Source organism: Pseudoalteromonas sp. Of7M-16 (assembly GCF_022347805.1).
GTDB lineage: Bacteria > Pseudomonadota > Gammaproteobacteria > Enterobacterales > Alteromonadaceae > Pseudoalteromonas > Pseudoalteromonas luteoviolacea_F.
The window spans coordinates 57,672-146,278 of the sequence record NZ_JAKRFY010000017.1; the positions used below are offsets into that span (position 1 = coordinate 57,672).

The 88,607-nt window shown below is 44.1% G+C and carries 80 protein-coding genes (1 of these 80 only partly in view); 34 read left to right on the top strand and 46 right to left on the bottom strand.

Annotated elements, in window-relative coordinates; translation table 11 throughout:
- Nucleotides 1–56 carry the 5' portion of a ribulose-phosphate 3-epimerase gene (rpe, locus tag MHN81_RS17235; protein WP_211012944.1) on the bottom strand. 634 nt of this gene lie to the left of the window's left edge, so 56 of the gene's 690 nt are visible here — the first part of the coding sequence; it begins with the start codon at nucleotides 54–56; its stop codon lies off the left edge, out of view.
- 172 nt (nucleotides 57–228) lie between these two features.
- Here rpe and MHN81_RS17240 point away from each other — a divergent pair, with 172 nt between their 5' ends.
- Together MHN81_RS17240 and MHN81_RS17245 are read left to right on the top strand one after the other, a co-directional pair.
- Nucleotides 229–522: a hypothetical protein gene (locus tag MHN81_RS17240; protein WP_023397694.1), complete on the top strand. Its 294-nt coding sequence runs from the start codon at nucleotides 229–231 to the stop codon at nucleotides 520–522.
- Between the two features lie 25 nt (nucleotides 523–547).
- The gene (locus MHN81_RS17245; protein ID WP_052027334.1) at nucleotides 548–742 is read left to right on the top strand and encodes a DUF2970 domain-containing protein; all 195 of its coding nucleotides are present in this window, start codon (nucleotides 548–550) and stop codon (nucleotides 740–742) included.
- Here MHN81_RS17245 and MHN81_RS17250 read toward each other — a convergent pair.
- The 9 genes from MHN81_RS17250 to MHN81_RS17290 all read right to left on the bottom strand — a co-directional run bounded on the left by MHN81_RS17250 (nucleotide 739) and on the right by MHN81_RS17290 (nucleotide 9,695).
- Nucleotides 739–1,584 carry a Dam family site-specific DNA-(adenine-N6)-methyltransferase gene (locus MHN81_RS17250; protein ID WP_023397692.1) on the bottom strand — a complete coding sequence of 282 codons (846 nt, stop codon included), beginning with the start codon at nucleotides 1,582–1,584 and terminating at the stop codon, nucleotides 739–741. The genes MHN81_RS17245 and MHN81_RS17250 overlap by 4 nt on opposite strands.
- A 46-nt stretch (nucleotides 1,585–1,630) precedes the next feature.
- A complete protein-coding gene (locus MHN81_RS17255; RefSeq protein ID WP_239426301.1) occupies nucleotides 1,631–3,067 on the bottom strand; it encodes an AAA family ATPase in 1,437 nt (478 codons plus the stop codon).
- Nucleotides 3,067–4,137, bottom strand: a complete 1,071-nt coding sequence (aroB, locus tag MHN81_RS17260; protein WP_023397690.1) for a 3-dehydroquinate synthase — start codon at nucleotides 4,135–4,137, stop codon at nucleotides 3,067–3,069. The genes MHN81_RS17255 and aroB overlap by 1 nt, the downstream gene beginning before the upstream one ends.
- A 28-nt stretch (nucleotides 4,138–4,165) precedes the next feature.
- Entirely contained in the window at nucleotides 4,166–4,684 is a 519-nt protein-coding gene (aroK, locus tag MHN81_RS17265) for a shikimate kinase AroK (protein WP_036975093.1), read from the bottom strand.
- Between the two features lie 151 nt (nucleotides 4,685–4,835).
- Nucleotides 4,836–6,869 carry a type IV pilus secretin PilQ family protein gene (locus MHN81_RS17270; RefSeq protein WP_023397688.1) on the bottom strand — a complete coding sequence of 678 codons (2,034 nt, stop codon included), beginning with the start codon at nucleotides 6,867–6,869 and terminating at the stop codon, nucleotides 4,836–4,838.
- A gap of 18 nt (nucleotides 6,870–6,887) precedes the next feature.
- Complete coding sequence (locus tag MHN81_RS17275) at nucleotides 6,888–7,427, bottom strand: pilus assembly protein PilP (RefSeq protein WP_023397687.1); 540 nt, start codon at nucleotides 7,425–7,427, stop codon at nucleotides 6,888–6,890.
- Nucleotides 7,424–8,029 (bottom strand): type 4a pilus biogenesis protein PilO, encoded by a 606-nt coding sequence (locus MHN81_RS17280; RefSeq protein WP_023397686.1) that lies wholly within the window; start codon nucleotides 8,027–8,029, stop codon nucleotides 7,424–7,426. Before MHN81_RS17280 ends, MHN81_RS17275 begins: the two co-directional genes overlap by 4 nt.
- Nucleotides 8,026–8,628: a PilN domain-containing protein gene (locus MHN81_RS17285; RefSeq protein ID WP_023397685.1), complete on the bottom strand. Its 603-nt coding sequence runs from the start codon at nucleotides 8,626–8,628 to the stop codon at nucleotides 8,026–8,028. Before MHN81_RS17285 ends, MHN81_RS17280 begins: the two co-directional genes overlap by 4 nt.
- Nucleotides 8,616–9,695: a pilus assembly protein PilM gene (locus MHN81_RS17290; RefSeq protein ID WP_023397684.1), complete on the bottom strand. Its 1,080-nt coding sequence runs from the start codon at nucleotides 9,693–9,695 to the stop codon at nucleotides 8,616–8,618. The genes MHN81_RS17285 and MHN81_RS17290 overlap by 13 nt, the downstream gene beginning before the upstream one ends.
- A 226-nt stretch (nucleotides 9,696–9,921) precedes the next feature.
- Here MHN81_RS17290 and MHN81_RS17295 point away from each other — a divergent pair, with 226 nt between their 5' ends.
- Nucleotides 9,922–12,369, top strand: coding sequence for a penicillin-binding protein 1A (locus MHN81_RS17295; RefSeq protein ID WP_239426302.1), 2,448 nt, complete (start codon nucleotides 9,922–9,924; stop codon nucleotides 12,367–12,369).
- A gap of 76 nt (nucleotides 12,370–12,445) precedes the next feature.
- Here MHN81_RS17295 and metL read toward each other — a convergent pair whose 3' ends face one another.
- Both metL and metB read right to left on the bottom strand, forming a co-directional pair.
- A complete protein-coding gene (gene metL, locus MHN81_RS17300; RefSeq protein ID WP_239426303.1) occupies nucleotides 12,446–14,794 on the bottom strand; it encodes a bifunctional aspartate kinase/homoserine dehydrogenase II in 2,349 nt (782 codons plus the stop codon).
- A gap of 4 nt (nucleotides 14,795–14,798) precedes the next feature.
- Nucleotides 14,799–16,022, bottom strand: a complete 1,224-nt coding sequence (metB, locus tag MHN81_RS17305) for a cystathionine gamma-synthase (RefSeq protein ID WP_239426304.1) — start codon at nucleotides 16,020–16,022, stop codon at nucleotides 14,799–14,801.
- Nucleotides 16,023–16,350: 328 nt separating this feature from the next.
- Between metB and metJ the strand changes: the two genes are divergently transcribed.
- Nucleotides 16,351–16,671, top strand: a complete 321-nt coding sequence (gene metJ / locus MHN81_RS17310; RefSeq protein WP_023397680.1) for a met regulon transcriptional regulator MetJ — start codon at nucleotides 16,351–16,353, stop codon at nucleotides 16,669–16,671.
- A 96-nt stretch (nucleotides 16,672–16,767) separates the two neighbouring features.
- Here metJ and MHN81_RS17315 read toward each other — a convergent pair whose 3' ends face one another.
- Together MHN81_RS17315 and rpmE are read right to left on the bottom strand one after the other, a co-directional pair.
- Nucleotides 16,768–18,009: a malic enzyme-like NAD(P)-binding protein gene (locus MHN81_RS17315; protein ID WP_023398432.1), complete on the bottom strand. Its 1,242-nt coding sequence runs from the start codon at nucleotides 18,007–18,009 to the stop codon at nucleotides 16,768–16,770.
- A 615-nt stretch (nucleotides 18,010–18,624) separates the two neighbouring features.
- A complete protein-coding gene (gene rpmE / locus MHN81_RS17320) occupies nucleotides 18,625–18,840 on the bottom strand; it encodes a 50S ribosomal protein L31 (RefSeq protein ID WP_023398433.1) in 216 nt (71 codons plus the stop codon).
- 254 nt (nucleotides 18,841–19,094) lie between these two features.
- Between rpmE and priA the strand changes: the two genes are divergently transcribed.
- The 5 genes from priA to MHN81_RS17345 all read left to right on the top strand — a co-directional run bounded on the left by priA (nucleotide 19,095) and on the right by MHN81_RS17345 (nucleotide 24,157).
- Nucleotides 19,095–21,266, top strand: a complete 2,172-nt coding sequence (gene priA / locus MHN81_RS17325) for a primosomal protein N' (RefSeq protein ID WP_239426305.1) — start codon at nucleotides 19,095–19,097, stop codon at nucleotides 21,264–21,266.
- 6 nt (nucleotides 21,267–21,272) lie between these two features.
- Nucleotides 21,273–21,812: an SPOR domain-containing protein gene (locus tag MHN81_RS17330; RefSeq protein ID WP_023398435.1), complete on the top strand. Its 540-nt coding sequence runs from the start codon at nucleotides 21,273–21,275 to the stop codon at nucleotides 21,810–21,812.
- Between the two features lie 75 nt (nucleotides 21,813–21,887).
- Nucleotides 21,888–22,406 (top strand): ATP-dependent protease subunit HslV, encoded by a 519-nt coding sequence (gene hslV / locus MHN81_RS17335; RefSeq protein WP_023398436.1) that lies wholly within the window; start codon nucleotides 21,888–21,890, stop codon nucleotides 22,404–22,406.
- A gap of 11 nt (nucleotides 22,407–22,417) precedes the next feature.
- The gene (hslU, locus tag MHN81_RS17340; protein WP_023398437.1) at nucleotides 22,418–23,746 is read left to right on the top strand and encodes an HslU--HslV peptidase ATPase subunit; all 1,329 of its coding nucleotides are present in this window, start codon (nucleotides 22,418–22,420) and stop codon (nucleotides 23,744–23,746) included.
- 36 nt (nucleotides 23,747–23,782) lie between these two features.
- Nucleotides 23,783–24,157 carry a gamma-butyrobetaine hydroxylase-like domain-containing protein gene (locus tag MHN81_RS17345; RefSeq protein ID WP_239426306.1) on the top strand — a complete coding sequence of 125 codons (375 nt, stop codon included), beginning with the start codon at nucleotides 23,783–23,785 and terminating at the stop codon, nucleotides 24,155–24,157.
- A gap of 78 nt (nucleotides 24,158–24,235) precedes the next feature.
- On the opposite strand, the gene MHN81_RS17350 is transcribed toward MHN81_RS17345, so the two are convergent.
- The 3 genes from MHN81_RS17350 to MHN81_RS17360 all read right to left on the bottom strand — a co-directional run bounded on the left by MHN81_RS17350 (nucleotide 24,236) and on the right by MHN81_RS17360 (nucleotide 27,791).
- On the bottom strand, nucleotides 24,236–26,116 hold the full coding sequence (locus MHN81_RS17350; RefSeq protein ID WP_239426307.1) for a methyl-accepting chemotaxis protein: 1,881 nt from the start codon (nucleotides 26,114–26,116) through the stop codon (nucleotides 24,236–24,238).
- 107 nt (nucleotides 26,117–26,223) lie between these two features.
- Complete coding sequence (locus MHN81_RS17355) at nucleotides 26,224–27,270, bottom strand: MJ1255/VC2487 family glycosyltransferase (RefSeq protein ID WP_023398440.1); 1,047 nt, start codon at nucleotides 27,268–27,270, stop codon at nucleotides 26,224–26,226.
- Entirely contained in the window at nucleotides 27,267–27,791 is a 525-nt protein-coding gene (locus tag MHN81_RS17360; RefSeq protein ID WP_023398441.1) for a phosphatase PAP2 family protein, read from the bottom strand. Before MHN81_RS17360 ends, MHN81_RS17355 begins: the two co-directional genes overlap by 4 nt.
- A 157-nt stretch (nucleotides 27,792–27,948) precedes the next feature.
- Here MHN81_RS17360 and rraA point away from each other — a divergent pair, with 157 nt between their 5' ends.
- Nucleotides 27,949–28,452, top strand: coding sequence for a ribonuclease E activity regulator RraA (gene rraA, locus MHN81_RS17365; protein WP_036975546.1), 504 nt, complete (start codon nucleotides 27,949–27,951; stop codon nucleotides 28,450–28,452).
- Nucleotides 28,453–28,543: 91 nt separating this feature from the next.
- The gene (locus MHN81_RS17370; RefSeq protein ID WP_023398443.1) at nucleotides 28,544–29,599 is read left to right on the top strand and encodes a formimidoylglutamase; all 1,056 of its coding nucleotides are present in this window, start codon (nucleotides 28,544–28,546) and stop codon (nucleotides 29,597–29,599) included.
- On the opposite strand, the gene MHN81_RS17375 is transcribed toward MHN81_RS17370, so the two are convergent.
- Both MHN81_RS17375 and hutI read right to left on the bottom strand, forming a co-directional pair.
- A complete protein-coding gene (locus tag MHN81_RS17375; RefSeq protein WP_239426308.1) occupies nucleotides 29,596–31,440 on the bottom strand; it encodes a GGDEF domain-containing phosphodiesterase in 1,845 nt (614 codons plus the stop codon). The two genes, MHN81_RS17370 and MHN81_RS17375, sit on opposite strands and share 4 nt — an antisense overlap.
- A gap of 20 nt (nucleotides 31,441–31,460) precedes the next feature.
- Complete coding sequence (hutI, locus tag MHN81_RS17380) at nucleotides 31,461–32,642, bottom strand: imidazolonepropionase (protein WP_239426324.1); 1,182 nt, start codon at nucleotides 32,640–32,642, stop codon at nucleotides 31,461–31,463.
- 154 nt (nucleotides 32,643–32,796) lie between these two features.
- Between hutI and hutC the strand changes: the two genes are divergently transcribed.
- Nucleotides 32,797–33,507: a histidine utilization repressor gene (gene hutC, locus MHN81_RS17385; protein WP_023398446.1), complete on the top strand. Its 711-nt coding sequence runs from the start codon at nucleotides 32,797–32,799 to the stop codon at nucleotides 33,505–33,507.
- A gap of 6 nt (nucleotides 33,508–33,513) precedes the next feature.
- Here hutC and MHN81_RS17390 read toward each other — a convergent pair whose 3' ends face one another.
- Entirely contained in the window at nucleotides 33,514–34,278 is a 765-nt protein-coding gene (locus MHN81_RS17390; RefSeq protein ID WP_023398447.1) for an NAD-dependent epimerase/dehydratase family protein, read from the bottom strand.
- A 255-nt stretch (nucleotides 34,279–34,533) separates the two neighbouring features.
- Between MHN81_RS17390 and MHN81_RS17395 the strand changes: the two genes are divergently transcribed.
- From MHN81_RS17395 to hemN, 3 genes are all read left to right on the top strand, one after another.
- Nucleotides 34,534–36,564 (top strand): methyl-accepting chemotaxis protein, encoded by a 2,031-nt coding sequence (locus MHN81_RS17395; protein ID WP_239426309.1) that lies wholly within the window; start codon nucleotides 34,534–34,536, stop codon nucleotides 36,562–36,564.
- 331 nt (nucleotides 36,565–36,895) lie between these two features.
- Complete coding sequence (locus tag MHN81_RS17400; RefSeq protein ID WP_023398449.1) at nucleotides 36,896–38,827, top strand: methyl-accepting chemotaxis protein; 1,932 nt, start codon at nucleotides 36,896–36,898, stop codon at nucleotides 38,825–38,827.
- Between the two features lie 123 nt (nucleotides 38,828–38,950).
- Nucleotides 38,951–40,321, top strand: a complete 1,371-nt coding sequence (gene hemN / locus MHN81_RS17405) for an oxygen-independent coproporphyrinogen III oxidase (protein ID WP_239426310.1) — start codon at nucleotides 38,951–38,953, stop codon at nucleotides 40,319–40,321.
- Between the two features lie 282 nt (nucleotides 40,322–40,603).
- Here the strand turns inward: hemN and MHN81_RS17410 are convergent, their stop codons facing one another.
- From MHN81_RS17410 to rpsJ, 12 genes are all read right to left on the bottom strand, one after another.
- Nucleotides 40,604–41,293, bottom strand: a complete 690-nt coding sequence (locus MHN81_RS17410) for a hypothetical protein (RefSeq protein WP_239426311.1) — start codon at nucleotides 41,291–41,293, stop codon at nucleotides 40,604–40,606.
- 159 nt (nucleotides 41,294–41,452) lie between these two features.
- Nucleotides 41,453–41,710, bottom strand: a complete 258-nt coding sequence (gene rpsQ, locus MHN81_RS17415; protein WP_023398452.1) for a 30S ribosomal protein S17 — start codon at nucleotides 41,708–41,710, stop codon at nucleotides 41,453–41,455.
- Nucleotides 41,710–41,901: a 50S ribosomal protein L29 gene (rpmC, locus tag MHN81_RS17420; RefSeq protein ID WP_023398453.1), complete on the bottom strand. Its 192-nt coding sequence runs from the start codon at nucleotides 41,899–41,901 to the stop codon at nucleotides 41,710–41,712. Before rpmC ends, rpsQ begins: the two co-directional genes overlap by 1 nt.
- Nucleotides 41,901–42,314, bottom strand: a complete 414-nt coding sequence (gene rplP, locus MHN81_RS17425; RefSeq protein WP_023398454.1) for a 50S ribosomal protein L16 — start codon at nucleotides 42,312–42,314, stop codon at nucleotides 41,901–41,903. The genes rpmC and rplP overlap by 1 nt, the downstream gene beginning before the upstream one ends.
- A 13-nt stretch (nucleotides 42,315–42,327) precedes the next feature.
- On the bottom strand, nucleotides 42,328–43,029 hold the full coding sequence (rpsC, locus tag MHN81_RS17430; RefSeq protein ID WP_023398455.1) for a 30S ribosomal protein S3: 702 nt from the start codon (nucleotides 43,027–43,029) through the stop codon (nucleotides 42,328–42,330).
- A gap of 12 nt (nucleotides 43,030–43,041) precedes the next feature.
- Nucleotides 43,042–43,374: a 50S ribosomal protein L22 gene (rplV, locus tag MHN81_RS17435; protein WP_010386167.1), complete on the bottom strand. Its 333-nt coding sequence runs from the start codon at nucleotides 43,372–43,374 to the stop codon at nucleotides 43,042–43,044.
- A gap of 12 nt (nucleotides 43,375–43,386) precedes the next feature.
- Nucleotides 43,387–43,665, bottom strand: a complete 279-nt coding sequence (gene rpsS / locus MHN81_RS17440; protein WP_010367084.1) for a 30S ribosomal protein S19 — start codon at nucleotides 43,663–43,665, stop codon at nucleotides 43,387–43,389.
- A gap of 16 nt (nucleotides 43,666–43,681) precedes the next feature.
- On the bottom strand, nucleotides 43,682–44,506 hold the full coding sequence (gene rplB / locus MHN81_RS17445; RefSeq protein WP_023398456.1) for a 50S ribosomal protein L2: 825 nt from the start codon (nucleotides 44,504–44,506) through the stop codon (nucleotides 43,682–43,684).
- A 17-nt stretch (nucleotides 44,507–44,523) separates the two neighbouring features.
- Nucleotides 44,524–44,826, bottom strand: coding sequence for a 50S ribosomal protein L23 (rplW, locus tag MHN81_RS17450; protein ID WP_023398457.1), 303 nt, complete (start codon nucleotides 44,824–44,826; stop codon nucleotides 44,524–44,526).
- Nucleotides 44,823–45,425 carry a 50S ribosomal protein L4 gene (rplD, locus tag MHN81_RS17455; protein WP_023398458.1) on the bottom strand — a complete coding sequence of 201 codons (603 nt, stop codon included), beginning with the start codon at nucleotides 45,423–45,425 and terminating at the stop codon, nucleotides 44,823–44,825. Before rplD ends, rplW begins: the two co-directional genes overlap by 4 nt.
- 17 nt (nucleotides 45,426–45,442) lie before the next feature.
- Nucleotides 45,443–46,078 (bottom strand): 50S ribosomal protein L3, encoded by a 636-nt coding sequence (rplC, locus tag MHN81_RS17460; RefSeq protein WP_010376387.1) that lies wholly within the window; start codon nucleotides 46,076–46,078, stop codon nucleotides 45,443–45,445.
- 27 nt (nucleotides 46,079–46,105) lie between these two features.
- Nucleotides 46,106–46,417 carry a 30S ribosomal protein S10 gene (gene rpsJ / locus MHN81_RS17465; RefSeq protein ID WP_005495349.1) on the bottom strand — a complete coding sequence of 104 codons (312 nt, stop codon included), beginning with the start codon at nucleotides 46,415–46,417 and terminating at the stop codon, nucleotides 46,106–46,108.
- Nucleotides 46,418–46,941: 524 nt separating this feature from the next.
- Here rpsJ and plsB point away from each other — a divergent pair.
- Nucleotides 46,942–49,368, top strand: a complete 2,427-nt coding sequence (plsB, locus tag MHN81_RS17470; RefSeq protein ID WP_239426312.1) for a glycerol-3-phosphate 1-O-acyltransferase PlsB — start codon at nucleotides 46,942–46,944, stop codon at nucleotides 49,366–49,368.
- 19 nt (nucleotides 49,369–49,387) lie between these two features.
- Here plsB and tesB read toward each other — a convergent pair whose 3' ends face one another.
- Nucleotides 49,388–50,245: an acyl-CoA thioesterase II gene (gene tesB, locus MHN81_RS17475; protein WP_023398460.1), complete on the bottom strand. Its 858-nt coding sequence runs from the start codon at nucleotides 50,243–50,245 to the stop codon at nucleotides 49,388–49,390.
- Nucleotides 50,246–50,319: 74 nt separating this feature from the next.
- Here tesB and MHN81_RS17480 point away from each other — a divergent pair, with 74 nt between their 5' ends.
- Nucleotides 50,320–50,781 carry an EVE domain-containing protein gene (locus MHN81_RS17480; RefSeq protein ID WP_023398461.1) on the top strand — a complete coding sequence of 154 codons (462 nt, stop codon included), beginning with the start codon at nucleotides 50,320–50,322 and terminating at the stop codon, nucleotides 50,779–50,781.
- Between the two features lies 1 nt (nucleotide 50,782).
- Here MHN81_RS17480 and MHN81_RS17485 read toward each other — a convergent pair whose 3' ends face one another.
- Complete coding sequence (locus tag MHN81_RS17485) at nucleotides 50,783–50,989, bottom strand: hypothetical protein (RefSeq protein ID WP_023398462.1); 207 nt, start codon at nucleotides 50,987–50,989, stop codon at nucleotides 50,783–50,785.
- Nucleotides 50,986–52,047 (bottom strand): potassium channel family protein, encoded by a 1,062-nt coding sequence (locus MHN81_RS17490; RefSeq protein ID WP_239426313.1) that lies wholly within the window; start codon nucleotides 52,045–52,047, stop codon nucleotides 50,986–50,988. The genes MHN81_RS17485 and MHN81_RS17490 overlap by 4 nt, the downstream gene beginning before the upstream one ends.
- 203 nt (nucleotides 52,048–52,250) lie before the next feature.
- Between MHN81_RS17490 and MHN81_RS17495 the strand changes: the two genes are divergently transcribed.
- The 5 genes from MHN81_RS17495 (at nucleotide 52,251) to MHN81_RS17515 (ending at nucleotide 59,527) form a co-directional block, all read left to right on the top strand.
- Nucleotides 52,251–53,192 (top strand): chemotaxis protein CheV, encoded by a 942-nt coding sequence (locus tag MHN81_RS17495; protein ID WP_023398464.1) that lies wholly within the window; start codon nucleotides 52,251–52,253, stop codon nucleotides 53,190–53,192.
- Nucleotides 53,193–53,343: 151 nt separating this feature from the next.
- Complete coding sequence (gene uvrD, locus MHN81_RS17500; protein WP_023398465.1) at nucleotides 53,344–55,509, top strand: DNA helicase II; 2,166 nt, start codon at nucleotides 53,344–53,346, stop codon at nucleotides 55,507–55,509.
- Nucleotides 55,487–57,565 (top strand): GNAT family N-acetyltransferase, encoded by a 2,079-nt coding sequence (locus MHN81_RS17505; protein WP_239426314.1) that lies wholly within the window; start codon nucleotides 55,487–55,489, stop codon nucleotides 57,563–57,565. Before uvrD ends, MHN81_RS17505 begins: the two co-directional genes overlap by 23 nt.
- The gene (locus tag MHN81_RS17510) at nucleotides 57,531–58,640 is read left to right on the top strand and encodes an ABC transporter substrate-binding protein (protein ID WP_023398467.1); all 1,110 of its coding nucleotides are present in this window, start codon (nucleotides 57,531–57,533) and stop codon (nucleotides 58,638–58,640) included. Before MHN81_RS17505 ends, MHN81_RS17510 begins: the two co-directional genes overlap by 35 nt.
- Before the next feature lie 38 nt (nucleotides 58,641–58,678).
- The gene (locus MHN81_RS17515; RefSeq protein WP_023398468.1) at nucleotides 58,679–59,527 is read left to right on the top strand and encodes a chemotaxis signal transduction protein; all 849 of its coding nucleotides are present in this window, start codon (nucleotides 58,679–58,681) and stop codon (nucleotides 59,525–59,527) included.
- A gap of 62 nt (nucleotides 59,528–59,589) precedes the next feature.
- Here the strand turns inward: MHN81_RS17515 and typA are convergent, their stop codons facing one another.
- Nucleotides 59,590–61,413 (bottom strand): translational GTPase TypA, encoded by a 1,824-nt coding sequence (gene typA / locus MHN81_RS17520; RefSeq protein WP_023398469.1) that lies wholly within the window; start codon nucleotides 61,411–61,413, stop codon nucleotides 59,590–59,592.
- Between the two features lie 270 nt (nucleotides 61,414–61,683).
- On the opposite strand from typA, the gene MHN81_RS17525 reads away from it, so the two are divergent.
- The 10 genes from MHN81_RS17525 (at nucleotide 61,684) to MHN81_RS17570 (ending at nucleotide 74,601) form a co-directional block, all read left to right on the top strand.
- Nucleotides 61,684–63,042: a sigma-54 dependent transcriptional regulator gene (locus tag MHN81_RS17525; protein WP_239426315.1), complete on the top strand. Its 1,359-nt coding sequence runs from the start codon at nucleotides 61,684–61,686 to the stop codon at nucleotides 63,040–63,042.
- Nucleotides 63,026–64,324, top strand: coding sequence for an ATP-binding protein (locus tag MHN81_RS17530; RefSeq protein ID WP_239426316.1), 1,299 nt, complete (start codon nucleotides 63,026–63,028; stop codon nucleotides 64,322–64,324). Before MHN81_RS17525 ends, MHN81_RS17530 begins: the two co-directional genes overlap by 17 nt.
- A gap of 153 nt (nucleotides 64,325–64,477) precedes the next feature.
- The gene (locus tag MHN81_RS17535; RefSeq protein WP_239426317.1) at nucleotides 64,478–65,725 is read left to right on the top strand and encodes an HlyD family efflux transporter periplasmic adaptor subunit; all 1,248 of its coding nucleotides are present in this window, start codon (nucleotides 64,478–64,480) and stop codon (nucleotides 65,723–65,725) included.
- A gap of 34 nt (nucleotides 65,726–65,759) precedes the next feature.
- The gene (locus MHN81_RS17540) at nucleotides 65,760–66,491 is read left to right on the top strand and encodes an ABC transporter ATP-binding protein (RefSeq protein ID WP_023398473.1); all 732 of its coding nucleotides are present in this window, start codon (nucleotides 65,760–65,762) and stop codon (nucleotides 66,489–66,491) included.
- Between the two features lie 12 nt (nucleotides 66,492–66,503).
- The gene (locus MHN81_RS17545) at nucleotides 66,504–68,942 is read left to right on the top strand and encodes an ABC transporter permease (protein WP_239426318.1); all 2,439 of its coding nucleotides are present in this window, start codon (nucleotides 66,504–66,506) and stop codon (nucleotides 68,940–68,942) included.
- 431 nt (nucleotides 68,943–69,373) lie between these two features.
- Nucleotides 69,374–70,780, top strand: a complete 1,407-nt coding sequence (glnA, locus tag MHN81_RS17550; protein WP_023398476.1) for a glutamate--ammonia ligase — start codon at nucleotides 69,374–69,376, stop codon at nucleotides 70,778–70,780.
- 241 nt (nucleotides 70,781–71,021) lie between these two features.
- The gene (locus MHN81_RS17555) at nucleotides 71,022–71,537 is read left to right on the top strand and encodes a DUF4124 domain-containing protein (protein ID WP_063383308.1); all 516 of its coding nucleotides are present in this window, start codon (nucleotides 71,022–71,024) and stop codon (nucleotides 71,535–71,537) included.
- Between the two features lie 108 nt (nucleotides 71,538–71,645).
- Nucleotides 71,646–72,722: a nitrogen regulation protein NR(II) gene (glnL, locus tag MHN81_RS17560; protein ID WP_023398478.1), complete on the top strand. Its 1,077-nt coding sequence runs from the start codon at nucleotides 71,646–71,648 to the stop codon at nucleotides 72,720–72,722.
- Nucleotides 72,722–74,128: a nitrogen regulation protein NR(I) gene (gene ntrC / locus MHN81_RS17565; protein ID WP_023398479.1), complete on the top strand. Its 1,407-nt coding sequence runs from the start codon at nucleotides 72,722–72,724 to the stop codon at nucleotides 74,126–74,128. Before glnL ends, ntrC begins: the two co-directional genes overlap by 1 nt.
- 14 nt (nucleotides 74,129–74,142) lie before the next feature.
- Nucleotides 74,143–74,601, top strand: coding sequence for a cyclic nucleotide-binding domain-containing protein (locus MHN81_RS17570; protein ID WP_023398480.1), 459 nt, complete (start codon nucleotides 74,143–74,145; stop codon nucleotides 74,599–74,601).
- 52 nt (nucleotides 74,602–74,653) lie between these two features.
- On the opposite strand, the gene MHN81_RS17575 is transcribed toward MHN81_RS17570, so the two are convergent.
- The 10 genes from MHN81_RS17575 to MHN81_RS17620 form a co-directional block, all read right to left on the bottom strand.
- Nucleotides 74,654–74,824: a hypothetical protein gene (locus MHN81_RS17575; RefSeq protein ID WP_023398481.1), complete on the bottom strand. Its 171-nt coding sequence runs from the start codon at nucleotides 74,822–74,824 to the stop codon at nucleotides 74,654–74,656.
- A 223-nt stretch (nucleotides 74,825–75,047) separates the two neighbouring features.
- Entirely contained in the window at nucleotides 75,048–76,283 is a 1,236-nt protein-coding gene (locus MHN81_RS17580) for a cysteine desulfurase-like protein (protein WP_023398482.1), read from the bottom strand.
- 10 nt (nucleotides 76,284–76,293) lie between these two features.
- A complete protein-coding gene (locus MHN81_RS17585) occupies nucleotides 76,294–76,926 on the bottom strand; it encodes a 2OG-Fe dioxygenase family protein (protein ID WP_023398483.1) in 633 nt (210 codons plus the stop codon).
- 287 nt (nucleotides 76,927–77,213) lie between these two features.
- Nucleotides 77,214–78,191 (bottom strand): hypothetical protein, encoded by a 978-nt coding sequence (locus tag MHN81_RS17590; protein ID WP_036975559.1) that lies wholly within the window; start codon nucleotides 78,189–78,191, stop codon nucleotides 77,214–77,216.
- Nucleotides 78,191–79,135 (bottom strand): hypothetical protein, encoded by a 945-nt coding sequence (locus MHN81_RS17595; protein ID WP_023398485.1) that lies wholly within the window; start codon nucleotides 79,133–79,135, stop codon nucleotides 78,191–78,193. The genes MHN81_RS17590 and MHN81_RS17595 overlap by 1 nt, the downstream gene beginning before the upstream one ends.
- A 234-nt stretch (nucleotides 79,136–79,369) precedes the next feature.
- Nucleotides 79,370–81,967: a bifunctional aconitate hydratase 2/2-methylisocitrate dehydratase gene (acnB, locus tag MHN81_RS17600; RefSeq protein WP_239426325.1), complete on the bottom strand. Its 2,598-nt coding sequence runs from the start codon at nucleotides 81,965–81,967 to the stop codon at nucleotides 79,370–79,372.
- A gap of 255 nt (nucleotides 81,968–82,222) precedes the next feature.
- Complete coding sequence (locus MHN81_RS17605; protein WP_239426319.1) at nucleotides 82,223–83,281, bottom strand: OmpA family protein; 1,059 nt, start codon at nucleotides 83,279–83,281, stop codon at nucleotides 82,223–82,225.
- Nucleotides 83,282–83,399: 118 nt separating this feature from the next.
- Nucleotides 83,400–85,202, bottom strand: a complete 1,803-nt coding sequence (locus MHN81_RS17610) for an ABC transporter ATP-binding protein (protein ID WP_231105418.1) — start codon at nucleotides 85,200–85,202, stop codon at nucleotides 83,400–83,402.
- Complete coding sequence (locus MHN81_RS17615) at nucleotides 85,203–86,633, bottom strand: YdiU family protein (RefSeq protein WP_239426320.1); 1,431 nt, start codon at nucleotides 86,631–86,633, stop codon at nucleotides 85,203–85,205.
- Nucleotides 86,634–86,636: 3 nt separating this feature from the next.
- Complete coding sequence (locus tag MHN81_RS17620; RefSeq protein WP_023398490.1) at nucleotides 86,637–87,326, bottom strand: DNA-3-methyladenine glycosylase I; 690 nt, start codon at nucleotides 87,324–87,326, stop codon at nucleotides 86,637–86,639.
- 232 nt (nucleotides 87,327–87,558) lie between these two features.
- Here MHN81_RS17620 and MHN81_RS28140 point away from each other — a divergent pair, with 232 nt between their 5' ends.
- Both MHN81_RS28140 and MHN81_RS17625 read left to right on the top strand, forming a co-directional pair.
- The gene (locus MHN81_RS28140) at nucleotides 87,559–87,690 is read left to right on the top strand and encodes a hypothetical protein (RefSeq protein ID WP_275447024.1); all 132 of its coding nucleotides are present in this window, start codon (nucleotides 87,559–87,561) and stop codon (nucleotides 87,688–87,690) included.
- Nucleotides 87,691–87,757: 67 nt separating this feature from the next.
- Nucleotides 87,758–87,970: a hypothetical protein gene (locus MHN81_RS17625; RefSeq protein ID WP_239426321.1), complete on the top strand. Its 213-nt coding sequence runs from the start codon at nucleotides 87,758–87,760 to the stop codon at nucleotides 87,968–87,970.
- Nucleotides 87,971–88,607: the final 637 nt, after the last annotated feature.

The following is an 88,607-nucleotide window of genomic DNA, read 5'->3' on the forward strand; positions in this document are numbered from 1 at the left end:
GCTGACAAAATAGATGGTGCAATTAGAAATTCAGGTTGTGCATTTACTGAAGACATGAGTTCCCCTTAAAGTTAGCTTCCGCCGCTACTTTAACTTAAATTGCCCGGAAATACACGGGCAAGCAATTGCCAATTTGCGAGCAACTTACAGAGAAAAGAGATAAATCGATTGTTTAATAAATATCCATAGTGTACTATTTAAGGATAGCTAATCGCTGAGGGGATGGTTATGGTAACATGGCTTCAAACACGGACAGTATTGTTGGCAATCGCAGCTGTGGTTTCGGTAGGTGTATTTTCATTTGGAGATAACGATATTGAAACGGCTCAGTTTAGTCAGTGTGAGTGTGTCGACTCAACTTATAATTATAATGAACAGCACTGCAAACGCGAAGCACATACAAGTTGGTATGCGTGGTTAACTGGTGGTAGCAGCAATGCACAGTTTCACTACCTAGATTTATTAGAGCTTTTAATTGGCTCTGATGACCAACAAGACAGTTCGAGCATTTCTAAAATTTAATTGACAGCATAAAGGACGCATCATGATGGTTTTCTTAAGCATCTTTCAGAGCGTCCTCGCTGCTATGTTTGGCGTACAGAGCAGCAAAAAATACCACCGCGACTTCAAGAGTAGTCACTTTTGGCCATACGCCGTCATCGCAACCCTTTTCGTAGTCATCTTCGTTGTTAGCTTAATTTTTCTTGTTGATGGTGTTATTGCTACCGCACAAAATCATTAATTACGTGATGAATGTGCGCTATACAGCGCCATCAGTTCATTGACTTTATTGCGCCCATTCCCTTTTGGACTGATTGTCCTTTTTACTTGAATTACATCCAAATGCGCCTCACTGTATATTTTTCTCGTCCATACAGTTTCATGATTTGAGATAAGTACAGGTTTGTTGTTATCAAATGCGGCACGCTCAGCTAGATTTGCCAACTGGGCTTGATCATCAAGGTTAAATCCACCCTTGGCATAGCTTGTAAAAGAGGCTGTTTTGCTCAGAGGTACATAGGGAGGATCACAGTAAATCACTGAGTTTTTAGGTAACTGTTTAAACACTTGTTCATAGCTTAAACAGGTGAAGGTTGCATTTTGGGCCTTCTCGGCAAAATGGTATAACTCATTTTCTGGAAAATAGGGCTTTTTGTACTTACCAAAGGGCACATTGAATATCCCCTTTAAATTATATCGACACAGCCCGTTATAGCCATGGCGATTCATATAAAGAAACAAAATGGCCCGTTCATAAACATCAACGCACTCGTTAAATTGCTGACGATATTCATAGTAAGCATCCGCACAGTTATTTTGCTCAACAAATAACTTTTTCGCATCTGCGATAAACTCATCCGGTGCACGCTGAATTTCTTTATACAAGTTAATTAAATCGGCATTGATGTCATTCAACACATAACGCTTAAAATCGCTATTTAAAAACACAGAGCCAGCACCCACAAAAGGCTCAACCAAAGTTTCTGCCTCACTGTTTGCACTGCGCAATCGTTTAGTGATCTCTTCCACTAAACTATATTTTCCGCCTGCCCATTTAAGAAAGGCTCTGGTTTTTTTCTGCATGATCGATCTAATTACTCAAAAGTAGCGGGATTTTACACTATTTTTTTTACTGTGACTGTTGGATTTGCTGCTTTATTTGGGAGATCCGTTTAAAAAAGGGCTTAGCAGCCAATAATTCAGCATTTAAATTACCTCGAGCCAATTTAGCGTCATCTAGCTGAGCAAAAGGTGCCAAAGTAACAAACCACCAAACCTTGCCATTTCTGTTCACTTCAGCCACTTTAATGTTAGGCAAAGCATGTTTAGCAATGAAATCATCGGCCACTTTTCTTTCCGTCACAGCCAACAACTGAATGCTCCACTCCGTATCAGATCTTAATAAAAACCACTGATTATCATAAGATATATCTACTCTGTGATCGGTATTTTCAGACACTACTTGAGCGCTTGCTTCTGTTTGAGTCTCTGCGCGTTTGTTCGGCTGTAATGCTGTAACAACTTGCGCTACATCTTGCTCGCCAAGTTCAGGACCGAGCTCTGTGGCACTAGTTTCACTGCGCTGCATAGTATCGACTGCCACTTCACTATTAGTTACACTGCTCGACGGCGCTGATAACAATGCATTCAATACAGCTGAGACTTGTTCTTGCTCTGGCTTATTTTGTACCTCAAGTTCGCTTTGAGCAGACTTAGATACCGCCTCAACTTCTGGTTGCACTTGCTTTGCTTCAAGCACATGCTCTGCCTCAAGCACAGTCGGCTCAGATAAAATAGCGGTCTGTTGCTTCGCTATTTCTTGCTTTGTTCCTAATAGATCAAGTAACTGCTTATTGTACAAAGCAGCTACCAAACACAAAGTGAGGATCAGTGAAAAGGCAGCAATAAAAAAGTGCTTTTGTTTCAACCTTGGCTGCAAACCCGCTCTTAAATCAAGCTGCTGCTCTTCTTGTTGCCAATCAAGCAGTACACTTGGGTTGCCCCGAGCTTCGGTTAAGAATGTTTTAAATATAGGATCATCATCAGGCGGCAACTGCGTAAAAAACATTTTCATCAATTGCTTGGATTCAGCATGCGACAGCGGCTCCAAATGAATATCCAATGCATTCGGCAACATATTGGGTGCTTGTGCAGTGACTAATATGTAAAGGGTGTTTGGCGCTCTTACTGCGAGATTTTGCAGCTCCTGGATCAGTTCATCACTGAGGTGTCTTGCACCATCAAGTACCCATAAACACGGCTCTGCTGGTTGCTCGCTGTTTAAAACGAAAAAATTTTCCGTCAGTGAAAGTTTTTGATCTACCAGAGGCGCTCGAAAAGTGTGCTCCATCAGCTGTCGAACAATATCGACATCTTTGGTGTGTGCACTTAATTGAATAAAGGCTTTCGAAAAATCACTGTATTTATCTGTTATAAAGCTTTCAGCCAAATAGCTTTTACCCAAGCCTGAATTGCCGACCAGACAAATTAAGCTCTGCCCATATTCAAATTGCATTGCAATTCTATCGACCAAGGCAGAACGGCTTGGCAATATTTGAGACTGCATTACTGCCCTATTAAATGACCTACATTAGCATCAGACACGTCATCTACCAGCTCACATACACCTAGCGAAGTTGGTACTATAAATCTGATTTTACCTTTTTTATTTTTCTTGTCTTTGCGCATATGGTGAATAAACTGCTCAGACGTCATTTCTGTTGGGGGTGAAGTTGGCAAATCATATTGAGCCAGCAAGTTGCGAACACGTGTTACTTCTGCTTTGTTAATGTCACCTCGCTGTTGCCCAAGCTCCATGGCCAGTGCAATGCCCGCCGCAACCGCTTCACCATGCAGCCAATTGCCATAACCCATTTGCGCCTCTATAGCGTGGCCAAAGGTGTGTCCCAAATTAAGCAATGCACGCAAACCCGCTTCTTTTTCATCTTTAGCAACAATTTCTGCTTTGATTTCACAGCAGCGATAAATAATTTGATTAAGGCTCTCAGTATTGAGCGATTTTAATTGGGTCGCATCACTTTCTAACTTTGTTAGAAAATCAGCATCATAGATAAGACCATATTTTATCACCTCAGCCATGCCGGCAGAAAACTCCCGTGCGGGCAAAGTATTTAACGAGTTGGTATCGATAAAAACGGCTTTAGGTTGATAAAACGCACCAATCATGTTTTTCCCAAGAGGGTGATTAACTGCCGTTTTACCACCCACAGATGAATCTACCTGAGAAAGTAATGTTGTTGGTATCTGAATGAATGGCACACCACGTTGGTATGCTGACGCAACAAACCCAGTTAAATCTCCGATAACACCGCCGCCTAAGGCGATTAAACAAGTATCTCTGCCACAGTTATTTTCGAGTAGGAAGGCGCAGATTTTCTCAAACCAATCTAAGGATTTGTACTGTTCGCCATCTGGAATAACAAAGTGTAGTGGAGATAAGTCGCTGAGTTGAGATTCAATGACTTCGAGATAAAGAGGTGCAACTGTTTCATTGCTAATGATCACAGGGCGACTTTGACCTACGTGTTCAATTAATCGCCCTTTGTCCGATAGTAGATTTTCTCCAATATAGATGGGATAGCTCCGCTCGTTTAAATCCACATTCAATTCAAGCATCACTACACCCTCCTTTTTATATTGGCAATTAAAAATCTAATTTATCGATAATTTGATTTGCTACTACTTTGGCACTTTGCTCATCAGTGCGTACAACAATGTCAGCCACTTCGCTATATAAGTGGTTTCGTTGCTCAGCCAAATCTTCTAAAATTTTTCTTGAGTCTTCACCAGTCTGCAATAAAGGACGGCGCTTATCTCGCTGTGTTCGAGCCACTTGTTTTTCAATGGGTGTTTCTAAATATACTACAATCCCACGAGCTGACAGTTTGTTGCGCACTTCTTTACTGATCACCGAACCACCGCCTGTCGCCAGTACGATACCCTGCTTCTCAGTTAAGTCTGAAATTACAGTTTCTTCACGCTTACGAAAACCTTCTTCTCCTTCGATATCAAAGACCCAAGCAATATCAGCACCCGTGCGGCGCTCTATTTCCTGATCCGAATCAAAAAACTCAAGGTGTAACTGATCGGCAATGTGACGACCAATTGTGCTTTTACCAGCCCCCATAGGGCCTACTAGAAATATATTACGTTTCTCAGCCATATCTATTTAGTACAAACGAACTCTAAAATTTGAAATAAAACCCCGCCTAACGACCTGGCCCCAAAATTAAGGAGGGGATTATCTCAGTATTCTATTCAACATTTCAAGTCAAAAGGCGTAAAATCCGCCTTTATTTGTTAATTTGTCACCATTACAAATTGTCATTCATAATTCTGGGCGTGACAAAAATCAATAACTCTCTCTTTTCATTAATCTCTTTGGTGTTTCTAAACAACACCCCAAGATACGGCACATCTCCAAGAAGTGGTACTTTACTCACCGCATTTGTTGTTTCTTGTTGGTAAATACCGCCCAGAACAACAGTTTGGCCGTTGTCGACCAACACTTGGGTCTGGATTTGTTGGGTGTTAATTGCCACAGCAGGACCATTGGCGGTTTGTACTGTATCACCTCGCGTATCTTGAGTGATAATTAAATCTAAAATAATTTTATTATCTGGTGTAATTTGCGGTGTTACTTCCAAACTTAACACGGCCTTTTTAAATTCAACAGACGTTGCCCCACTAGAGGACGCTTCAACAAAGGGGATCTCGGTACCTTGCTCTATTCGGGCCGTTTTCTGGTTGGCCGTTGTGATACTCGGCGTGGCAATGATTTCACCTTTATTTTCTTGCTCAAGTGCCGACAACTCTAAGTCTATTAACGTGCCGTCAGACAGCTTGGCAATGTGCATACCAACACTCGCAGCAGTAGCAGGCGCGGGTAAATTCACATTCAATCTATCTTCCAGTCCCGGGATCGTCCCGCCAGACAGTAAATCAGCAGCAGTTAAATTACCAGATAATGCATCATTGCCCTGCTGATCGCTAAATCCCCAACGGATCCCCAAATCTTCTTGAATATTATCCGTCACGGTCACCATACGAGACTCAATACGTACCTGTTTGACAGGTACATCGAGTTTCTCAACCATCCGCCTGATACTTTCGATACTACGTGCGGTATCTTTAATTAATAATGTATTTGTTCTCGCATCGACAGAGACGCTACCACGTAAACTGATAATTGAGTTTACGTCAGTTTTAAGCAAGTCGGAAAACTCTTGTGCCTTTGCATAGTTCAACTGAATATATTCAGTATACAAAGGCTCTAGTTCCTCTACTTGTTTTCTCGCTTGCAACTCTTTTGCTTCTCGCGCACTCAACTCCTCAGAAGGTGCAACCATCAAGATAGAGCCTTCCATGCGTTTATCAAGGCCTTTAACCCGTAACACCACATCTAGCGCTTGATCCCACGGAACACCATCTAAGCGCAACGTAATATTACCCGATACAGAGTCACTGGTTACCAAGTTAAAATTATTGGTATCCGCAATTATCTGTAACACAGAGCGAACCGGGATATCTTGAAAGTTTAAGGTGATAGGCTGTCCCTGATAGGATTTGCTTTCACCAAATTGAAATTCATTACTGTCTTTCTCAACTGTCAAAGTGAAAATATTTTCTAGCTGCTGATAGTTGAATTTAAACGCAGAATTTGGCTCAATCACTATTCGCGTTTTAGTATCTTCTCGGAACGTTTCAATTTTACCAACGACTGTGCCAAAGTCTGTTACGTCCAACTCATATAAATGTTCATCCGGAATACTTATATGATGGAAATCAGCGATGATCTTATCACCCACTTGTTGCACATCTATTGCACTTTGCGCCGAATCTAAAAATGCGAGGATCTGTGCCGCCCCCTCTGAGGTGCGTTTAAAGTCAATACTCTGAATCCCATTAATATATTGACTTGCTTGCTCAACTGAACTCTCGTCTGGAATTGGTTGATCTGACACCTGCAGATACACCAAGTTATTTTTGACCGTTGTCTTATATAACTTTAGCTCTTCCAACATGATAGTAATTTTAAAGCCGTCAGACTCCATATTACTTTTAATTGCTCGGATCCCAGCTTTGTTAATTGCCAATTCCTTGAGGCTTTCTTCGAATTCCGCACCGACAAAAAACAGTTCCAATCGCGCTGGTTCACTCAAAACTTGTACTTGAGGCTCGGTTTCAAGCTGCTCATCGAACACCAACTGTAATTCAGTCTCTCCCGAGGCAATTGGGTTGTAACGTACATCATAGAGCATGGGGATAGCATGAGAGAGCATAGAAGCTCCTAAAAATGCACCGCCAATTAATGTTTTCGCAAAACTATTTGCTAGGTTGCGCGTCATAGTCGTATCACCTTTTTATTATTCACTCGCGCCCATTTCTTCAGCTTCAGGCATCTCAACTGTTGTGAGTCGCTCTTTCCAACAACCAGTACCGTCAGGGATAAGCTCCATTAACTCAATTCTATCAGAGTGCACACCTACTACTTCGCCATGATAGAGCCCCATATATTGCCCCTCTCGGATCCTATACAAACCTTGGTCAGCCGCTTTGATCAATGCCCAAGTTGTTACTTCTGTTGCAATTATGCCTTTCATAATAAGGTTGTCCAATGGGTATTTTTCCAGTGGATCTCTCAGTCTTTCGGGATCAGGATGAAGACAATTTTTAATTTGTACTAACCGACTCTCAATCACCTCAGGCTGCGGGGCAACAAAAGGACTTCGCAGATCAGATGCCTGATATTGGAAATGTTCAAAGCTCATCATTTCAGGAATTGGCTCTATATAAGGCGTTGCACTGGCTTGGACCCGATCAATAAACTCTTTTTGTTCTGCGGTATCATCATTGCATCCGGCAATAAGCAGTAAAGTGAGCAAGGTTGGCGCAAGCCGAATCATTGACTCTCTCCTTGCTCATATCGATAGGTTTTGGCGACCACACCAAAAACCAATGCGTTATTTCCCGCGTTTTCAATTCTAAAATCATGCAAGCTCACTATTCGAGGTAGCTGCGCAACTTTACTGACGAATTCGCCAAATTCATGGTAAGTACCGACAACTTCAAGATTTATTGGCAGTTCTGTATAAAATTCTTTTTTAACTTCTGGCAACCAACCTATTTTTAAAAAGGTTAAACCACTGGAAGTACCCACATAGGTTAAATCATCCAATAAGCCGGGAGTTTCATTAGAAGTCGGCAATTTTCTAAGCAATTGGGAAAATTGGTCTTCCATATCCAACATTTGCTGTCGATACAACTCTAAATTATTTGCTCGGCCATACTTGATGCGGTAATTCTTACGTAGCTCTTGTTCTTTGCTTACTGCCGATTCGTACCTGTCTATCGACGTTGAAACCAACATAGTGTAACCAATAATCAGCATCACCAATACAACCAGCGAACAACAGATGATTTTAACGGGTAGTGGCCACTCACCTATATTATCTAGCTCAACTTCATTCCAGTCGATTTCTTGCAATGCTTTGATATCAAGCTTCACGATTTAGGTACTCCTGATTCGGCGCTGCTATTTTGTTGACGCTCAAGCTCCATCTGTTCAAAAGATTTAACGTAAAAGTGCATCATAAAATCACTCAGTAACCTGTCGTCATTACTGCCTGCCACGATGCCTTGAATAACCGGTTTTTCTAATAAGTAAGATGACTCCACTGCGCGAAGCATTTGCGATAAACGATTATTAGATTCACTGCGCCCGACAACTTTAATCATATCTTCAGTGCGCTCCAAGCTTGTCAGATAAACACCAGCTGGCACTACCCGAGCCACTTCATCAATAATCTGAGTACCTAAGTTTCGGTTGCTTTGTAATACTTCGATTAATCGAATTCTGCGCTGCAAATTTTCTTTTTGTTTATTCAGTCCTTCAATCTCGCCAATCCGCTCATCTAATTTAGCTATTTCACCTTGGAGGTAACGATTTTTTATTTCCTGACCCTGTCTTAGGCCATCATAAAACGTGCCCATTAGATACATAAGTGCCAAACTGGTCGCGACAATGACGGCTAAAATTGTCAAAAACTTTTGTTGTGATGCCTGTCGTTGCTGCTCTCGCCAAGGGAGTAGATTTATATGTGGCATGCAGAAAAGCTCCTCAATGCCAGTCCCGTCGCTATCGAGAATTGCGCACTATGGCGGTTAAGTACACTTCTATCTACTTTAGGAGCAATTTCCATATTCGCAAATGGATCCCCAATAATGCTATGCACACCCAACTCATCAACTAGTAGTCTGTCCAAGCCTTCAACGAGTGCAGTTCCACCAGTTAAAATAATGTAGTCCACTTGGTCATGCCCACTGGTGGTCATAAACATTTGCAGCGCTCTCCTTATTTGCTGTAAGAGAGAAGTTTGAAATGGCGCTAGTACTTCAAAAGTATAGTTTGGAGGAAGATCACCTGTTGTTTTTGCAAGTTCAGCTTCATCAAAAGTTTTATTATAGTAAGCAACAATGCTGTTAGTATATTGTTCACCGCCGAAAACTTGGTCTCTTGTATACAAAGTTTTGCCCGACTGTACCACACTAATCAAGGTAACAACCGCACCGATATCAATAATCCCGACAACTTTGTCATATGCATCTGAAGGCAATTGCTCATAGAGCACATCCACTGAGCGTGCCAAGGCATAGCTTTCAACATCAACCACCTTGGCTTTGAGCCCAGACTCTTCGAGTGCACCAACCCGGGCCTGCACACTTTCTGTTCGAGCAGCAGACAGCAGTACATTCACTTTTGATGGATCCGCTTCATTTACTGACAGCTTTTCGAAGTCCAAACTGACTTCATCCAGTGGATATGGGATCAAGCTATCCGCTTCAATTGCAATTTGAGACTCTAGTTCAGCATCAGTTAACGAAACATCCATAAAAATCATTTTCGTGATGACTGTTTGACCAGATACAGCAACCGACGCAAACTGTGTGCCTTTGGGAAGACGCTTTTTTAGTTTAGCGATAACACGACCAATTGCTTCGATATCTTGAATAGCGCGCTCTTTCATTGCACCTTTTGGTAAAGGCTCTATCGCGACAGCTTCGACTCGGTAACCTGCACTGGACTCGGCTAGCAACACGGCTTTTACACAGTGTGAGCCAATATCTACTCCAACCATCATTGGTGCGTGCTTTTTAAATATTTGATCGAACATGCAATTTACCCAAGTATTTAAATTAGTCGTTATTTTGGCGCTCTCGGTTAGAAGTTAACATTTGATACGCCTTAAGTATTATGCATTATACTTACCAAACAACAACGGTGCATTATTTAACACCTGTTCGGGTTGAAGAATTTACGCAAAAGTTATTAATCGTTTTTTAATCAGGATATACTAACAGCGTCCACTTGCAATTGGGAGTCTCACTAGGGATAAATTCGTGAATTTATTAAAAAGATTATTACAGACTGTTTTCGTTTTTGGCCTTTTTGGCGTACTGATTCTAATCGGCTTGTATTTCTATGTGAAATCCGATATTCCCAGCGTCAAAGTACTCAAAGATGTTCAGCTACAAACTCCAATGCAGGTCTTTACACGCGACGGAAAACTCATCAATCAATTTGGTGAAAAACGCCGTATACCAGTTAAAATCACTGATGTCCCAGAGCCTATGCTCAATGCATTCTTGGCGACCGAAGACAATCGTTTTTACGAGCACTTTGGTATTGATCCTATTGGGATTGTGCGTTCGTTTATTGTCTTAGTTAGCACAGGGCAGAAAAAGCAGGGGGCAAGTACCATCACCATGCAGCTTGCAAGAAATTTCTTCTTGACCCGAGAAAAGGCTTATATACGTAAAGTCAAAGAAATCTTTATTGCATTGCATATTGAACGATTGTTGAGTAAAGATGAAATTTTCGAGCTCTACCTCAACAAAATCGAATTAGGCCACCGCTCATTTGGTATTGGGGCTGCTGCACAAGTTTACTATGGTAAAGAACTCAATGAGTTGACCTTACCTCAAATGGCCATGATCGCTGGTCTACCAAAAGCCCCCTCAGCACTAAACCCGATACGCAACCCCACCCGAGCCAAAGCGAGACGAAATGTGGTATTGGGCAGAATGCTTGCCGAGAAATACATTACACAAGCCGAATACCATGCCGCTATTAATGCGCCAATTACAGCAAAACGACATGGTGCCGAAATAGAGCTATACGCCCCGTATATTTCAGAAATGGTGCGCGCATACATGGTTGAAAAGTATGGTACTGACACTGCCTATAATTCAGGTTTCAGGGTCTATACCACTGTCGATGCAGCCGACCAAGCTGCAGCGCAACAAGCACTCATCAACAATTTACACGACTATGATAAACGTCATGGCTTCAGAGGACCCAATGCCCGATATTGGCAACCGGAAGAGACGCCGTGGACAACACAGCAGATCACCGCACGACTGAAAAAAGTGAAAGCTATCGCGCCACTTCATGCTGCTGTGGTAACGGCACTAGAAGAGCAAACAGCCTCCGTTGTTATGCCTTCGGGCAACACCGTCACGCTTGACTGGGCCGCAATGAATTGGGCTAGGGCATATATCACAGAGCGACGTCAGGGTAGAGCGCCAAAAGTTGCCAGCGATATTCTCGCTCCCGGTATGCAAATATGGGTGCGTCAAGTCGAACAAAAATGGGTTCTCAGTCAACTTCCACAACCGGCCAGTGCACTCGTGTCTCTTGACCCTCAAAGCGGTCAAATCAAAGCGCTTGTGGGTGGTTACAGCTTTAAGCAAAGCCAATACAATCGGGCAGTTCAAGCAAAGCGCCAAGTTGGGTCAAACATTAAGCCTTTTATCTACTCCGCAGCCTTAGAAGGTGACTATACCCTTGCTACAATCATTAATGATGCGCCTATCAATCACTGGGATAACAGTCTAGGCGTGGCTTGGCGACCTAAAAACAGCCCGGATGTATACAGTGGCCCAATTCGTATTCGAAGAGCATTGGCGCAATCTAAAAATGTTGTGTCAATCCGCTTAATGCGTGGCGTAGGATTAAATAACACTGCAGATCACATTCTCAAGTTCGGATTTAGTGACGAAGATGTGGTACGTAGCGAATCTCTCGCCTTAGGTAGTGCTGCGATGACCCCCCTTGAAATGGCAAGAGGAATGAGTGCATTTGCCAATGGTGGGCATTTGATTGAACCATATTTTATTGACAGGTTAACCGATGCGTTTGGCAATGAATTAGGCACGGCAAGTCCATTGCGTGTATGCAGTGAAGAAGCACTGGAAGCCGATCCATATACATGCGCACCCAGGATCATTTCGGAAAAAAATGCCTTTTTAGTCGCCGATGCCTTGAAAAGCGCTATCTGGGGCGGCGGCAGTTGGCGACATAAAACAGGTTGGACCGGCACAGGTTGGCGAGCTCAGACACTGAAGCGAAAAGACTTAGCGGGCAAAACCGGTACAACAAACAATGCCGTTGATACGTGGTTTACCGGATTTAACCAAAATATACTTACCACAGTTTGGGTTGGGTTTGATGATGCCAGCAAACCACTCGGTCGCGCGGCTTACAATACTAACTTGGGCAAAAAGCAGATTGTGGGTGGAGAAGCAGGTGCTACGACGGCGCAGCCTGCCTGGGTGAGCTTTATGCGCCATGCGCTCAAACAAGAACCATTGGCGCCCATTGAACCGCCACCTGGGCTTGTATCAATACGTATTGATTTAAAAACGGGTCTACTGAGTGAAAAAAATGACTACACCAGCCGCTTTGAGTATTTTGAACGAGGAACCGCCCCGACAAAATATGTTTTAGATTCAGGCAGTAGCACACCTTTTGATGATAGCCTGCCAGCGTCAGAAGAATTATTTTAGACAACAGAAAAACAAAAAGGCCATGCAGTGCATGGCCTTTTAAATTGGCAAAATATCGTTTAAGTAAACAACTCTATTATTTGAGCTTCTGTGTTAACCAATATAAATCAGAGTGGATCCCCGCTGCAGTCACCTCTTTACCAGCGCCCGGACCTTGGATCACTAACGGGTTACTTTCATACCACTGGCTGGTGATCACAAAAATATTGTCACCAGGGGTTAAATTCGCAATTGCACTGCCAGCCTCAACATAGGCGATACCAACTTTAGCGCTAACCTCACCTTGCTCATCGATATCTAAAGCCCCAGTATAACGCAGCGCCTTACCTTCAGATTGCGACTGCTCATAACGAGACTGATAGAATGCATCTAAGTCCTGACGCTTAGCGAGAAAAGAATCCCAATCACCTGCCGCCAAATGCTCCGGCATCAACGGTTCTAGTGCAATATCTTCAACATCTAATTCAAGCCCTAAATCTCTGGCCAAAATAAGCAATTTACGCTGCATATCTCGACCTGATAAGTCTTCTCTCGGATCCGGTTCGGTATAGCCCATGCCCTGCGCTTCTATCACCAAATCAGAAAAAGGTTTAGAGCCGTCAAAACTACTACACAACCAAGACAGAGTTCCGGAGAACACCCCCTCTATGCGCGTCACCGCATCACCGCTATTTTGTAAATCAGCCAATGCAAAATTGATCGGTAACCCGGCACCAACACTCGTATTATAACGCCAGTGTAAGTTGCGCTCTTGTAATTGCTCAAGTAGTTTTCCATACCAAGCTTGTGCTGCCGTCCCAGCATATTTGTTGGCACTTATCAAATGACAGTCATGTGCCACAAAACTCGGATACATATCGCTAAAAGCATCACTGGCTGTAATATCAATCACCACTTTGTGCTCGTAGTCTAGTTCACCGATACGCTCCAGCAGATCTGACTGCTGATAGCTTTGTGCTTCGCTTCGCCATTGCTGTTGCCAGTTTTGAATATTGATACCACTTGGGCAAAACAACATTTCTTTAGAGCGAACCAAAGCTACAATCTTGAGATCAAAGTTTGCCTGTAACTTTTCAACTTGCTTTTGACATTGCTCAACGAACACTTCGCCCACATTGCCAAGGCCCGCGATGATCACAGCTAATTCTCGACCTTTATTGACGACCTTGTCATGTAAAATAGCGAGCACATCGCTATCGATAGATTGATCTGTCAAAAATAATGCATAACGCCCGTCACTGTGTGTAAAACGCACCACCACATCTTGCTGCTCTAAAACCGCAGCCACTTGCTGAGTTAACTGATGTGTTTCATGGCTCGGTGCCACAATTGCCAATCCTCTCAAGTGAGACTCAACGATATTCCCCCTGCCTTGCAAGTGGCTAGCTACGGCATGGGTGTCATTGCTCGGCACTAAGAGATAATCTTCACCACCTTTGCTAAAGTGGTGAATACTATGTTGTATTAATTGGCTTAAGGTCCGCACCTCACCTGTAGCAAGTCCTTCAATTCGAATTAAATCGAGTTCCTCGAATGTGGTTATAAACCGCTTATCTTTGCTATAACCTTGTTTAACAATTTCCGTGCCTACGGCCTCAGGGTCATAACTGCTACGCACTTGAAGTTTAATGTTGGTATCTTTCAGTGGTGATAACGTTTTTGCATGCAGTACTGGATTACCCAAACGAGCTAGCAGATTCGCTTGCGCTCTACAAACCTTAGGGTATTTAATTGCTGAACTAACTTTACGCGGATCGGTGCTGAACACACCATGGGTATCTGTCCAAATTGATACTGCCTGCGCATCAATATAATTAGCCAACAGGGTTGCGCTATAATCACTGCCATTGCGGCCCAGAGTAATGGTATTACCATCACAGTCTGAGGCAATAAACCCAGTCATTATGTGAATTTTATCGCCACTTAATTGTTCGATACACGCTTGTTTATTCTGTGCATGTAATAATTGACCTTGATGCTGGGTAAATAAGCTTCTCGCATCCACATCAAGCGCACTGACATTTAATGTCGACAATAAATGTGCTAACAGACGTGCAGACCATACTTCACCATGTGCCAATAACGATGCTTCATGCAAGTTAAGATCTGCTGCCGCCTTTGCAATGCTCTGTAATTCATCTTTTAATTTTTCTAACAGAGTATTTGCCTGCTGACTTGTAAACAACTCTGTCAGCAGTTGATTTTGATGGTTTTCCACCTGCAATAAAATGTCATTAAAGGCATTGTCATCTTTTTGTAAATAACTTTGCCATAACTTCACAAGCGTATTTGTGGTTTTACCCGCCGCTGACACAACGACACAATCACCTCTTTGGCATTGGCCTAAAATGATATTAGCAACCGCTTGATAGCGCGCTGCAGAACTAAGGCTAGAGCCGCCAAATTTGTGTACTACTTTTGTCATATTGTTACCATAAAACCGTATGTGCAGGGGATAATTTAAAGTCTTTGGCATCGTCAGAATTACCGCTTACAGGACTGTACACCTTTTTAAACGCTTGCTCAAGATCTGCTAACAAATCCTCAACGTCTTCAATTCCAACGGAAATTCGGATTAACGTATCGCCTACGCCCGCTTCAAGTCTAGCCTGCGGATCCATGCCTGCATGGGTCATCGTAGCTGGGTGACAAATCAAACTCTCTACACCACCCAAAGATTCAGCTAGCGAAAATTGGGATAAAGAAGTTAAAAATGCAGCCGAATCTTTTAGACCCCCTTTGATGTCAAAACTCACCATGCCGCCAAATCCATGCTGCTGCTTTTTAGCGAGCGCATGCTGTGGATGAGAAGCCAAACCAGGATAATAAACTTGTTCAACGTATGGAGAAGACTCTAAATACTGAGCTATCGCCAGCGCATTGTGCTCATGCTGCTTTAAGCGCACTTTTAAAGTTCTAAGCCCACGCAGTGTTAAATAGCTGTCAAAAGGAGAGCCTGTAATGCCGATATTGTTTGCCCACCAAGCAAGTTCTTCACCCAATTCTTGCGTGCGAGCAATGACAGCTCCACCAACAACATCTGAGTGACCATTGATAAACTTAGTCGTAGAGTGCACAACAATATCCACACCAAAGGCAATAGGGTTTTGCAGCGCTGGTGACAAAAATGTATTGTCCGCAGCGACCAAAGCGCCACAACCGTGCGCTGCTGCCACTACCGCTTCAATATCTGTCAGTCTTAATATTGGATTACTCGGAGTTTCTATCCAAACGATCTTAGGTGCAATATCCGCAATTTTTTGCAGACTCTCAGGCTGAGTTAAATCAAGTACTTCTACTTTTAATAAGCCACGCTTTTCTAAAGAGGTAAATAATCGATAACTACCACCATAGCAGTCATGCGGGATCACCAAAGTATCGTCATGGTTTAATAACTGTGTCACAAGGTGAACCGCTGCCATGCCAGTTGCGGTAATAATGCCTTTTTCGCCACCTTCTAGCTGAGTGAGTGTATCGGCTAAAATATCTCGATTTGGGTTGCCACTGCGACCATAATCATAATCCCGCTTTTTATCAAAATCAGCAAAAGAATAGGTCGTAGAGAGATATAAAGGAGGCACAACTGCACCATGATGCTTATCTGCATCTATGCCATTTCTCACGGCAATCGTTGACTTGTTACTTTGGCTCATAGGTCACCTAGATACTTGGATGTTTAGACGTCTAAAAGGTTAGATGAACAATTGTGAGATGTCAAAACATTTATACTTCTATATGGCTAAATAACTAGTATTTGACTATCTTATTCAAACCGATAAAATTTCGCCACGAAAGCGATAAAGGATGCCAATAAGACTGAATCTTTGACCTAATATGGCAAAAGACCGAGTATTCTGCCAATTTCCTGTACAGTACACAGCGATTAGCTTGGTATATAGTACAAACCGTCAGCAGTGCACTCAGCAAACAAAATCCAGTCTTATTCACATTCAAGGTAAACACTGAGGCAAGTACACAATTATGGCTAAATGGAACGGTGAATATGTTCACCCATATGCAGAACACGGTAAAAAATCAGAACAGGTGAAAAAAATCACTGTTTCAATTCCTTTGAATGTACTTAAAGTACTGACAGATGAACGGACTCGTCGACAGGTCAACAACCTGCGCCATGCGACAAATAGTGAATTATTGTGTGAAGCGTTTTTACATGCGTTTACTGGCCAGCCTTTGCCAAATGACGAAGACTTAAGAAAAGATAATCCAGAAAAGATCCCAGCAGAAGTTCGCGAGATTATGGAAAAAATGGGATTGGATATCCCTGAGATAAACGAAGAATAATAAGTTCCTTTTAAGTATAAAAAAGCCTCACGAATGTGAGGCTTTTTTATATCACGTAATACACACTAAGCCTCATTCAAGACTTAGCTGTAAAATTTATGCCATGTAATTTTCAGGTAGTTCAATCTGTGCAACACCTGAGTCAATTGCAGCTTGTGCAACTGCTTTTGCAATACGAGGTAGTAAACGTGGATCCATAGGCTTTGGAATGATGTACTCTGAGCCAAATTCTAAGCTTTCTACTTCTGCTGCAACCAATACTTCTTCCGGTACAGGCTCTTTTGCAATACTTCGAATAGCTTCTACCGCCGCAATTTTCATTTCATCATTGATAGCAGTAGCGCGTACATCTAATGCACCGCGGAAAATAAACGGAAAGCACAGCACGTTATTAACTTGGTTTGGATAGTCAGAGCGGCCTGTCGCCATGATTAAATCGTCACGAGCACCATGTGCCACTTCAGGGCTAATCTCTGGATCTGGGTTCGAACAAGCAAAAACCACTGGCTTATTAGCCATCAGTTTAAGGTCCTCTGGTGAAAGCAGATCAGGGCCTGATACACCAACAAATACGTCGGCCTCAGCAATAACATCCTGCAGCGTGCGCTTATCTGTGTTATTAGCAAATAGCGTTTTATACTCATTTAAGTCATCACGACGAGTATGAATAACACCTTTGCGGTCTAACATGTAAATGTGTTCGCGTTGAGCACCACACTTTATTAGCAGTTCCATACAAGCGATTGCGGCTGCACCAGCACCCAAACAAACAATGATCGCCTCTTTGATGTCTTTACCTTGGATTTCCAAAGCATTTAACATCCCAGCAGCAGTTACGATAGCCGTACCATGCTGATCATCGTGAAAAACAGGAACATCACAACGCTCAATTAAAGCTTTTTCAATTTCAAAACATTCTGGCGCTTTTATGTCTTCTAAATTAATACCGCCAAACGTGTCTGCAATATTTGCAACTGTGTTGATAAAGTCTTCGGTCGTGCGGTGTTTTACTTCGATATCAATCGAATCTAGACCTGCAAATCGCTTGAATAAAAGCGCTTTACCTTCCATTACAGGTTTAGACGCCAAAGGTCCTAGGTTACCCAGACCTAAAATAGCAGTACCGTTACTGATAACAGCAACCATGTTGCCTTTACCTGTGTATCGGTATGCATTAGCAGGATCTGCTGCAATTTCGCGCACCGGCTCTGCAACACCTGGGCTATAAGCTAAGGCAAGATCTTTGACGGATTCAGCAGGTTTTGTCAGTTCAACACTGATTTTACCTGGGACGGGGTGAGCGTGGTAATGTAATGCTTTTTCACGTAAATCTGACATGACGCGATTTTTTCCTACGAGAAGTTAAAAGTGAGAGTGAGATAAAAATTCGCTAACTGCTTTCAACAATACCTCTTTTGAAAATTAATTCAAGCACTATCAGGTCTATCCTGTTAGACGATATTTTTTGGTATTTAGCGACTTTTAAGCTACTTTTCATCAAAATTTACAGCAATAAATTAACGGTAACATCCGCATTTCTTGGCCATGAAAGGTTAATTTATATGCAAAAAAACCATATATAACGAACAAGAATCAATTCACTAACAAAACCATACAGTTAAAAGAAAATAACTACATTTAGTGACATTTAGATGAATTTAACTAACTTTAATTAAAAATTAAATAAGCATAACTATTCAAAACAAAGACAGTTTTAAACACACATCTCACATTTTGCTTCATAATTTCAGTGCAAAAAACACATTAGAGTTGTGCCAATTAAACAGTTTAGTTAGACACATGCTATAGAACAAATATGGCAACTTTTTAATACAATACCAAATTGCACATTATTTTTATTGGTAGGAGTTATGGGATCGCTGGAATGAGGGAAACAAGTGGTAGAACGAAAAAAGCACCCGTAGGTGCTTTCTTTCACTTACTAAGCACTGATTAACGCTTAGCAGATAGCGCACCGAAGCGCTTGTTGAAGCGATCAACACGACCACCAGTATCAAGGATCTTCTGCTTACCAGTGTAGAACGGGTGGCAAGAAGAACATACGTCTAGGTGAATGTCTTTACAAAGTGTTGAACGCGTCTCGAATTTGTTACCACAAGAACAAGTTGCTGAGATCGTCTCGTACTTAGGATGAATACCTTCTTTCATAGGAAACCTCTAATTTAAGGCCGTATCGCTCTCCAAACCCGAAGTTTGGCACCATACGTCGTTATACAAATAAATTGGACGCGTATTTTAGGACTTTCATGCTCAAACTACAAGCAATAAATTAGTATCTAACTAGATTTTTATTATTCCTGTTTGCTATCCGGAATTTACCCTCACAAGTAGAAAGTGATGAGGTATACTCTGGCACTTCGCATTCTTACTTTTACGCAATAGGCGGATCACTTGGAGAGCACATGCCATTTGCAGCTGTCGCAATAAAAGTCCCTTTACACAAGACTTTTGATTACACCTACCAATCCTCCATGACCCCTTGTGTCGGCGGTCGAGTTTGGGTCAAATTTGCCAACCGGCGTTGTGTCGCTGTCGTCACCGAGTTAAAAAAACACAGTGACGTCCCTGAAAATAAAATTAAGCCGCTTGAATCTGTCATTGACAGTACACCCATTCTAGATAGTGCTCATTTGAATTTTTTACTTTTTGCTAGTCAATATTATTGCTACCCATTCGGTGAGACAATATTTACCGCATTGCCAGGCGCACTGCGTGACGGCCATAATGTAGACAAAACGCAGCTCCCCTTTTTAACACTCACCGACGCGGGACGAGAAACCACACAATTAAGAGCTAAAAAGCAACTTGCCTTACTAGAACAATTGCGCAGTGCCGGGGATGCGACACACAGTGAACTCAAAACCTTGGGCTTTACACAAGCACAAATAAAAGGCTTGCTGGAAAAAAAGCTCATCTGTGAAGAACTTCGTCCAGATACTTCTTGGCAAAACCAACCTCTATCTATCGGTACTAAACCCATTTTAAATGAAGAACAAGCAACCGCTTGCAGTGCAGTAAATCATACCGATGGTTTTCGCACGTTTTTAATTGAGGGGATCACAGGCAGCGGTAAAACCGAAGTGTATTTGCAGTGCTTAGAAAAAGTACTCAATGCAGGAAAACAAGCTTTAGTGTTGGTACCCGAAATCGGTCTAACCCCGCAAACGGTCAATCGATTCAAGCGTCGCTTTCCAGGCCTTCCGGTTGATCTATGGCATTCGAATCTCACTGATAACGAGCGCTTGCATACGTGGCGTCGTGCTCAGCAAGCCACCACAGCGCTTGTAATTGGCACTCGCTCTAGTATTTTTTTACCGTTTCGATCCCTCGCTATGATCATCGTTGATGAAGAGCATGATCACTCGTTTAAACAACAAGATAGTTTGCGCTACCACGCTCGAGATTTGGCCGCTTACCGTGCTCACCAAGCACAGTGTTCGCTGCTTTTAGGGACAGCAACACCCGCGCTGGAAACCCTGAAAAAAGCACTCGACAACAAGTTTCAACTGCTGACACTAAGTAAACGTGCGCAAACCAGTCAAGACAATCAATTTTTACTTGTCGATATGAAAGCCCAACAAACGCAAGGTGGTTTCGCCAGCACAAGTTTAAAAGCAATTGAACGTACTCTGGCAATGGGTAAGCAGGCAATGATCTTTCTAAATCGCCGAGGTTTCGCGCCGACATTAATTTGCCATGAGTGTGCTTGGATAAGTGACTGTCAACACTGTAGTACCAGCGCCACCTATCACAAATCAATGCAGCGCTTGGTGTGCCACCACTGCGGTGAACAGCAATTTGTTCCTCACCAATGCCCTGATTGTGGTAGTACGCAAATTATGCCCACAGGACTTGGTACAGAGCAACTGGAAGAGTTTATCGCTGCTCAATTTGAGGACGTCCCTATCTGTCGTATTGACAGAGATTCAACCAGAAGGAAAGGCAGCTTAGAAAGTGCCCTTGAGCAGATCCACCAAGGTGGGGCTCAAGTGCTGATCGGCACACAAATGCTGGCGAAAGGTCACCACTTTCCCGATGTTGCGCTCGTGGTCATTTTGGATGTCGACAGTGGATTATATTCAAGTGACTTTAGAGCAACCGAACACATGGCCCAATTGATAACCCAAGTGGCAGGTCGAGCAGGTAGAAGTGGAGAGCCTGGCACTGTGATACTACAGACTCACTTTCCCGAACACCCACTGCTACAAGATTTAGTCAACAATGGCTATCAAGACTTTGCGCGCTACGCACTCACTGAACGCCAAGAGACAATGCTTCCACCCTACACGCACCTCGCGTTGGTCAGAGCAGAAGCAACTTCCGCGCACCTTGTCATGACATTTTTATCCGATTTGGTTCCAGCGCAGCCATTCTCTGGTATACAATTGCTAGGTCCGATCCCTGCGCCCATGGAGCGCCTAGCGGGAAAGTACCGTTATCAATTACATATACAGGCAACGCAACGCAATGTTTTGCATCAATATCTCATGCAACTTAAGGAATATATAAGCAGCCACAAACTTGCCACACGGGTGCGCTGGAATATTGATGTTGATCCTATGGATACCTATTAAACTGATATGGCACAACACGATTATATAAACAAAACCCCGAAGAAAAAGGGACAAAAGAAACAACAACCTAAAACGCAGAAACCTTTTCCGAAAGTCCTCGCGGCATTCGCACTGCTGCTGATTGGGGGGTTCGCCTATGGCTTGTGGTTTATCAAAGAGCATGCTGATCCTGCCAAAGTCCAACAGGCACAAACACCGGCAGAACCTGCTGCTGTGGTTGAAAATAAAAAAGAGCTGCCTCGTCCACCTCCGTTCATCGATGATATGAAAAGAGCGAAAGTGGAAGCTGAGGTTAAAGTCATTAAATCACGGGGTCCATTTCAAATGCAGTGTGGCTCTTTCAGAACCTATGAACAAGCGGAAAAGCGCAAAGCGCGCATCGCCTTTGCAGGCCTCTTATCTGAAATTCGCCGCACTGAAGGGAGTAACGGTGTTTGGTACCGTGTGCGTTTAGGGCCCTATGACAAAAAGCGCGATGCTGAAAGCGATAAAAATAGATTGCAGCGCATCAAAATCGTTGACTGCGGAATTTGGGGCTGGACTTGAAATTAGCCTAGCTGCCCTCATTTAAGCATTTATTGATATAATTATCCGAGGCAAAGGCCTCTTTTAAGGAATACTATGACTACTATCGTAAGCGTTCGTCGTGATGACAAAGTTGTTATCGGTGGCGACGGCCAAGTGTCTCTTGGCAATACGGTGATGAAAGGCAATGCCAAAAAAGTGCGTCGCCTTTATAACGGTAAAGTACTGGCAGGTTTTGCCGGTGGTACTGCCGACGCATTTACATTATTTGAGCGTTTCGAAACTAAATTGGAAATGCACCAAGGGCATCTCACTCGTGCGGCTGTTGAAATGGCCAAAGATTGGCGAACAGACCGCGCGCTCAGAAAGCTCGAAGCGCTGCTTGCTGTAGCGGATGAAACGGCTTCACTGATCATCACAGGTAACGGCGATGTTGTACAGCCAGAACATGACCTTATTGCCATTGGTAGTGGCGGTAACTTCGCCCAAGCGGCTGCAACAGCGCTGATTGAAAATACCGACTTGAGTGCACGCGAAATTGTCGAGAAAAGCTTGAAAATTGCGGGTGATATTTGTGTATTCACAAACAACTTCCAGACCATCGAAGAATTGTAATAGGAAAATCCATGACAGCAATGACACCTAGAGAAATCGTTCATGAATTGGACCAGCATATTATTGGTCAAGACAAAGCCAAAAAAGCAGTTGCGATTGCTCTTCGAAACCGCTGGCGTCGTATGCAACTCAATGACGATCTGCGCGCTGAAGTTACCCCTAAAAACATTCTTATGATTGGCCCAACAGGTGTAGGTAAAACTGAGATCGCACGCCGACTCGCTAAACTTGCCAACGCACCATTTATCAAAGTTGAAGCAACCAAGTTCACAGAAGTGGGCTATGTGGGTAAAGAAGTTGAAACCATTATCCGCGATCTAGTTGAAGTCTCTTTCAAAATAACGCGTGAGCAGCAGACTAAAAAGCACAAACACCGTGCAGAAGAAGCTGCTGAAGAGCGCATTTTGGACGCGCTATTACCACCTGCTAAAGACGCATGGGGTGAAGCACAGCCAGCTGAAAATAGCTCAACTCGTCAAGTGTTCCGTAAAAAGCTACGCGAAGGTCAACTAGACGACAAAGAAATCGATATCGATATCGCGGAAACATCACCGCAAGTTGAGATCATGGCGCCTCCTGGTATGGAAGAAATGACCAACCAGCTACAAGGCATGTTCCAAAACTTGTCTGGCGACAAGAAAAAGAGTCGCAAGCTTAAAATTAAAGATGCCTTTAAGCTGCTCATCGAAGAAGAAGCCGCTAAGTTAGTAAACCCTGAAGAGTTAAAAGAGCAAGCTATCTTCGCCGTCGAACAAAACGGTATCGTGTTTGTCGATGAAATCGACAAAATCTGTAAACGTGGTGAAGCATCAGGTCCTGACGTCAGTCGCGAAGGTGTACAACGTGACCTATTACCTTTAATTGAAGGTTCTACTGTCAGTACAAAACACGGCATGGTTAAAACAGATCATATCTTGTTTATTGCCTCTGGTGCATTCCAAATGGCTAAGCCTTCTGATCTGATCCCTGAGTTACAAGGCCGTTTACCTATTCGTGTAGAGCTTGAAGCTCTGACTGCAAAAGACTTTAAGCGTATTCTGACTGAGCCTCATGCATCACTCACTGAGCAGCAGCAAGCGCTGTTACAAACAGAGCAAGTGACTGTCGATTTCACTGAAGATGCGATTGAGCGTATTGCAGAAGCTGCATGGCAAGTAAACGAAAAGACTGAAAATATCGGTGCAAGGCGTCTACATACTGTGATGGAAAAGCTGATGGAAGAGATCTCTTTCGATGCCTCAGACAAAGCAGGTCAAGCATTGAAAATTGATGCGAAATACGTTGAACAGCACCTTGATATGCTAGTTCAAGATGAAGACTTAAGCCGCTTCATTCTATAATTCGGAGACTGGGTCAGCGATGCTGACCCAATTTTTATGTATCAAGTAACCAAACTCCATTACCATCGACTAAGTAAACAACTCGACATTAGTTTTGACGATGGCATGAAAGTCACGCTCAGTACAGAATTTTTACGTACGCACTCCCCTTCTGCGGAAGTACAAGGACATAGTCCTGAACAAGCGCAACTGGTATTAAACAAGCAAAACGTGACCTTAAACGCAATTGAGCCAGTAGGGCATTATGCCGTAAGGCTGTGTTTTGACGATGGCCACAACTCCGGCTTATTTAGTTGGCAGTACCTACGTAAGCTATGTACAAATCACCAAGTGTTATGGGCACAATATCAAGAAAAAGTGCAGCAACACCATAAGAACAAAGACAGCGTACCGATTAAATTTGTCCCTTAGGCCTTATAAACAAAAACAGCATCACATGGATGCTGTTTGCAAGAGAGCGCCTAAACTCCTCTAGACGCGCTTTAGTTATCACACCTTATATTTATCAATGGCATTGTGCAGTGCCCGAGCCTGTTCAGACAGCTCTTCACTACTTTGCGCATTGGAAGCAGCGTGTTCAGATGCATCTTGCGCAATATCGCGGATTTTAACGACATTTTTATTTACTTCTGACGCAACCTGATTCTGTTCATCAATGGCAGTTGCAATGTGCGTACTCATATCCATAATGTTTTGCACATCTTCTGTGATCAAACCTAAAAGCTCTCCAGCACGTTCGGCTTGCTCAACACTCTCATTACTTTGGCTTCGGCACTCTTCCATAATACTTACAACATCTTGGGTACGCTGTTGTAATGTCGAAATGATACTTTCGATCTCTTGTGTCGAGTCTTGCGTACGCTGTGCCAAGGATCTAACTTCGTCGGCAACCACTGCAAAACCTCGGCCTTGTTCGCCCGCTCGAGCTGCCTCAATCGCCGCATTCAGTGCTAACAGGTTTGTTTGTTCGGCTATTCCTCTGATCACATCAAGTACCGAACCGATGGTTTCACCATCGCGCTCCAACTGACCAACAACTTCAGAGGCACCACTGAGTGAGTGAGACAATGCCATAATGTGATCTATGGTAGAGGTCACTTCACTGCGGCCTTGCTGTGCATTGTTATTCGTCGATTCTGCTTTTTGCGCTGCGGCTTCCGTATTGTGCGAAATGTCCTGAATCGTCGCTTGCATTTCTGTGGCTGCAGTTGCCACCATATCCGCCTCATGCAATTGCTCATTCATACCAGCACTGGTTTGCGCTGTGGTCGCAGAAAGGTGTGATGTGGCATCATTGATGGTCACTAAAGCGCGATGAACATCTGCGATCAAGTTTTTGAAGTCTTCAATTAAGCTATTGAAGTCGCGTGTCATGATGGTAATTTCATCATTGCCACTGTGCTCAATCAAAATACCGAGGTTGTTCTCTCGTCTGATCCGCTCTATCGTCTGATAAACACGCTCAACAGGGCGAATAATAGATCGGCTGGTCGACCATACCAATACCATCACAATGGCGGCTGCGGCAAAGAAAATTAGAATTGCAATCGACTTGGCAAATTCTGCGTTTTCTGCGATCTCACGCTTGGTCTGCTCAACAATGGCGACAACCACCGCATCGCTTTTCTTTACCACGGTACGCATATCGCCCAATGCACCGCTATTTAAATCGACACCCAGTGTTACCTGTGCATCCACCAAGCCTTTGAATTTGACTTGATACACGCCGAGTAAATCAATGAGCTCTTGCTGGTAAGCGCGGCTATGACTGGATGCATGGATCTGAGACTCAAACGTCTCAATGTGCTTATTAAACTTACCTAGATATTTGGTATCTAGACGCAGCATAAAATCTTTTTCTGCGCGTCTGAGTTGCAGCATGGTCGTCAGCAACTTGTAGTCTTCTTTTTGTTTTAGCAGCGTTTCTACACCATGCACCGCTTTTCGCAATTCACCATATAGGGCATCTTTTGGGTGCATGCCTATGGTCTTTTGTAATTCAACAACGCGATTAAATTCAGCGTGATATTGGGTAACCAACTGTTCAAACTGATTCAATTGCGCTAAATCGATGCCAAAGTCGATAAAAACAGCTTCAAGTTGCGATTTTTTTTGCTTAAGTTGTTTATATTCCTTTTCAAACTGTTCCAGCGCCGCTACATCTTTGTAAAATAGAAAGTTTTTCTCATACTTTCGCATGGACAACTCATGAACATCCAGTTCTTCTGCGTATTGAATGGTCTCATTCAACTGGCGCATTGTATTGGCTTCAGTGATGATCACAGCTAGCATAACCAGCAAAGCAACACCGACAACAACAGCATTGAGCTGCAAACGCCTTTTTATGGTTAGATTTTCAAGTAGAGCCATACAGTTACCTAATTATTACAGAACCTGCAATACAGTATAGCCAAACTCACCTTGCGCTGAAATTGAATCTACAAGTTTAATCAAAAATATTTCATGTTTTTCACATGCTATGCAACTTTGTTCCTATTATAGAGGATTGGTTGCCACAAACTGTCATGTAAACTGCCGTAATCTTGCCATTGGCCTTTTGCAAGCCACTTTGCCAGCGGCGTCGCATCTGAAGGAAAATCGATCATTTGCCCCTCTGGATGTTCCAACCATTCCCCCAACGCTTCGGAATTTAGATAGTTCATCACCTCAGCCAAGCCTAATGACTGCAGCGTCATAGCATTACTTAATTGTTCGAATTGTCCTTGTAAAGGTTTCAATAATAACTTCTTGCCAAACTTGAGCGCCTCGCTAGAAAGCTCAAACCCTGCATTGGCAACTACCCCAGATGCACTTGTCAGATCTTCTAAAAACCCCGTTCTGGACGGCGCGCGCAAATGAATATGATTGATCGACTGATCAACCGCATCAGGGTGATAACAATAAAATTCTCTATCAGGAAAATCCCCAAGCAATTCAACAATGCTATTCAGATCTTCGAAAGGCAGGTAAACCAGTATTTTGTTCGCAATTGATACGGTTTGATTACCATGAAATGCGATAAAAGGCGGCAAAATATTTTTTGCAAAAGGTTGCCAATGCACCCCTAAATGCACATTTGCAGGCGCAAACCAGCGGATCAAAGCTCGTTCCATAAAACCTGCGCCAAATAAAGGCACTTCTGGAGATAAAAATGCCGCTTGATGGCTCATCGCGACAACAGGCACTTTCGCCAATTTGGCAGCCCATGCGGACACAGGTTCAAAGTCGTTGAACACAAGATCATATTGCTTAATATCCAGCTGCCGAACATCGCGTAAAAAGGTGCCAAGTTTAAGCTGCTTTACGGTTTCTTGATAATTTAGTTTGCCGCCTTTGGTAATAAAGCTTAGCCCGCGTCTCACCTGATATTGACCAAATACCCCCATATCAAAGTACTGGTTAGCATCCCTTCCGGAAAACAAATAATCAACATCAATTCCGAGTTTGGTAAAACATTCCGCCATCACACGCGCACGTGTAATGTGGCCATTGCCCGTCCCTTGGATCCCATATAATATTCTCATAACTCTCCTAAAATGCCGATGGCCAATAATGCGCACCCACTGCCCATCACTGCGCCGAGCACAACATCTATTGGATAATGCACTCCAACCAAAACGCGTGACAACGAAACTCCTGCCGCCCATATCAGCAGAGGGATGGTCAATACCGGGTAAACATCAATCAGGCACGTTGCGTACAACCACGCACCTGCGCTATGTCCCGAGGGCAAACTAAACTTATCACTGGGTGTAAGCATTGCCTTAACAGCCAAACAATCGCACGGTCTTATTCTGGCAAAGTGCTTTTTCATCACAAAATACAATGGCCGCTCTATGGCAAACGCAACCAGTACCATTTGTACAAATGCGCTACCATCACTGCCCATAAAGTAACCATTTAATAATGCCAAAATGACGTATAGACCGCCGTTGCCACTTTTAGACAGCATTAACATCAACCAGTTAAACCATTTTCGCCGTTTTGGCTTGTACAGTGCAAAATAGAGCGCCGTGTCTAGTTTAATTATTTGTGCTTTCATCATAGTTGCTTACATTTGTTCACAATTTCAGCATAGAAGAGCTTAATAACAATACCGCGACATTTTTGTGACACAATTATGTAAGTTTATTCAAAGCATTGCGCAGCTTCTCAATGGGAGTATACTGACAACAGTTTAGCCATTCTCTGAGGATACTATGATGGATTACAGCACGTCTGATCTGTGTGATCACTTCGCCGATGCCATTGACGTACTTGAGCCAATGTTTATTAACTTTGGCGGACAACATGCCTTTTGTGGTCGTATAAAAACGGTGAAATGTTTCGAAAACAACGAAATGATCGCCGAAGTACTGCAACAAGATGGAACTGGTAAAGTTTTATTGATTGATGGTGGAGGCTCTACACGACGCGCCTTAATTGACATTGATCTCGCTGAGCTTGCCTTGGAGAACAACTGGCAAGGCATCGTCGTATACGGCGCAGTACGTCATGTCGAAGAGCTCGAAGAATGTGAGCTTGGCATTCAAGCCATTGCATCTATTCCTGTCGGCGCAGACAGCGAGGGCACGGGCGTACAAGGCATCCCTGTCAATTTTGCAGGTGTCTCTTTCTTTGATGATGATTTCCTGTACGCAGACTCGACTGGTATCGTTATTTCAGCTGAAGAGTTATTGCTCGAAGTAGACGAAGACGACGCCTAACCACTAATTAAGACCATCACCGAGCCACTGCGCATAACGCGTAATGGCTTGGCGCTGTTTACCCTAACCTGCTTTTAATACCTGAAACACCATGACTGCACATAACTGGATCAAGATTTATAACGAATCAAACATCAGCGAATACACAGCTACACGAGAAAACGAAACACGATTTTGGCAATCATTGTCTTTTTTAAAGTCGCAATCCCCGCTGCCTGAAGCACTAAAAGATGCCGCCGAGTTTGGTATCAAATATGTCCTCGTTGCCATCAACGAAGACATAGGACCGCGCGGTAATTGCGGTAACGGTGGAGCAACAGATGGCTGGCATGCGTTTTTAAAGCGCTTTTTAAATTTACCTTGTAATCAGTTTCTCACTCCCAGCAATGTGTTGTTACTGGGAGAGGTCATCACCGAAGATCTACAACAACAAAGTGAGGCGCTAGATAACAACATTAATGCCGACCTCACTCAACTTAGAGTATTGTGTGAAGAATTGGATGTGCGTGTCAGTGCTGTGCTAAAAGCCATATTTGATGCCGGACTTGAACCAATCGTGATAGGTGGCGGACATAACAACAGCTTTGGCCTGTTGCAAGCACTGTCACACAGTCAACAGAAACAATGTCAGGCAATAAATTTTGACCCCCACGCTGACTTTAGAGCCATTGAAGGCAGACATTCAGGTAACGGGTTTAGTTACGCACATCATGCAGGTTACCTTGCTGATTATCACGTTGTCGGTATGCATGAACAGAAAAACAATGACACCATCGTTGCTTCATTACAAAGTGCAGGGTTCACTTATACTACATACCAAGACATCTTAGTATCTCGCAACACATCACTCACCGATGCTATTAAGGTTGCAACTACGCGTTTTGATCCAAATCTTCCCCTTGGTATTGAGGTGGATGTCGATGCTATTTCAGGGATGCCTGTCAGTGCATATACCAATTGTGGCTTCAGCGTTAATGATGCAGAGCACTTTGTTTACCTGAGTGCCAAACAAGCAAATACACACTATTTGCATCTGTGCGAAGCTGCACCAAAAAATCACCCTCAGGGGGCTGCTCAAGGACATATCGAGGCGGGGCAAGTATTGTCCGGTCTAGTATGTAGCTATTTAAAAGCGAGACAAAATTAACTCGCATCTGAGGTGTTGGGACTATCTCCAATGGGGTGCTCCCAACGCCACTGCTTCAGCCAACTGATCATGCCGATACTACTCAGAGGCCGCGTAAATAAATAGCCCTGTGCAGCAAAAGCATTGAGGTTTTGGGCAAACTGCAACTGCTCTTGAGACTCCACTCCTTCGCATATCACCTTACATTCTTGTACGTTCTGCATTTCAACGATGCCACGCACCACAGCCTTAAAGTTCCCTTGGCTCTGATTCGGCGTAGTCAATGAACGCCCAAGTTTCACATAATCCACTTCTAATTTTGGCAGCTTTGCCAATAACAATGGAGATTCTCCAAAACCATCTACACAGAGCTTCACACCCATAGTGCGCAATCTAGCCACCATCGCGACACCTTGTTGATCAAGTGTGGTAAACATCTGTGATGGGCACTCAATGATAATATCTTGCGGCATCAGCTGATGTTCGACCAAAATTCGATCAACAAACTCGATAAACTCTTCATGCAACATCTCAGGCCCAAACAAATTGATACCAAGTGGCATTTGGATCCCTTCAACCCTTAGCGCCAGTGCGATTTCAGCGGCACGCTCAATAACATACTGCGCCAATGGCAATGCCAGTCCAGCAATACGAATATCTTCGATGAACTTACTCGCAGCCAAGATCCCCTGCTTGGGGTGCTGCCAGCGCAAAAGTAGCTCAACATACTCGATATCGCCGTCACTGTTTCTAACGATCGGTTGAAAATACAGCTCTAGCTCATTTTTAAAGTCAATATGCGCGAGCTCCGCCAATCGTGCTTGTTGCTCTAATCTATCGATTTGCATTTTTTGCTGATAAGGTGCGATGGTTTTGTCCGGACTGCTATCCAGCGCTAAAAACACACAAGTAAGCAGCTCATCAAATTGACCCAACTCTTCATCACAGTTGACATAACTTGCCCTTGCACTGACCTCAATAATACAGTTACCAACATTGAACGGTTTTAATGTACTCTCGATTATTTCTGCACATAAATGCTCGTGAAGATGCTGTTGGTGGGCTAGGCCACACACAAATACAAAGTGTAATCCACCGAGGTGCGCCAATCGCTCAACATCATTGCCCATCGCAATGGGCATAATATCGTGGCATTGCAAATGTTGTTTCATGCGATTTGCGGATTGCGCGAGCAACAAGTCACCAAACTCACGACCAAGGTGAAAGTTAACTTGTTGAAACCCTTCAAGTCTCACCATCACCAACATAGCAGTGCCAGGCTCACGTGCTCGATACTCATTAAATGCTTCTCGGATACCCGCTCTATCAGGCAGACCCAATATATCTGCATTGGAGTCTAAGTTAGACTCCATAGGGGCTCTGTCTTCTAGTCGCGGTACCTCAAGAAATAATTCGCTGATAAACACAGGAAGCAGAGTTAAAACCACATAAACACTTGGTAAATGCCACCAAAAATGACTGACAGTCAATAAGGTCGCTGCAACGGCACACAGTGCACAGATCACAATATGACGGCCTTGACCCAGCTTATCACTTTGCCATATATGCACTAGTAAAATGGCCACCAAAACGTACAGTGCGATATCACCCACTGAAGCGAGTATAGCCAGCCCTGTGGCACCAAGTAGCGCGTGAAGAATACGATTGACAGCAAAATGTGAACGCGCGATGGCAACTAAGCTCAAGCTCACCACCACCCCTGCGTAAAATGCCACCGCTAGCGGTGAGTATATGACGGTATGTAGTGAGAGATCAGCTAGTTTCGTTGCTCCCCAAGTTGGAAATACCCAACACATATTGAGCAATATAAAGAGATATTTTATCAACGAAAATTTAGCCATCACACGACCACTACTGACCTTTAATATTGAGTAAGTCTACCCGATATCCACAGATTTAACAGATCGTTTACGCCAAACTGGTAACTTAATTCAGCGGGATGCTGGATTTGCCACATTGCGATATCTGCTTTAGCGCCGACTTTCAATACACCCCTGTCAGAAAGCCCAAGCGCTTTTGCGGCGTGTCTAGTAACACCTAACAACGACTCTTCTGGCGTCATTTTAAATAGAGTACACGCCATATTCAGCATTAGACGTAACGAGCATAGAGGTGCAGTGCCTGGATTAAAATCACTGGCAATTGCAATCGGTACCTGATGCTTGCGCAGCAACTCTATCGGAGGGTGTTGCGTCTCTCTGAGGAAGTAAAACGCACCAGGTAAAATCACAGCCACAGTGCCTGATTTCGCCATTGCTATCACACCGCGCTCATCTAGGTATTCGATATGGTCGGCTGATAGCCCACCAAATTCAGCAACTAACTCACTGCCATGTTGATTTGAGAGTTGCTCTGCATGACACTTAACCTTTAAACCCAATTCCGTTGCACGTTCGAAAACACGTTTTGTTTGAGTGTGGCTGAATCCGACATTTTCACAAAAGACATCAACTGCATCAGCCAAACCTCGCTGTGCAACTAGCGGTAGCATTTCATCGCAAACAAGATCGATATAACCATCACTATTCCCTTTATATTCAGGCGGTAATGCATGTGCGCCTAAAAAGGTGCTTTGAATTTGAATTGGGTGATGGTCATCTAATATCTGGTTTACTTCGAGTAATTTAAGCTCGCTTTCTGTATCTAGACCATAACCAGACTTGCTCTCTACGGTTGTTACCCCTTCTTTGAGCAATGCATTTAGGCGCTGTTTTGCAACAACAAAAAGCTCTTCTTTAGAGGCCAGCCTCGTTGCCTTTACCGTAGTGGCAATACCGCCACCTTGTTCAGCAATTTGCTGATAAGAAACCCCATTTAAACGCTTTTCAAATTCCTCCGCGCGCGAGCCAGCAAATAAAATATGGGTATGACAATCGATCAGTCCTGGCGTCAACCAAGCCCCTTTAGCCGATGTAACAGGCGTTGCAAGTACATCAAACTCAGGCATCTCAGACCCTTTGCCTAACCAAACAATGGTGTCGCCTTTTATCATTATTGCGGCATTTTCTATGATGCCATAAGCGCCTGTGACTTGATCGTCCATTGTGGCTATATTTGCATCAGTTATTACTAAATCTACTTCAATCACTGTCTACACTCAGTTAGAGAAAATTGATACAAGTTTAGCAAGAATACTTGTATATACAAGATAGCTATGCCACCTTTATGAATAAGCTTTTATTACACGGTAGCAGACAGTGACAGAACAACCTAAGTTTGCACAAATTAAACAACACATTATCGATCAAATTCGCGCTGGAACTTGGCAGGAACATCAACGCGTGCCCTCTGAAAATGAGCTATCCGATCAATTTAAAGTAAGTCGTATGACCGCAAGACGCGCGCTGAGCGAGTTAACCGAAGATGGCGTGCTCACCCGCAGCCAAGGGTTGGGGACTTTTGTGGCGAGTCTCAAATCTCAGTCTTCACTGCTAGAGATCCGCAATATCGCTGATGAGGTTGAAGAGCGTGGTGGCAACTATAGTTGTGTTGTTTTATCACTAGAGTCAATGTCTGCTATCGCGCCAATTGCAATCGCGTTGGGTGTAGAGATAGACAGTCAAGTCTATCGCAGTGTTATTGTTCACCACGAAAATGAAGAGCCTATTCAAGTTGAAGAACGTTTTGTTAACCCGGCACTTGCGCCACAGTATTTACAACAGAACTTTACCACTTTGACGCCTCATGAATATTTGACTCATGTTGCCCCGCTCACTGAAGCTCGCCATACTGTTGAGGCCATTATGCCCAATGAAGAAGTCTGCCAATGGCTGAACATGTTTAACGAAGAGCCATGCCTACAGATGATCAGAAGAACATGGTCCTCACAAGGGATCGTCAGCTTTGCACGGCTTATATCCCCTGGTAGTAAATACCGCCTTGGTGGACACCTCACGTTCAAAAAGTGAAGGCGCTCAAATCATATGACGATATTGAAAGCCCAGTTCAGTGATCGCTGCGCCATCGATAACTCTAGACACAACCTCGTCACTGGCAAAGTTTGGAAGCTCACTGCCATAGGCCTCACAATGGCCTTGATAATATTGCTGCTTCGTAGGATGAGAGGGATGGCACAAATTGTAGATTGACTGTGCAGCATGCCAACTTGTCAAAAGACACATGATCCCTTCTACAACATCTTGTTGATGCACCATATTAACCGTAGCATGGGCAGAGCTTGATAAATGTTTACCAGCTATAAAACGACCCGGCTCTCTACCTGGGCCTACTAAACCAGCCAAACGCGCGACTTTGCCGTTTTGTGCTAGTACCATTTGCTCCGCACTTTGTAATATCTGCTGCCGTTTTGAATCTTGTGCAGCCAGTGGCGCTTGCTCATCAAATGTGCCTGCTTCATTCCCATATACAGCTGTTGATGAGCACAGTAAAAACCCTTTGCACCGCATTGATTTTGCCGCTTCGAGTGCGCACGTTAAAGTTTCTAAATAATGGCTGTCGCTTTGGCGCATGCGCGGGGGAATGGCGCACACCCAATAAGCATCGGTTAGCGAGAGTGAATGATGAAGTTTAGTATCAGTAACACAAAAGGCTTGGATATCCGCTGTAGCATCTGCCTGTCTTCGCGTCGCTTGAACATCCCAACCGCAAGATTTGGCGCTGTGTACTAGGGCGTTGCCTAACCACCCAGCCCCTAAAACGACCAACTTATTATTCATCATATTTTCTTAATTTTACCTATATTGGGTCATAATGTTAGTACAGCATGATGAAAAACGCTATCGGCATTTCCTCAGCTTTAGGTTATAAATTTGCAACTGCAATTTGATGATTCTTTACTATTTTTTTATTTTTGTTGGAGCGATATGATAAATACCCATGTCTCGCCTTGCTCACACTCCGTGTAAATTAGGTAGATCTATCAATTGAGATATGGTTTTATTATGTTAGCGCTGTCCCAATAAAAAGAATATGTCATGTTTGAAAACTTATCTCTTCGTAAAAAAATTCTCATCTTAATCGGCGGCACAATCTCTGTGCTACTTATGCTGGCTTCTACTTATTTTGTTAATCATATCGCAACAATATCGCGTCAAGGTATCGAGCGCGAAGCACAGAGTTATATCTACTCTGAAAAGTTGTCTATGGAATCTTTTTTCGCCCAATACGGCAAAGTAGTTGGCACATTCGTAACCAATCCGCACAACGTGAATTGGTTTGACAATTATTCTGTTAGGGAACAAAACCTCGCAGGAGATAAAGGCTACAGCGAAGTAAATGAAGACTTTCAACGCATCAGCCAAAGCGACGAAAATATTCTTTCAGCTTTCATGGCCTCAGCCAGAACCGGTGAATATTTCAAAGAAAATGAGCGTACGTCTAATTTCGCCGATGGACGCCCTTATTACGCCTACAAACGCCCTTGGTGGCAAGACGCTTTGAATCACGGCAAGCTCTATGTTGGCGCACTCTCAGTTGATATCAACACAGGGGATGTTTCAGCCGTCGTACAACAACCTATTTATAATAAACAAGGTGAATTAGTCGCGGTAGGTGGCGTAGACTTACAGATAAACAAAATTAGCGCCATGGTCGAAGATATTCAGTTCGACGGCGAGGGCTACGGCTTTCTACTAGATAATGAATTAAAAGTCGTTCACCTATCCAAGCGTACCGGCCATAATTTGTCTACAACTGACGCAGGACCACGAGGTAAAGAAGGTTTAGCAGGCCTTGAGCAGCAATTCCAAGATACCAGCGGCTTTACAGAGTTAACCCGCCTTATTGACAGACAGGACGATGGCACTGCCACAGTAACCCTACAGGGCCAAGAGTACTACGTGGTGTTCAATAGTGTAAAACTAGATACCCCAGTACTTGACTGGCATGTCGGTATTTTGATACCGGTAAGCCTGATTGACGAGCCAGTCAATGAGGCTGTCATGAGCACGGTAACTGCTGTGATTGTGATTTTATCTATCATTGTCGCGATGATTTTACTCGCCGCGCAAATGATCACTCGCCCCATTATTACCCTGACTGACACGATGCGTGACATTGCATCTGGTGAAGGCGACTTAACGCGTCGTATCAATATTTCAAGTCAGGACGAAGTGGGTCAATTAGCCATGCACATGAACACCTTTATCGACAAGCTACGTTCGATGATGATTGATACCGCAGCGCAAGCCGAACAATTAAGTGGTGCATCGGCCCAATTACGCGATGTCTCAAACAATACCAATGCTGAGATACAGCAAGAAAAAGAACAGGTTGATAGTGTGTCAGCGGCTGTGACCGAGATGGCTGCAACCGTTACCGAAATCTCTCGCAATGCCCACGAAACTAACCGTGCTTCAGATCTTGTACAATCCATGACAAATGATGGCTCACAGCGTTCGAGTCAAGCACAAGAGGTGATGACTGAACTGGCCAGCCACATCGGGGATGCAGCAAAAGTCGTAGCGGGGTTAGAACAAGAAACCAGTAATATTGGCGCTGTTATTGACGTCATTAACGGCATTGCAGAACAAACTAACTTACTCGCCCTAAACGCTGCCATTGAGGCTGCCCGTGCCGGAGAACAAGGTCGAGGCTTTGCTGTGGTTGCCGATGAAGTGAGAAGTCTTGCGAGCAGAACACAGGAGTCGACAGATGATATTCGAAATATGATCTCACGACTGCAGCAAATTGCGCAGCAGGCATCAACCATGATGCAGCAAGGTCAAGAACGAGCACAAAGCTCTGTGGAACAGACACAAGAAGTGTTAGACGCATTACGCAATATCACAGATTCGGTTAATACTGTACAAGACCAGAGCCATCAAATCGCAACCTCTACGGAAGAGCAGACGGTGGTAGCTGAAGACATCAACAATAGCCTTAACTCTATTAATGATCTAGTGAATAGTACAGCCAACCATGCGCACCTATTAGCTGATGAGGCAAGAGACTTAAACGATTTAGCCAAAGCACTTAATGCCACAGTAAATCAATTTAAACTTTAATCTCCAAAAAGTTTTGGTACGACACAACATGGTGTCGTACCAAAATCACTTCAATTTTTCTCATATTGCAACACAGCAAACTTGCTCAATTTACAAGCAAAAACAACTTGTTATCTCGCCTATTGCAACAAATATCATTAGTTATCAGCAGTTAAGGAATTAGATGAGACTGTTGATCACAATCAAACAATTTCACCCTCAAACCTTTACTTGGGTATTTTTTTTCGCCAAATTAATAATAAAATACTAGAAAATTAAGTATATTTAAAAGAACCATTTGTTACCTTTATGCAATTAAACTCATAGCTCGTGCGAGCTTGTAGGGTGTTATATGATAAAAAACTGGCGTTTAAGCCAACAACTTAACGGCGCCTTTGGCGTAATGATATTGATGATAATCGTACTCTCTATTACGGCTTATTGGGGATTGAGCAGCGGATACAATAATTTTGTCGAATACCGTACCAAAGCAAGGGACAGCAATTTAGCTGGACGTATTCAAGCGAATTTACTGGAGGTAAGATTACAAGCCATTAAATACTTAAAGCATCAAAGCGATGCAAATATCGCCCAATTTGACCAGCGATTAGAATTACTAGAAACGCTACTCGATAAAGCCCAAGCCCAATATTCTGACACCTCTCAACTCAGCATCATCACTGATAGCCAAAAACAAATAGAACGATATGAACGCAGCTTTAGACAAGTTATCACATTATATGAGCGTCGCCACCAAATAGTTAACAGTACGTTGAATAAACAAGGACCAGAGCTGGATAATCAACTACGCACCATGATGGATAACGCGCAGTCCATTGAAGAAGTAAATAAAATCAGTGCGCTGCGAAGCTTGCTGCAGCAAGGCCGATTATCCACAAACCAGTTTTTAGTCGCCAATGCTGAGCGGGATTACCAAATGGCGACAGACACACTAAATAGGTTAAACACGCAAGCAACACAATTGCTGCAACAATCTCAAACAGGTCAATATCAGCGCTTTATTACCCCTTTAGAAGCTTATCAAGCTGGGCTAGAAGAGGTTTATCAGGTCATCATCAAACGTAATACGGAAATAACTCAGTCACTGGATAAAATCGGCCCAGACGTCGCAGCCCAAGTTGAAAATATCAAATTAGATATCAAAGCATCACAAGATGAGTTAGGGCCAATAGTGCAAGCAGCCAGCGCCAATGCCAAGTTTATTGTCATCACACTCGCGTTGCTTATCATTGTCTGTGGCGTATTTTTTAGCTGGTTTATTAGCCGAATTATCAAACTGCCAATTGGTGGAGAGCCGCGAGAAATTGAAGCTATGGCAAGAAAGATTGCCACGGGCGATCTGACTGTTCACTTCGATCAAAGCCAAACCAATAGCGGTATTTACCAAGCGATGTCAGAAATGGTGTCGAATCTGCGGACATTTATCGAACAGATCCACCAATCCACAGACACGTTGACTGCGACAGCACACAATATGAGTGCTATCACAACACAGGCAATGCAAGGTGCTGAGCAACAAATGGCGCAGTTAGAAAGTACCGATAGAGCAATGGATGAGATGGCTCAGACCGTATCAGATATAACCCAAAGTACCCAATCTGCTGCGGATACAGCGACAGCCGCGGAAGAGTCTTCACAGCATGGACTAAATGCTGTCGCACAAACAACGACTTCAATCACTACATTAAAAGCAGACATTGACAATGTCAGCCAAACCATTTCAAAACTTGCTGAAGAAACCCAATCGGTAGGATCTATCCTTGATGTCATCCGTGGTATTGCAGATCAAACCAACTTGCTTGCACTCAATGCTGCCATTGAAGCGGCCAGAGCCGGAGAGCAAGGCCGCGGATTTGCGGTAGTGGCTGATGAGGTACGTAGCCTAGCAAGTCGCACACAGCAAAGTACAGAAGAGATTCAAGCCATGATCTCTAGGCTTCAACAAGAAGCACAGCGTTCTGTAGAGCTCATGGGAAGTAATGTCGATAATGCTGAAACCACTGCTGATCAAATTCACCAAGCGGGACAAACTTTACAGCAAGTGTCAGACTCTGTTATCGCGATCCGTGATATGAGTATCCAAATAGCCAGTGCCACCGAACAGCAAAATGCCGTAACACAGCAGGTCTCCCAAGGGGTTCGTGATGTCACCGGGACAGCAAAAGAAACGGCGCAAGGCGCAGAAAAAGCGTCCAATGATGCAACTGTGCTTGCCACACTAGCCGAGGATCTCGCTGCCACGGCCAAGCGTTACCAACTTTAGCGCGCTTTTAGGCAATACAGGACCCTTCTGTATTGCCTAATAATCACCCCATTGCGTCAGATCAAACTCTGCTTATGTAGTAACACCTATACTGAGCAAGTGTAATATTATTTGAGTGCGATCGTGATTAAACTACCTCATTGGGAAGATTCCCTGATCCAGAAGTATAATATTTCTGGTCCAAGATATACCTCTTACCCCACCGCTTTATCATTGACCTCCGGATATGACCAAACTGCAATGACCAACGCCATTGCCAATTCATCTAATCGTGCGTTGTCGCTGTATATCCATATCCCTTTTTGTCATCAGCTATGTTACTACTGTGGCTGCAATAAGATTATTACCCGCCATCAGTCAAAAGCCGATGTTTATCTTGATCATCTCGTTCAAGAAATCGAGGCACAAGCGCCATTGTTTAAGGACTATCATGTCGAACAACTACACCTAGGTGGAGGTACGCCGACTTTTTTAACCACAGCTCAAATGGCACGGCTCATTGCGGCCCTCGAACAGCACTTTGATTTTACCCATACTGCACAACGCGGTATTGAAATAGACCCTCGCTCGCTGGCAGATGGCATGTTAGTGTCACTGAAAGAAATGGGGTTCAACCGCGTATCATTTGGCGTTCAAGACTTTAATGATGAAGTACAAGCTGCTGTTAATCGCCCGCAGCAAATTGACGAAGTACTCTCTGTTTTGCAACAAGCACGAGCTCTCGGCTTTAAATCCATCAATATGGACATGATATACGGCTTGCCACACCAAACCCCAGAAACTTATCAAGCGACTATAGCGCAGCTTATCGATCTGGCACCAGACCGTGTTTCTCTCTTTAACTATGCGCACTTGCCTGACAGATTTGCAGCCCAGCGAAAGCTCAAAGAGCAAGATATGCCAACGCCAGAGCAAAAGCTAACGATCTTCAAAGCGACTCTTGAGTGCATGACACAAGCGGGATATCAGTACATTGGTATGGACCATTTTGCAAAACACGATGATGAGCTAGCTATTGCACAACGGGAAGGCCAACTACACCGAAACTTTCAAGGCTATACCACTCATGGCAACTGTGATTTATTAGGCTTGGGTGTGTCGTCTATTTCACAGATTGGCAATGCCATATTACAAAATGAAAAAGAGTTAAAACCTTATTATCATGCAGTCTCAGAGCAAAGAAATGCTATCAGTAAAGGGATATCACTGACTCAAGATGACCTCATTAGAGCAGCAGTTATCAAGCAACTTATCTGTCATTTTGAACTAGACAAAGCATCTATTAGTGAGCAGTTTAATCTCGACTTCGATGAGTACTTTGAGCACGCATGTATCGCACTTGCACCATTAGAAAAAGATGGCCTTGTTATCAACAATCAAAACACCATCACCGTGACAGCTAAAGGCACACTATTTATCCGGATCATCTGTATGTGTTTTGACGCCTATTTACAACAGCAGATTAAAAATACCCGTTTTTCACGTGTCATTTAGAGCAACGCAGCCCGCCTTACTCTGTGCGGGCTTTACAGTTTTTCTGTAATTGTGAGCCACTAAACTGGTTAATTGACAGCACTCATCGTCCAGTTGCTTTCAAGTTCATTCACATGCCTTGTCAATGAACCTAGCCATACTCCTTGTATACTATCGGGCTAAAACATAACAAGGCTACTGGCAATCTGCTATGTCGATGTTTGATTACCCCTTCCCCCTTGGCACACTCTTTTACTGGCTTAAAGTGTGTTATCTCAGCTTATACTCACCTTTTCTTTTTGCTCATTTTAGATATTTATCAAGGGATTGTTTTAGAAGGGATTCATTATTTGAGAGTTCACCTGGGCAGGGCCTACCAGAAGATGAAGGGAGGCCAGCTTGAGCCATCTCTGATGTATCTTCAAACAAATAGCACTTACCTTTCCATTTCACTAGACGCCTGCCTTGGCTACGATAGATTTCTTCTGTTTCTCCAGACAAAAATTGAGTGTGTGCTTTTGGTGTTTTCATTCGCTCTATCGGTGCGCCTGCCTGTGTATCAAATTGCCTGGAGCCAAAATAAGCCTCTTGCTCTTTTTGTTGAAGCTGCTGAATACCTTTGTGCGGGTTAAACTTGAACACTTTTACTTTGTTTGAAGCATTTGCATCTTGATGATTCTCTGGCTGAAGCGCTTCATGCATTTGCACCGCTTCTGGCTGCTCTAGCGACTTTTCAAGAGCGTTATACTCAGGCTCGTCTGCTGAAATAATGGGTTGCTTGTCTGATATGGGTTCACTTACGTTCTCTTCACTTAAGTGAGTATCAACGGCCTCGATAACTGGTTTACGCGGTTCATCCATTGACACCACATATACTTTGAGTGGCTTTTCTTGATTTGCGATAGGTAATGGTGGTGTTACTGAAAACAATATATAGCCAATCACGCCGTGTATTGCCAGCGACCCCAGCACAGCCCCCCTTATAGAGCGCATTCATAATTTCCTTTAATTTATTGCCTTGGGTGCTTGGAGGGGCTTTTTCGATGAAAGTTCAAAGTGGATTAAAGAGATTGGCTAGAGATATATAGCGGCCATTAAAAAACAAAAACCCCGGCCAAGGCCGGGGTTTTAATAAGTAAACTTAATTAAAAATTAAGCTTTCTTAGGACGTTCAATCACGTCAACTAGCGTCCAAGATTTTTTCTTAGAGATTGGCGCACATTCGCGAATAGTCACGACGTCACCTGCTAGTGCTGTGTTGTTTTCATCATGTGCGTGCAACTTAGTTGTACGCTTGATGAATTTACCGTAGATCGGGTGTTTAACCTGACGCTCGATAGCAACAACGATTGACTTGTCCATTTTGTCGCTAACTACACGACCTTGAAGAGTACGGATCTTATCGCTCATTATGCACCTGCCTTCTGGTTAATAACCGTTTTAACACGCGCAATATTGCGACGTACTTTTCTCAGCTCGTGAGTTTGAGCTAGCTGACCAGTGCTCGCTTGCATGCGCAGGTTGAACTGCTCACGAAGAAGCTCTAGAAGTTCAGCTTTAAGCTCTTCTACGCTTTTGTCTTTTAATTCGCTAGCTTTCATTACATTACCGTCCGAGTTACAAATGTTGTTTTGAAAGGTAATTTACGAGCAGCTAGGTCGAATGCTTCACGAGCAAGCTCTTCTGAAACACCTTCCATCTCGTAAAGTACTTTACCAGGCTGAATTTCAGCAACCCAGTATTCAACAGAACCTTTACCTTTACCCATACGAACTTCAAGCGGTTTCTCTGTAATTGGCTTATCTGGGAATACACGGATCCAGATTTTACCTTGACGCTTGATATGACGCGTCATAGCACGACGAGCTGCTTCGATTTGACGAGCAGTCATACGGCCACGGCCAGTCGCTTTCAAGCCGAAAGAACCGAAGCTAACTTTGTTACCGCTAGTAGCAAGACCACGGTTGCGGCCTTTGTGTACCTTGCGGAATTTTGTACGTTTTGGCTGTAACATTAGTCGCTACCTCTTACTTAGCACTTTTCTTAGCTTTCTTCGGTGCACGTTTAGCTGGCTTCTCTTGCTCTTGTTTCAGTGGAAGACCACCGATAACTTCGCCTTTGAAGATCCAAACTTTAACACCGATGATGCCGTAAGTAGTCAAAGCTTCTGAAGTAGCGTAATCGATATCAGCACGTAGAGTGTGTAGAGGTACACGACCTTCACGGTACCACTCAGAACGTGCGATTTCAGCGCCGCCTAGACGACCACTAACTTCAACCTTGATACCTTTAGCACCTAGACGCATTGCATTTTGAACTGCGCGCTTCATAGCACGACGGAACATAACACGACGCTCTAGCTGTGAAGAGATACCGTCAGCAACTAATTGTGCATCTAGCTCAGGCTTACGTACTTCTGCAATGTTGATTTGTGCAGGTACACCAGCAAGCTTAGTTACAGCTTGGCGAAGCTTTTCAACGTCTTCACCTTTTTTACCGATAACAACACCAGGACGAGCTGTGTGAATTGTTACACGGATCGATTTAGCTGGACGCTCGATAACGATTTTAGACACAGAAGCGTTTTTCAATTCCTTAGTAAGGTATTGACGCACTTTGTGATCGCCAAAAAGCTGCTCAGAGAAATCTTTTGTATTCGCGTACCAAGTAGATACCCAAGGCTTTGAGATACCTAGGCGAATACCAGTAGGATGAACTTTTTGTCCCATTACTTATATCTCCTAGCTATCTGAAACCACAACAGTGATGTGGCTTGAACGCTTAAGGATGCGGTCTGCGCGTCCTTTAGCACGTGGCATAATACGTTTCATTGTAGGACCTTCGTCTACAAAAACTTTAGCCACTTTAAGCTCATCAATGTCAGCACCTTCGTTGTGCTCCGCGTTAGCGATAGCAGACTCAAGTACTTTTTTAACCAATACAGCCGCTTTCTTTGGGCTATACGCTAGGATTTCTAGCGCGCGATCAACCGGAAGTCCGCGGATCTGATCAGCAACTAGACGTGCTTTTTGCGCCGAACCAGAGGCGAATTTGTGTTTAGCTAATGCTTCCATCATACCCTCCGATTAACGCTTCTTAGCTTTCTTATCCGCAGCGTGACCGCGGTAAGTACGTGTAGGTGCAAATTCACCTAGTTTGTGACCGATCATTTCGTCTGTAACGAATACAGGTACGTGCTGACGACCATTATGGACAGCGATGGTCAATCCGATCATGTTAGGGATGATCATTGAACGACGGCTCCAAGTCTTTATAGGCTTCTTGTCACCGCTTTCCAACGCCTTCTCTACCTTCTTCAGCAAGTGTAGGTCAATGAATGGACCCTTCTTGAGAGAACGTGGCATGGCAATTCCTCAACTATTACTTAGTACGACGACGTACGATAAATTTATCAGTACGCTTGTTCTTACGTGTCTTAGCACCTTTAGTAGGCTTACCCCATGGAGACACAGGGTGACGACCACCAGATGTACGACCTTCACCACCACCGTGTGGGTGGTCAATCGGGTTCATGGCAACACCACGAACTGTAGGACGGATACCACGCCAACGATTAGCACCAGCTTTACCTAGTGAACGAAGCATGTGTTCAGCGTTACCTACTTCACCGATAGTTGCGCGGCAATCCGCTTCAACTTTACGCATTTCACCTGAACGTAGACGTAGAGTCACGTACTGGCCTTCACGCGCTAGGATCTGTACATATGCACCAGCAGAACGTGCAATCTGAGCGCCTTTACCAGGCTTAAGCTCAACATTGTGTACTGTAGTACCTACTGGGATGTTACGCATTGGTAATGTGTTACCAGCTTTGATTGGTGCATCAACACCAGACTGGATTGCATCACCTGCTTTAACACCTTTAGGTGCGATGATGTAACGACGCTCACCGTCTGCATATAATACAAGAGCGATGTTTGCGCTACGGTTAGGATCGTACTCTAGACGCTCAACAACAGCTGGAATGCCGTCTTTTGTGCGTTTAAAGTCAATTACACGATAGTGATGCTTGTGACCACCACCGATGTGACGAACCGTGATACGACCGTTGTTGTTACGACCACCTGATTTAGAGTTCTTCTCTAGTAGCGGAGCGTATGGCTTACCCTTGTGTAGATCAGGGTTAACCACTTTAACGACGTGACGACGACCCGCAGAAGTTGGTTTACACTTTTGAAGTGCCATAATTCTAACTCCCCTTATTACTCGGCGCCGCCGACAAAGTCTAGCTCGCTGCCTTCTTTAAGAGTAACGTAGGCTTTCTTCCAGTCTGAACGACGGCCGAAACGCATGCCTGTACGCTTTGTTTTACCCTTAACATTTAGAGTGCGAACACCAGTTACTTCTACTTCAAAAAGCTTTTCAACAGCTGCTTTAACTTCAGCTTTGTTTGCATCTTTTGCTACTTTGAACACGATAGTGTTGTTCGCTTCAGCAGAGATAGTACTTTTCTCAGAGATGTGTGGAGCAAGAATTACTTTTAAAAGACGTTCTTCACTGATCATGCTAATGACTCCTCAAGTTGCTTCACAGCACCTGCAGTAATTAGAACCTTATCGAAAGCGATTAGGCTTACTGGGTCGATGCCAGCTACGTCACGAGTATCAACCTTGTACAGGTTACGAGATGAAAGGAATAGATTCTCATCTACTTCTTCAGTCACGATTAATACGTCTTTCAGCTCAAGCTCTTTAAGCTTAGCTACTAGTTCTTTAGTCTTAGGTGCTTCTAAACCGAAGTTTTCAACAACAACAAGACGCTCTTGACGAACTAGTTCAGATAAGATGCTCTTGATCGCACCGCGATACATCTTACGGTTAACTTTTTGGCTGTGATCTTGCGGCTTAGCTGCAAAGCTCACACCACCGCTGCGCCAGATTGGGCTGCGGATTGTACCAGCACGTGCACGGCCAGTACCTTTTTGGCGGAATGGTTTCTTACCACCACCACGTACTTCAGAACGCGTCTTCTGAGCTTTAGTACCTTGACGAGCACCTGCTGCGTAAGCAACAACTACTTGGTGTACTAATGCTTCGTTAAACTCACGTCCAAAAGTAGCTTCGGAAACTTCAAGCGCACCAGCGCCTTTAATTGCTAATTCCATCACTAAATCTCCAGGACTTATGCTTTAACAGCAGGTTTAACGATAACGTCGCCGCCGATAGCGCCAGGTACTGCACCTTTAACTAAAAGCAGGTTACGCTCAGCGTCAACACGAACTAGTTCAAGGTTCTGTGTCGTAGAACGAACATTACCCATTTGACCGGCCATTTTCTTACCTTTGAAAACTTTACCAGGAGACTGGTTTTGACCGATTGAACCAGGAGCACGGTGAGATAGAGAGTTACCGTGTGTAGCGTCTTGCATGCTGAAGTTCCAGCGCTTAACACCACCTTGGAAACCTTTACCTTTTGAAGTACCAGTAACGTCTACTTTTTTCACTTCAGTGAAAAGTTCAACAGTTAGTTCTGAACCTACTTCAAACTCACCTTCTCCGCCGTTAAGACGGAATTCCCACAGGCCACGACCCGCTTCAACGCCAGCTTTTGCGAAGTGACCCGCTGCTGGTTTGTTTACACGGCTTGCTTTTTTCTCGCCTGCAGTAACTTGAAGCGCGTTATAACCGTCTGTAGCGTCAGATTTGATCTGAGTTACACGGTTAGGCGTCGCTTCGATAACTGTCACAGGGATAGATACACCATCTTCAGTGAAGATACGTGTCATACCCACTTTACGACCGACTAGACCTAATGCCATTTTCCTAAAACCTCTCTAATCTTTCGATTAACCCAGGCTGATTTGAACATCAACACCAGCAGCAAGGTCTAGGCGCATTAGAGCGTCTACAGTCTTGTCAGTTGGTTCTACGATGTCGATCAGACGTTTATGGGTGCGGATTTCATACTGATCACGCGCGTCTTTGTTTACGTGCGGAGAGATCAATACAGTGAAACGCTCAAAACGCGTAGGTAGTGGGATTGGACCACGTACCTGAGCACCAGTGCGCTTCGCAGTTTCCACGATTTCCGCCGTTGATTGGTCAATCAAACGGTGGTCAAAAGCTTTTAGGCGAATACGAATGCGTTGATTTGACATTCTTAAACCTCAATTAAAAGAGCATTTAAAAAGAGCATAAAAAAACCGCCGAAACTATCTTATAATACCTAAGAAGTCGGTTGTTCTTTTATTTCTACCATCGAACTCCAAATCGGAGTTCCTGTTTAATAGCCTGAAATCCAGACTTTCATTTGTACTTTCAGCGGCCAGAAGCCGAGAAAGTTCGCACATTATAATGATACTGGTGATAAATGCAACAACTAAATGCAATAAATTTGCCTCACCTAACTAACCGTCTGACTCTCTAATATAAGGTAATTGTATTGCTCCAAATTATTGTCACAACTTAAAGAAATAAAGGGTCACTACGTCCTAATTAATAAATGTGTTCTACTGTGCATCTACTATACTAATCAACACATTGGCTACCCAGGATCCATGCTAATCAGCAACCCTGCCAATACACAAAGGTAGCAAACATCTGGGGACGGAGCACACTGGACAATGGTCAGTCCAGTTAATCCTTGATATTCTATTGCAAAAATTACTATTTGGTACTGCGTATGCGCTTTATATCCCAAAGTCTCAACGTGCTCGCACGCTGGACTAATTGGCTTTTAGTTAAAAGTAAACTGTTGCCAGAAAACCCGATCGAACAGTTCGACCTAGATCCAAACCTGCCAACTTTTTATGTCACGAGATTAAACTCACATTCAGATCTCGCAGCCATTGATCGCATGTGCCAAAAACTGGGGCTACCGAGTCCAATGCAAATGCAAAAGATTGGCAATTCAGAGGTACCGCGTTTTATCGCGATGCAAAACCCAACGCCACTTTTTTCAAAATCAGCGAAACCCAGTAATGCGCTGCAATTAAGTAAAGAAATCTTTCACGCTTTGAAAGCTAACCCAGAAACACAAGCACAAATATTGCCTGTATCGGTGTTTTGGGGCCGGGATCCCGGTAAAGAGAAACCGGGGTTGGCAACATTATTAGGCCACTCTCTCACACCGAGTTGGTTGCGAAAAGCACTGGTCGTTTTGTTCTCAGGTCGTGACAATCTAGTGCGATTTTCAGCGCCCATCGCCATCGAACAGCTGATGAACGACAAAGCCGATGTCGAAGAATTACCACAAAAATTACTGCGCGTTGCCCGGGTTCACTTCCGCCGCCAGCAACTCGCAGCAACAGGTCCTAAACTGCCGTCACGCGAAGCGCTGTTTAATTCTATTCTCGCAGCCCCGAGTATTAAAAAAGCCATTGCCGAAGAGGCCAAAGCTAAAGGTTTAAGCCACCACGAGGCAAGACTCAATGCTCAGGAGTTACTTGACGAAATCGCCGCAAACTATTCCGATGCGATGGTGCGCGTCGCGGATCGAGTGCTCACTTGGCTGTGGAATAAACTATACAACGGAATTGATGTAAAAAATGCAGATGAAGTCCGTACTCTCGCAGATAAAGGTCACGAGATCATTTATGTGCCATGTCATAGAAGTCATATGGACTACCTGTTGCTAACGTATGTTATCTATCATCAAGGTCTTGTTCCACCGCATATTGCGGCAGGTGTGAATCTCAACTTTTTCCCAGCAGGGGGGATCTTCCGCCGCTCAGGCGCTTTTTTCATCCGCCGCTCATTTGCAGGCAACAAACTCTACTCAGCCGTATTTAAAGAGTACTTGAGCCAGCTATTTATTAAAGGCTACTCAGTGAAGTTTTATACCGAAGGTGGACGCAGCCGTACAGGTAGATTATTGCCACCCAAAACGGGCATGTTAGCCATGACCATGCAATCTATGCTCAGAGGCATAGATAGGCCAATTTCTATCGTACCAGTCTATATTGGTTATGAACATGTGATGGAGATCAATACTTACCTCAAGGAACTTGCCGGCAATCATAAGAAGAATGAATCTGTTCTTGGGGTTTTCAAAGCGATTAAAAACCTCCGTAATTATGGCCGTGGCTACCTTAATTTTGGTCAACCTATACATCTAAACCAGTACTTAAATGAACATCAGCCAGACTGGCGTCAAGATATTAGTGCCGATGAGACAACCAAGCCCCATTGGTTGAATGGCCAAGTGGCAAATGTTGCTGATCAGATCATGACCAACATCAATGCCAGCGCCGCACTGAACGTGATTAATGTGCTGGCAACAATCTTACTCAGCAACGAGCAATTTGCGCTGAGCAAGCAAAAGCTACTTGAGCAACTGCGCTTTTATTTGGCGCTGCAAAAGCACGCCAAATACAACGAGCATATCACGCAGCCAGATGAAGATGCTGAGGCACTGCTGGCCCATGCATTAAAGCTTGATAAATTTGATGTCTTGCAAGATGGGCTGGGTGAGATCATCACCATTAAGGAAAAAGAACGCACCCTATTCAATTATTACCGCAACAATATATTACACCTTTTTGCGGTGCCCAGTGTGCTGGCCCAAATGCTCTTCAACCGCTACAGCATGAGTGTAAAAGACGCAGAGCAAAAGTTGAAAACGCTGTATCCACTGTTTGCCAAAGAGTGGTTTTTAACCCCTATGCGAAATGGCTATATCAACAAAATATTAGAAAGCTTCGCACAGCATGAGTTGATCACCTTTGACGGAACTAATGCCGTAGCCAACAAAGATAATCGCGCACTGGCAAAACTCGAAATGCTTGGCAAGGTATGCCATTTAACATTAGAGCGCTATGCCATTACCAGCAGTTTAGTGATCAATAACCAAGGGATAAAGCGTGTTGATTTAGAGCGTGAGAGTGATATTTTGGCCAACCGTTTAGGTACGTTACATGGCATTAAGAGCCCAGAATTCTTCGATAAGAAGGTTCTGAGCAGCTTTATAAATGCACTGCGCGAACAGGGATTTATCAGTATTTCTGAGCAGCAAACCATCCAGGCAGAAACACAGCTGGAAGAGCTGCAAGCTTTTCTTACTGAGTTACTACCTGCGCGGATCTGGCAGTCTATCAACGATACTGTGTAGCTGTGAATAATGCGCCAAACTAGCGTTGGCGCATTACGCCCTCTTGAATCGTCGATGCGACTAATTCACCTGTGCGGGTAAAGAATTGTCCACGCACCAAACCTCTTCCATTGCTCGCACTAGGGCTATCGACACTATAAAGCATCCAATCATCCAGTCTAAACGGGCGATGGAACCACATTGCGTGGTCAATCGTAGCAACTTGCATATTGGGCTGCATAAATGACAAGCCATGAGGTTGTAGCGCGGTAGGCAAAAACTCGAAATCAGACGCATAGGCCAACAAGTAATTGTGGATCCGCCTTTCGTCAGGCATTTTACCATTGGCTTTAAACCACACATGACGCTTTGCTTGCGCCTTTTGCGGTTGGAACGGGTTTTGAAAGTTCACAGGGCGCATATCGAGGGGCATTTCTTGCGTAAACTTCGGCCTCAACGCCTCAGGGATCAAATGTGCATTGTCTTGATAAAACTGTAATGCCGATTTAAGTGTTTCAGGCTCTGGTACGTTAGGCATTTCCGCCTGATGAGACAGCCCTGGCTCATCACCTTGAAAAGACGCAGTCATATAAAATATCGGCTTGCCATACTGGATGGCACTCACTCGACGAGTGCTAAAGCTGCGCCCGTCACGAATATTTTCAACATCATATACGATAGGCTTGCTCGCATCACCTGGACGTAAAAAGTATGAGTGCAATGAGTTTATATAACGGCCTTCAGGCAATGTGTATTTTGCGGCAGACAGTGCTTGACCCATCACTTGCCCGCCAAAAACCTGAGGAAAGCCCAAGTCTTGACTTTGTCCGCGATAAATCCCCTGCTCAATCTCTTCTAAACTTAATAAATCAAGCAAATTTTGTAAAACCTGACTCATTCGCTACCTCACCATTGTAGTTACTGCGATTAGTGATAATAATACACTAATCTACTTTTAATTGAGTACTTATAATGGCTTATTGGTTATTCAAAACTGAACCCGACGCATATTCTCTCGACGACCTGAAAAATGATGTACAACAAAGTACGTTTTGGGAAGGGATCCGCAACTACCAAGCGCGCAATTTTATGCGCGATCAAATGCAAGTAGGCGACAAAGTCTTTATTTACCATTCAAGTTGCAAAGTCCCTGCAGTGGTAGGTATTGCACAAGTAACCAAAGCTGCTGAAACGGACCCCTATCAGTTTGATGCCAGCAGTGATTACTATGATCCAAAGTCCACACCAGACAATCCAAGGTGGATAGGTGTAACCGTGCAATTTATAGAACAGCTTTCATCACCAGTGACACTCAAAGCGATTAAAGCAGACGATGCGATTGTCGAGCTTGCACTAAAAAAAGCGGGAAGACTCTCAATTATGCCAGTGACAGAGCAGGAATGGATCCACATCGTAGAAATGTCAAAAAGATGACCTAACTATGCTTTTTGCCACGTGGTTTTACTCGCCCTGTTTTGGGGATCATGGTGACATATAGCAACAAGGCAATCCACGAGAAGAACAAGGTGCCTATTAACCAACCGTTCTTCTCATGACCTTTGGAGCGTTTACTGCCTGCAACCAGAGCAATGGGTACCAGATAAACACACACAACCCCCACCATCAACATCAATTCGCTCATAACTGCTCCCAGGCTACCTCTTTCTCTAAAACCCGTTGTGGTGCAATATAGTGAATAATATCCCCGCCCGTAAGCCCATAACTGAGCGGTGGGTTCAGATCCATATTTTGACCACTTCTGTCGTGTGCAACTCCTAGTAAGGTGGCATTGTGATGCTCTTTGAAAAACATAAACAATTGGCCAAACTTACAGCTCGTTACCGAGCTTGGTATTTGCAGACTAAACTGTGTATCGCCACGCAGTGTCGACAACAATTCTTCTTGAATACGACTCGAGCCAGGATCCTGCATAGAACGCACCAATATTTCCGCTGACATGGCCGTCGAACACTCTACATTTTCGCAATGTAAACGCAGTAGCTCTGCCTTAGTTTCATCGATGAAGTGAGCACAGATATGGGCACTAGACTGCACAATTGGGCTCAACTTGAGTGCTGTGGTAAATGTGTGATCATCATCTTTGCCGTCAACTATCACTTTGGCAGCAGTGCCGATAGCAGTGCGAGACAGTTCAATATCATCAGTAAAGCTGGCTAGACGCACAAAATCCACTTGAGGGTAACGCAGTAAAGGGTGCTCCATGTCTTCATGCACAGCAAGTACAATTCGCCGCTCAATCCGTTTATTGTCGGCAAGAATAAACTCGATCATTTTTTCAGTGCGCGTTGGGTGCCAGCCAAAAATGATGATGTGATCGTTTAAATGAGAGAAATCTTTATCGCCTTTCATTGCTCTTTTTACCCATATTGTAATTTCTTGACCAACTTTTCCTAACAACACACCAAATAGCGCCAGCCCAAACGGAATTTGCACCAATGCGACAGCCCACCTACCCAGCTCGGTAGTCGCGCTGAAGTCTCCGTACCCCACTGTCGATGTGGTCACAACATAATAATAAACAAAGGTACTAAACGGTAACAGCGCGTGCTCTTTTGCAAACCATAACATTCCCCAAGTCAGCAGCATATGGCATGCTGTGGCGAGTACAAGGATTTGCCAACTGGCGCGATTGATGTGATTTTGGATTTGTAACAGCATGCGCTTTATTACGATCGGCATTTATTATCCCAAAACTGTGTATTGATCCCTGTATGACATCATCTATCAGTCAAGCAACAAGTCAATGCTTTCATGGGAAAAAGTTGATTTATTCAGAAATTTTCAGCAAATATTGCATTTTTGCATTACTGTGGTAAAGAACTCGTAATTTTAACAGTTATATGTGTATACTTTGAAAAGCAGCTAGATGACGAGGTGAAAGTATGGCGGGTGTGTTAGCTTCAGTTGATCAACGCACACAGTTGGTGGGTGAAAACCGGCTTGAATTATTGCTATTTCATTTACACAGTAGACACCTGTTTGCATTGAACGTTTTTAAAGTTAAAGAAGTTGTCAAACTACCTCACCTGAACAAAATGCCCAATGCGCATCCCAAAGTGGCAGGGGTAACCAATATTCGCGGTGAGTCGATCCCAGTTATCGATTTGCGCCAAGCCATTTGTATGCCTCCCACAGAGTATGACGATGACAGCAACTTGGTTATCACCGAATACAATCGTACCGTCCAAGCCTTTTTAGTTGGCAAAGTTGATCACATCGTAAATACGACTTGGTCAGATATTATGCCAACCCCGAAATCAGTTGGCCGCAATCATTACCTGACAGCATTAACGAAAGTACAGCGAGATGGGGCTGAGCACATCGTCGAAATTATTGACGTTGAAAAAGTTTTAGCAGAAATAATAGATTACGATGTCGAGATCCCAGATGGGGTGCTAGACAACACCATTTTGAGTGAGTTTAAGGGGCGCAAAATCCTCCATGCAGATGACTCCCCCACAGCACGGCGTCAAGTATCTGATACGCTTGCCCAAATTGGTATTGAAATCATTCCCGCAACTGACGGCCAAGAAGCCTTAAACCTGCTCAAGCACTGGGCTGATGAAGGCATCGATGTTAACAAAGAACTCATGGCAGTCATCACAGATGCTGAGATGCCTGTGATGGATGGCTATCGGCTCACCTATGAAATTCGCAACGACGAACGGCTCAAAGACCTGTATGTCATATTGAATACTTCATTAAGCGGCAGCTTCAACCAAGCCATGGTTGAAAAGGTCGGGTGTAATGCATTCCTGTCCAAGTTTCAGCCCGATTTATTAGTCCAAGAAATGCAAAAACGGTTAAAAGAGATTTTAGGCTAAAAAACTGTATAAAAAGACAGTAAATAAAAAATTAAATCTCTTTTAAATTCAACAAAATAACTAACACCCTTATCAAATTACACTTTGAAAACTGGGCTTTAAATAAGACGCTAGGTATACTTTGCCCTCACTTTTCGAATTAGGCGCAAAGATGGACGTATCTGAATTACTTGATGGCTTAAATGACAAGCAGCGTGAAGCGGTTGCTGCACCACTGAGCAATATGCTTATTCTGGCGGGTGCTGGCTCCGGTAAAACTCGGGTGTTAGTGCACCGAATCGCGTGGCTTATGCAGGTAGAACACGCCTCCCCCTACAGCATTTTTGCCGTGACTTTTACCAATAAAGCCGCCAAAGAGATGCGTTCACGTGTCGAAGAAACACTACAAAGCCCAGTCGGCGGCATGTGGATTGGCACTTTCCACGGCTTGTCTCATCGAATTCTGCGCGCCCATCACCGCGAAGCAAACTTGCCAGAGTCATTCCAAATATTGGACTCAGATGATCAACAGCGCATGATCAGACGCTTACTCAAAGCCATGAACATTGATGAGAAGAAGTGGCCTGCAAAACAGCTGAGCTGGTATATCAGCGCGCGAAAAGATGAAGGTTTACGTCCCAAAGATATCCAAGCTTATGATGCCAGTGAACAGCTTATGCTCAATGTTTATACCGCCTATCAAGAAGCTTGCGATAGAGCTGGTTTAGTTGATTTTGCGGAGATATTGCTGCGTTGCTATGAATTGCTACAGCAGCAACCCACCTTACTACGCCACTACCAACAGCGCTTTAAACATATGCTGGTAGACGAATTTCAAGATACAAACAGCATTCAATATCAATGGCTGCGTTTACTTGCCGGTGGCGATAACAACATCATGATCGTTGGTGACGACGATCAAAGTATTTATGGATGGCGTGGCGCAAAAATCGAAAATATTAAACGCTTCTTAAAAGACTTTGATGCCGATACAATTCGCCTTGAGCAAAACTACCGTTCCACGGGTACGATTTTGAAAGCATCCAATGCCCTCATTCAAAATAACTCCGAGCGTATGGGTAAGAGCCTTTGGACGGACGGCACCCAAGGTGAACCTATCTCAATTTATGCCGCTTTCAACGAATTAGACGAAGCACGCTTCACCATAGGTAAAATTAAGTCCTGGCTGCAAGATGGTAACGCGCTGACAGACTGTGCCATTTTATACCGAAACAACGCCCAATCTCGTGTACTGGAAGAGGCACTTCTGCAAGAGGGACTCAAATACCGTATTTATGGCGGCATGCGCTTCTTCGAGCGACAAGAAATCAAAGACGCCCTGTCATATTTGCGTCTGATCAGCAATCGCAATGACGATGCCGCCTTTGAGCGTGTTATTAATACACCTGCGCGTGGGATTGGTGACAAAACTTTGAGCCATATTCGCGACTGCGCTCGCAATGAGTCTCTACCTCTGTGGTATGCTGCCAAAGCGGTTATTGAGCAAAAACACTTAGCTGGACGCGCTGCAACGGCCGTAACACGCTTTATTGAATTGATAGAACAACTCGATGAAAAACTGGTCGAGTTGGAGCTAGCTGAGCAAGCAAAAACCACCATAGAGCACTCTGGGCTATTGGCCATGTATCAAGCAGAAAAAGGCGAAAAGGGCCGCGCACGCGTGGAAAACTTGGAAGAATTGATCAATGCCTGTGGTCAGTTTGAGTTACCTATTGAAGAAGAGTTTACGTCACCATTGCAAGGTTTCTTGGCTTATACCTCACTGGAGTCTGGCGAAGGGCAAGCCGACGAGCACGAAGATGCGGTACAGATGATGACGCTGCACTCAGCTAAGGGCCTTGAGTTCCCGCTGGTATTTATGGTGGGGGTAGAAGAAGGCATGTTCCCATCGCAACAAAGCCACGAAGAATCTGGCCGTTTAGAGGAAGAGCGTCGCCTATGTTATGTTGGCATGACACGTGCGATGCAAAAGCTTTATATCAGTCACGCCGAAAGCCGCCGCCTTTATGGCCAGGAAAAGTATCATAGCCCCTCTCGATTCTTACGTGAATTGCCTGAAGACTGCACTGAAGAGATCCGCATTAAAACCCAAGTATCCAGACCCGCTACCACTAATCGCTTCAGCGCCTCGGTCAGCCATGCAGCATTTGAAGACAGTGACTTCAACTTAGGGCAACGTGTGCTACACGCAAAGTTTGGCGCAGGTACCGTGCTCAATTACGAAGGGGTTGGTGCGCAATCCCGTATACAGGTCAATTTTGACGATGTGGGTACTAAGTGGCTGGTAACGGCTTATGCAAGACTGCAAGCCATTTAGTTTAAAACCCCAATTGGCGGGGTTAAGATCAGCAAGGCACCGTCAATTGCTGCTGTTGTGTGGCAGCAGGGATTGGGGGGTGCGTTGCTTTTTGCAGCTTGCTCAATCCGCTGAGCAATTGATACTCAGCGATGATACCAGTTGGCATGGGGCCATATGGCCACAACACTTGCACCAAATACTTGGTCAAGAGTTCGAGTTTGTTCTGTATGATGGCTACAGCGGTATCGTTCCCAACAAACTGGCAGCTTGCACAGGCACAGTCAAAGCAGGCGGACTACTTGTATTATTGCTACCGGAATTATCAGCACTTTCAACATGGTGCGATCCAGCACTAGCACGCTGGCTATCTGAAGGTGAACAAGCACACCAGAGTCCCTTTTTGACACGCTTAGCACACCATTTGCAGCGGCAGCAGTGCTGGCTGCTCAGCGAACAGGGTGGACCCAAATTACCCACCACCTACAGTGCCTCGTGTCAGACACTGAACTTAACATCACAATCTCAAGCTGTCAGCCAAATAGTCACCCATTTACAACAACATCCAGACACCCCCGTCTTATTGAGTGCAGACAGGGGTCGAGGCAAGTCAGCCGCGCTCGGATTGATAGCAGCACAGTTTGCTGGCAAAAATATCGTTTTATGTGCCCAGCAGCGCCGTGCAGTGCAAAATGGCTTCCTCCACTTTTGCAATGCACTTGAATTGGCGCCACCTGAGATAAATCAAAACCAAGTCAGTACGCTGAGCTATATTCCACCTGATATCGTGTTGGCCACACAGCCTGAAATCGATATTTTGTTGGTTGATGAAGCGGCGGCCATTCCCGTGCCTATCCTAAAACAGTTGTTGGCTCACTACCCCAGAGTGATTTTTGCGAGTACCTTGGTTGGCTACGAAGGCAATGGCCGCGGTTATACATTGCGCTTTCAAGACTACCTAAAAGCTCAACACCCTGACTATTTAGATCGGCATTTGGCTGACCCCATACGTTACGCCCATGGCGACCCGTTAGAGCAACATATGCGCCAATTGCTGGCGCTCGACTGTCAGTATGCAACCCTTTCACCTCAGTTAGATCAAATTGACTACCTCAACGTCGACAGCCAAGAGTTAATTCAAAATGAGGCATTGCTAGAGCAAGTCTTTGCACTGCTTGTATTGGCCCACTATCAAACCTCAGTTAATGATCTGCGACAGCTGCTCGACAGCCCAAGTAATCGCTTATTTGTGGCCTTTCAAAATAACCACCCAGTCGCAGTTTGCTTGGTGAATTTAGAAGGCGCTCTTGATCGCGACTTGGCCACCCAAATTGCATTGGGAGCTCGACGGCCGGCAGGTCATTTAATGGCGCAGCAACTGAGCCAGCTATTGGGTAACAGTGAGTTTTGCACTCGTCGAGGCGCACGTATTGCACGTATCGCTGTGGCACCATCCCACCAAAAGCACGGTATTGGCAGTGCCTTGATCCGCTTTTCTATGCACCAACTTGCCGATAAAGTCAGTTATTTTGGCAGTAGTTTTGGCGCGCAAGCGAATTTACTCGATTTTTGGCAAAACTTAGGGTTTAAGCCGTTAAAGCTCGGCTTCAAACAAGATAAAGCCAGTGGTGAATTTGCGGTCTTGGTGGTCCATAAAGATAGCCAAATCGACGTCAGGCTAGAACAGAGTACATTTGCAGATCAGCTGTATTTTGCGCTCAGTGGATTATATGCACAACTTCCTTGGCAACTGGTATGCAGCTTTCTCAGCTCTGCACCAAACAAGGGTCTCAGTGACTCGCAGCTCAAACACCTCACCTACCTGAAATCTAAACTTGCCAATGAGCAACAAATTGCGCCGTTCATAGAGCAGATCATAAAATCACAACCTAGCATCATAAATTCCTTGTCAAAGATTGCCCAACAATATGTAATTCTACTATTATTACAGCGACATCAGCCAAAAGAATTACCCCAAAAACTAAGGTTGCAATCTAAGAAACAAGTACAACAGGTCTATCAGTCACTGTTATCGGAAGTTTATGCTGAAATTATTTCTAAAAGCGATCCTCACTAGCACAGCTCTATTACAATCATGGTTGTGTTTTGCGACCTCCCCTAATACAACAATAAAACTGGGAATGAGTGTCGCTTTGAGCGGTCCAGCGAGTCATATTGGCCAACAGCTTAAACAAGGCCATGAACTCTACTTCAATTATGCCAATCGGGAAAAACGACCTGGCCAGCCGCATATTAAATTACTGGTTTTAGATGACGGATATGAACCAAGTCGTGCTGTCGATAATACGCACTATCTAATAAAACACCAAAACGTTGATGCCCTCATTGGGAACATGGGCACGCCCACTACCCATGCTATTAAAGACATATTAAAAAAGCACCAACTGCCGTTATTAATGCCTTATACTGGCGCTGAGTTTTTATATCAAAATCCAGGGTTTCCGATCTTCAAACTTCGGGCGAGCTATTTGGATGAAGCCAAGGATCAAGTGAAATATCTTGTCGAAGAGTTAGGACACAAAAACATAGCCCTTTTTATTCAAGCGGACGAATTTGGTCTAACGCTAGAAAAAAGCCATCGTCAAGCGCTCAAAAACCAAGGGATTGAGCCTGTCGTGATTGCGCGCTTTAGACGCAATACCAATGATGTTGCCAAAGCCCTAACACAGATATTAACCACCCAAGTCACAGCCATTGCAATGATAGGTACTTATGAACCATTATCTGCATTCATTAACCAAGCCTATAGAGCTGGCTTTAGAGGCTCCTATACCAGCGTTTCATTCGTCTCTTCAGCATCCCTGTTCGAGCATATCACCGTACCTGCCAATATAATGGTCACCGAAGTGCTGCCTGATCCTCAAACCTGCCAAGGCCAAATCTGTGCGTTATTTCGCGCACAAGCCACCGCACACGCCAAACCCATCAGCTACCAATCTTTCGAAGGGTTTGTAAATGCTTACTTGTTTACCACTGCCTTGCAATACTGTAAGCAAACTCAATTGTCAGACTGCATAAGCACTGCTATTGATCGCACATTAAAGACCGACCCGGCGCTGCAAACCCTTCTCAAATTACCACAAAAAAACACGTCTCAAAGGCAGGTATATAGGTCTTATTTGAAATATTGATCTATGCTTAGCTCATGCAACTATTGTTTGAGGCGAACATGGACCTGATTAACTTTCGAGTAGGAAAAAAAACAATATCACTCAAAATTTTAGATATCCTATTAACTGAGCGCTACGAGGGCAATCTCACATCACTGCCAAATGACAACCCAAGCTTTTTAGGTGTCAAAGACTATATGGGCACACCCACTCCCATTTTTGATTTGGGCCTAATCTTAAATAACAAGTCATCATATGAAACCAACCAGTCTTTGGTTGAACTGTTACAACAAAAAGAGCAGGACCAAAAAGCATGGCTAGCAGAACTTGAACTCAGTGTGCACAATGACGTTCCATTCACCAAAGCCAGAGACCCCAAACAATCAGAGTTTGGCATGTGGCTGTATAGCTTTAAAACAGACAATGAAGATTTAAAAGCTATTTTGGCGCGTTTTGAAGAACCTCATTCTAGGCTGCACACTGTAGCAGATGAAATATTATCTCTGTGCAGCAAAGGTAATAAGGAACAAGCAATTGCTCTGTTAGACAAAGAGAAGCTCACCACCTTTACAAAGTTGATTCGGTTGTTTGAGTCCGCAAGGGATCAAATCATACTCGACCACAAACCAATCATCGTCTTTACCACCGAAAATGGACAACAACCGCATATTGGCTTACTTGTCGATAGAGTTGAAGATAACATTCACTGTGAAGCGTCAGATATCAAACCACTACATGAAATGACCAATGTTGGTTTTGATATTGATCCGCAAACCAAGAAAATGATGAAGGGATTGATAAAACAAGGGGATAATCACAGTTTGGTGTTAGATCCAAGCGCGATTTTTAGGCCAGAACATCTACAAGGCTATGCGCCAGAAGAAACCGAAGAGTACGGTTTGTTTTAAAGCAATTAGCTTAAAAACAAAAAACGCCGCTACAGAGCGGCGTTTTTTTATAGTATTAGCAATTAAGCTTTTGCTTGACGGCTTGCGCGCTTACGCTCGCTTTCAGTCAATAGCTTCTTACGAATACGGATGCTTTCAGGCGTTACTTCTACCAGCTCGTCATCATCGATGAACTCAAGCGCTTGCTCAAGTGTCATAACGATAGGTGGTACAAGGTTTTGCGCTTCATCAGTACCTGATGCACGAACGTTAGTTAGCTGCTTACCTTTAAGCGCGTTAACTGTTAGGTCGTTATCACGTGCGTGAATACCGATGATCATGCCTTCGTATACTTCAACACCGTGACCGATGAATAGCTTACCACGGTCTTGTAGGTTGAATAGTGCGTTAGTCAGTGCTTTACCTGCCGCGTTTGCAATAAGTACACCGTTCTTACGCTGACCAATGTTACCACCTTTGTGTGGACCGTAATGATCAAACGTGTGGTACATTAAACCAGAACCAGACGTCAGCGTCATAAAGTCAGTTTGGAAACCGATAAGACCACGAGAAGGCATCATGAAGTCCATACGGATACGGCCTTTGCCATCTGGTGCCATGTCAGTCATTTCCGCTTTACGAAGACCAAGTTGTTCCATGATAGAACCTTGGTGCTCTTCTTCGACGTCAACTGTTACCGTTTCGTACGGTTCTTCTAACTGACCGTCTACTTCACGAAGAATTACTTCTGGACGAGATACAGCTAGCTCGTAACCTTCACGACGCATGTTTTCGATTAGGATACCTAGGTGAAGTTCACCACGACCTGATACGCGGAAGCTATCTGGGTTGTCAGTTTCTTCAACACGCAGTGCTACGTTGTGTACCAGCTCAGCTTGAAGACGCTCAAGGATATTACGTGATGTTACGAACTTACCTTCTTGGCCTGAGAACGGAGACGTGTTTACTGAGAACGTCATCGTTACTGTTGGCTCATCAACAGACAGTGCAGGTAGCGCTTCAACTGCGTTTACATCACATACAGTATCAGAGATCTTAAGTTCACCTAGACCTGTGATCGCAATGATATCGCCCGCTTGCGCTTCTTGCGCTTCATGACGGTCAAGACCTAAATAAGTCAGTACTTGGCCAACTTTACCGTTACGTGTTTTACCATCAGCGCCAACAATCGTTACCTGCTGATTTACTTTAACAGTACCGCGCTTGATACGACCAACACCGATTACACCGATGTAAGAGTTGTAGTCTAGCTGAGAGATCTGCATTTGGAAGTCGCCAGCTGGATCTGCGTCTGGCTGTTCTACCTGCTCTACAATCGCTTCAAACATAGGTTGCATGTTGTCAGACGGCTCGTCTAAATCAAGCGTTGCCCAACCGTTGATTGCTGATGCATAGATAACTTGGAAGTCAAGCTGCTCGTCTGTTGCACCTAGGTTATCGAATAGGTCAAATACCTGATCCATTACCCAGTCAGGACGTGCGCCTGGCTTGTCAATTTTGTTGATAACAACAATAGGCTTAAGGCCAAGAGCAAATGCTTTTTGCGTTACGAAACGCGTCTGAGGCATAGGGCCTTCTTGTGCATCTACTAGTAGAAGTACAGAATCAACCATTGATAGTACACGTTCTACTTCACCACCAAAGTCGGCGTGTCCCGGGGTGTCTACGATATTGATGTGGTAGTCGTTCCACTCAATGGCGGTGTTTTTCGCCAAGATTGTGATACCACGCTCTTTCTCAATATCATTTGAATCCATTACACGCTCTTCGTTGCCACCGCGTGTCTCTAACGTGCCAGACTGTTCTAGCAGCTTATCGACTAGGGTAGTTTTACCATGGTCAACGTGTGCGATAATCGCAATATTTCTTAACTTTTCAATGCTCATTACTGTTACTCAGAGAAGTTGGCCTTCAGTGATCCTAGTCGATCCACGCAAAATTGCGCACCTAAGATACCGTTCCACAATTAAAGGTCGCGTATTATCCCCTAATAATGTGACAGATGAAAGTTTATCCAGAGGATTTTTTTCCCCTTTACCGCAATTTACCGCCGAAATCAGATACTTTTTTGTCTATTGTTTGTTCCTGTGCAAAGTACTAAACTGCCTGATAAGCCCATAGCAAAATGGGTAGTAAGAAAAACAAAGGAACGAAACATGAAATCACAGTCTTTAATTCTGATTGTGGAAGATAATCGCGAAGTCAGGCTCGCAGCGCGGTTTGTCTTGGAAGATTTTGGCTATCAAGTCGAAGAAGTGGAAAACCCCGTACAGGCACATGAGTTTCTCCACCATACCCAGCCAGCCTTGATCATGCTCGACATGAATTTTGATTTGGACTCCACTTCGGGTGAAGAAGGATTGCGATTTTTGCGCAACCTAAAAAGAGATGAAATCGATATCCCTGTCATTGCGATAACAGCCTGGTCAAACACCGATTTAGTAGTGCAGGCAATGCAACTTGGGGCCGTCGACTTTATTGAAAAGCCTTGGCAAAACCAGCGCCTCGAGCAAGTGATTCAGCAGCAATTAAAAATTTCTGGGCTGCAAAAAAGCAACTCAGCCCTTAGCCAAGCTCTCGCGCCAAATGAGGGCGAGCCCATTTGGCAAAGCGCCGTCATGCAACACCTGATGGCACAGCTCAGCGCTGTGGCCCAAACCGATGCAAATATTCTTATCACTGGCGAAAATGGCGTAGGAAAAAGTCATATTGCGACTTGGATCCACAATCAATCGCAGCGCAATACACACCCATTTATTTCACTCAATATGGCTGCAATTCCAGAACAATTATTTGAAAGCGAATTATTTGGTCACGTCAAAGGCGCATTTACTGATGCAAAATCAGAACGTGTTGGTCGTTTTGCATTGGCACATCAAGGCACCTTATTTTTAGATGAAATAGGCACCTTACCACTGGCTCAACAAGCAAAATTACTCCGGGTGCTTGAAACTGGTGAATTTGAAATGGTGGGGTCAAGCAAAACCCTTACCAGCGATGTTCGGCTTATCAGCGCAACCAATGCGGAGTTTGAGCAACTCATCGCGAAGAATGAGTTTCGACAAGACTTGTATTATCGTCTCAATACATTCGCATTTACTATCCCCGCTTTACGTGAACGTATTGATGATATCGTGCCACTTGCCGAACACTTTTTAACTAGCCACGGTGCCAAATATAACAAGCCAAATCTCACTATCGGGCCCTGTGCTAAGCAAGCATTAATGCGATATGGCTGGCCCGGCAATACGCGAGAGTTAAGTCACTTAATGGAAAGGGCTGTATTGCTCTGCCAAAACAGTGTCATTCTCGCCAATGATTTACACCTGCCCCATGCTCAAGGAAATAAGCTCACAGATACATTGCCAGAGATGACGCTAGAACAAGCCGAAAAACACCTTATTGTGCAAGCTCTGAATAAATTCGACGGCAATAAAAACAAAGCGGCACAACAGCTTGGGATCACGAAACAGGCGCTGTATCGGCGGTTAGAAAAATATGCATTGGAAGAATAATAGCCTCGAAGGATTTTGGAAAAGACAGTGCCTACTGCTAATCCTAATACAAATAAGCTTGCTCACAATTTGCTGGCAGTTTGGTCTGGTTCAGGAAAAACCGCTTTTAAACATTGTAACCATAAGCTGCTTGGTAACTTGGGTCGGTGTAACTATTTGGACATTTTACCGTATTGTCACACAAGTCAAATCCTCTTATTTACGCAGCACAATCCAGTTGGAGTCATGTCGAAAGCAAGACTTTAGCCAACAGGCAAAAGCCCGTTTCCCTACCGGGGTAGTCGGTCAATTCCACCACCAGCTAAACAAACTAAGTGATGACTTACTTTCAACAAAAGAAAGTGAAGACAAAGATTCAATACTACTTCTTCGCTTGGTCAAACAGCTAAACACCCCTATTTTAGTGTTTGACGAACGCTTACAATTAAGTTTTGGCAACCAGGCCTGCAGCGCGTTATTTGATAAGCCTTGGCAAACACTGCGTTTTACAACTGCCGCACGACTTGGCTTGGATCACCAGCCCGATTGGCACTTTAAAGATGAGAAACATCAGCAAAGATGGCAAGTACGCCATAGTAACTTCAACCACAACGGACATACCTATCACTTGCTGGTCATGACAGATATCCAAATTGCATTAAGAGAGCAAGAGCTCAAAGCTTGGCAAAGATTGATCCGGGTCATAAGTCATGAAATCCGCAACTCCTTAACGCCCGTCAGTACAATGCTAGAGAGACTCAAACACAGAGCAACAAGCGAACGCGATAGCGCCGCTTTCGAGGTAATTGTAGAACGCTGCGAACACCTAGCTGAGTTTGTCAAAAGGTACGCGCAGCTACAGCAAAGTGTCACTGTCAAAGCCTATGAGCAGCCTTTTGAGCAGGTATGCACGGAGCTCACCTCCTTATTTCCTCAAGCACATTGGCAACTAGAAGGTCAACATTTACCATTGCATTGCGATGCAACACTACTTAAACAAGTACTTATCAATTTAACCAAAAATGCTTTGGAAGCCTGTACAGATCGGCCCCAGCTGACCCTGTCACTGAAGCTTAAAAACCACGCTGCGACGATAAGCCTCACTGACAATGGCCATGGCCTAAGCAATCCAGATAACCTATTCGTTCCCTTTTATTCCACAAAAGATCGCGGTGAAGGTATTGGTTTGATGTTGTGCCAACACCTCACAGAGCAAATGAATGGCCAGTTACAGTTAATAAATCGAGCCGATGGACACCGTGGTGCCTGCGCGGTGATCTCATTGACGCAACCTACCCCTTGAGTGTCCGAATTTAATATAGTGAGGTCCGGTTTCGGACTTCACTGTTTTAAAATAAGAGAACAAAAACACAAAAATCGAATAAAATCAAAACATTAAAATTTGGCATATGGCTTGCTCAATCCTTTACATCATCAATAAATCATAAAGATAAATATGGACGTCGTTAGATCAAAAACAGTAACGCCAAAACACTCTCTTAAGAGAAAAATTACGGCACTAGTTGTCTGTACCGCTGTGCTAGGCGGTGTATTTCACTTCACTTCATCATCTAGTTCCACCAGCTTACAACAGAGCGGCTTAATTATCGCGACGGTACAACGAGGTGATTTGGCTATCCAAGTTGATGGATATGGCGTACTGCGTTCCAATCAGCAAAAGCTGTTAACTGCACAAAGTAGTGCCACTGTCAGCGAAATACTACTGCGCCCTGGAGCGGTTGTATCATCCGACTCTGTGATCTTAAGAATGCAAGATCCCGACCTCAAACAGTCGATCGAAACTGCTCGTATGGCACTGCAAGAGCAAGAAGCCAATTTACGTCGTCAAAAACTCGCCAACCAAAGGGAGCGCCTCTCTGAAAAAGCCACTCAAGCACAGCTTGAGAGTGAGTACCAATCGCTGGTATTACGCCGCCAAGCACAGCAAGTGCTGCGTGACCAAGGCGTAATACCTGCCATAGATGTGCAAACCGCAGAGCTAGAAGAGCAACAGCTAGGTGCGCGCGCCGAATTGCAGCGTCAGCGTATAACTCAGCTTGCTCAACTACATCAAGAGGATATTGAAATCTCTCAGCAACAAGTGAATCAAGCGCGCTCTAACTTAGCCAGATTGGAGCAACGCGCTCAGCAACTGGAAGTCACAGCGGGGATCAGCGGCACCATCCAACGCCTAGCTGTTGAGCTTGGACAAAGTGTGTCTGCAGGTCAAGAACTGGCACAGGTAGGGAGTAATTCGGACTTACAAGCGCTGATCCGCGTACCGCAGTCAAAAGCAGAGCAAATCAAAGTCGGACAATCAGCAACTATCGATACTCGCCGTGAACGTGTTCCAGCCACCGTGACTCGCATCACGCCACAAGTTCAAGATGGCACCATCGAGGTTGAGCTGTCATTTTCCGAGGGCGTACCTGAGTCTGCAAGACCAGAATTAAGCGTAGAAGCCGAGATCCTCACCAACCAATTAAATAATGCTTTATATGTAGAACGTCCAGCTAATAAGCAAGCCCATAGTGCGGCTGAGTTATACGTAATCCAAGGCGAGCAAGCCGTTGCAACCACAGTACGATTTGGCGCAGACGCAGGTCGACACTTGCAAGTTTTAGAAGGTGCACAGGAAAACCAACGAGTCATTCTCTCAGACATGACACAACACAGTGAACATAAAACCATCACATTACTTTGAACCCGATAACAAAAATAAAAGCAAGGAATTAGACATGAAAGAAAGTGTATTAACAATGTCAGGTGTAACCAAAGTATTCTGCACCGAAGAAATGGAAACCCATGCACTTAGAGGCATAGATTTGACCATTTATCGCGGTGACTTTGTGTCAATCTGTGGCCCCTCTGGCTGCGGTAAATCAACTTTACTGTCCATTTTAGGGCTACTGGATATGCCCAGCTCAGGGAAGTATCAAATTGAGGGCGAAGAGGTCAGCCAGCTTACTTTGGCACAATCAGCTTATATTCGTAATGAAAAAATCGGTTTTATATTCCAGTCATTTAACCTGATTGATGAACTGACAGTCTACGACAATGTAGCGCTGCCACTGAGGTATCGAAAAGAGCCGTTGCCAGAACAGCAAATCAAGCAAGCAGTGGAAACTTGCCTAGCTAAAGTCGACATGAGCCATCGTGCCAGCCACAAACCCAATCAACTTTCCGGAGGCCAACAACAACGTATCGCCATTGCCAGAGCACTGGTTGGTCAGCCGAGCATGTTGTTAGTCGATGAGCCAACAGGAAACCTAGATTCAATCAACGGCGATGCGGTGATGGCCATGTTGCAACAGCTCAATGCTGAAGGCACCACCTTGTGCATGGTGACACATGATCCGCGCTATGCCGACATGGCTACTCGGCAGTTACATTTGCTCGATGGCAAAATCATCGATAGCGAAGAGCATAGCGACACTAAGCTTGCGTTTGAAATTCCACTAGCACAGTAAGTAGGTGCCATTATGTTGAAACACAATTTATTAATCGCTATCAAAAGCCTAGCACGAGTTAAGAGCTATGCACTTACCATCATCATGACCTTAGGCGTCACTTTAGGTGTGATGGTGGCTATGTATAACTTGAACTACCAAATCATTGCCGCCCCGCTGCCTTACCCTGATCAGGATAGGCTGATCCTAGTGCAAGGTCAGCTACTCGCTGACGGTGAAGTAAAGCGTGAAAATTACCTGCCCTTTCTCGGCGCAATTGAAGCCTATAAAGATCAACACCCTGGGATCGAGACTTTCGCGCTACACAATATCAGCATAGATGTTGAACAAAGCTTGCCAAACAGTCCAACCTTTAATACTGGCGCCATCACACCCGAGTTTATGCAGATCATCGACGCACCGCTGGCACTAGGGCGTCACTTTACAAAAGATGAAGGACTCGACAGCAATCAGCCTGTTGCCATTATCTCATATGATGTCTGGCAAACTCACTTCGGTGGCAGTAGTGAAGTGCTATACCGTTCTGTGACTTTCAAAGGCATCAGCTTTATCATCGTTGGCGTGACTGCTGAACACTTCGCTGAGCCTGTATTGGCAACCCCCACTTGGCGCACCGATGTGTGGTTCCCTTATGACTATCGCGATACTCCAGATCCAGTTTGGACATTTTCCTCCAATCAGGTGCACTTGGTAGGTAAACTAGCCAAAGATGCAGATATCAACCGTACTCAGCTAGCACTCAATAATTGGCTGATGGCACGCTATCCAGCAGCGGTTGCGGATGATCCCACTGTGGCAAATACCGAAGTTAAATGGCGTTTTACAACGTATAAAGAGCGCATTATTGGCGATGCAGGCAATACCAGTATCATGATGTTAGCAGGCAGTGTGGTGCTACTTCTTATCGCCCTCAGTAACATAGGTAACCTCGTCTTATCTCGTGCTGTTGAGCAACAACGCGCTTTTGCTATTCAAGCAGCACTGGGCGCACAACCTCACCACTTATTCAAACAAGTACTGGTTGAATTATCCTTGCTATTCGCTGCCGCACTCATTGTTGCCACCGGTATTGTAAGCCTTATTTTGGGCTTATTAAAAGCTGGATATGCAGGTCCGCTTGCACGTTTAGATGAACTCAGCCTCAACATGAACACTGTGCTATTTGCGATTGCTTTAACACTCATTCTTAATTTCGCGCTCGCTTGGGTGGTCAGCAAGCAACTGAATTACAATGCCATTATTGGTGCATTGCAAAGCAGTGGCAAGGGTTCTGGCGTACAAGTCTCTAAGCGTACGCGCCAAGTACTGGTATCAATGCAGGTATTTTTTTGCATCTCATTGCTGGTGTTATGTGTGAGTATTTTCAAACAAAGCTGGGCACAGCTCACAGCACCAACTCATATCAATACTGAAAATACTGCACAGATCGCTTTAAACGTTGGCACCTTGCTCACTGACATGTCGCCGGAACAGCGCGCCACACTTGTGCTAGACGCGACAGAGCAACTTAATCAACACAGTGACGTTGTGCGTGCAGGTGTTGGGAGTTATCCACCTATCTCTTATTGGTTAGAACAGTTCTCCTCATATCATTCGCAATTAGAGCCCGGGATGGATAAGCCTATCGTGACACACAAGCGCGTTTGGGGTACACGCGGCTATTTTGAAACATTCGGCCTAACTTTAACGCAGGGGCGACACTTTACTGACGCTGAAGCCAGAGATAGAGCACCTGTTGTGATCATCAACGAATTTATGGCGAATATGATCAAAGCCTCTGGAAAAGAGCCGATTGGCGCTAAATTGTATGCACGCAACTCAAATGAACCCATCACCGTGGTGGGTATCGTAGGTGATTTGAATTTGCCAAACCAACCTCCAATCTCTAGGACCTATCGTCCTCGCGTAAATACTGGATACCCTATTATCGTGGTCGAAACAAAGCCCAATGTGCAACTAACTCGACAAAGCATCAATGATTTGCTGGCGCAAGTACACTCACAAATACGCGTTTATGACTTACAAACCACGGAGCAAATTTTGTCCTCACACCTCAAATCACAGCGTGTCGCTAGCATCTTTACTATTGTGCTCTCAGCCGTGGCGGTGATTTTAGCAGGTATTGGGATTTACGGCGTATTTAGCTATGCAATTGCCCTAAGGCGTTATGAGCTCGGTATTAGAATGTCAATTGGTGCAACGCCTTTGGCCATTTTCAAATTGGTACTTGCAGAAAACATGCTGCCATTTTTAATCGCAGCCACTTCGGCTACCTGTGCTTTACTTATCGGCTACTTTAGCGCAGCTTCAACGCCTATTATGCAAATGATGACTGTATGGAGTTGGTTTATCCCGGTCGCTCTAATAGCAAGTCTAGTCATTGGTATCACCTTGCTATCAACCTGGAAAATCATTCGCCGACCGGCACAGTATGCATTAAAAGGGGCCTAATTATGGTTCAAACCAGCCGCCAGCCCAAATATAGCGTCACGATAATTTCCTTCCTGAGACGTTGTTTTTGGCTTGTCGTGGCGGCTGGTTTATTTGTACTACCAATAAGTCACATAGATATGCTACACATCATTTGTAACTACGACCCCGCTACTCAGCCAACATGTACTAGTCACGCATTTTTGCATACACTCAAAGTATTGGAGTGGCTGGAATAGTCAATGGCACAACCAGCCACAGCAAACGCACCAAAATAGTGCAGCCCGTACTTAATTGGTGCACCTATTTAGTTCAATTGTCCATTACTTGCTATATGAAAAACAATTAAATATTAATTTTCAATAACTTAAAATTCTGGCACAGATCACGCTTAGAGAAGCGCAGTTAAGCAAATTATTGCAGCAAAAAATAACCCACGAGTCGGAGGACACATGTCACAATCGGTTTTAGATTTTATTAAAGAGAATGAAGTTAAGTTTGTAGATTTACGTTTCACGGACACAAAAGGTAAAGAACAACACGTTTCAATCCCTCATCACCAAGCCGATGAAGACTTCTTTGAAGACGGTAAAATGTTCGACGGCTCGTCAATTGCTGGTTGGAAAGGCATTAACGAATCTGACATGGTATTAATGCCAGATGCAAGCACAGTTAAGCTTGACCCATTTGCTGAAGAAACGACTATGATCGTACGCTGTGACGTACTTGAGCCTTCTACAATGCAAGGCTATGAGCGTGACCCTCGTTCAGTTGCCAAGCGCGCAGAAGACTATATGCGCTCTACAGGTATTGCAGACACAGTACTATTCGGTCCTGAGCCAGAATTCTTCTTATTCGACGATGTTAAATACAAAACTGACATGTCTGGCTCTATGTACTCTATCGACTCAGAAGAAGCATCTTGGAACTCTGACAAGAGCTACGACGAAGGCAACACAGGCCACCGTCCAGGCGTGAAAGGTGGTTACTTCCCAGTTGCACCAGTAGACTCTTCACAAGACTGGAGAAGTGCTACTTGTCTAGTACTTGAAGAGTTTGGTCAAGTTGTAGAAGCACACCACCATGAAGTAGCAACAGCAGGTCAAAACGAGATCGCTACGCGCTTCAATACTATGGTTATTAAAGCGGACGAAATCCAAGAGATGAAGTACGTTATCCACAACATGGCACACCACTACGGCAAAACAGCGACATTCATGCCTAAGCCAGTTGTAGGTGACAATGGTTCTGGTATGCACTGCCACCAGTCTCTAGGTAAAGATGGCCAAAACATCTTCGCAGGTGACAAATATGGCGGTCTATCTGAAGATGCACTTTACTACATTGGTGGTATCATCAAGCACGCTAAAGCAATCAACGCGTTTGCAAACGCTTCAACTAACTCATACAAGCGTCTAGTACCAGGGTTTGAAGCGCCAGTAATGCTTGCATACTCTGCACGTAACCGTTCAGCTTCAATCCGTATTCCTGTTGTACCTTCAGAGAAAGCACGTCGTATCGAAGTACGTTTCCCTGACCCAACAGCTAACCCATACCTTGCGTTTTCTGCAATGCTAATGGCTGGCCTAGACGGTATCAAAAACAAAATCCACCCTGGCGATGCAATGGACAAAGATCTTTACGATCTACCTGCTGAGGAAGCTGCAGAAATCCCAACTGTTGCAGCATCACTTGATGAGGCGTTGGCATCTCTTGACGCTGACCGTGAATTCTTAACTCAGGGCGGTGTATTCACTGATGACTTAATTGATGCTTACATTGCACTTAAGTCTCAAGAAGTTGAAAAGCTGAACATGACAACTCACCCTGTTGAGTTCGAAATGTACTACAGCGTATAACGAAAAATATGCTCGCAGCGAACAGAGGTAGCTCGTTACCTATGCGCAATGTTCGTTGCATTTAATAGTGTAAATGCGCGCTTAAATCATATGTGTTCTCAAGCCCGCAATAGCGGGCTTTTTTATGGCAAAATCGCGGTAAAACCTCTACAGTTAAACAGTGAGTAATAGCGCTTGCACAATGTTGAGAATGAGACAATGATAATGTGCTTTAACACTGTTCAATTTTTAGGGTGAGGTTGTGGTGAGTCGACTGTGGTTAGTAATAATATTATGTCTAGCGAGCCATGCTGCCTATGCTGATAAAAAGGTGTACCGCTGGAAAGATGAAAATGGTAATTGGGTCTATTCAGACACACCGAGAAAAGGTGCTGCGGAAGTCAAAATTAATACGCACTTCCTAACGATGCCAGCAACAGACACCTCTGTTTTAGGAAACAGTTCAACACAACAAACCGCAACTGAGTACAAAGCAACCATTATCGCCCCGAATCACAAACAAACGCTACGTGATAACACGGGTAGCGTGTATGTAAGTGGACAGATCACCCCTAGATTTGCAAAAGACTTTACTGTGCAACTTTATCTAGATGGCAAGCCAACAGGGCCAAAACAACATACGATCACTTTTGCTTTGCGCAATGTGCCTCGAGGTGAGCATTCAATTCAGCTGATGGTTTTTAACTCCAAAGGTAAGGTTGTTACTAAAAGTGATGAAACCATTTTTTATTTGCACAAAGCCAGAGCAAACCAATAAAAATAAACACAAAATTGATACCACAGCATGAGCAAGCCAATAACAACAGCACACTGTTCATTTTTGTGTTAAATTACTATGCACCAACTTGGTGCAAGGCGACCCATAATGGAACACCTCAATTCATCGATATTGCCTGAACTGTGGCAAAACTTATCAACGTCAGTCATTTTACTCGACGAAGACTTCAAGATTCACTATGCCAATAACAGCGCCAGCGAATTATTAGGTCTAGGACAAAAGCGTCTCATCGAACAGCCTTTTGAAAGCATCTTTCATCACCATTTAATCGATCTAAAACGGCTCAAGCGCTATGTGCTTGAAGATGGTATTGATTGCCAACAACATAAAGTAGACGTTGTATTCATTGACAATAGAGCCAGCACTATCAATTTGTTCGCTCGCAAATTACATATTAACAATCGCAATTTCATTCAATTGGAATGCCGTCGAATTGATGAAGAACTACGCTTTGACAAAGCATTTAATCAGGACCACCAATATCAAGCAGCTCGCAATCTGATCCGTGGATTAGCGCACGAGATTAAAAACCCACTCGGTGGTATACGCGGAGCGGCGCAATTATTGCAGTATGAAGTTGAACAACAAGAGCGAGATGAGTGCGCACAGTTGATTATCGCACAGGCAGATCGGTTAAGGGAGTTGGTTGACAGGCTACTGGGACCAAATGAGCTACCAAAGCGTACACTGTGTAATATTCATAAAGTGCTTGAGTCAATATTGAAGCTCAGTGCATTGGAAACCGAGCATGCACTCACGCTGCGCAAAGATTATGACCCCAGTATTCCGGATATTTGTGTGGACGAATCAAAAATTCAGCAAGTGGTACTGAATATAGTGAGAAACGCTCAGCAAGCGCTACAAGGCAAAGGAGAGATCTGTGTTACAACCCGAATTTGTCACCGGGTTAGGCGCGGTAAATTAATCCTCAGAAAAGCGTTGCTCATAAAAGTTGCCGATAACGGACCTGGCATAGATGAAGCGTTGAAAGCGACGCTTTTTTACCCCATGGTTACCAATAAAGAAGGTGGATCAGGGCTTGGATTATCCATTGCGCAAACCTTGGTCGAGCAGCATAACGGCTTTATCGAATGCGATAGTTGGCCAGGACATACAGAGTTTTGTATCTACTTACCCTTTGAAAATGAGCTAGGGAGCAAATAATGAAAAGTGTGTGGTTAGTTGATGACGATGCTTCTATCCGATTTGTATTGGAAAAGGCTTTATCTAGAGCAGGCTTTGCAACGGAGAGCTTTGCCAATGGCCAAGACGTCTTAACGGCCCTCGAATATGGTCAGCCTGCTGTCTTAATGTCAGACGTGCGCATGCCTGGCCTCGATGGAATGGCGTTGCTTGAAGAAGTGAACCGCCTGTATCCTTCACTACCAGTAATCATTATGACCGCCCATTCTGATTTGGACTCCGCCGTCAATGCATTCCAAAAAGGCGCGTTTGAATATTTAGCGAAACCATTCGACTTAGATGAAGCAACATCACTGGCTGACAGAGCTTACCGAGCGGCACAACAAAACGCCAAGACTAAACCACAAGAGACACTGACCGATCGCCCTGACATCATTGGCGAAGCCCCCGCTATGCAGGAGGTGTTTAGAGCCATAGGCAAATTGTCTGCATCCAGTATGAGTGTATTGATCAATGGTGAATCTGGCACCGGCAAAGAGCTGGTAGCAGGTGCATTGCACAATCATAGCCCCCGTAAAGACAAAACATTTATTGCGCTCAACATGGCTGCTATTCCCAAAGACTTAGTGGAGTCAGAACTCTTTGGCCATGAGAAAGGAGCATTTACCGGTGCGGACAGTGTCCGCCGTGGTCGCTTTGAACAGGCAAATGGCGGCACACTCTTTTTAGACGAAATAGGTGACATGCCATTAGATGTGCAAACGCGATTGTTGCGAGTATTGGCAGATGGTGAGTTTTACCGCGTAGGTGGTCATCAAAGCGTTAAGGTTGATGTGCGTATTCTCGCGGCGACCCACCAAGATTTAGAAAAGCTTGTCAGTGAAGGTCAATTTCGTGAAGATTTATTTCATCGCCTTAATGTCGTTAGATTGCGTATTCCCCCGCTGAGAGAAAGAAGCGTTGATATCGCAAAATTGGCAGAGTATTTTCTCGCCAAAAGTGCAAAAGAGCTTAAAGTGCCTAGTAAAGTACTCACTGATAAAGCACTGGCACAAATGTGCGCATTTCATTGGCCAGGTAATGTCAGACAGCTAGAAAATACCTGTCGCTGGCTAACCGTTATGGCACCCGGTGACATGGTTGGGCCGCAAGACTTGCCACCAGAGCTGATGCAACCAACTGGCACGGAGACACTTGAGCAAAACCAAGACTGGCTGGATGCATTTCAACTTTGGTTAGATCAACAACTAAAGCTAGGAGAAGATCACATTTGGCCGCAAGTACAGGCACAGCTTGAAACAAGACTCATTAAATCAGCACTTGCTGCATGCCATGGCCATAAACAAGATGCAGCCTTAAAGATAGGCTGGGGACGTAATACATTGACCAGAAAGCTGAAAGAGCGCAATATGCTAGAAAATGACTAGTAGGTCGACAGAGCATGAAACTGTTAGAAAATATCACCACCATAAAGCAACTTGAAATTATTAATCGCTTGGATTTTTTTACTGAGTTCACACTGGCTGAGCGGCAAGTGCTATTGGAATCATTCAGTCACTTATATCTAATTAGTAAAGATCGCTACGCATTTAAACGTTTTGAGCAAGATAACCGACTTTATATTATTTTAAATGGTGAATTACGTATTTTTGCCGAAAAAGATCACGTTGATATAGGCCACGTCGGACCGGGAGAGTTCGTCGGAGAAGGGGCATTTATCTCCAATCGCGAGCGAAGTACCAGCGCACAAGCCATCTCAGATACCATTGTATTGGCCATCACCTCTGAAGCTCTAACTAAGTTACCTGCCGTCATACGAGAAAAAATAAAAGACAAAATTATTGCGGGGATGAGTGAGCGTATTCACAAACTCAATCACTTTATCGAAGAGAAACTGTAAGTAAACGGTTTTTGAACTACAGAACATACCCTGTTCTGTAGTCACCTTCAGCCTAACAATTGTACATTGAATTACATGTCCAGCCATTGTAAGAAATGCAGCCTGGTACATGTGGCGAACTTGCATACATACCACCAGCCACTTGCGGCGTTTGCTCTGCATTTAGCTTTTTATTGTTACTTGTTAACTGTTTTACCGAACGTTTATTAAGTGCGATTTTCATCGTTATTTCCTTTTTATATGTTGATATTTTTCACACAGGACGCGCTTGCATCCTGATTAATAAATAACCACCAACAAAGCTTAAAAGCAACGATTTCAATCTGGATATTATTTCATTACAAGCCGTAATAATTGTGTGAGATAGTAAAGAGTTAACCTATTTAAAAACCAAGCACCTAATCCGGTCCATTCTGAAACAAAAAAGGGTGCGAGGCACCCTTTTATTAGTTGAGTAGTTCACTAAACAAATCAAACAACCTGTCTAATTCTTCAATGGTGTTGTAATGCATACAGCCAATACGCACTACACCGCCTTTGTCCATCACACCAAGTTGCTCACACAAACCTTGAGCATAAAAATTACCATCCCAAACACAGATATGATGCTGACCAAGAAATTCTGATACTTTACGTGGCTCAATTCCGTCAAACGTCAATGCAAACGTTGGCGTGCGCTGCCCTAAACGAGAGAGGTCATTGATCCCATACAAGGTGATCTGAGGAAAGTCAGCTAGTTTTGTAAGGAAATGTTGGCTCAGGGCCATTTCATGTGCTTTGGAGTTAGCAAATGCTTGCTCTAGTCTTACTCTTAAAGGCTTCGAGTCAGGTAACTCACTGAGTGATGCAATATATTCAATCGCAGCTATTACGCCCGCTAGCCCTTCAAAGCTTTGCGTGCCAGTTTCCCAACGACCTGGGATCACATCTTTTGCAGGCTCTACTTTGTAAGGTGTGAACCCTTCTAAATGCTCGCGCTTACCGTATACGATACCAACATGTGGGCCAAAGAATTTATAAGCAGAACATGCTAAAAAGTCGCAGTCTAAAGCTTGCACATCGATTAGCTCATGTGGTGCAAAATGCACGGCATCTACATATACTAAAGCACCCACTTCATGGGCCATCTCAACAATTTTCTTAATATCATTGATAGATCCTGTGGTATTTGATGCATAGGTCACCGCAACCAGCTTGGTATTGGCATTCAATAAAGATGCATAATGCTCTAGGTCAAGTGTGCAGTCTGATTCATCGATGCGCACAGCGTGTACCTGTGCACCTTTGTCTTCTGCAGCCTGACGCCAAGATGATACATTTGAATAATGATCGGCATTGGTGACTATCACTTCATCACCAGCTTGCCACTGCCTTGATATCGCTCGGCTAAAGCTAAACGTCAAGCTTGTCATATTCGCACCAAATACGATCTGATCGCTGCTTGGAGCATTAAGCAACTGTGCGACAGAGTGTCTAGCTCGACCCATCAGTTCAACTGTTTTATCACTTGAGAAAAAAGCACCACCAAGGTTTGAGTTAAAATAACCAAGGTATGCTGACATTGCACTCAGCACCGACTGAGGTACTTGAGAGCCACCAGGGCCATCTAAAAATATTGGAGCGACGCCAGATACTTCTTGCATCAGCGCTGGAAATTGGCGGCGAATTGGCATTAGATTCATAGAGACCTCTTTATGCGGTAAATACGAAACAATCTAAATAACCAACCTCTTCGGCATTTAGCTTATTCATTGGCGTAGCGTTGTGCCAGACTTCACGATCATTCACAAGTGCAAACAAACCGTCTTTTATTTCCATTTTAAAACATGGCTCAGCTTCTTTGTGTTCGTAGACCAATAACTCACCACCAGCAATATTTTCATGGGAAACACCGCATACACACACGTGATCAAAGCCATCTTGGTGTACACCTTCTGGTGCAGGAGGCGTATCACTTTCAATCGCCAACATTCTAAATTGATGTACTTCAATATCGGCATCATCTGCAACACCTGTCATCGCTTTAAATTCTTGCAATAGATGTTTAAACCCATCACTTTGTAATAAATCCGACTCCAAATTCTCATAAACACGCTCAACGTTGCCTTGGAAATGATTGATTGAGTCATCTTGAACAAAGGCTTTTGTTGGCTGTATTGAGACATTACCTGCGGCAAACTTCACCACCGAATAACGGCGTTTGCGAAATGCACCATCAGCGTAAGGATTGTCCGGCAAGCGGGAAAAAAAGGGTTTGACCGAGTCAATATGCGACTGTTGAATAAAACGAAGTTGAAGCAAATTCTGGTTGTTTACTGCTGTCATGCTTGCTCTTGCCTGTAGATGTAAAATTGGCAGAGATCTTAATCTATTTAGATGGAAATTTTGATTTTGAATAACTTGTTTTTATCAAAAGACAAGGATAAATATGCCATCTACAAACAATTGTTAGATTAATATGCCAATAATTTCAAATTTGGCAACTATTGCCTTGTAAGGCGATGGGCATTTTTGCTTAATCAATCGTTCTCAGTGCATGAATATTTACACAAGCATGGTACCGTACCATCAAAAATGAACTGAGTACCATGCCTTAGCAAACAATCTGGGAATTAAAGCTTTTCTTTGACTGCAGCAAGCTGCTCGGCAAAGCTCAGGTGACGTAAATCGCCTAAACCGACTTTTTCCGTTAAGGCCAATAAGTGACTTTCCAACTCAAGGAGCTGCGCCTCAACTTGATTACTCTTCAGTGCCTCTTTGCGCGAGATATGCTCTTGGTAAAGACTTTCCACTCTTAATAGCTGCAATTTAGCTAGACGAACCTTTTCTTCAATTTGCTCATAATCACGGACATTATTGCGAATATACACCTTGGCATATTCACTAGTATTACTCGCATCTAATGCAACGCTTGGCAATATCTTAGCCTTTGTTGATGCCGATATAGCACGCAATTGTGACAAGATTTCACCTAAGTAATAAAGCTCAACAGCACTTACTTCTAATGCTGTCAACTGTACATTAAAGTCAGCAAGCTCGGCTTCAACTTCTGGTTGCTTGCCATCGACTAACATCGCACGATACTTTTTATGGGCCTCACTTAACTTGCGGTATCGAGCAGGAAAATGCTCTTGCGCCGCAAATTTATCTAGAACAGCAAAGTGAGAACGAACAGGCTCCAAGACAGATAAGATCAATTTCTTTGCCGCCTGTGCGCCACCGACTAGGGCCAATACCTCTTGACTGAGTTCAATAATTTCACCACTGACAGTCTGAGAAGAAAAGAACGAGGCACTATCTAGTGCTTCAAATGGCTTGGCTTTTAAATCAGCAAAGTTTTTCTCAAGTTCCTGCCATTCTTTTTGCGCTTGTTGAACTCGTGTTCGGTCGTAATCAATCAGTGACTCAGTATTAGCCAAATACATTGCCTGCTGTGCTTCCTGATAAGCAGTTTCAGCACGACTGTATGCCGCTTGTACTTGTTCATTAGAAGGTGAAGACCCTCCGAGTGATTGCACTGAATCAAGTGTTTTGCACCCCGTTATGTTTAAAAGCACAGCCCCAAAAACTAAGCCAAACTTCATTCGCATTAGTAACTCCATTGTAATCCTGCGGTCAGAGAGACATTAGTATACTCTATTTCGGGGACACGCAAACGTCGGCCGTTCACTTCCTCTGTTACGGTATCTCGCTCTTTGTAATAAGCATCCACCCCAAACATCACAGCAACATGCTCAACCACCTGATATCTGACTCCCGTCCTTGCCATCATCCCCCATCCATTAAAGTTATCCGTCAAGGTTGTGGTTTCAAATTGCGTATTCTGAATTCGGCTGTACATTGGGCTGCTCAGCTCACCTTCAATATACCAACTAAATTTATCTTCTGGACGCACCAGCTTACTATCGTAACGCGCACCTATTGTGGCTAAAATTCCCATTTGATCTTCTGTCACAGAGATCACAGGCACTAACGAAGCAGGGTTGTCTTGCAATACGTCATCCCCATCTTTGGTTTGACCAGGCAAATCAAAACGAGGCACAGGATCCCCGTCTTCACGCGGCAGTGCTTTGAGTGCGTCGTCGAATCGTGTGGCACCCGGATTAACGAACTTAAAATTTGAACGAGTAAAGCTAGAAGTAAAAATTTTCATCCCAAACGTCAACTGAAGCGCACGTTGGTAGTTGTACGCTGCGGTAAACGCTAATTCGTTGGCTTTTACTTTAAAGTCATTCTGCTGGATCGCACCAAAGTCTTTTAATGACCAAGTCTCTTGATCTATCTCTGTCGAAATTGTTGCTGCACTGCCAATGTAAAACCCCCAACGTTCGTCAATCCCTGTATATGATAGCTGTCTAACTGCAGGGTTAGACACTGAGATCGATTGAGACAATTGGCCAAACCCTGCAACATCTGCAAGTGATTCGTTGTAATCTATAGACTCAAACCCCAATCGAATTTCACTGAAAGAAGGTAGTGGAGCTGCAGATACGCAGCCGCTAAATATCCCCAGCAAGGCAAATGTATATTTCATGGTTTTCCCCGATAATGTTCTTGTCTTGTATAACAAGGCACAACATTACAACCCCTTGCTTACAGGCCGATTGAAACGGTTTCATACTGACTATTGCATGTCAGTGGATGATATAAACATTAGTACAGACGTCTTTATAGTCAAGGACATAGACAAGACACCATCAAGTCACAGTGAGGCTTTGATTGACCTGATATATGAAAAAAGCTCGCCAAATGCGAGCTTTTTAAACCTTTACACCGCTTGTTGAATAATTACGCTGTCGGCTTTTTTGGTATAGTGCGACATTTTGTGGAAATTTAAATACCGATAAGTATCCGCCGCTGTTGCATTAATCTTCGCGGCAAACTCTTGATACTCATCTGGCGAGGGCAACCGGCCTATGATGGCTGCCACAGCAGCCAGTTCAGCCGAAGCCAAAAATACGTTCGCACCTGTTCCCAAACGATTGGGAAAGTTACGTGTCGACGTGGATACGACCGTTGCGCGATCTGCGACTCTCGCTTGGTTGCCCATACATAGCGAGCATCCAGGAGTTTCAATTCGCGCGCCAACCCGACCATAAATTCCGTAGTATCCTTCATCGGTCAATTGATCTTTATCCATTTTGGTCGGTGGTGCTATCCACATTCTAGTGGGTAATTGGCCGGTGAAATTATCAAGCAGTTTGCCGGCTGCGCGGAAGTGTCCAATATTGGTCATGCACGACCCGATGAATACTTCGTTAATTTCTTCGTTTTGAACTGTTGATAATAATCGGGCATCATCAGGGTCATTAGGAGCGCATAGTATCGGTTCTTTGATCTCGTTTAAATCGATCTCCAATACATGAGCGTATTGAGCATCCGTATCCGCTTCCATCAGATGGGGCCGCTCCAACCAAGCCTGCATTTTTGCAATGCGGCGTTCTATGGTACGTACCTCACCATAACCTTCAGATATCATCCATTTTAACATGACAATATTTGAATTAAGGTACTCTTCTACTGATGTTTGTGACAACTTAACAGTACATCCCGCAGCAGAGCGTTCCGCTGAAGCATCAGATAATTCAAACGCTTGCTCAACGGTTAAATGTTCAACCCCTTCAATTTCAAGGATCCGTCCTGAAAACTCATTGACTTTGCCTTTTTTCTCTACCGTCAATAAGCCTTGTTGAATCGCGTAATATGGAATGGCATGAACAAGGTCTCGCAATGTGATCCCAACTTGCATATCTCCTTTAAAACGCACCAAAATAGACTCTGGCATATCCAGCGGCATAACCCCTGTCGCAGCTGCAAATGCAACTGCGCCGGAACCGGCCGGGAATGAAATCCCTAAAGGAAAACGTGTATGGGAATCACCGCCGGTTCCAACCGTATCAGGCAACAACATACGATTGATCCATGAGTGGATAACACCATCACCAGGGCGAAGAGAGACACCCCCACGATTCATCATAAAATCAGGTAGCGTATGGTGCGTATTCACATCAATAGGTTTAGGGTAGGCGGAAGTATGGCAAAAAGACTGCATCGTGAGATCAGCTGAAAAGCCAAGGCATGCTAGGTCTTTCAACTCATCACGTGTCATTGGGCCTGTAGTATCTTGGGAACCGACAGTAGTCATCACAGGTTCACAGTATTGCCCGGGTCTTACGCCGTCAACACCACATGCTTTACCCACCATTTTTTGTGCCAGTGTATATCCTTTTCCCGTTTCGCCTGCTTGAGCAGGCTTTTTGAAAATACGCTCTTGCTCTAGGCCCAGAGAAGCCCTAGCTTTATCTGTCAAACCTCGGCCAATGATCAGCGGAATACGCCCTCCTGCCTGAACTTCATCTAAAATCACTTCTGATTTAAGCGTAAATTGAGAAATGACTTCATCCGTACCATAGCGTTTAACTAGGCCTTCGTAGGGATAAATGTCGATTTGATCACCCATATTTAGCTTATCGACGGGTAACTCGATGGGTAGTGCACCAGAGTCTTCCATGGTGTTGAAAAAAATAGGTGCTATTTTCCCACCCAGACAAATCCCACCTACACGTTTATTAGGCACAAAGGGAATATCTTCACCCATAAACCAAAGTACCGAATTCGTAGCTGATTTACGAGAAGAACCTGTACCTACGACATCACCTACGTATGCCAGTGGTAAACCTTGGCTTTTTAGTGATTCGAGTTGTGCTACCGGGCCTATCTCTCCTGGTTTTTCAGGTACGATCCCGTCGCGTTCAATTTTTAGCATCGCCAGCGCATGCAATGGAATATCAGGACGAGACCAAGCGTCCGGCGCAGGCGAGAGATCGTCAGTATTCGTTTCACCTGTCACTTTGAATACAGTAACTGAAATTTTCTTTGCTACAGCAGGTTTTTCAGTAAACCACTCAGCTTTTGCCCAAGACTCTATCACCTGCTGTGCATATTGATTGCCCTGTTGCGCTTTTTCTTCAACGTCATAAAACGCATCAAACATTAATAATGTATGCGATAGCCCCTTGGCGGCAATGGGAGCTAGTTGTTTGTCATCAAGCAGCTCTACCATAGGTGCTATATTGTAACCACCTAGCATAGTACCTAATAGCTCTACTGCATACACTTTTGAAATTAGGGGTGATGAGGTTTCACCTTTGGCGATGGCAGCAAGAAAACTCGCTTTTATATAGGCAGCATCATCAACGCCAGGCGGAACTCGATTGACCAATAAGTCTAAAATAAACTCTTCTTCTCCTTCCGGGGGGCTTTTTATTAAGGTAATTAAGTCTGCGGTTTGCTGGGCATCTAATGGTTTAGGGACGATTCCATTTTCCGCACGCTCTTCAACATGATTTCGATACTCTTGAAGCACGGTTTTATCCTCTTGGTGACGTGTTTTAATAAGCATTTTAGTATTTTTGTATATAACTGCTTATCTTTTAATCTAGCTATTTGATTATAAGGGCTTAAGACAAAGATGAAAATCTTGCAAGTTGTAGTCGGAAGGAATAATGAGTATTAATTGAATGAATGCGCTTAGGCTTAACACATAAATTGAAGTCACGACTATTCAATAACATAGCGTGATAGCCGGACAACAAGATGTCGCCCAGCTGACTTGTAAGGGCTATCTCTTAACTTTCACTCTTTCTACAGAAATAACCTTTGCTTCAACACGGCGGTTCGCAGTGTGCGCTTCTTGTGTGTTACTGCTATCTAACAAACGCTCTTCTCCATAGCCAATGGTGGAGATCCGCGATTGGGCAATCCCTTCATCAACCAATTGCGCCGCTACCGCATCTGCACGTTTTTTAGATAACCACATATTGTAGTCTGCTTTCCCTAAACTCGATGTATGCCCCTCAAGTACAACGGTAGTCTCTGGGTGAGCGCGCAAAAACTCTACAACCGCGGTGATATCATCTAGGTATTGTTGAGACACTTGCGAATTATTGTTCGGGAAGCGCACTAACAAGCTGACTGTCACTTCTTTATCTTCATATAAGCTACAGCCCATCGCATCTACAGCATCACTCATTGGTGTATTTGCACAGCGATCGTCACGGTCCCATACACCATCACCATCACTGTCTTTTGGCTTGTCGACGACAACAGGTTGTGGAGCTGGCTGAGGGGCTGGTTCAACCTTAGCCGGGCTACTCGAAGCTTTACCAAACATATAATTGATACCAAGTTTTGCGCCGACATCGGTATAGCCACGCTCTAACCCCTGATAAATAGCGGTCTCAAAATTAGCTGCAAAGTTGTCAGTGAAATGATGACGATAGCCAACCCCTGCATTGGCAAATAAATTACTATCGAATATATCAATCGATTTCAAGCCCGCAAGTGCATAAAATGGCCCGCCATTAAAATGGTATAAACCATCAATGCCGAGTCGGTCACCATCTTGAGAACCAACACCTGCGCCTTCCAAATCAAAGTCCATGTCGGCATACTCTATACGCGCACTCCAATATTTGTTAAAGCGGTAACCTAACTCAGCGCCCCAACCAGTAGAGTTGTCAATGCCTACACCGCCATTCCCAACCCCTCGAATATTTTCCCAACTCGCGTCGTAATAGTCACCAAACACACCAATATAAGCACCTTCCTCTACTTCGCTTGCTTGTAACGAAGATGCTGTCGCCATTGCCACAATAATACTTAGCATTTTAAGTTTCATCGCTTTTTTCCCTCTAAAATCTAGACTGATTAATTTTGATAGCCTGATAATAGTAGTCGATGTCTTAATAATTACTTAACACTATATAAGTATTTTTAATTAAGAAATGTAGCTGAACCTAGCCTTGATGACCAAATAAAACTTGGTATAAACCATCTTCTTCAAGCAATGAGTGATGGTCTCCCGACTGCGTCACACGGCCATCATCTAAAACATAAATTATGTCCGCTTGACGGATAGCACTTAACCGGTGGGCAATGATGAGAGTTGTACGCCCACTGAGAAATTGATTCAAGTTTTTGTGGATCCGCGCTTCGGTTTCTACGTCAAGTGCAGAAGTTGCTTCGTCTAAAATGACCATTTTAGGGTTTGCTGCAACCATACGTGCAATAGCCAAACGTTGTTTCTGTCCGCCTGACAGTTTAACGCCATTTCGCCCTACAATGGCATCTAACTTTCCTTCCATCGTTCTGACATTGTCTGCCAACTCAGCAATTTCTAGAGCATGCCACAACTGCTCATCAGTACATAAATTACCTAAGCTCAAGTTTTCACGAATGGTGGAATTAAATAAGATAGGCTGTTGTAACACAGTTACTGCATGCTCTCTGACTTGGTCATAGCCAACATCCTCTACCGCCACACCATTGATTAAGATGTCGCCACTAGATTTTTGGTACAGACCAAGCAATAGCTGCACTAAAGTCGACTTACCTCCTCCAGACACAGCTACCAGCGCTACTTTCTTTCCTTTGGGAATATGCATACTGACGTTATTAAGTATCGGTTGTCCATCATTGTACTCAAAGTTTACATGCTTAAATTCAATGGCGATTTTTTCAGCATTGAATACCTTGCGGGCTTTTTCAGTTCGATGTTCAGTAGATGACTCGGTTTCAAAATCGAGTACTTGATTCAGTCTTTGTAATGCCGCTGATGCACTGTAATATGAGTATTGAATGCTCAAGATTTCTTGAACAGGCCCCATCATAAACCAAAGGTAGCCAAATACGGCAAAAATCTGACCAACTGATAGACCAGAAAACACCACCATGAGCATGGCAATGGCACGAAAAACTTCAAATCCAAGCAAAAACACCGTGAAGCTCAAGCGATTAACAGCATCTGTTTTCCATTGTGATTGCACGGAGTGATACCTGAGCTCTTTCGCTGCATTTAGTACATTGTCAAAATAGCCATGCTCGCGCCTCATTGCCTTTAATTGGGCAATAGCGTCCAACGTTTCGACCAATGCAGTCTGAAAAGCTTCAAATGCGTTGTTCTTTTCTTTAGTTAAGTGTTTTACCTGTTTACCAAACTGGCGTGAAAAATAAATAACTGCAGGGTTTAAGGTCAGAATAATCAAACCTAATGTAAAATCAATCCACAATAATACGATGGCTGTTCCCACTATGGTTAGTAAACCAATGAGAAAGCGCGACATTGTCTGGCTGATAAACCCATCTAACGTCTCAATATCTGTGACACATCGAGAACTGATTGCAGCGCCCCCCTGTGTTTCAAACTCCTTTAATTGCACTTTGGATAGGTGAGAAAGTAAGCGTTGACGAATATTCAGCGACACATCTTTACCGATAATTGTAAACTGACGAGATTGAGCAACGCCAAGCAATAACGCCCCAACGCGCATCAACATGACAACAAATAAAATCGACAGGATATACCCTGTCGGCCCTTGCCAATCAGACGGTAATAACCCATCCATAAACTCAACAGCCACACCTGGTTTTTCAAGCAATACTTCGTCAACCAATAAAGGCATCATAAGTGGAATGGGCACACTCACCAAAGCAGCCATCAACGCAATCAAATGTGCATAAATTAATGGCTTTTTATGCCTCAACACTTGTCTTTGGATCTCTTTCCACGTCAACGGACCTGTCATATTTTTACTCGGCATTTAAGTACCACAAAAAGTTTGATAGCTCTTGGTATTGGTTTGAGATAACAGCCACTTTTCAGGGTAATTATCATAGTTGTACGGCGCACTTAAAGCTGCCAACCAACTATCTAAAACGTCGCTGTTACCATATTGATAGAAGTCACGAATCACTTCCTCCATTAAATCATTACGAGGAATAATCGCCGGATTATGGCGCTGCATGACTGCCGCGATCTCGCTTGACTCATGATCTTGAATGCGTAATTGCCATTTTTTTACCCACTCGTCCAATTCGTGGGGAGCTGGGTACTGAGCCTGCTGGCGATTGATCTTTATCGCAGTCAGTGAGGCAAAGGTGTTCGTAAAATCGAGTTCATTACGAGTCATGATTTCCAATAACTCAGTCACTAACTCTTGATCACCAGGCTGTTCGTCAAGTATTCCCAGTTTATTACGCCAAAGTTGCGTATAACCTTGATTAAAACGCTCCGAAAACCCGACTAATATTTTTGAAAAGCGATCTATTGCCACTTGTTCATCTTCAACAAGCAACAATAGAGACTCCGCCAATCGACCACAATTCCAACTCGCCATATTTGGCTGTTGGCCAAATGCATATCGCCCCTGCCGATCTATAGAACTAAAGACACGGTTAAACGAAAATGACTCTATCATTGCACAGGGGCCATAATCGATGGTTTCTCCATTGATCAGAGTGTTATCAGTATTCATCACACCATGAATAAAACCAACTTGTAACCATTTCAGCATCAAATCACATTGAGCATCACATACAAACTCAAAGAAGGAAAAGATATCTTCTTCTGTAATTTCATTACTCTGTAAGCCAACGTCTTTCATTGTCAACTCTAACAATTTTAACATCGCCTGTGAGTCTTGCTGCATTGCCAAATACTGAAAGGATCCAACTCGAATATGACTGTGTGCAACGCGCGCTACAACAGCGCCTGGCAATTCGCCTTGCCGATACACTGAGTCTCCAGTCGACAATACCGCCAAACATTGTGTAGAAGGTACGCCTAAACTCGACAAAGCTTTGCTCATTACAAATTCCCGAATAGCGGGGCCAAGCGCACATAACCCATCACCGCCTCTCGAAAATACTGTCGCACCTGAGCCTTTGAGTTGAATATCAAAAACCTCATTACCATTTGTTATAAGCGAACCAATTAAATGCGCTCTACCGTCACCCAAAGTTGGATTAAATTGACCAAACTGGTGTCCAGAGTAAGCTAAACAAACACTTTGTGCTCCCGGTAAAGGTCGGTTACCTGACAAATAGGACCGTGCAGTGTCTAAGTCCCAATTCAACCCCAACTGAGTATCCAGCTCGGTATTGAATAATATAACTTTGGCATTGCTAAAATCGTTAGGTTTCGCAGGTACTGCAAATTGTTCACCTATTGGAGCGTATCGTGAATAAAACATAACTTAACTACTCTGTATTATATTATCGCCGACACTGAAGGCGATAAGCTGGCTAAGTGCAGTCATTGATAGACCGCTCGATTGTTGAAGCTCATTAAAATGCTGCTGTGCAGCTTTCAATGATTTAAGCGACTGTAAGCCTCCATCAATTATGTGATTGGCACGCAAGTAAGACTCAACATCTTTGGTAAGTAAAAAGGTATCCTTGCCCAGTGCTCGTAATGCAAATGGTCCAGTGTTACCACCTAAGCGGTTACCTCTTTTTCTAAGTAATAGCCACAAATTAATAATATCGCTACTTGGCCAGTTTGCTACTAGAGTTGAAAATGATCCGTGCTCTTGTTGTAATTCATAAATCATATGGCAGTTGATAGCGATACTTTGTACTTTTTTATAGTTGCGAATAATACGCTCATCTTGTGCACGCTGTTCGTACATCTCTGGCGACATGTAAAGCAGTTTATCAATTGAAAAATTCCAAAAGACTTCTCTAAACCCATCCCATTTAGCATTTACAACTGACCAATAAAATCCAGATTGAAAAATTTTACGTGTGAATTCTTCTAACCATTCATCGTCAGTGCGCAGGCTAAGTGCATTACACGAATGTGGCTCATTCAACAAAGTATGTATATTCGCTTCGCCACCTTTTCTTTCGCATGCTCTGTCATAAATTTCATTAAATTGAGTCAATGGCGCCCCTATATCACATTAATCCAAATCTCAATATTAATAATAGTCTCACATATTGTGCCTACTAAACACACTAAAGATATAAGGGTATTTATTCGCAGCTGACCAATAACAGGGCAGCCCCATAGCTACAAATGAAGTAAAGTGGTTTCCTCACACTAAATTGGTGTAAAAGGTTGGCGGCATGAGCGCAGTGAATGCGTTTGCTTTGAATGAGGTGAGGTGAGCTATTTTGATAGTTGCTAAAGCAACCACCTCTACAATCCACCCTTCTAGTCACCCTGAACTTGATTCAGGGTCTATCGTGCAAAAGGTTGCCGACAGCGAACGCAGTGAGCACGCTTCTTTTGCGCAAAGTGAATAACGTGCAAAATGTAACGTCTGCGAGCGAAGCGAGTGCGTTCAGTTTGCGCAAGGTGAAGTGAGCTGTTTTGATAGTTGCTAAGACTGCCACCTCTATAATCCACCCTTCTCGTCACCCTGAACTTGATTCAGGGTCTAAAGTGCAAAAGGTTACCGACAGCGAACGCAGTAAGCACAGTTCTTTCGCGCAAGGTGAATATCGTGCAAAATATAACGTCTGCGAGCGAAGCGAGTACGTTCAGTTTGCGCAAGGTGAAATGAGCTGTTTTAACAGTTGCTAAGGCTGCCACCTCTAACACCTAAATCGTATCGAATACATGGATCCTGAAGCGAGTTCAGGATGACGGTATTAAACAACGCGGCTGTGCTCACCCTCCTCGTCACCCTGAACTTGATTCAGGGTCTATCGTGCAAAAGGTTACCGACAGCGAACGCAGTGAGTACGCTTCTTTTCGCGCAAGGTGAATATCGTGCAAAGTATTAATGACAATGAGCAAAGCGAATACGTTTACTTTGCGCAAGGTGAAATAAGCTAGTTTAGCTGTTGCCGAGGAAATCTTAAGCTTATCTTGTCGGCGGTGAAGGTTACTCCCTTCACCTGGCGCTAATTCGTCTCTTTATCAATGTGCATGACCTCGGCAATATTCGATTAATCGACCTTTAATTGGGCCCTTGGTGCGCTACGCAGTAGAATGTCCTACTTTCACATGGGAAAGACTCGCCGTCCGCCCCACACACTATCATCGGCGCTATAGTGCAAAAGGTTAGCGACAGCGAACGCAGTGAGAGCGCTCTTTTTGCGCAAGGTGAAATGAGCCGTTTTAAACGTTGCCGAGGGACTTAAACGCAAAAAAGCCCGACTCTTTCGAATCGGGCTTTCTGTTATTTGGCGCTTGGCAATGTCCTACTTTCACATGG

Coding starts and splice junctions, on each gene's coding strand:
- MHN81_RS17575 (WP_023398481.1), bottom strand. CDS start 74,824: ATGAAAATCGCACTTAATAAACGTTCGGTAAAACAGTTAACAAGTAAC.
- rplD (WP_023398458.1), bottom strand. CDS start 45,425: ATGGAATTAGCAATTAAAGGCGCTGGTGCGCTTGAAGTTTCCGAAGCT.
- MHN81_RS17615 (WP_239426320.1), bottom strand. CDS start 86,633: ATGTTTTATTCACGATACGCTCCAATAGGTGAACAATTTGCAGTACCT.
- MHN81_RS17505 (WP_239426314.1), top strand. CDS start 55,487: ATGCAAGACTGCAAGCCATTTAGTTTAAAACCCCAATTGGCGGGGTTA.
- rraA (WP_036975546.1), top strand. CDS start 27,949: ATGGATTACAGCACGTCTGATCTGTGTGATCACTTCGCCGATGCCATT.
- MHN81_RS17395 (WP_239426309.1), top strand. CDS start 34,534: ATGTTTGAAAACTTATCTCTTCGTAAAAAAATTCTCATCTTAATCGGC.
- rplB (WP_023398456.1), bottom strand. CDS start 44,506: ATGGCACTTCAAAAGTGTAAACCAACTTCTGCGGGTCGTCGTCACGTC.
- MHN81_RS17515 (WP_023398468.1), top strand. CDS start 58,679: ATGGACCTGATTAACTTTCGAGTAGGAAAAAAAACAATATCACTCAAA.
- ntrC (WP_023398479.1), top strand. CDS start 72,722: ATGAAAAGTGTGTGGTTAGTTGATGACGATGCTTCTATCCGATTTGTA.
- rpmE (WP_023398433.1), bottom strand. CDS start 18,840: ATGAAAGAAGGTATTCATCCTAAGTACGAGACGATCTCAGCAACTTGT.
- rplV (WP_010386167.1), bottom strand. CDS start 43,374: ATGGAAGCATTAGCTAAACACAAATTCGCCTCTGGTTCGGCGCAAAAA.
- MHN81_RS17545 (WP_239426318.1), top strand. CDS start 66,504: ATGTTGAAACACAATTTATTAATCGCTATCAAAAGCCTAGCACGAGTT.
- MHN81_RS17490 (WP_239426313.1), bottom strand. CDS start 52,047: ATGCCGATCGTAATAAAGCGCATGCTGTTACAAATCCAAAATCACATC.
- MHN81_RS17255 (WP_239426301.1), bottom strand. CDS start 3,067: ATGCAGTCTCAAATATTGCCAAGCCGTTCTGCCTTGGTCGATAGAATT.
- metJ (WP_023397680.1), top strand. CDS start 16,351: ATGGCTAAATGGAACGGTGAATATGTTCACCCATATGCAGAACACGGT.
- glnL (WP_023398478.1), top strand. CDS start 71,646: ATGGAACACCTCAATTCATCGATATTGCCTGAACTGTGGCAAAACTTA.
- MHN81_RS17370 (WP_023398443.1), top strand. CDS start 28,544: ATGACTGCACATAACTGGATCAAGATTTATAACGAATCAAACATCAGC.
- priA (WP_239426305.1), top strand. CDS start 19,095: ATGCCATTTGCAGCTGTCGCAATAAAAGTCCCTTTACACAAGACTTTT.
- rpsJ (WP_005495349.1), bottom strand. CDS start 46,417: ATGTCAAATCAACGCATTCGTATTCGCCTAAAAGCTTTTGACCACCGT.
- MHN81_RS17350 (WP_239426307.1), bottom strand. CDS start 26,116: ATGGCTCTACTTGAAAATCTAACCATAAAAAGGCGTTTGCAGCTCAAT.
- rplP (WP_023398454.1), bottom strand. CDS start 42,314: ATGTTACAGCCAAAACGTACAAAATTCCGCAAGGTACACAAAGGCCGC.
- MHN81_RS17290 (WP_023397684.1), bottom strand. CDS start 9,695: ATGTTCGATCAAATATTTAAAAAGCACGCACCAATGATGGTTGGAGTA.
- MHN81_RS17570 (WP_023398480.1), top strand. CDS start 74,143: ATGAAACTGTTAGAAAATATCACCACCATAAAGCAACTTGAAATTATT.
- hslV (WP_023398436.1), top strand. CDS start 21,888: ATGACTACTATCGTAAGCGTTCGTCGTGATGACAAAGTTGTTATCGGT.
- MHN81_RS17275 (WP_023397687.1), bottom strand. CDS start 7,427: ATGATTCGGCTTGCGCCAACCTTGCTCACTTTACTGCTTATTGCCGGA.
- MHN81_RS17605 (WP_239426319.1), bottom strand. CDS start 83,281: ATGAAACTTAAAATGCTAAGTATTATTGTGGCAATGGCGACAGCATCT.
- MHN81_RS17360 (WP_023398441.1), bottom strand. CDS start 27,791: ATGATGAAAGCACAAATAATTAAACTAGACACGGCGCTCTATTTTGCA.
- rplW (WP_023398457.1), bottom strand. CDS start 44,826: ATGATCAGTGAAGAACGTCTTTTAAAAGTAATTCTTGCTCCACACATC.
- MHN81_RS17245 (WP_052027334.1), top strand. CDS start 548: ATGGTTTTCTTAAGCATCTTTCAGAGCGTCCTCGCTGCTATGTTTGGC.
- MHN81_RS17330 (WP_023398435.1), top strand. CDS start 21,273: ATGGCACAACACGATTATATAAACAAAACCCCGAAGAAAAAGGGACAA.
- MHN81_RS17525 (WP_239426315.1), top strand. CDS start 61,684: ATGAAATCACAGTCTTTAATTCTGATTGTGGAAGATAATCGCGAAGTC.
- rpsS (WP_010367084.1), bottom strand. CDS start 43,665: ATGCCACGTTCTCTCAAGAAGGGTCCATTCATTGACCTACACTTGCTG.
- tesB (WP_023398460.1), bottom strand. CDS start 50,245: ATGAGTCAGGTTTTACAAAATTTGCTTGATTTATTAAGTTTAGAAGAG.
- metL (WP_239426303.1), bottom strand. CDS start 14,794: ATGACAAAAGTAGTACACAAATTTGGCGGCTCTAGCCTTAGTTCTGCA.
- MHN81_RS17485 (WP_023398462.1), bottom strand. CDS start 50,989: ATGAGCGAATTGATGTTGATGGTGGGGGTTGTGTGTGTTTATCTGGTA.
- MHN81_RS17375 (WP_239426308.1), bottom strand. CDS start 31,440: ATGGCTAAATTTTCGTTGATAAAATATCTCTTTATATTGCTCAATATG.
- hslU (WP_023398437.1), top strand. CDS start 22,418: ATGACAGCAATGACACCTAGAGAAATCGTTCATGAATTGGACCAGCAT.
- MHN81_RS17495 (WP_023398464.1), top strand. CDS start 52,251: ATGGCGGGTGTGTTAGCTTCAGTTGATCAACGCACACAGTTGGTGGGT.
- hutI (WP_239426324.1), bottom strand. CDS start 32,642: ATGGACGATCAAGTCACAGGCGCTTATGGCATCATAGAAAATGCCGCA.
- MHN81_RS17595 (WP_023398485.1), bottom strand. CDS start 79,135: ATGAAATATACATTTGCCTTGCTGGGGATATTTAGCGGCTGCGTATCT.
- MHN81_RS17530 (WP_239426316.1), top strand. CDS start 63,026: ATGCATTGGAAGAATAATAGCCTCGAAGGATTTTGGAAAAGACAGTGC.
- MHN81_RS17315 (WP_023398432.1), bottom strand. CDS start 18,009: ATGTCAGATTTACGTGAAAAAGCATTACATTACCACGCTCACCCCGTC.
- MHN81_RS17285 (WP_023397685.1), bottom strand. CDS start 8,628: ATGCCACATATAAATCTACTCCCTTGGCGAGAGCAGCAACGACAGGCA.
- MHN81_RS17590 (WP_036975559.1), bottom strand. CDS start 78,191: ATGCGAATGAAGTTTGGCTTAGTTTTTGGGGCTGTGCTTTTAAACATA.
- MHN81_RS17355 (WP_023398440.1), bottom strand. CDS start 27,270: ATGAGAATATTATATGGGATCCAAGGGACGGGCAATGGCCACATTACA.
- MHN81_RS17540 (WP_023398473.1), top strand. CDS start 65,760: ATGAAAGAAAGTGTATTAACAATGTCAGGTGTAACCAAAGTATTCTGC.
- MHN81_RS17270 (WP_023397688.1), bottom strand. CDS start 6,869: ATGACGCGCAACCTAGCAAATAGTTTTGCGAAAACATTAATTGGCGGT.
- metB (WP_239426304.1), bottom strand. CDS start 16,022: ATGAGCCAAAGTAACAAGTCAACGATTGCCGTGAGAAATGGCATAGAT.
- typA (WP_023398469.1), bottom strand. CDS start 61,413: ATGAGCATTGAAAAGTTAAGAAATATTGCGATTATCGCACACGTTGAC.
- aroK (WP_036975093.1), bottom strand. CDS start 4,684: ATGGCTGAGAAACGTAATATATTTCTAGTAGGCCCTATGGGGGCTGGT.
- uvrD (WP_023398465.1), top strand. CDS start 53,344: ATGGACGTATCTGAATTACTTGATGGCTTAAATGACAAGCAGCGTGAA.
- MHN81_RS17510 (WP_023398467.1), top strand. CDS start 57,531: ATGCTGAAATTATTTCTAAAAGCGATCCTCACTAGCACAGCTCTATTA.
- MHN81_RS17610 (WP_231105418.1), bottom strand. CDS start 85,202: ATGCCGAGTAAAAATATGACAGGTCCGTTGACGTGGAAAGAGATCCAA.
- MHN81_RS17390 (WP_023398447.1), bottom strand. CDS start 34,278: ATGATGAATAATAAGTTGGTCGTTTTAGGGGCTGGGTGGTTAGGCAAC.
- glnA (WP_023398476.1), top strand. CDS start 69,374: ATGTCACAATCGGTTTTAGATTTTATTAAAGAGAATGAAGTTAAGTTT.
- MHN81_RS17480 (WP_023398461.1), top strand. CDS start 50,320: ATGGCTTATTGGTTATTCAAAACTGAACCCGACGCATATTCTCTCGAC.
- MHN81_RS17240 (WP_023397694.1), top strand. CDS start 229: ATGGTAACATGGCTTCAAACACGGACAGTATTGTTGGCAATCGCAGCT.
- MHN81_RS17410 (WP_239426311.1), bottom strand. CDS start 41,293: ATGCGCTCTATAAGGGGGGCTGTGCTGGGGTCGCTGGCAATACACGGC.
- MHN81_RS17250 (WP_023397692.1), bottom strand. CDS start 1,584: ATGCAGAAAAAAACCAGAGCCTTTCTTAAATGGGCAGGCGGAAAATAT.
- plsB (WP_239426312.1), top strand. CDS start 46,942: ATGCGCTTTATATCCCAAAGTCTCAACGTGCTCGCACGCTGGACTAAT.
- rpsQ (WP_023398452.1), bottom strand. CDS start 41,710: ATGAGCGATAAGATCCGTACTCTTCAAGGTCGTGTAGTTAGCGACAAA.
- MHN81_RS17345 (WP_239426306.1), top strand. CDS start 23,783: ATGTATCAAGTAACCAAACTCCATTACCATCGACTAAGTAAACAACTC.
- MHN81_RS17400 (WP_023398449.1), top strand. CDS start 36,896: ATGATAAAAAACTGGCGTTTAAGCCAACAACTTAACGGCGCCTTTGGC.
- MHN81_RS17585 (WP_023398483.1), bottom strand. CDS start 76,926: ATGACAGCAGTAAACAACCAGAATTTGCTTCAACTTCGTTTTATTCAA.
- MHN81_RS17535 (WP_239426317.1), top strand. CDS start 64,478: ATGGACGTCGTTAGATCAAAAACAGTAACGCCAAAACACTCTCTTAAG.
- aroB (WP_023397690.1), bottom strand. CDS start 4,137: ATGCTTGAATTGAATGTGGATTTAAACGAGCGGAGCTATCCCATCTAT.
- MHN81_RS17580 (WP_023398482.1), bottom strand. CDS start 76,283: ATGAATCTAATGCCAATTCGCCGCCAATTTCCAGCGCTGATGCAAGAA.
- rpsC (WP_023398455.1), bottom strand. CDS start 43,029: ATGGGACAAAAAGTTCATCCTACTGGTATTCGCCTAGGTATCTCAAAG.
- rplC (WP_010376387.1), bottom strand. CDS start 46,078: ATGGCATTAGGTCTAGTCGGTCGTAAAGTGGGTATGACACGTATCTTC.
- rpmC (WP_023398453.1), bottom strand. CDS start 41,901: ATGAAAGCTAGCGAATTAAAAGACAAAAGCGTAGAAGAGCTTAAAGCT.